At 67.3% G+C, this 113,012-nt stretch carries 109 protein-coding genes (2 of these 109 cut by a window edge); 63 read left to right on the top strand and 46 right to left on the bottom strand.

Annotated elements, in window-relative coordinates; genetic code table 11:
* From ACOI2T_RS32600 to rfbA, 7 genes are all read left to right on the top strand, one after another.
* On the top strand, positions 1 to 768 hold the 3' portion of the coding sequence (locus tag ACOI2T_RS32600; RefSeq protein WP_409504275.1) for an ammonium transporter. Its footprint begins 549 nt before the window's first position; the window shows 768 of its 1,317 coding nt (coding positions 550-1,317); its start codon lies beyond the left edge, outside the window; it ends in the stop codon at positions 766 to 768.
* Between the two features lie 220 nt (positions 769 to 988).
* Complete coding sequence (locus tag ACOI2T_RS32595; protein WP_409504276.1) at positions 989 to 2,659, top strand: DUF7159 family protein; 1,671 nt, start codon at positions 989 to 991, stop codon at positions 2,657 to 2,659.
* An 80-nt stretch (positions 2,660 to 2,739) separates the two neighbouring features.
* Entirely contained in the window at positions 2,740 to 4,122 is a 1,383-nt protein-coding gene (locus ACOI2T_RS32590) for a UDP-glucose dehydrogenase family protein (RefSeq protein WP_409504277.1), read from the top strand.
* Between the two features lie 39 nt (positions 4,123 to 4,161).
* Positions 4,162 to 5,478 carry a cytochrome P450 gene (locus ACOI2T_RS32585; RefSeq protein ID WP_409504278.1) on the top strand — a complete coding sequence of 439 codons (1,317 nt, stop codon included), beginning with the start codon at positions 4,162 to 4,164 and terminating at the stop codon, positions 5,476 to 5,478.
* A gap of 1 nt (position 5,479) precedes the next feature.
* Complete coding sequence (locus ACOI2T_RS32580; protein ID WP_067853146.1) at positions 5,480 to 6,232, top strand: maleylpyruvate isomerase family mycothiol-dependent enzyme; 753 nt, start codon at positions 5,480 to 5,482, stop codon at positions 6,230 to 6,232.
* A gap of 18 nt (positions 6,233 to 6,250) precedes the next feature.
* The gene (locus ACOI2T_RS32575) at positions 6,251 to 6,619 is read left to right on the top strand and encodes a nuclear transport factor 2 family protein (protein ID WP_409504279.1); all 369 of its coding nucleotides are present in this window, start codon (positions 6,251 to 6,253) and stop codon (positions 6,617 to 6,619) included.
* A complete protein-coding gene (rfbA, locus tag ACOI2T_RS32570) occupies positions 6,619 to 7,482 on the top strand; it encodes a glucose-1-phosphate thymidylyltransferase RfbA (RefSeq protein ID WP_409504280.1) in 864 nt (287 codons plus the stop codon). The genes ACOI2T_RS32575 and rfbA overlap by 1 nt, the downstream gene beginning before the upstream one ends.
* A gap of 1 nt (position 7,483) precedes the next feature.
* On the opposite strand, the gene ACOI2T_RS32565 is transcribed toward rfbA, so the two are convergent.
* The 5 genes from ACOI2T_RS32565 to ACOI2T_RS32545 form a co-directional block, all read right to left on the bottom strand.
* On the bottom strand, positions 7,484 to 9,586 hold the full coding sequence (locus tag ACOI2T_RS32565) for a xanthine dehydrogenase family protein molybdopterin-binding subunit (RefSeq protein ID WP_409504281.1): 2,103 nt from the start codon (positions 9,584 to 9,586) through the stop codon (positions 7,484 to 7,486).
* Positions 9,583 to 10,575, bottom strand: coding sequence for an FAD binding domain-containing protein (locus ACOI2T_RS32560; protein ID WP_409504282.1), 993 nt, complete (start codon positions 10,573 to 10,575; stop codon positions 9,583 to 9,585). The genes ACOI2T_RS32565 and ACOI2T_RS32560 overlap by 4 nt, the downstream gene beginning before the upstream one ends.
* Complete coding sequence (locus tag ACOI2T_RS32555) at positions 10,572 to 11,099, bottom strand: 2Fe-2S iron-sulfur cluster-binding protein (protein WP_085145397.1); 528 nt, start codon at positions 11,097 to 11,099, stop codon at positions 10,572 to 10,574. Before ACOI2T_RS32555 ends, ACOI2T_RS32560 begins: the two co-directional genes overlap by 4 nt.
* A gap of 42 nt (positions 11,100 to 11,141) precedes the next feature.
* Positions 11,142 to 12,371: a YibE/F family protein gene (locus ACOI2T_RS32550; RefSeq protein ID WP_409504283.1), complete on the bottom strand. Its 1,230-nt coding sequence runs from the start codon at positions 12,369 to 12,371 to the stop codon at positions 11,142 to 11,144.
* Positions 12,372 to 12,477: 106 nt separating this feature from the next.
* The gene (locus ACOI2T_RS32545) at positions 12,478 to 13,752 is read right to left on the bottom strand and encodes a pyridoxal phosphate-dependent aminotransferase (protein ID WP_067853401.1); all 1,275 of its coding nucleotides are present in this window, start codon (positions 13,750 to 13,752) and stop codon (positions 12,478 to 12,480) included.
* Positions 13,753 to 14,006: 254 nt separating this feature from the next.
* On the opposite strand from ACOI2T_RS32545, the gene ACOI2T_RS32540 reads away from it, so the two are divergent.
* Positions 14,007 to 14,243 carry a hypothetical protein gene (locus tag ACOI2T_RS32540; protein ID WP_085145399.1) on the top strand — a complete coding sequence of 79 codons (237 nt, stop codon included), beginning with the start codon at positions 14,007 to 14,009 and terminating at the stop codon, positions 14,241 to 14,243.
* A 74-nt stretch (positions 14,244 to 14,317) separates the two neighbouring features.
* Here the strand turns inward: ACOI2T_RS32540 and ACOI2T_RS32535 are convergent, their stop codons facing one another.
* The 3 genes from ACOI2T_RS32535 to ACOI2T_RS32525 form a co-directional block, all read right to left on the bottom strand.
* Entirely contained in the window at positions 14,318 to 17,431 is a 3,114-nt protein-coding gene (locus ACOI2T_RS32535) for a heterodisulfide reductase-related iron-sulfur binding cluster (RefSeq protein WP_409504284.1), read from the bottom strand.
* 203 nt (positions 17,432 to 17,634) lie between these two features.
* Entirely contained in the window at positions 17,635 to 20,127 is a 2,493-nt protein-coding gene (iniR, locus tag ACOI2T_RS32530) for an isoniazid response ATPase/transcriptional regulator IniR (RefSeq protein ID WP_409504285.1), read from the bottom strand.
* Positions 20,128 to 20,133: 6 nt separating this feature from the next.
* On the bottom strand, positions 20,134 to 21,930 hold the full coding sequence (locus ACOI2T_RS32525) for an Hsp70 family protein (RefSeq protein ID WP_409504286.1): 1,797 nt from the start codon (positions 21,928 to 21,930) through the stop codon (positions 20,134 to 20,136).
* A 218-nt stretch (positions 21,931 to 22,148) separates the two neighbouring features.
* On the opposite strand from ACOI2T_RS32525, the gene ACOI2T_RS32520 reads away from it, so the two are divergent.
* The 5 genes from ACOI2T_RS32520 to ACOI2T_RS32500 all read left to right on the top strand — a co-directional run bounded on the left by ACOI2T_RS32520 (position 22,149) and on the right by ACOI2T_RS32500 (position 29,381).
* Positions 22,149 to 22,676, top strand: coding sequence for an Rv0340 family IniB-related protein (locus ACOI2T_RS32520; protein ID WP_409504287.1), 528 nt, complete (start codon positions 22,149 to 22,151; stop codon positions 22,674 to 22,676).
* Positions 22,677 to 22,937: 261 nt separating this feature from the next.
* A complete protein-coding gene (locus ACOI2T_RS32515; protein WP_085145404.1) occupies positions 22,938 to 24,032 on the top strand; it encodes an IniB N-terminal domain-containing protein in 1,095 nt (364 codons plus the stop codon).
* A 99-nt stretch (positions 24,033 to 24,131) separates the two neighbouring features.
* A complete protein-coding gene (gene iniA / locus ACOI2T_RS32510; protein WP_409504288.1) occupies positions 24,132 to 25,976 on the top strand; it encodes an isoniazid-induced dynamin-like GTPase IniA in 1,845 nt (614 codons plus the stop codon).
* Positions 25,977 to 26,006: 30 nt separating this feature from the next.
* Positions 26,007 to 27,497, top strand: a complete 1,491-nt coding sequence (locus tag ACOI2T_RS32505) for a dynamin family protein (protein WP_409504289.1) — start codon at positions 26,007 to 26,009, stop codon at positions 27,495 to 27,497.
* Between the two features lie 30 nt (positions 27,498 to 27,527).
* A complete protein-coding gene (locus tag ACOI2T_RS32500) occupies positions 27,528 to 29,381 on the top strand; it encodes an Hsp70 family protein (protein WP_409504290.1) in 1,854 nt (617 codons plus the stop codon).
* A gap of 61 nt (positions 29,382 to 29,442) precedes the next feature.
* Here the strand turns inward: ACOI2T_RS32500 and ACOI2T_RS32495 are convergent, their stop codons facing one another.
* Positions 29,443 to 29,898, bottom strand: a complete 456-nt coding sequence (locus ACOI2T_RS32495) for a hypothetical protein (RefSeq protein ID WP_409504291.1) — start codon at positions 29,896 to 29,898, stop codon at positions 29,443 to 29,445.
* Positions 29,899 to 29,942: 44 nt separating this feature from the next.
* Here ACOI2T_RS32495 and ACOI2T_RS32490 point away from each other — a divergent pair, with 44 nt between their 5' ends.
* Positions 29,943 to 30,338: a hypothetical protein gene (locus ACOI2T_RS32490; protein WP_409504292.1), complete on the top strand. Its 396-nt coding sequence runs from the start codon at positions 29,943 to 29,945 to the stop codon at positions 30,336 to 30,338.
* A gap of 90 nt (positions 30,339 to 30,428) precedes the next feature.
* Here ACOI2T_RS32490 and ACOI2T_RS32485 read toward each other — a convergent pair whose 3' ends face one another.
* The 4 genes from ACOI2T_RS32485 to ACOI2T_RS32470 are packed head-to-tail and all read right to left on the bottom strand — an operon-like array spanning position 30,429 to position 33,313.
* Complete coding sequence (locus ACOI2T_RS32485) at positions 30,429 to 31,358, bottom strand: LLM class F420-dependent oxidoreductase (protein WP_409504293.1); 930 nt, start codon at positions 31,356 to 31,358, stop codon at positions 30,429 to 30,431.
* 17 nt (positions 31,359 to 31,375) lie between these two features.
* Positions 31,376 to 32,002 (bottom strand): TIGR03085 family metal-binding protein, encoded by a 627-nt coding sequence (locus ACOI2T_RS32480; protein WP_409504294.1) that lies wholly within the window; start codon positions 32,000 to 32,002, stop codon positions 31,376 to 31,378.
* Between the two features lie 11 nt (positions 32,003 to 32,013).
* On the bottom strand, positions 32,014 to 32,559 hold the full coding sequence (locus ACOI2T_RS32475; RefSeq protein WP_409504295.1) for a hypothetical protein: 546 nt from the start codon (positions 32,557 to 32,559) through the stop codon (positions 32,014 to 32,016).
* Between the two features lie 37 nt (positions 32,560 to 32,596).
* Positions 32,597 to 33,313 carry an oxygen-binding di-iron domain-containing protein gene (locus ACOI2T_RS32470; RefSeq protein ID WP_409504296.1) on the bottom strand — a complete coding sequence of 239 codons (717 nt, stop codon included), beginning with the start codon at positions 33,311 to 33,313 and terminating at the stop codon, positions 32,597 to 32,599.
* Positions 33,314 to 33,424: 111 nt separating this feature from the next.
* On the opposite strand from ACOI2T_RS32470, the gene ACOI2T_RS32465 reads away from it, so the two are divergent.
* Entirely contained in the window at positions 33,425 to 34,978 is a 1,554-nt protein-coding gene (locus tag ACOI2T_RS32465) for an MFS transporter (RefSeq protein WP_409504297.1), read from the top strand.
* On the top strand, positions 34,975 to 36,210 hold the full coding sequence (locus ACOI2T_RS32460) for a threonine/serine exporter family protein (RefSeq protein WP_234816893.1): 1,236 nt from the start codon (positions 34,975 to 34,977) through the stop codon (positions 36,208 to 36,210). Before ACOI2T_RS32465 ends, ACOI2T_RS32460 begins: the two co-directional genes overlap by 4 nt.
* Before the next feature lie 4 nt (positions 36,211 to 36,214).
* On the opposite strand, the gene ACOI2T_RS32455 is transcribed toward ACOI2T_RS32460, so the two are convergent.
* From ACOI2T_RS32455 to ACOI2T_RS32440, 4 genes are read right to left on the bottom strand one after another with little or no spacing between them, the layout of a single operon-like run.
* Positions 36,215 to 37,183, bottom strand: a complete 969-nt coding sequence (locus tag ACOI2T_RS32455) for an ABC transporter substrate-binding protein (protein WP_409504298.1) — start codon at positions 37,181 to 37,183, stop codon at positions 36,215 to 36,217.
* Between the two features lie 18 nt (positions 37,184 to 37,201).
* Positions 37,202 to 37,960, bottom strand: a complete 759-nt coding sequence (locus ACOI2T_RS32450) for an ABC transporter ATP-binding protein (protein ID WP_409504299.1) — start codon at positions 37,958 to 37,960, stop codon at positions 37,202 to 37,204.
* A 1-nt stretch (position 37,961) separates the two neighbouring features.
* The gene (locus ACOI2T_RS32445; RefSeq protein ID WP_409504300.1) at positions 37,962 to 38,789 is read right to left on the bottom strand and encodes an ABC transporter permease; all 828 of its coding nucleotides are present in this window, start codon (positions 38,787 to 38,789) and stop codon (positions 37,962 to 37,964) included.
* An 8-nt stretch (positions 38,790 to 38,797) separates the two neighbouring features.
* On the bottom strand, positions 38,798 to 40,111 hold the full coding sequence (locus ACOI2T_RS32440) for an aryl-sulfate sulfotransferase (RefSeq protein ID WP_409504301.1): 1,314 nt from the start codon (positions 40,109 to 40,111) through the stop codon (positions 38,798 to 38,800).
* 157 nt (positions 40,112 to 40,268) lie between these two features.
* Between ACOI2T_RS32440 and ACOI2T_RS32435 the strand changes: the two genes are divergently transcribed.
* Complete coding sequence (locus tag ACOI2T_RS32435; RefSeq protein ID WP_409504302.1) at positions 40,269 to 41,270, top strand: LacI family DNA-binding transcriptional regulator; 1,002 nt, start codon at positions 40,269 to 40,271, stop codon at positions 41,268 to 41,270.
* A gap of 63 nt (positions 41,271 to 41,333) precedes the next feature.
* A complete protein-coding gene (locus ACOI2T_RS32430; RefSeq protein ID WP_409504303.1) occupies positions 41,334 to 42,668 on the top strand; it encodes an MFS transporter in 1,335 nt (444 codons plus the stop codon).
* A 152-nt stretch (positions 42,669 to 42,820) separates the two neighbouring features.
* Here the strand turns inward: ACOI2T_RS32430 and ACOI2T_RS32425 are convergent, their stop codons facing one another.
* Both ACOI2T_RS32425 and ACOI2T_RS32420 read right to left on the bottom strand, forming a co-directional pair.
* Entirely contained in the window at positions 42,821 to 43,216 is a 396-nt protein-coding gene (locus ACOI2T_RS32425; protein ID WP_409504304.1) for a PIN domain-containing protein, read from the bottom strand.
* Complete coding sequence (locus ACOI2T_RS32420) at positions 43,213 to 43,440, bottom strand: type II toxin-antitoxin system VapB family antitoxin (protein ID WP_110775119.1); 228 nt, start codon at positions 43,438 to 43,440, stop codon at positions 43,213 to 43,215. Before ACOI2T_RS32420 ends, ACOI2T_RS32425 begins: the two co-directional genes overlap by 4 nt.
* Before the next feature lie 207 nt (positions 43,441 to 43,647).
* On the opposite strand from ACOI2T_RS32420, the gene dnaK reads away from it, so the two are divergent.
* Genes dnaK through ACOI2T_RS32400 form a run of 4 tightly spaced genes read left to right on the top strand, consistent with a single transcriptional unit; the run spans position 43,648 to position 47,729 of the window.
* Complete coding sequence (gene dnaK / locus ACOI2T_RS32415; protein ID WP_409504305.1) at positions 43,648 to 45,510, top strand: molecular chaperone DnaK; 1,863 nt, start codon at positions 43,648 to 43,650, stop codon at positions 45,508 to 45,510.
* Entirely contained in the window at positions 45,507 to 46,124 is a 618-nt protein-coding gene (grpE, locus tag ACOI2T_RS32410; protein WP_409504306.1) for a nucleotide exchange factor GrpE, read from the top strand. The genes dnaK and grpE overlap by 4 nt, the downstream gene beginning before the upstream one ends.
* 40 nt (positions 46,125 to 46,164) lie before the next feature.
* The gene (dnaJ, locus tag ACOI2T_RS32405; protein WP_067853229.1) at positions 46,165 to 47,343 is read left to right on the top strand and encodes a molecular chaperone DnaJ; all 1,179 of its coding nucleotides are present in this window, start codon (positions 46,165 to 46,167) and stop codon (positions 47,341 to 47,343) included.
* Positions 47,340 to 47,729, top strand: coding sequence for a heat shock protein transcriptional repressor HspR (locus ACOI2T_RS32400; RefSeq protein ID WP_085145422.1), 390 nt, complete (start codon positions 47,340 to 47,342; stop codon positions 47,727 to 47,729). Before dnaJ ends, ACOI2T_RS32400 begins: the two co-directional genes overlap by 4 nt.
* Before the next feature lie 12 nt (positions 47,730 to 47,741).
* On the opposite strand, the gene ACOI2T_RS32395 is transcribed toward ACOI2T_RS32400, so the two are convergent.
* From ACOI2T_RS32395 to ACOI2T_RS32385, 3 genes are all read right to left on the bottom strand, one after another.
* A complete protein-coding gene (locus ACOI2T_RS32395; RefSeq protein WP_067853235.1) occupies positions 47,742 to 48,332 on the bottom strand; it encodes a TetR/AcrR family transcriptional regulator in 591 nt (196 codons plus the stop codon).
* A gap of 176 nt (positions 48,333 to 48,508) precedes the next feature.
* Positions 48,509 to 49,693, bottom strand: a complete 1,185-nt coding sequence (locus tag ACOI2T_RS32390) for an acyl-CoA dehydrogenase family protein (RefSeq protein ID WP_409504307.1) — start codon at positions 49,691 to 49,693, stop codon at positions 48,509 to 48,511.
* A gap of 28 nt (positions 49,694 to 49,721) precedes the next feature.
* Positions 49,722 to 50,465: an SDR family NAD(P)-dependent oxidoreductase gene (locus tag ACOI2T_RS32385; RefSeq protein ID WP_409504308.1), complete on the bottom strand. Its 744-nt coding sequence runs from the start codon at positions 50,463 to 50,465 to the stop codon at positions 49,722 to 49,724.
* Between the two features lie 200 nt (positions 50,466 to 50,665).
* On the opposite strand from ACOI2T_RS32385, the gene ACOI2T_RS32380 reads away from it, so the two are divergent.
* The 3 genes from ACOI2T_RS32380 to ACOI2T_RS32370 all read left to right on the top strand — a co-directional run bounded on the left by ACOI2T_RS32380 (position 50,666) and on the right by ACOI2T_RS32370 (position 54,665).
* On the top strand, positions 50,666 to 51,958 hold the full coding sequence (locus ACOI2T_RS32380; protein WP_409504309.1) for an MFS transporter: 1,293 nt from the start codon (positions 50,666 to 50,668) through the stop codon (positions 51,956 to 51,958).
* A complete protein-coding gene (locus ACOI2T_RS32375) occupies positions 51,958 to 53,592 on the top strand; it encodes an AMP-binding protein (RefSeq protein WP_409504310.1) in 1,635 nt (544 codons plus the stop codon). The genes ACOI2T_RS32380 and ACOI2T_RS32375 overlap by 1 nt, the downstream gene beginning before the upstream one ends.
* Positions 53,593 to 53,669: 77 nt before the next feature.
* Entirely contained in the window at positions 53,670 to 54,665 is a 996-nt protein-coding gene (locus tag ACOI2T_RS32370; RefSeq protein WP_409504311.1) for a TRAP transporter substrate-binding protein, read from the top strand.
* A gap of 5 nt (positions 54,666 to 54,670) precedes the next feature.
* Here the strand turns inward: ACOI2T_RS32370 and ACOI2T_RS32365 are convergent, their stop codons facing one another.
* Genes ACOI2T_RS32365 through ACOI2T_RS32355 form a run of 3 tightly spaced genes read right to left on the bottom strand, consistent with a single transcriptional unit; the run spans position 54,671 to position 57,784 of the window.
* A complete protein-coding gene (locus ACOI2T_RS32365; protein WP_409504312.1) occupies positions 54,671 to 55,573 on the bottom strand; it encodes an aldose 1-epimerase in 903 nt (300 codons plus the stop codon).
* Between the two features lie 28 nt (positions 55,574 to 55,601).
* The gene (locus ACOI2T_RS32360) at positions 55,602 to 56,768 is read right to left on the bottom strand and encodes an FAD-binding oxidoreductase (protein ID WP_409504313.1); all 1,167 of its coding nucleotides are present in this window, start codon (positions 56,766 to 56,768) and stop codon (positions 55,602 to 55,604) included.
* Positions 56,769 to 56,779: 11 nt separating this feature from the next.
* Positions 56,780 to 57,784, bottom strand: coding sequence for an ABC transporter permease (locus ACOI2T_RS32355; RefSeq protein ID WP_409504314.1), 1,005 nt, complete (start codon positions 57,782 to 57,784; stop codon positions 56,780 to 56,782).
* Between the two features lie 98 nt (positions 57,785 to 57,882).
* Here ACOI2T_RS32355 and ACOI2T_RS32350 point away from each other — a divergent pair, with 98 nt between their 5' ends.
* A complete protein-coding gene (locus tag ACOI2T_RS32350) occupies positions 57,883 to 58,512 on the top strand; it encodes a TetR/AcrR family transcriptional regulator (protein ID WP_409504315.1) in 630 nt (209 codons plus the stop codon).
* Between the two features lie 97 nt (positions 58,513 to 58,609).
* Here ACOI2T_RS32350 and ACOI2T_RS32345 read toward each other — a convergent pair whose 3' ends face one another.
* The 3 genes from ACOI2T_RS32345 to ACOI2T_RS32335 all read right to left on the bottom strand — a co-directional run bounded on the left by ACOI2T_RS32345 (position 58,610) and on the right by ACOI2T_RS32335 (position 61,225).
* Positions 58,610 to 59,278: a GAP family protein gene (locus ACOI2T_RS32345; protein WP_409504316.1), complete on the bottom strand. Its 669-nt coding sequence runs from the start codon at positions 59,276 to 59,278 to the stop codon at positions 58,610 to 58,612.
* A gap of 68 nt (positions 59,279 to 59,346) precedes the next feature.
* Positions 59,347 to 59,970: a CYTH domain-containing protein gene (locus ACOI2T_RS32340; protein ID WP_409504317.1), complete on the bottom strand. Its 624-nt coding sequence runs from the start codon at positions 59,968 to 59,970 to the stop codon at positions 59,347 to 59,349.
* A gap of 70 nt (positions 59,971 to 60,040) precedes the next feature.
* A complete protein-coding gene (locus tag ACOI2T_RS32335) occupies positions 60,041 to 61,225 on the bottom strand; it encodes a macrolide family glycosyltransferase (protein ID WP_409504318.1) in 1,185 nt (394 codons plus the stop codon).
* A gap of 109 nt (positions 61,226 to 61,334) precedes the next feature.
* Here ACOI2T_RS32335 and clpB point away from each other — a divergent pair, with 109 nt between their 5' ends.
* The 5 genes from clpB (at position 61,335) to ACOI2T_RS32310 (ending at position 66,881) form a co-directional block, all read left to right on the top strand.
* A complete protein-coding gene (clpB, locus tag ACOI2T_RS32330) occupies positions 61,335 to 63,881 on the top strand; it encodes an ATP-dependent chaperone ClpB (protein WP_409504319.1) in 2,547 nt (848 codons plus the stop codon).
* Positions 63,882 to 64,128: 247 nt separating this feature from the next.
* The gene (locus ACOI2T_RS32325; RefSeq protein WP_409504320.1) at positions 64,129 to 64,767 is read left to right on the top strand and encodes an HD domain-containing protein; all 639 of its coding nucleotides are present in this window, start codon (positions 64,129 to 64,131) and stop codon (positions 64,765 to 64,767) included.
* Positions 64,768 to 64,791: 24 nt separating this feature from the next.
* Positions 64,792 to 65,496, top strand: coding sequence for an alpha/beta hydrolase (locus ACOI2T_RS32320; RefSeq protein ID WP_409504321.1), 705 nt, complete (start codon positions 64,792 to 64,794; stop codon positions 65,494 to 65,496).
* A gap of 33 nt (positions 65,497 to 65,529) precedes the next feature.
* Positions 65,530 to 66,459 (top strand): NADP-dependent oxidoreductase, encoded by a 930-nt coding sequence (locus ACOI2T_RS32315; RefSeq protein ID WP_409504322.1) that lies wholly within the window; start codon positions 65,530 to 65,532, stop codon positions 66,457 to 66,459.
* A complete protein-coding gene (locus ACOI2T_RS32310; protein ID WP_409504323.1) occupies positions 66,456 to 66,881 on the top strand; it encodes a cupin domain-containing protein in 426 nt (141 codons plus the stop codon). Before ACOI2T_RS32315 ends, ACOI2T_RS32310 begins: the two co-directional genes overlap by 4 nt.
* Here the strand turns inward: ACOI2T_RS32310 and ACOI2T_RS32305 are convergent.
* A complete protein-coding gene (locus tag ACOI2T_RS32305; protein ID WP_409504324.1) occupies positions 66,878 to 67,876 on the bottom strand; it encodes a GlxA family transcriptional regulator in 999 nt (332 codons plus the stop codon). The two genes, ACOI2T_RS32310 and ACOI2T_RS32305, sit on opposite strands and share 4 nt — an antisense overlap.
* A 163-nt stretch (positions 67,877 to 68,039) precedes the next feature.
* Between ACOI2T_RS32305 and ACOI2T_RS32300 the strand changes: the two genes are divergently transcribed.
* On the top strand, positions 68,040 to 68,912 hold the full coding sequence (locus tag ACOI2T_RS32300; protein WP_409504325.1) for a TIGR03620 family F420-dependent LLM class oxidoreductase: 873 nt from the start codon (positions 68,040 to 68,042) through the stop codon (positions 68,910 to 68,912).
* 7 nt (positions 68,913 to 68,919) lie between these two features.
* Here ACOI2T_RS32300 and ACOI2T_RS32295 read toward each other — a convergent pair whose 3' ends face one another.
* Positions 68,920 to 69,945 (bottom strand): NAD(P)H-dependent amine dehydrogenase family protein, encoded by a 1,026-nt coding sequence (locus ACOI2T_RS32295; protein ID WP_409504448.1) that lies wholly within the window; start codon positions 69,943 to 69,945, stop codon positions 68,920 to 68,922.
* Between the two features lie 50 nt (positions 69,946 to 69,995).
* Positions 69,996 to 71,027, bottom strand: coding sequence for a Rieske 2Fe-2S domain-containing protein (locus ACOI2T_RS32290; RefSeq protein ID WP_409504326.1), 1,032 nt, complete (start codon positions 71,025 to 71,027; stop codon positions 69,996 to 69,998).
* Positions 71,028 to 71,096: 69 nt separating this feature from the next.
* Between ACOI2T_RS32290 and ACOI2T_RS32285 the strand changes: the two genes are divergently transcribed.
* The 9 genes from ACOI2T_RS32285 (at position 71,097) to ACOI2T_RS32245 (ending at position 79,274) form a co-directional block, all read left to right on the top strand.
* Positions 71,097 to 71,747, top strand: coding sequence for a TetR/AcrR family transcriptional regulator (locus ACOI2T_RS32285; RefSeq protein WP_067853291.1), 651 nt, complete (start codon positions 71,097 to 71,099; stop codon positions 71,745 to 71,747).
* A 48-nt stretch (positions 71,748 to 71,795) separates the two neighbouring features.
* Positions 71,796 to 72,659: a trehalose monomycolate transport factor TtfA gene (gene ttfA / locus ACOI2T_RS32280; protein ID WP_085145443.1), complete on the top strand. Its 864-nt coding sequence runs from the start codon at positions 71,796 to 71,798 to the stop codon at positions 72,657 to 72,659.
* Positions 72,660 to 72,694: 35 nt separating this feature from the next.
* The gene (locus ACOI2T_RS32275) at positions 72,695 to 73,471 is read left to right on the top strand and encodes an SDR family NAD(P)-dependent oxidoreductase (protein WP_409504328.1); all 777 of its coding nucleotides are present in this window, start codon (positions 72,695 to 72,697) and stop codon (positions 73,469 to 73,471) included.
* 18 nt (positions 73,472 to 73,489) lie between these two features.
* Positions 73,490 to 74,392, top strand: a complete 903-nt coding sequence (locus ACOI2T_RS32270) for a hypothetical protein (protein ID WP_409504329.1) — start codon at positions 73,490 to 73,492, stop codon at positions 74,390 to 74,392.
* Positions 74,385 to 75,029, top strand: coding sequence for a TrmH family RNA methyltransferase (locus tag ACOI2T_RS32265; protein ID WP_409504330.1), 645 nt, complete (start codon positions 74,385 to 74,387; stop codon positions 75,027 to 75,029). The genes ACOI2T_RS32270 and ACOI2T_RS32265 overlap by 8 nt, the downstream gene beginning before the upstream one ends.
* A gap of 15 nt (positions 75,030 to 75,044) precedes the next feature.
* On the top strand, positions 75,045 to 76,142 hold the full coding sequence (locus ACOI2T_RS32260) for a glycoside hydrolase family 76 protein (protein ID WP_409504331.1): 1,098 nt from the start codon (positions 75,045 to 75,047) through the stop codon (positions 76,140 to 76,142).
* Between the two features lie 9 nt (positions 76,143 to 76,151).
* Positions 76,152 to 77,303: an XdhC family protein gene (locus ACOI2T_RS32255; protein ID WP_409504332.1), complete on the top strand. Its 1,152-nt coding sequence runs from the start codon at positions 76,152 to 76,154 to the stop codon at positions 77,301 to 77,303.
* Positions 77,300 to 78,202, top strand: a complete 903-nt coding sequence (locus ACOI2T_RS32250; RefSeq protein WP_409504333.1) for an LLM class F420-dependent oxidoreductase — start codon at positions 77,300 to 77,302, stop codon at positions 78,200 to 78,202. The genes ACOI2T_RS32255 and ACOI2T_RS32250 overlap by 4 nt, the downstream gene beginning before the upstream one ends.
* Positions 78,203 to 78,302: 100 nt before the next feature.
* Entirely contained in the window at positions 78,303 to 79,274 is a 972-nt protein-coding gene (locus ACOI2T_RS32245; protein WP_409504334.1) for an IS481 family transposase, read from the top strand.
* Between the two features lie 24 nt (positions 79,275 to 79,298).
* Here the strand turns inward: ACOI2T_RS32245 and ACOI2T_RS32240 are convergent, their stop codons facing one another.
* The gene (locus ACOI2T_RS32240) at positions 79,299 to 80,012 is read right to left on the bottom strand and encodes a DedA family protein (protein ID WP_067853325.1); all 714 of its coding nucleotides are present in this window, start codon (positions 80,010 to 80,012) and stop codon (positions 79,299 to 79,301) included.
* 71 nt (positions 80,013 to 80,083) lie between these two features.
* On the opposite strand from ACOI2T_RS32240, the gene fbaA reads away from it, so the two are divergent.
* Positions 80,084 to 81,121 carry a class II fructose-bisphosphate aldolase gene (gene fbaA / locus ACOI2T_RS32235; RefSeq protein ID WP_067853328.1) on the top strand — a complete coding sequence of 346 codons (1,038 nt, stop codon included), beginning with the start codon at positions 80,084 to 80,086 and terminating at the stop codon, positions 81,119 to 81,121.
* Positions 81,122 to 81,637: 516 nt separating this feature from the next.
* Here the strand turns inward: fbaA and ACOI2T_RS32230 are convergent.
* Positions 81,638 to 82,210: a CHAP domain-containing protein gene (locus tag ACOI2T_RS32230; protein WP_409504335.1), complete on the bottom strand. Its 573-nt coding sequence runs from the start codon at positions 82,208 to 82,210 to the stop codon at positions 81,638 to 81,640.
* 9 nt (positions 82,211 to 82,219) lie between these two features.
* A complete protein-coding gene (locus tag ACOI2T_RS32225; protein ID WP_409504336.1) occupies positions 82,220 to 83,047 on the bottom strand; it encodes an Rv0361 family membrane protein in 828 nt (275 codons plus the stop codon).
* Between the two features lie 79 nt (positions 83,048 to 83,126).
* On the opposite strand from ACOI2T_RS32225, the gene ACOI2T_RS32220 reads away from it, so the two are divergent.
* Positions 83,127 to 83,543 carry a DUF3151 domain-containing protein gene (locus tag ACOI2T_RS32220; protein WP_067853336.1) on the top strand — a complete coding sequence of 139 codons (417 nt, stop codon included), beginning with the start codon at positions 83,127 to 83,129 and terminating at the stop codon, positions 83,541 to 83,543.
* Between the two features lie 3 nt (positions 83,544 to 83,546).
* Here ACOI2T_RS32220 and ACOI2T_RS32215 read toward each other — a convergent pair whose 3' ends face one another.
* On the bottom strand, positions 83,547 to 84,443 hold the full coding sequence (locus tag ACOI2T_RS32215; RefSeq protein ID WP_067853339.1) for a cation diffusion facilitator family transporter: 897 nt from the start codon (positions 84,441 to 84,443) through the stop codon (positions 83,547 to 83,549).
* 90 nt (positions 84,444 to 84,533) lie between these two features.
* Here ACOI2T_RS32215 and ACOI2T_RS32210 point away from each other — a divergent pair, with 90 nt between their 5' ends.
* Entirely contained in the window at positions 84,534 to 85,037 is a 504-nt protein-coding gene (locus ACOI2T_RS32210; protein ID WP_067853343.1) for a hypothetical protein, read from the top strand.
* Here the strand turns inward: ACOI2T_RS32210 and ACOI2T_RS32205 are convergent.
* A complete protein-coding gene (locus tag ACOI2T_RS32205; RefSeq protein WP_085145748.1) occupies positions 85,034 to 85,813 on the bottom strand; it encodes a site-2 protease family protein in 780 nt (259 codons plus the stop codon). The genes ACOI2T_RS32210 and ACOI2T_RS32205 overlap by 4 nt on opposite strands.
* A 28-nt stretch (positions 85,814 to 85,841) precedes the next feature.
* Positions 85,842 to 86,426 (bottom strand): hypothetical protein, encoded by a 585-nt coding sequence (locus ACOI2T_RS32200; protein WP_409504449.1) that lies wholly within the window; start codon positions 86,424 to 86,426, stop codon positions 85,842 to 85,844.
* Between the two features lie 79 nt (positions 86,427 to 86,505).
* Here ACOI2T_RS32200 and ACOI2T_RS32195 point away from each other — a divergent pair, with 79 nt between their 5' ends.
* From ACOI2T_RS32195 to ACOI2T_RS32185, 3 genes are read left to right on the top strand one after another with little or no spacing between them, the layout of a single operon-like run.
* Positions 86,506 to 87,801, top strand: coding sequence for an adenylosuccinate synthase (locus ACOI2T_RS32195; RefSeq protein WP_409504337.1), 1,296 nt, complete (start codon positions 86,506 to 86,508; stop codon positions 87,799 to 87,801).
* Positions 87,798 to 88,424 (top strand): PaaI family thioesterase, encoded by a 627-nt coding sequence (locus tag ACOI2T_RS32190; protein ID WP_409504338.1) that lies wholly within the window; start codon positions 87,798 to 87,800, stop codon positions 88,422 to 88,424. The genes ACOI2T_RS32195 and ACOI2T_RS32190 overlap by 4 nt, the downstream gene beginning before the upstream one ends.
* A 19-nt stretch (positions 88,425 to 88,443) precedes the next feature.
* Positions 88,444 to 89,133: a hypothetical protein gene (locus ACOI2T_RS32185; protein ID WP_234790951.1), complete on the top strand. Its 690-nt coding sequence runs from the start codon at positions 88,444 to 88,446 to the stop codon at positions 89,131 to 89,133.
* Here ACOI2T_RS32185 and ACOI2T_RS32180 read toward each other — a convergent pair.
* From ACOI2T_RS32180 to ACOI2T_RS32165, 4 genes are read right to left on the bottom strand one after another with little or no spacing between them, the layout of a single operon-like run.
* Positions 89,110 to 89,301 carry a ferredoxin gene (locus ACOI2T_RS32180; RefSeq protein ID WP_067853423.1) on the bottom strand — a complete coding sequence of 64 codons (192 nt, stop codon included), beginning with the start codon at positions 89,299 to 89,301 and terminating at the stop codon, positions 89,110 to 89,112. The genes ACOI2T_RS32185 and ACOI2T_RS32180 overlap by 24 nt on opposite strands.
* 5 nt (positions 89,302 to 89,306) lie before the next feature.
* Positions 89,307 to 90,512 (bottom strand): cytochrome P450, encoded by a 1,206-nt coding sequence (locus ACOI2T_RS32175; RefSeq protein WP_409504339.1) that lies wholly within the window; start codon positions 90,510 to 90,512, stop codon positions 89,307 to 89,309.
* A 9-nt stretch (positions 90,513 to 90,521) separates the two neighbouring features.
* Positions 90,522 to 92,561: an MMPL family transporter gene (locus ACOI2T_RS32170; protein WP_409504340.1), complete on the bottom strand. Its 2,040-nt coding sequence runs from the start codon at positions 92,559 to 92,561 to the stop codon at positions 90,522 to 90,524.
* Entirely contained in the window at positions 92,554 to 94,146 is a 1,593-nt protein-coding gene (locus ACOI2T_RS32165) for a Na+/H+ antiporter (protein WP_409504341.1), read from the bottom strand. The genes ACOI2T_RS32170 and ACOI2T_RS32165 overlap by 8 nt, the downstream gene beginning before the upstream one ends.
* Positions 94,147 to 94,189: 43 nt before the next feature.
* Between ACOI2T_RS32165 and ACOI2T_RS32160 the strand changes: the two genes are divergently transcribed.
* The 10 genes from ACOI2T_RS32160 to ACOI2T_RS32115 all read left to right on the top strand — a co-directional run bounded on the left by ACOI2T_RS32160 (position 94,190) and on the right by ACOI2T_RS32115 (position 103,799).
* Positions 94,190 to 94,501, top strand: a complete 312-nt coding sequence (locus ACOI2T_RS32160) for a UBP-type zinc finger domain-containing protein (protein ID WP_084356834.1) — start codon at positions 94,190 to 94,192, stop codon at positions 94,499 to 94,501.
* A gap of 24 nt (positions 94,502 to 94,525) precedes the next feature.
* Entirely contained in the window at positions 94,526 to 95,827 is a 1,302-nt protein-coding gene (purT, locus tag ACOI2T_RS32155) for a formate-dependent phosphoribosylglycinamide formyltransferase (RefSeq protein WP_409504342.1), read from the top strand.
* A 3-nt stretch (positions 95,828 to 95,830) separates the two neighbouring features.
* Entirely contained in the window at positions 95,831 to 96,286 is a 456-nt protein-coding gene (locus tag ACOI2T_RS32150; protein WP_067853368.1) for an Rv0361 family membrane protein, read from the top strand.
* Entirely contained in the window at positions 96,283 to 96,696 is a 414-nt protein-coding gene (locus ACOI2T_RS32145; RefSeq protein ID WP_067853373.1) for a rhodanese-like domain-containing protein, read from the top strand. Before ACOI2T_RS32150 ends, ACOI2T_RS32145 begins: the two co-directional genes overlap by 4 nt.
* Before the next feature lie 8 nt (positions 96,697 to 96,704).
* Entirely contained in the window at positions 96,705 to 97,919 is a 1,215-nt protein-coding gene (locus ACOI2T_RS32140) for an O-succinylhomoserine sulfhydrylase (protein WP_409504343.1), read from the top strand.
* A gap of 3 nt (positions 97,920 to 97,922) precedes the next feature.
* Positions 97,923 to 98,327 carry a hypothetical protein gene (locus ACOI2T_RS32135; protein WP_067853380.1) on the top strand — a complete coding sequence of 135 codons (405 nt, stop codon included), beginning with the start codon at positions 97,923 to 97,925 and terminating at the stop codon, positions 98,325 to 98,327.
* 78 nt (positions 98,328 to 98,405) lie between these two features.
* Positions 98,406 to 99,335, top strand: coding sequence for a LysR family transcriptional regulator (locus ACOI2T_RS32130; protein ID WP_084356825.1), 930 nt, complete (start codon positions 98,406 to 98,408; stop codon positions 99,333 to 99,335).
* Positions 99,336 to 99,440: 105 nt separating this feature from the next.
* Entirely contained in the window at positions 99,441 to 100,955 is a 1,515-nt protein-coding gene (locus ACOI2T_RS32125; RefSeq protein WP_409504344.1) for an APC family permease, read from the top strand.
* Between the two features lie 92 nt (positions 100,956 to 101,047).
* On the top strand, positions 101,048 to 102,064 hold the full coding sequence (locus ACOI2T_RS32120) for an aminotransferase class IV (protein ID WP_085145739.1): 1,017 nt from the start codon (positions 101,048 to 101,050) through the stop codon (positions 102,062 to 102,064).
* An 82-nt stretch (positions 102,065 to 102,146) separates the two neighbouring features.
* Positions 102,147 to 103,799: an acyl-CoA synthetase gene (locus ACOI2T_RS32115; protein ID WP_409504345.1), complete on the top strand. Its 1,653-nt coding sequence runs from the start codon at positions 102,147 to 102,149 to the stop codon at positions 103,797 to 103,799.
* A gap of 28 nt (positions 103,800 to 103,827) precedes the next feature.
* Here ACOI2T_RS32115 and ACOI2T_RS32110 read toward each other — a convergent pair whose 3' ends face one another.
* Positions 103,828 to 104,670: an oxidoreductase gene (locus tag ACOI2T_RS32110; RefSeq protein ID WP_409504346.1), complete on the bottom strand. Its 843-nt coding sequence runs from the start codon at positions 104,668 to 104,670 to the stop codon at positions 103,828 to 103,830.
* Between the two features lie 126 nt (positions 104,671 to 104,796).
* On the opposite strand from ACOI2T_RS32110, the gene ACOI2T_RS32105 reads away from it, so the two are divergent.
* Positions 104,797 to 105,618 carry a helix-turn-helix transcriptional regulator gene (locus ACOI2T_RS32105; protein ID WP_409504347.1) on the top strand — a complete coding sequence of 274 codons (822 nt, stop codon included), beginning with the start codon at positions 104,797 to 104,799 and terminating at the stop codon, positions 105,616 to 105,618.
* Here the strand turns inward: ACOI2T_RS32105 and ACOI2T_RS32100 are convergent.
* Complete coding sequence (locus ACOI2T_RS32100) at positions 105,581 to 106,456, bottom strand: SDR family oxidoreductase (RefSeq protein WP_409504348.1); 876 nt, start codon at positions 106,454 to 106,456, stop codon at positions 105,581 to 105,583. The genes ACOI2T_RS32105 and ACOI2T_RS32100 overlap by 38 nt on opposite strands.
* 90 nt (positions 106,457 to 106,546) lie before the next feature.
* Here ACOI2T_RS32100 and ACOI2T_RS32095 point away from each other — a divergent pair, with 90 nt between their 5' ends.
* Positions 106,547 to 107,992 carry an HNH endonuclease signature motif containing protein gene (locus ACOI2T_RS32095; RefSeq protein ID WP_409504349.1) on the top strand — a complete coding sequence of 482 codons (1,446 nt, stop codon included), beginning with the start codon at positions 106,547 to 106,549 and terminating at the stop codon, positions 107,990 to 107,992.
* Between the two features lie 2 nt (positions 107,993 to 107,994).
* Here ACOI2T_RS32095 and ACOI2T_RS32090 read toward each other — a convergent pair whose 3' ends face one another.
* Positions 107,995 to 108,792 (bottom strand): helix-turn-helix transcriptional regulator, encoded by a 798-nt coding sequence (locus tag ACOI2T_RS32090; RefSeq protein ID WP_409504450.1) that lies wholly within the window; start codon positions 108,790 to 108,792, stop codon positions 107,995 to 107,997.
* A gap of 157 nt (positions 108,793 to 108,949) precedes the next feature.
* On the opposite strand from ACOI2T_RS32090, the gene ACOI2T_RS32085 reads away from it, so the two are divergent.
* Genes ACOI2T_RS32085 through ACOI2T_RS32075 form a run of 3 tightly spaced genes read left to right on the top strand, consistent with a single transcriptional unit; the run spans position 108,950 to position 110,892 of the window.
* Positions 108,950 to 109,438 (top strand): GNAT family N-acetyltransferase, encoded by a 489-nt coding sequence (locus tag ACOI2T_RS32085; RefSeq protein ID WP_409504350.1) that lies wholly within the window; start codon positions 108,950 to 108,952, stop codon positions 109,436 to 109,438.
* On the top strand, positions 109,435 to 110,538 hold the full coding sequence (locus ACOI2T_RS32080) for an LLM class flavin-dependent oxidoreductase (RefSeq protein ID WP_409504351.1): 1,104 nt from the start codon (positions 109,435 to 109,437) through the stop codon (positions 110,536 to 110,538). Before ACOI2T_RS32085 ends, ACOI2T_RS32080 begins: the two co-directional genes overlap by 4 nt.
* A 42-nt stretch (positions 110,539 to 110,580) precedes the next feature.
* Positions 110,581 to 110,892, top strand: a complete 312-nt coding sequence (locus ACOI2T_RS32075) for a hypothetical protein (RefSeq protein WP_409504451.1) — start codon at positions 110,581 to 110,583, stop codon at positions 110,890 to 110,892.
* A gap of 8 nt (positions 110,893 to 110,900) precedes the next feature.
* Here the strand turns inward: ACOI2T_RS32075 and ACOI2T_RS32070 are convergent, their stop codons facing one another.
* Positions 110,901 to 111,281, bottom strand: coding sequence for a hypothetical protein (locus ACOI2T_RS32070; protein ID WP_409504352.1), 381 nt, complete (start codon positions 111,279 to 111,281; stop codon positions 110,901 to 110,903).
* A 53-nt stretch (positions 111,282 to 111,334) separates the two neighbouring features.
* Positions 111,335 to 112,075 carry an MBL fold metallo-hydrolase gene (locus ACOI2T_RS32065; RefSeq protein ID WP_409504353.1) on the bottom strand — a complete coding sequence of 247 codons (741 nt, stop codon included), beginning with the start codon at positions 112,073 to 112,075 and terminating at the stop codon, positions 111,335 to 111,337.
* 35 nt (positions 112,076 to 112,110) lie between these two features.
* On the opposite strand from ACOI2T_RS32065, the gene fgd reads away from it, so the two are divergent.
* Positions 112,111 to 113,012 carry the 5' portion of a glucose-6-phosphate dehydrogenase (coenzyme-F420) gene (gene fgd / locus ACOI2T_RS32060; protein ID WP_409504354.1) on the top strand. It continues 109 nt past the right edge of the window, so only the first 902 of its 1,011 coding nucleotides appear in the window; the start codon lies at positions 112,111 to 112,113; its stop codon lies beyond the right edge, outside the window.

The following is a 113,012-nucleotide window of genomic DNA, read 5'->3' as shown; positions in this document are numbered from 1 at the left end:
GGCCCGCGCATCGGCTTCAAGAAGGACGCGATGCGCCCGCACAACCTGCCGTTCGTGTTGCTCGGCGTGGGCTTGCTGTGGTTCGGCTGGTTCGGGTTCAACGCGGGCTCGGCCCTGGCCGCCAACGGCACCGCCGCGGCGATCTTCCTCAACACGCTCGTCGCCGGTTGCCTGGGCATGCTGGGCTGGCTCACCGTCGAACAGATCCGTGACGGCAAGCCCACGACGTTCGGCGCCGCCTCGGGCGTGGTCGCCGGCCTCGTCGCGATCACCCCGTCGTGCGGCACGGTCAACACCCTGGGCGCGGTCGTCGTCGGGCTGGCGGCCGGGATCGTGTGCTCCTTCGCGATCGGCCTGAAGTTCCGGTTCGGCTACGACGACTCGCTCGACGTGGTCGGCGTGCACTTCGTCGGCGGTGTGGTCGGGGTGCTGCTGATCGGATTCCTCGCGACCGAGGTGATGACCGCGGGCCCCGAAGGCCTGCTCTATGGCGGCGGACTGGCCCAGTTGGGTAAGCAGCTGCTGGCCGCGCTCGTCGTCGCCGTCTACGCCTTCGCGATGTCCTACGCGGTGGCCAAGGTGATCGACCGGTTCATGGGCTTTCGCGTCAGCGCCGAGGACGAAACCACGGGCGTCGACTTCACCCAGCACGCCGAGACCGCCTACGCCGAGGGCGTCCACGGCCACTCGCCGTTGCGCCGCCCCGGGCTCTTCGACGGCCCGCTGGGAGAACGGCCTAAATCACTGGAGGACGACCAGGCGGGATGAACCGGTGGACGCCTTTTGTCGTATTGCCGAGTAGGGTCTAACTACCGGCGTCGGCGGGCACCGTGCCGTCGCGGTCCGACCAGAACTACGCGCCATCAGCTAACGCGTTCGGTTGTAACGATCGAGCTGGTTGCGACGATGAAGGTTCTAGTTGTCGGCTCGTGTCACATGCGTGCCCAATGGCGACTTAGGCAGTGTAGCAAACGTTTTGGAGGACTTGGTGGACATCGTATTGGGTGTGTCGATGACACCTACGACGGTCCGCATGGTGCTGGTCGAGGGGGAGAAAGCCGACGGCGTCACGGTCGATCACGACGCTTTCGACGTCACCGCCGGCGATGGTTCGGCAACTTCGAGCGCGGCCGAACAGGTGGTGGCTGCCGTCCTCGGAACCCAAGAGAGCGCCGCTGCGGGCGGGCATCATCTGAAGTCGATCGGGGTCACGTGGAGTGACCACTCGGACGCGTCCGCGCTGCGCGACGCACTGACGGCCCACGGCATCGAAAACGTCATGCTGGTGTCGGAAGGCCATGCCGCCGCCGCACTCGCGCAGGCGGTCGGCCGTGCGGTCGGTTACGACACCACGGCGCTGATGTTCATCGACCGTGACACGGCGACGCTGTCTGTCGTCAAGACCGAGGACGGCTCGGTCGTCAAGGTGTTCGACCGCAGCCTGCACAGCTCCGACGCGATGGCCGTGCTGACTGAGATGGTCGCCGCGGTCGACGCGCAGGACGCCGCCCCGCAGGCGATGTTCGTCGTCGGTTCGGGCGTCGACGTCAGTTCGGTCAAGTCGCATCTGGAAAACCTGGTGTCGATGCCGGTGAGCGCGCCCGACGAGCCCGAGCTCGCGCTGGCCCGCGGCGCGGCGCTGGCGTCGGCCAACGCACCGGCGTTCGAGGCGTCCACGGTCGGGCTCGCGTACTCGCAGGATCCCGACGGTCCCACGGCGGGCAGCGCGTATGCGGGGCTGGCCGGGCTCGACACCCAGCTCGCGCCGCTCGGCGACTCCGCGGTCGACGACCTGGACCCCGCCGCGTTCGACGCGGTTCCGGCCGACGAGGGCCGCAAGCCGTTCCTGTTGGTCGGCAGCGCGCTGACGTCGGTGTTCGTCGTCGGCGTTGTCGCACTGGTCATTTCGCTGGCGGTGAGCATCCGCCCGACGGTCGATCAGCGCCCGGCGCCCGCGCAAGGTGCGGTGGTCCCGAGCGCGCCGGCGAAAGCCCCGGCGCCCGCACCGGTTCCCGAGGCCAAGCCGGTACAGCAGGCCCCGCCGCCCGCGCCGCCACCGGAGACCATCAAGGCCCCGGTGCCCGTGGTGCAGGAGGCGCCGCAGGCTCCGCCGCGCACGGTCTATGTCGAGGCACCGCAGGCGCCTGCTCCGGCCCCCGCGCCGGCAGCACCTGCCCCGGCTCCCGCTCCCGTGGCTCCGCCGCCTGCCCCGGCGCCGGTGGCGCCGGCCCCGGTGTTGCCCGCGCCGGCACCGATTTATCAACCGCCGGGCTACCGGCCGCCGGTCGTGGTCGTGCCACGCATCCCGTCGATCTTCCGTCCGCCGTGGGAACCGCAGCGTCCGCCGTATCAGGAGCCCGAGACCCCGCCGTGGCAGCCGCCATCGCATGAGGAGCCGGAGAGCCCGCAGTGGCCGTTCCCCGGTTCGGGTGGTGGCTCGGACGATGACGATTGGGGGCCGGGTTCCGGTTCCGGTAACGGCGGCTGGAATCCCGGCAGCGGTTCGGGTGGTGGCCGCGGTTCGGGCGGTGGCTCGGGTAGCTGGGATCCGGGTGACTCCGGCGGCTGGAACCCGGGCGGCGGTTCGGGTGGTGGCCGCGGTTCGTCGGGCGGTGACGGTGGCGGCATGTGGCCATTCCCGTTCGGCGGTGGGCACTAGCTTCGAACCGTCACCTGGCGTTGGTCTGCCGCTCAGTGTCGCGTAGCGGCTAGCTCATGGGGGCTGCCTATAGAGGCAGTATGCGATGCACCGTCTTCGGCACCGGCTATCTGGGCGCGACACATGCGGCAGGCATGGCCGAACTCGGCCATGAGGTGATCGGGGTCGACATCGACCCGGGCAAGGTCGCCAAGCTCGCCGCGGGCGATATCCCGTTCTACGAACCGGGCCTGCGGAAAGTGTTGAACGACAACCTCGCCGCGGGCCGGCTGCGGTTCACCACCGACTACGCCGAGGCCGCCGACTTCGCCGATGTGCATTTCCTCGGCGTTGGCACCCCGCAGAAGAAGGGCGAGTACGGCGCCGACCTTCGGCACGTGCACGCCGTCGTCGACGCGCTCGTACCGGCGCTGCGCCGGTCGGCCGTGATCGTCGGCAAGTCCACCGTGCCGGTCGGCACGGCCGCCGACCTGGCGGAGCGGGCCCGGCGGCTGGCCCCGGCCGATGTCGACGTCGAGGTGGCCTGGAATCCGGAGTTCCTTCGCGAAGGTTTCGCCGTGCACGACACGCTGCACCCGGACCGGATCGTTGTTGGGGTGCAGAAGGATTCAGGCCCGCACGCGAGGAGGACAAAAGACTCACGCGCCGAGGCGGCGGTACGCGAACTGTACGCACCGCTACTCGACGACGGCGTGCCGTTCCTGGTCACCGATCTGCAGACCGCCGAACTCGTCAAGGTTTCGGCGAACGCGTTTCTGGCCACCAAGATCTCGTTCATCAACGCGATCTCGGAGGTGTGCGAAGCCGCCGACGCCGACGTGACGCTGCTGGCCGACGCGCTCGGCTACGACCCGCGCATCGGCCGCCGCTTCCTCAACGCGGGCCTCGGCTTCGGCGGTGGCTGCCTGCCCAAGGACATTCGCGCATTCATGGCCCGCGCCGGCGAACTCGGCGCGAACCACGCGCTGACGTTCCTGCGGGAGGTCGACAGCATCAACATGCGCCGGCGCACGGCGATGGTCGAGCTGACCACGCGGGTCTGCGGCGGATCTCTGCTGGGCTCCAACATCGCCGTCCTCGGCGCGGCGTTCAAACCCGAATCAGACGACGTGCGCGACTCGCCCGCCCTCAACGTCGCGGGCATGCTGCAGCTCAACGGCGCCACGGTCAACGTCTACGACCCCAAGGCGATGGAGAATTCGCAGCGCGTGTTCCCGACGCTGAACTACTCCACGTCGGTCGTCGAGGCGTGTGACCGCGCCGACGCCGTCCTCGTGCTCACCGAGTGGGCCGAATTCGTCGATCTCGATCCCGCCGTCCTGGCCGATACCGTCCGCGCGAAAGTCATTGTGGACGGCCGTAACTGCCTCGATACGAAGCGCTGGGAGAGCGCGGGGTGGCGCGTGTATGCGCTCGGCCGCGCGGCCAACAGCCCTCTCCGCGAAGCCAACAGCACTGTTTGACACTTGTAGAACAGCTGGGCCGGTCGTAGGCTCGGCCACATGCGGGAACGGATCCGTTGGCTGGCCCTGCACGGGGTGGTACGCGGCTTGTCCGCGATCGGGATGCGGCACGGGGATCCGCAAGCCCGGCTGATCGCCGATCCGGTGGTCCGCGCCGACCCGGCCACGTTCGCCGATGAGCTGCGGGACCGTGGTCCGGTGATCCGATGCCGCGCAGTGCTGCTGACGTTCGACTACGGCGTCGCCAACGACCTGCTGCGCTCGGAGGAATTCCGGGTGAGCTCGCTCGGTTCGAACCTGCCGAAACCGCTGCGCTGGGTCATCGACAAGACCAGCACCGGAATGCTGCACCCGATCGAACCGCCGTCGCTGCTGTCGATCGAACCTCCCGAGCACACCCGGATGCGCAAGCTCGTGTCCTCGGTGTTCACCACACGGGCCGTGAAACGGCTGCGGGATCGGGTCGAGGAAACCGCGACCGAACTGCTCGACGGCCTCGGCAGCGATCCCGGCGCCGTCGATATCGTCGACCGCTACTGCTCGAAGCTGCCCGTCGCGGTGATCGGCGACATCCTCGGGGTGCCCGAGGTCGACCGGCCGCGCATCCTGCACTTCGGTGAGCTCGGGGCGCCCAGTCTCGACATCGGCCTGTCCTGGGCCCAGTATCAGCAGGTCAACGAGGGCATCGCCGGATTCGACAACTGGCTCGGCGGGCATCTGCGCGAGCTGCGCCGCAACCCGGGCGAGGACCTGATGAGCCAGATCATCACGGCCTCCGACGAGGGCGCGGCCGGCGAGCCGCTCACCGAACGCGAGATGAAGGCGCTGGCCGGCCTCGTGTTGGCGGCGGGCTTCGAGACGACGGTGAACCTGCTGGGCAACGGCATCCGCATGCTGCTCGAGCACCCCGAACACCTCGACACCCTGGCCGCGCGCCCGGATCTGTGGCCCACCGCCGTGGAAGAGATCCTGCGGCTCGACTCGCCCGTGCAGCTGAGCGCCCGGGTCGCCACCCGCGACACCGACGTGGCGGGCACGCGGGTGGAACGCGGCGAGCTGATCGTCATCCATCTGGCCGGGGCCAACCGAGATCCGAACGTGTTCACCGACCCGCACCGCTTCGACATCGAACGCGACAACGCCGGACGGCACCTGTCGTTCTCCGGCGGCAGGCACTTCTGTCTGGGCGCGGCGCTGGCCCGGGCCGAAGGTGAGGTTGGGCTGCGGGCGTTCTTCGAGCGGTATCCGGATGCGCGCCTGGCGGGCGACGGGGTCCGCCGTGACACCCGAGTGCTGCGCGGGTGGTCGACTCTGCCGATCGCGCTCGGGAAGGCGCGCGCGGCGGTAGGTTCGTGATGTGGATTTCCGAGCCGCGCTGCTCGACCAGACCCGTGCCTTCGGAGAGCTGATCGCCTCCGGCGATCCCGCAACGCCCGTTCCGACCTGCCCGGATTGGACGTTGAAACAGCTCTTCCGTCATGTGGGACGCGGAAACCGTTGGGCTGCACAAATAATCGCCGACCGCCGGTCTACTGAGCTGGATCCTCGCGACGTACGCGACGGCAAGCCACCCGACGATCTCGACGGCGCCATCGAATGGCTCAACTCGGGTGCCGCGTTGGTCGCCAAGGCCGTCGATCAGGTCGGCTCCGACGCGCGGGTGTGGACCTTTCTGGGGCCACGACCCGCGGGCTGGTGGATCCGGCGACGTCTGCACGAGGCGACAGTGCACCGGGCCGACGCCGCCATGGCGTTGGGTGTGGACTACGACCTGGACCCGGAACTCGCCGCCGACGCGATCAGCGAATGGCTCGAACGCGTGTGCATCGAGGCCAAGAAGTACCACCGGGTTCCGCTGGAGTCCGGGCAGAGCGTGCACCTGCACGCCACGGACGACGTACTCGGGCCCACGGGGGAGTGGACCGTCGTCAACGACGAGGACGGTGTGTGGTGGTCGCACGACCACGGCAAGGGCAGCGCCGCGGTGCGTGGATCGGCCAAAGACCTGCTGATGGTGACCACCCGGCGCCGCACCGCGGCCGATCTCGGCCTCGAAGTGTTCGGCGACACCGCCGTATGGGACGCATGGCTTGAGCGCACGCCGTTCTGAGTGGCGTACGTTTCGTTCATGACCACATCGGAGATCGCAACGGTTCTCGCCTGGCACGACGCGCTCAACGAGAAGGACTTCGACACCTTGATCTCGCTGTCGAGCGACGACATCGAGGTGGGCGACGAGGCCGGGGCCGCCCAGGGCCATGCGGCCCTGCGGGACTGGGCCGAATCCGTGGGCGCCAGCGCAGTGCCCGGCCGGATGTATGTGCACGACGGGATCGTCGTCGCCGAGCAGACCATCACGACCGCCGACGGTGAGACGATCACGTGCGCGTCGGCGTTCCGCGTCGTGCGCGACCACGTCACGTCGGTGTTCCGCCACGACACGCTGGCTTCCGCGCTCGCCGCGACCGATCTGACCGAGCAGGACCTCACCGGCTGATGCGTGGCATCATTCTGGCCGGCGGGTCGGGCACGCGGCTGTACCCGATCACGATGGGCGTCAGCAAGCAGTTGCTGCCGGTGTACGACAAGCCGATGATCTACTACCCGCTGTCCACGCTCATGATGGCGGGCATCCGCGACATCCAGGTGATCACCACCGCCGAGGATGCCCCGGCCTTCCGCCGGTTGCTCGGCGACGGTTCGGGTTTCGGCATCAACCTGAGCTATGCCGTCCAGGACCGCCCGGACGGTTTGGCGCAGGCGTTCGTGATCGGCGCCGACCACATCGGCACCGACAAGGTCGCGCTCGTGCTGGGCGACAACATCTTCTACGGGCCGGGCCTGGGCACGAGCCTGCGCCGGTTCCAGAATGTCAGCGGCGGAGCCATTTTCGCGTACTGGGTGGCCGATCCGACGGCCTACGGCGTGGTGGAGTTCAGTGCCGACGGCACCGCGTTGTCCCTCGAGGAGAAGCCCGCGACGCCCAAATCGCACTACGCCGTGCCCGGTCTGTACTTCTACGACAACGACGTCATCGAGATCGCGCGGTCACTGCGTCCGTCGGCCCGCGGCGAGTACGAGATCACCGAGATCAACCAGGCCTATCTCAACCAGGGCCGGCTCGCGGTCGAGGTGATGGCCCGCGGCACCGCGTGGCTGGACACCGGCACGTTCGACTCATTGCTCGACGCAAGCGATTACGTGCGCACGATCGAGCGCAGGCAGGGCCTCAAGATCAGCGTGCCCGAGGAGGTCGCCTGGCGCGTCGGGTTCATCGACGACGATCAGCTGGCGGCCCGAGCCAACACCTTGCTCAAATCGGGTTACGGCGCATACCTTTTGGAGCTGCTCGACCGCTGAGTCAGAGGAGGCCGGCGAGGATCTTGTCCAAGGTCACCGGCAGGTCGCGGACCCGCACACCGGTGGCGTGGTAGACGGCGTTGACCACGGCCGCCGCCGCGCCGACGATGCCGATCTCCCCGGCGCCCCGTGAGCCCATCGGGTTGAAGTGCTCCTCTGCCTCGTCGAGCCAGATGGCGTCGATGTCGGCCACATCGGCGTGGGCGCTGATGTGGTACGTCGCGAGATCCTGCGTGACGACGTGGCCGAAGCGCGGGTCACGGACACTCTCCTCGTGCAGTGCCATCGACAGGCCCATGGTCATCCCGCCGATCAGCTGCGAGCGCAGCGTGCGCGGGTTGATGGCACGGCCCACCGAGAACACCCCGAGCATCCGGGGTATGCGGATCTCGCCGGTGTCGGCGTTGACGTGGGCCTCGACGAAATGCGCGCCGAAGGACTGCACGGTGAACTTGTCGGCGTCGGGATTCTCCGGGGCCTGGGCCTCGGTCGTCGCGCCGAGGGCGGGCGGGTCCCCGTGATCGGCACGGAATTGCTTGGCCGCGGCCACGATCGCCGAACCCCAGGACGTGATACCCGATGAGCCACCCGCGACCGACGCCTCCGGCAGGGTCGAGTCACCGATCTGCAGGTCAACCGCGGCCAGGTCGCATCCCAACGCGTCGGCGGCGATCTGGCTCAGCGTCGTCCACGTGCCGGTGCCGATGTCGGCCGCCCCGATCTGCACCGTGTAGTGGCCTTCCGGCCCGTAGCTGATCCGTGCCGAGTTGCCGGGCATCGCCATGCCGGGATAGGTCGCGGCGGCCACGCCCGTCCCGGTGAACCATTGGCCGACACGGCTTTTCGCGGGCCGCGGATCGCGCGAGGCCCAGCCGAACCGGTCGGCGCCGGTTCTCAGGCACTCGACGAGGTGGCGGCCCGACCACGGTTTGCCGGACTCCGGATCGACGTCGGGTTCGTTGCGGATCCGCAGTTCGATCGGATCGACATCGCAGGCCACCGCGAGTTCGTCCATCGCGACCTCGGCGGCGTAGGTGCCGGGACATTCGCCCGGTGCGCGCATCCAGAACGGCACCGGCACGTCCAGTTCGGCCAGCCGGTGCGACGTCCGCCGGTTCGCCGACGCATACATCTTGCGCGTGGTCACCGCGGTCTGCTCGGCGAATTTCTTGACCGCCGAGGTCTGTTCGATCACGTCGTGCACGATCGCGGTGAGCCGCCCGCTGCGGTCGGCACCCAACCGCAGCCGCTGGATGGTGGGCGTGCGATAGCCGACGAGCGCGAACATCTGCTGACGCGTGAGCGCGAGCTTCACGGGACGGCCGCCGCTGCGTTGGGCGGCCATGACGGCCAGGACATCGTGTGCGTGCGGCGCACCCTTGGACCCGAACCCGCCGCCGACGTGTGGGGCGATCACCCGCATCTGCTCGGGTTCGAGTCCGAAGATCGGCGCGAGGGTCTTGCGCACCACGTGCACGCCCTGTGTGGAGTCGTACAGCGTCACGGCAGCCCGACCCTCGGATGCGGTCCACCGGGCGACACATGCGTGCGGTTCCATCGGGTTGTTGTGCTCGATGGGAGTTGTATACGTCTCGTCGACGGTCACCTCGGCGGCGGCCAGGGCGGCCTCGACGTCGCCGTCGTCGGTGTCGGGCGGATAGGACGGGTTGACCGATTCCGGCGTGTACAGGCGCGGGTGGTCGGCGGCCAGTTCGACATCGTGCGGTTCCTGCGCGTACTCAATCGCGACGAGAGCCGCGGCGTCCCTGGCGATCTCGGCGGTCTCGGCGACGACCCCGCCGATGAGCTGGCCGCGGAAGTGCACGTCGGCATCTTGCAGGATCGCGAGCTCGCCGTCGGAGGCGTCGGCCAGCTCAGGCGCGTCGAAGACCGTCAGCACGTCGAGCACGCCGTCGAGATCGCGGGCCGCGGTGGTGTCCATGGTGAGTACGCGGCCACGGGCGATGGTGGCCTGGATCGGATGCAGATACGCCGGGTGATCGACTTGTTGCTCGAATGCGTACGGCGCGGTGCCCGTGACCTTGGCGCGACCGTCCTTGCGGCCCACCGCATGTCCCATCACCTGCGGTTCGAGCAAGGTCATGGCCGCCTCCGTGCGGTCAGCATGCGCAACTGGGCGATCAACGTGCGGCGGGCGAGGTCGACCTTGAACTCGTTGCCCGGCTGCGGCTCTGCTTGCGCGAGTTCCGCATCGGCCGCGGCGGCGAAGACCTCGTCGGACGGCTGGTCGCCGATCAGCACCGCTTCGGCCTTACGCGCACGCCACGGCTTGTGCGCGACGCCGCCCAAAGCGATTCTGGCCGAACCGATCTGGAACGTGCTGGTGAACGACAGCTCGGCGGCCACCGAAACCAGGGCGAACGCATACGACGCCCGGTCGCGGACCTTGCGATAGTCCGAAACCGCGTCCGGTGGCGGAGCGGGCAACTCGACGGCCGTGATGAGCTCCCCGTGCTGCAGGACCGTGTCCCGGTGTGGTTCGTCACCGGGAAGCCGATAGAACTCGTCGAGCGCAATCCGCCGCTCGCCCTCGGTGTTTCGTACCACGACATGGGCGTCCAATGCGGACATCGCGACCGCCATGTCCGACGGATGCACGGCGATGCATTGCGGGGACGCGCCGAGGATCGCGTGGTAGCGGACATAGCCACCGAGCGCCGAGCAGCCGCTACCGGGTTCGCGTTTGTTGCACGGGGTGGTGACGTCCTGGAAATACACGCATCTGGTGCGCTGCAGCAGGTTACCGGCCGTGGTCGCGGAGTTCCGTAACTGGCCCGAAGCCCCGGATAGCAACGCGCGGGCCAGCATCGGGTAGTGCGAGCGGATCACCGGGTCGGCGGCCAGGTCGCTGTTGCGCACGTTCGCACCGATGCGCACGCCGCTGTCGGTGAGGACGGTCTCGGCCAGGTCGAGGTGGCTGACGTCGACCAGCAGATCCGGTTCGGCGACACCGAGTTTCATGTGGTCGACGAGGTTCGTGCCGCCCGCGAGAAACGCCGCGTCGGGATGTTCGGCCAGCGTGGCCACCGCGTCGGCGGGGCTGGTCGCCAGGTGGTAGTCAAAGGGTTTCACTGCGTGGCCGCCCGTTCGATCGCGGTGACGATGTTCGGGTACGCCGCACACCGGCAGAGGTTGCCGCTCATCCGTTCGCGGATCTCGTCGTCGGTGAGCACGGGTGTCACCTCGAGGTCGTCGGTCACGTAGCTCGGCGCGCCCGACTTGGCCTCGTCGAGCATCCCGACGGCCGAGCAGATCTGGCCGGGTGTGCAGTAACCGCACTGGAACGCGTCTTCGTCGTAGAAAGCCTGGGCGACCGGATGCAGTTCGTCGCCGTGTCCGAGACCGGCGGCCGTCGTGACGTGTGCACCGTCCGCGGCGACCGCGAACGTCAGGCACGTGGTGACGCGGCGGCCGTCGACCAGCACGGTGCACGATCCGCACTGGCCGTGGTCACAGCCCTTCTTCGGGGCTGTCGCGCCGAGTCTCTCGCGTAGGGCGTCCAGCAGCGTGACGCGGTTGTCGACGGTCAGGCGGTGGCTCGTGCCGTCGACCTCAAGGGTCACTTCAGTGCTGTGCGCGTGACGGGGCTGGCTCACGGTCGCCGGGTACCCGTGGCCCCGGTGACCAAACGTGGCGACTCAGCGGGCGGTGTGCTGCGGCGTGGCCAGCACGGCCGCGATCCCCGTCGTCAACGGCACCGACAGGGCCAGCGCGATGCCGCCCACCGCGGACCTGGCGATCTCGATGGCCACGCTCTCACTCGTCAACACATCGCCCAGCGACCGGTTGGCCACGCTGAACAACAACAACAGCGGCAGCGCGCTGCCGGCATAGGCCAGCACGAGGGTGTAGACCGTGCTCGCGATGTGGTCGCTGCCCACCCGCATGGCGCCGACGAAGACAGACCGCCGCGTACCGCCGTGCTCGGCGAGTTCGAAGACTGCCGAGGCCTGGGTGATCGTGACGTCGTTGAGCACACCGAGCGAGCCGATGATGAACCCGGCCAGCAGCAAGCCGGTGATCGACACGTTGCCCAGGTAGGTGGCGACGGCGTTGTTCTCCTCCTGCGACAGGCCCGTCAGATGGGCCAATTCGATTGCCGCCCAAGACAGTAACGCCGCAAGCAACAGTGAGGTCAGCGTGCCGAGCAGGGCCGCGCTGGTGCGCAGGCTCACGCCGTGGGCGAGATAGATGACCGCGTAGAGGATCACCGCCGACGCCACGAGCGACACCGGAACCGCCGAGGCGCCGTCGCGCAGGGCGGGCAGCAGAAACACCACGAGGACGACGAAGGCGACCACGATGCCGATCAGTGCGCGCAGCCCACGCCAGCGGGCCACCGCGACCACCACGATCGCGAACGCCACCGCGAGGCCGATGAGCGACCAGCTCCGCTCGTAGTCGTAGAACGAGTAGGTTGTCGCGCCGGTCGGGTCGACCTGGCGGGTGATCCTGATGTGCTCACCCACCAGAAGATTGGGCTGGCCCGGCCCGCCGCTGAACTCCAGCAGCGTGTTGGCGCCCTCGTTGGGGCCGGAATCGATCGAGATGATCGACTGCACGCAGCTGACATTGTCGCCCTCGGCGGGCTGCGGTACGGACGTCAACACCGTGCCGACCGACTGGTCACCGCAGCTCGCCGCCCGAGTGGCCACCACATGCCCGGCCTCGGTCGTCACGGCGCCGCCCTCGGCGTTCTGGAACGGCAGCGGGATGTCGACCTTCTGCTGGCTCGGCCACAGCAGAGCCGCTCCGGCGATCACGGCGACACCGATGGCGATCAGCAGCCCGACCACGATCTTGGCGGCCAGCGGGCCGAGGGGAGACGGGCCGCTCAGCGAATGCGAGTGGGAATGCGAATGCGCCACCCGGACAGGGTAGAGGGCACGGCTGGGACCCCCTGAACCGCCGAGACCACGGTTTCTGACGGATCTACGCCGAACCTGTCAGAAAGCGTGTTCTCGGCGCACCGGCCTACTGCCGGTAGCTCGCCAGGAAGTTGCCCAGCCGCTCGATCGCACTGGACAGGTCACGTGCCCACGGCAGCGTGACGATGCGCAGGTGATCCGGTGTCGGCCAGTTGAATCCGGTGCCCTGGGTCAGCAGGATCTTCTCCTGCAGCAGCAGGTCGAGCACGAGCTGCTCATCGTCGTGGATGTCGTGCACCTCGGGATCCAGCCGCGGGAACGCATACAGCGCACCGGCGGGCTTGACGCAGGACACGCCGGGGATCTCGTTGAGCTTCTCCCACGCCACGTCGCGCTGCTCGAGCAGCCGGCCGCCCGGCAGCACGAGGTCGTCGATGCTCTGATGTCCGCCGAGCGCGACCTGGATGGCGTGCTGTGCGGGCACATTCGGGCACAGCCGCATGTTGGCCAGCAGGCTGATGCCCTCGATGAAGCTGCTCGCGTGTTCTTTCGGGCCGGTGATGACGAGCCAGCCGGAGCGGTATCCGGCCACGCGGTAGGCCTTGGACAGGCCGTTGAAGGTCAGGGTCAGCACATCGGGGGCCACCGAGGCCAGGGCGATGTGCTTGGCGTCGTCGTAGAGGATCTTGTCGTAGATCTCGTCGGCGAGCAGCATCAGCTGATGCTTGCGGGCCAGATCGGCGATCTGCTCCAGGGTCTCGCGGCTGTACACCGCGCCCGTCGGGTTGTTCGGGTTGATCACGACGATCGCCTTGGTGCGTTCGGTGATCTTCGATTCCAGGTCGGCGACGTCGGGGTTCCAGCCCTGCGTCTCGTCGCACAGGTAATGCACCGGGGTGCCGCCGGCCAGCGAGGTCGACGCCGTCCACAGAGGGTAGTCCGGGGCCGGGATGAGCACCTGGTCGCCGTTGTCCAGCAGCGCCTGCAGGGTCATGGTGATGAGCTCGGAGACGCCGTTGCCCAGATAGACGTCGTCGACGTCGAACTTCGGGAAACCGTCGACGAGCTCGTAGCGGGTGAACACCGCGCGCCGGGCGCTGGGAATTCCCTTGGAGTCGGAGTAGCCCTGCGCGTACGGCAGGGCCTGGATCATGTCGCGCATGATCACGTCGGGGGCCTCGAAACCGAACGGCGCGGGGTTGCCGATGTTCAGCTTGAGGATGCGGTGCCCTTCAGCTTCCAGCCGTGAGGCGTGCTCGTGTACCGGCCCGCGGATCTCGTACAGGACGTCCTGCAGCTTCGTGGACTGGGCGAACGTACGCGGCTTCGGGTGGTGCCCGGTGGTGTGCCACGGCAACTGATGGGTAGTCACGTCCACCATGGTCTCATCACCGTCCACTGAATTTGAATTTGCCGATTGTTGAAGTGTCCATAACCACATTCCCCGGACCGCCGGGAATTGGCATACGAATTGATTCTGGGGTTTGCGTGCGAAGCGGCTGTGGATTGCCTTGACCGGTCAGCGCGCCTGTTCGGCGTTGCGCGACGATGGCTGCCAATCAGCAGATGGCCGACGATTTCCCCAGGCCAGGGGCGTCTGAGGGCATCGACCCGACGAACAGGATTGGAATTGCAATGACGAAATTCGCAGGGCTGCGCATCAATACGATCGCGGCGATATTCGGGGGTGGCGCCGTCGTTTCGATGGGTGTGATCGCCGCGGCGGTCGGTGGCGCACAAGCAGGCCCGCCCGTGGTGGCGTCCGGTGGGTCGATGACGATCGGCGAGACCACCACGGTGACCTACACCGGGACGGTCGCCCCCGTGGTGGCCAAGCCCGCCGTGAAGGCGCCGCCCTACGGCGGCGGCTAGCACGTCGGCCCGACATACAAGCGGGCGGCCACCTCCGACTCGGAAGTGGCCGCCCGCTTGCGTGCAGAGCTTGCTCAGCGCTTGCCGGGACGCTTCGCCCCCGGCTTGATGCCCAGGCCCACGACGGGCGGCTCGGGCTTGGCCGGTTCGGCTTCCGGTTCCGGAGCCTGCTCAGCGGCCGGTTCGGCAGCGGGTGCCGGTGCCGGTTCGGCAGCGGGCTGAGCCGGCGCGGCGGGAGCCGCCGGCTTGGCCTTCTTGGCGCCCGGACGGCGGGCACCGGCCGCGATGCCGAGGCCGACCACCGGAGGTTCGGGCTTGGCGGGCTCGGCCGGTGCCTCGGCGGCAGGCGCCTCGGCGGCGGGTGCGGCAGGAGCGGCCGCAGCGGCGGTCTTCTTGGCTCCGGGGCGACGCGCGCCCGCGGCCAAGCCCAGCCCCTTGACCGGGGCGGCCGGTGCTTCCGCGGCCGGTGCCTCGGTTTCGGGCGCGGTTGCCGGGGCCGCGGACGCGGCAGGAGCGGCCTTCTTGGCGCCGGGGCGCTTGGCCCCGCCTGCGATGCCCAGGCCCTTGACGGGTGCCGCCGGTGCGGCTGGAGCCTCGGTCGAAGGCGCTTCGGCCGCGGGTGCGGCTGCGGTCTTCTTCGCGCCGGGACGCTTGGCGCCGCCGGCCATACCCAGACCCTTGACCGGAGCCGCGGCCGGTGCGGCCGATGCCTCGGCGGCCGGCGCGGCCTTCTTGGCGCCAGGACGCTTGGCGGCGCCCGCCATGCCCAGACCCGTGACCGGTTTGGCTTCCGCGGTGGTCGCGGCCGGCGCCTCTTGCGGCGCGGCTTCCTCCTCGACCGCGGGTGCGGCAGCGGCTTCGGCCTTCGCCTCGGCTTCGGCTCGGGCCTCCGCCCGCTTCTCGGATTCCTTTGCCGCCGTGCCCTTTTCGGGCAGTGTGATGGTGCTCTTGTCGAGCGAGTTCAGCAGCAGCTGGGCCACGTCGAGCACTTCGGCCTTCTCGACGTTGCGGGCCGCGGCGACATCGTCGACACCGTCGGTGATCATCACGCGGCAGAACGGGCAGCCGGTCGCGATGGTCGATGCGGTGTCCATCGCCTCTTCGGTGCGCTCGACGTTGACGCGCTTGCCGATGTGTTCTTCCATCCACATCCGCGCGCCACCGGCACCGCAGCACAGGCCGCGGTCGGCGTGGCGGGGCATCTCCTTGAGCGTCACGCCCGAGGCCTCGACCAGCTCACGCGGAGCCTCGTAGACCTTGTTGTGGCGGCCCAGGAAGCACGGGTCGTGGTAGGTGACCTCGGGTCCGCCGGTGGACTTGACCGGCACCAGCTTCTTGTCGCGGACCAGCCGGTTGAGCAGCTGCGTGTGGTGCACGACGGTGTAGTTGGCGCCCAGCTGCGGATACTCGCGGCCGATCGTGTTGAAGCAGTGCGGGCAGGTCACGATGATCTTGCGATCGACCGTCTCGACGCCTTCGAACAGCTCGTTGATGGTCTCGACGTTCTGCGCGGCCAGCTGCTGGAACAGGAACTCGTTGCCGGAGCGGCGGGCCGAGTCACCCGTACAGGTCTCACCGGTACCCAGCACCAGGAACTTCACGCCCGAGGCTGCCAGGAGTTCGGCGACGGCCTTGGTGGTCTTCTTGGCCCGGTCCTCGTAGGCGCCGGCGCAGCCGACCCAGAACAGGTACTCGAAGCCGTCGAACGAATCCACGTCCTCGCCGTAGACCGGGACGTCGAAGTCGACCTCGTCGATCCAGTTGGTGCGGTCCTTGGCGTTCTGGCCCCAGGGGTTGCCCTTGGTCTCCAGGTTCTTGAACAGCACGCCGAGCTCGCCGGGGAACTCCGATTCGACCATGACCTGGTAGCGGCGCATGTCGACGATGTGGTCGATGTGCTCGATGTCGACCGGGCACTGCTCGACGCACGCGCCGCAGTTGGTGCAGGACCACAGCACGTCGGGGTCGATGACGCCGCCCTGCTCCAGGGTGCCGACAAGCGGGCGCAGCGCCTGCTCGGGACCCGAGCCCATGATGCGTTCGAAGCCGGACTCGGGAACGTGGGCGTGTGCGTGCTCTTCGTCGTGCTTCTCGCCGCCCACCTTTTCGCCCAGCCCGCCCTCGGGCGTGCTCTCCAGCGGCGACGGCTTCTCGCCGAGGATGTAGGGCGCTTTGGCGAACATGTGGTCGCGCAGGTTCATGATCACGAGCTTGGGCGACAGCGGCTTGCCGGTGTTCCACGCCGGGCACTGCGACTGGCAGCGGCCACATTCGGTACATGTCGTGAAGTCGAGGTAGCCCTTCCAGGTGAAGTCCTCGATCTTGCCGCGGCCGAACACCGCGTCCTCGGCGGGATCTTCGAAGTCGATCTTCTCGCCCTTGTGCTCCATCGGCAGCAGCGGGCCGAGGCCGTCGGGCAGGCGCTTGAAGGTGACGTTGATCGGGGCCAGGCCGATGTGCAGGTGCTTGGAGTGCAGCACGATCAGCAGGAAGGCCAGCATGACGCCGAGGTGGGCCAGCAGCGCGATCGTCTCCAGCCACACGTTGGCGGTGTGTCCGAGCGGCGCCAGCAGCGCGGCCATGCCGTCGGAGAAGAACGCGCCGGACTGGTACGGGAAGTCCTCACCCAGCACGTTGACGGCTGCGCCGCGGAACACCGCGTAGGTCGCGATGACCAGGAAGATCATGAACAGGATCAGCCAGGCGCCACCGGTGTGCGAGCCGTAGAACCGCGACTCGCGACCGAGCTGCTCGGGGTTCTTGCGGATACGGATGATCGAGAACACGATGATGCCCGCGAGCACCGCGACGGCGAAGAAGTCCTGCAGGAAGCCCAACACCGGCCAGCGGCCCACCAGCGGGATGTGGAACTCGGGATCGAACAGCACGCCGTAGGCCTCGAGGTACACCGTGGCGAGGACGAAGAAGCCCCACATGGTGAAGAAGTGCGCGATGCCGGGGATCGACCACTTGAGGAGCTTCGACTGGGCGAAGACTTCCTTGTTCTGGTTCAAGAAGCGCTGGACGAGGTGGTCCTTGCGTCCGCGCTCGTCGCCGACCGTTTGCCCGGAGTTGATCAGCTTGGTGAGCCACAGGATGCGCTTGGCGGCGAACACCAGCACGACGAGCGTGGCGAGCACACCGAGAATCAGCCGCGACAGAACGAGCGTGTGTTCGAGACTCTCCACCGAAACGCCTCCATTTCGCGTGTTACCGGTCGGTAACTTGAGCATGGTTACCCGTGGGTAACTTAGCTTCCTTCAGCTCATAGTGACATTTGAGAGTTTCCTCCCGCTACCGAGGCTTACCTAACTTGGAGGCCACTGTGGGATAGCTCTCACCGCATCGACGGAGGCCAACGGCCGCCTGCGATGGTCCTGGCAAATAGTCGCTAGGGCTTCGGAGCGAGCATCGCGCGCAGCATCGACAGCATCTCCGAACGCGATTCCGCGCCCAGCCGCCGGCGGATCCGCGCCACGTGATGCTCGACGGTCTTCGCTGAGATGAACAACTGGCTGCCGATGTCGCGGTAAGGCATCCCGAGCAGTAGCAGCTCGGCGACCTCGCGTTCGCGATCGGACAGCCGGGCCGGCCCCGAGCTGGAATGTTGGGCGGCCGGGGTGTGCGCGGCGATCGGTGCGGGCGCGTCATCGACGGCGCTCGTCTGCTTGAGATCCCTCGCCAGTTGCAGCATGGCCTGAGACACCCGCGGGTCGGGCGTCTGCAGCGCGGCCTGGCTGGCCAGGCGGGTTCCGTCCCAGGTCAACCCGTACTGGGACAACCCGCGTGCCGCCGCGGTGACCTCATCGGTGTCGACGTGGTTGGCCAGCACCCGCAGCCAGATACGTCCCGCATTGGCCAGCGCCCTGGCGAATGCACTCTGGCCCGCCGCCGCCGTCAAGGCCTGGCCGTGCGGCGCGACCGCCGCCGGGGAATTGGCCAAGATCCCGGCATGCACACCGGCCCAATGCAACGGCACCGACCACAAGACCGGCTGGCCCAACGCATCCAACAGGCTGAACGCCTCGGTCAGTGTGTGCTGCAGCCGGTCGATCTGGCGCATCCGGGCGCCCGCCACCCACAGCTCGCCGAGCGGCAGCAGTGAATAGAGGTCGATCGAGTACTCGGCAAGCACCTCCATGGCGGCATACCAGTGCTTCTGCACGGCGCCGCTGTCCCCGCTGCGCCGCGCGATCGCGGTGCGCAGCGCGGCCGCCCACAGTGCGTCGCGCCGGTGCAGGGCGGGCCCGGCCTCGACCGCGGACACATCGGCGGCGGCCGCGGCCAACTGGCCGTCCTGCATCTTGACCCAGCCGAGCAGTAGCCGATGCCGGTACGCGGTGAACGCGGCAGCGCCGTCATCACCGGCGCGCACGGCCCGGCCGATCACGCTGCGGGCCCGGACCGGGTCGCCGCCGTGCAGCGCCGCGAGGGTGACGAGGGCGGCCGGGGTGTCGGGTGCGACGCCGACGGTCTGGTGCTCGGTCGTGACGGCCTGCCCCAGTCTCGCGATGGTCACCGCGAACGGCTGGTCGAGGGACATCAGCAACCCGTCGGCCAGGTTGCGGGCGGCGCGCGCGGTCGACGTCGGAGGTCCGGCGAGTTCGGCACTGAGCGCGGTGCGCGCGGCGGCGCCATCACCCACCGCCAACTGCACGACCGCCCCGGCCGAACTGATCGCGGCATCCGGATACGGCCCGAGCCACCGGAACAGATCGGCGGCCTGGGCCGCGCTTCCGTCGTGCACCGCGATACTGGCCGCGATGCGCACGGCCGCCGCGCGCTCGGCCGGATCGTCGGAGCTGAGCAGTTCATCGGCCATGCGCCCGGCGGTGCCGCAGTCGCCGGCCAGGGCGAGTGCATCGGCCAACGGCGTGGTCTGCGCGGCCGATCCCGCTTGCACCGCGGCCCGGTACAGACGCGCCGCCCGCGCCGGCTGACCCTGTGCGTGCGTGGCGTGGTCGGACAGCGCCTCGGCCAGGCGATCGTCGCGCAGTCCGTGTTCGGCGAGGCGCACCGCGAGTTCTGCCGACAGTGTGGACAGTTCCAGCTGCGAGCTCAGCAGCGCCGACTCGATCTCGTGATGCCTTGCGGCGCCGGCGATCTGGGCGATGCAGTCGTGCACCAGCCGCAGGAACCTGCGGTCGTGCGAAGGCTCGACGAGGCCGCCGGCGCGGGCCCGGTCCACCAAGGTCAACGCGTCGGGGCCGGTCAGCCGCAGCGCCGCGGCGACGTCGTCGGGTCCCAGTTCCAGGCTCAGCGACGTGATGAGCAGGGTGTCGCGCGTCTGCTCGTCCACCCGGCGGAGCCGCTCGATCAATGCGAACCGGGCGGCCTCGTCGGGACGGGTGGCCGCACCGGCCGCAGCCCGGACCAGAAACGGCAGGCCCGCGGTCGCGATCATTACCGACCGGACCGTCTCGGGCGGTGCGGGCGCTCCGAGCGCTGCCGTGATGATCCGGTTCACCTCGGCGGCGGGCAACGCGCCCAACGTCACCACCGGGTTCTCCCGCTCCAGTGCGGTCACCAGCGCGCGCAGTGCCTGCCGATGCGCGAGCGGTTCGGCCGCCACCACCACCGTGGCCCCGGGATGTGCGACCTGTTCGGTGAGACAGTCGATTTCGGAATCGTCGAGCAGGTGCGCATCATCGACGACGAACGCCACGTCGGGTGCGTCGGTGGTCCGCGACGGCCTGGTGAGGACGGTGCGCCCGGCCTCGCGGAACGCGGCCCGGATGGCTGCGAGCGCGGTGCTCTTGCCCGTCCCGATTCCCCCGGACACCAACAGCTTCGCCGGCTCGGTCGGCGCGTCGAGCAGTCGGCCGGCGGCCTCGCGGACGGCCGGCGGCAGATCCGTGAGGCGTTCCGGCGCCGGGTTCGACATGCCGGCCTAGGCGCCGTCCTCGACTGGGACGTCGGGGATTTCGACGGTCGTCGTGGTCGGTGCCTGTGTCGTGGTCGGCGGTTGCGTCGTCGTGGGCTGTGTGGTGGTCGGTTGTGTCGTCGTGGTCGTGCGCGTGGTGGTCGTCGTCGGTGACGTCGTGGTGGTCGTCGTGGTCGTCGTAGTCGTGGTGGTCGGGCTCGTCGTCGTCGGAGCCGTCGTCGTGGTCGTCGGCGGTGGTGGTGGCGGCACGATGACGGTGCTCGTCGCCTGGCCGTCGGGGCCCACGGTCACGGTCGTGATCGGCTCGGGCGGTGGGCCTTCCGGAGACGGGCCCATCGAATACGTCGTGCTGGTCTCGGTGACCGGCGTCGAATCCGAAGACGTGCCCGTCAGCGTCACGGCGAGACCGCCCCCCGCGAGCAGCACGGCCGCCGCGGCCGCACCGAAGAGGATCGGCGGGCGTTTGTACCAGGGGAGTGGCGCCGGTTCGGCGTCGTACATCTCCTCTTCGTGGCTGAACTCGACGGGCGGGCGCGCCGCTGTCGCCCCCGGCTCCGTCTCATAGCTGTAGTCGCCACCGGCATAGGGCACGGGCTCGTTCGGCGGAGCGTCGTCCTGCGACCACGCCAGCGCCCGGAAGGTCGCCGACTCTGGGCCATCGGCGGCAGCCGCGGCACCCGCCGCGCCGGCAACGCCCGCCGCACCTGCTGCCCAGGCGGCGGTGGGCCCGAGCCCGGTCGGCGCGTCGGCAGCGGCGACCTCGGGAGCCATGCCGGTCGGCGCGCCGGCCTCGGCCACATGTTCGGCGACCAGGGCCGCCCCGGCCGCGACGATGAGCTGCGGATGCGGTGTGGTGACCACCGGCGCGCGTAACCGTTGCGAGAGCTGTTGCGTCACAAGAGGAATCGCGGCACCGCCGCCGACGGTCGCGACGGCGGCGACACTTGACAACGCAATGTTGTTGCGCTGCAACGTGTCTTCGACGTTGTTGGCGAATCCGGCCAGCGGTTCGGCGATGAGCTGCTCGAGTTCGGGCCGGGTGACCCTGACATCGGAGTTGAACCCCGGCAGGTCGGCGGTGATCACTGCCGCGGTTTCAGCCGACAGTCGTTCCTTCGCCTGTCGGCACTCGGCCCGCAGGCGGGCGAGTGAACCCACGGCGGCGGTGCCCGCGGGGTCGGCGTCGTTGGCTGCCGCGATGCCGCTGAGGACATGGTTGAGCAGCGCCTGGTCGATCTGATCGCCCGAGAAGTCTTGGTAGCGCACGGTTTGACCGACAGGTGCGAAGTCGGCGCCTGCGTCGGCAAGCGTCACGCTCGTGCCACTGCCGCCGAAATCGCACAGCACCACCACGCCTTCGGCGGGCAGCCCGGGATCGGCGCGCAATGCCGCGAGCGCGGCAAGAGCATCGGGCACCAGTGCCGGCGGCGCACCGCCCGGTGTGAGGGCCGGCTTGCCCCGCAACGCGCCGCGTAGCGCGCCTACGGTGCCGGGGCCCCAGTAGGCGGGGACCGCGATCGTGACGGGCGCGCCGCCGCCGGCCGCGCGGGCCATCACGTCGAGCGCCTCGGCCAACACCAACTCGCCGCGGTGATGGGATCCGTCCGCGGCGACGATCGGCACGGGATCGCCGACGCGCTCGACGAACCCGGTCAAGGCCAAACCGTCGCCGCTGAACTCACCCACTTCGGGTGCGCGGTCGTTGAATAGGGTGAGGATCGATCGGCGAACCACCGGTGTGCGGCCTTCGCGGGCTGCCACCAGGTTGGTCACCCCGATCGACAACCCCAGTGAGTCGGTCATCAGGCGTCACTCCTGTTGTCTGGGCCGTCCCTCACCATAGCGGCTCGATCCCCCACGGCCCGTCATTGTTCCCCTAGTGGCGTCAATCCCCTAATGGTGAGTCCCCTAATGGCGTCGCGAGAGGGGTGGGTTCGGCACCGATCCCGGCTGGGGTCCCGCTGGATAGCATCGAGTCGTGGCCGACATGAGCCCGTTGACGACCGGGAAGGAGGTGTGCCGTGGCAAATACGTTGCTCGACTTCGTCATGTCGCTCGTGCGTGATCCCGATGCGGCCGCACGCTACGCGGCCGATCCGGCCCAGGCCATCGCCGACGCACATCTGACCGACGTGACCAGCGCAGACGTGAACAACTTGATTCCGGTGGTGTCGGAATCGCTGTCGATGACGGCTCCCACCGGCGGGCTCGACGCCTTCGGCGCTGAATCGGCCGGCAATGTCTGGGCGAGCGGCGCGGCCACCGCGGCGTTCGACGCGTTCGGCGACCATGTGCCCGTCGACGCCGGACCCGATGTGGTGAGCCAGGTCATCGAGCAGCCCACTGAAACCGTGGCGTCGGGTCTCGATGCCCTGACCGACTCCGGGCTCGTGTCCGATCCGTTCGACGAGGCGTCGTTGCAGGTCACTGAGCCGGTCATCGACGATGCCATCACCACGGACCCGGTGATCGCCGACGATTGGGCACAGCCGGTGGTCGACGACCAGCACCACACTGACGGGGTGGGCGGTTTCGACATCTTCGACTGATCACGTCCGCGATTCGCACAGCGCACGACCGTATGGTCGTGCGCTTTGTGCTTTTCACCTGCGCAAACGCAAACCCCCTATGGACCCCCTAATCCCCTATCGGGGTCATGATCCCTACCCCGGACGGGCCCCGTGCGGGGAGGGGAACCGGCCCCGTTTCCGGGGGGTTGGCGAATCCATAACGTTGTCTCCAGATCGCCGGAGAGCCCGGCGGGGGACTTCGAAAAAGACTTCCCAACAACAACCGAAAGGGTTGGAGCAATGGCTATCTCTCTGATCGACTTCATCCTCGACCTGTTCCGCAGCCCGGCCTCTGCCGCATCGTTCATCGCCGACCCGGACGGGAGCCTGCGTGACGCCGGCCTGCCGAACGTCACCGCGGCTCAGCTGCACGCCGTCGCGGCCACCGCGGCTCCGGCCGGTGTGCTGCTCGGCGGTGGCAACCCGGTGCTGGGTCTGCAGCGCGCGGTCGCCGACCACCACAACATCCCGGCACAGTTCGCGGCACCGATCGCCTCGCCGTTCTCACCGCAGACGCAGTTCGCGCCGGATGTGGCCAGCCACAACAACACCGACTTCGCGAGCCACAACGATGTCCCGATCATGAGCCCCAACCAGGACGCCGGCGCGAACGCCCAGCAGGGTGCGTTCAACCTGGGCTTCGGTGACATCACCCTCGGCGACAAGACCACCAACACGGCCACCAACGGCGGCGTGGTGGTCGACGGGGACAACGACGGCGACATCGTCAGCGGTGACGGCGCCGTGCTCGGCGACGGCAACACCATGAACAACGGTGACATCCTCGCCGGATCCGGCTCGAATGTCGTGGTCGGCAAGGACAACGAGGTCGAGGACAACTCGCAGACCGCGGGCGGCGACCTGATCTCCGACAACGAAGGCCCGGTCATCAGCGACGTCGACATGAGCGGCGGCCACGGTGGCGGTGCCAGCGGCGGTGACAGCCTGATCGGCATCGGCAGCGGCAACGCGTCCGGTGGCGACGGCGGCAACGCGGGCTCGATCATCATCGCCGACAACGACACCAATGCGGTGGGTGGCAACCAGACCTCGGTCGGCGGCGACTACGGCAGCGACAACACCCAGGACAACTCGGTGAACACCGCGGTCGAGACCAACACGTCCACCAGCTGGGAGGACAACTCGTCGTCCTACGAGTCGAACATCGGATCGGGCAACGACACCGCGTTCGCCTCGGGCAACGACATCGCCTCGGGCAACGAGACGGCGTTCGCGTCGGGCAACGAGACCAACACGGCTCTCGCGTCGGGCAACAGCTACGAAACCGACACCGACGTCGCCTCCAACAACAACACCGGATTCGACGCGTTCTGATCCGAACAACCGCATAACGCAACGGGCGGGGACCATCTCATACGCGGGTGGTCCCCGCCCCGTTCGTGCGCCTACCGTTGAGCCCGGCAGGAGGAATCCATGACGCAACCGAACGACCCGCGCAAAGTAAAGGTGATCGTCGAGCTGATCGACCACGCCAGCAAGATCGCGGCCGCCAAGGACCGCAACGACCTTGTCGAGCGGCTGCGGGCGGCGAAGGTGCGCATCAACGACCCGCAGATTCGCGTGGTCATCGCCGGCCAGCTCAAGCAGGGCAAGAGCCAGCTGCTCAACTCGCTGCTCAACATCCCCGTGGCCCGCGTCGGCGACGACGAGAGCACGGTGCTGGCGACGGTCGTGTCCTACGGCGAGCAGGCGTCGGCGCGGCTCGTGGTGGCCCGGCCCGACGGTGCCGAGCCCGAGCTGATCGAGATTCCGCCGTCCGAGGTCACCAATGACCTGCGCCGGGCCCCGCAGGCCGGCGGCCGCGAGGTGCTGCGCGTCGAGGTGACCGCTCCGAGCCCGCTGCTCAAGGGCGGGCTCGCGTTCGTCGACACCCCCGGCGTCGGCGGGCACGGCCAGCCGCATCTGTCGGCGACATTGGGCCTGCTGCCCGACGCCGACGCCATGCTCATGGTCAGCGACACCAGCCAGGAGTTCACCGAGCCGGAGATGACGTTCATCCGTCAAGCGCTCGAAATATGCCCGCTGGCAACGATTGTCGCGACCAAGACCGACCTCTACCCGTACTGGCGCCAGATCGTCGACGCCAACACCGCCCACCTGCAGCGGGCCGGGCTCAACGTCCCGATCACTCCGGTCTCGTCGGCCCTGCGCAGCCACGCCATCCAGCTCAACGACAAAGAACTCAACGAGGAATCGAACTTCCCGGCCATCGTGAAGTTCCTCTCCGATCGCGTGCTGTCGCGCGAGAACGATCGCGTCCGCGACCATGTCGTATCCGAGATCCATTCGGCCGCAGAGCATCTGTTGCTCGCGGTGAACTCCGAGCTGTCCTCGTTCACCGATCCGGACGCCCGCGAGCGTCTCACCGCCGATCTGGAGCGCCGCAAGCAGGAGGCCCAGGATGCGTTGCAGCACACCGCGTTATGGCAACAGGTACTCAGCGACGGCATCGCCGACCTGACCGCCGACGTCGACCATGACCTCCGCCACCGGTTCCGCAACATCTCGGCCCACACCGAGAAGGTGATCGACAGCTGCGATCCGACGCTGCACTGGGCCGAGATCGGTGCCGAACTGGAGGACGCGGTCGCCACCGCGGTCGGCGACAACTTCGTCTGGGCGTATCAACGGGCCGAAGCGCTGGCCGCCGAGGTCGCCAGGACCTTCACCGAGGCCGGTCTCGACGCGGTGCAGATGCCCCAGATCGACGCGCGGGACATGGGCGCGGGATTCGGCGAGTTCAAATCGCTCGCGCGTCTGGAGGCCAAGCCGATCAAGGCGGGCCACAAGGTCGTCACGGGTATGCGCGGCTCCTACGGCGGCGTGCTGATGTTCGGCATGCTCACCTCGTTCGCGGGTCTGGGCATGTTCAACCCGCTGTCGCTGGGTGCCGGCCTGGTGCTGGGCCGCAAGGCCTACAAGGAGGACATGGAGAACCGCATGCTGCGGGTGCGCAACGAGGCCAAGACCAACGTGCGCAAGTTCGTCGACGACGTCGCATTCGTCGTCGGCAAGGAATCGCGGGACCGGCTCAAGGGCATCCAGCGTCAGCTCCGCGACCACTACCGCGAGATCGCCAACCAGACGACCCGTTCGCTCAACGAATCGCTGCAGGCCACGCTGGCCGCGGCCAAGGTCGAGGAGAACGAACGCAACACCCGGGTCAAGGAACTCGAGCGCCAGCAGAACATCCTCAAACAGGTCGTCGACCACGCCCAGAACCTGGCGAACCAACCGCAACTAAGCTCGAGGAGTTAACCGCCGGTCGAAAGGGTTGGACTCCGCAGCGTGAGCACGGGCGATCAGGTGCGCGCGATTCTCGGCGGCACCATCAAGGCGTACCGGGGCGACCCGGCATACCGCGATCGCCCCGATGTGCACAACGAACTCGACCGCATCGGCCGCAGGCTCAACCAGCCGATCCGCATCGCGCTGGCCGGCACGCTCAAGGCCGGTAAGTCCACGCTCGTCAACGCGCTGGTCGGGGAGGACATCGCGCCGACCGACGCGACCGAGGCGACGCGCATCGTGACGTGGTTTCGCCACGGTCCGACGCCGAAGGTGACGGCCAACCATCGCGGCGGCAGGCGCTCGAACGTCCCGATCGCCCGCGACCCGCACGATCGGGGCCTGACGTTCAGTTTCGCCGGCCTGGATCCGGTCGACGTGGTGGACCTCGACGTCGAGTGGCCGGCCGCCGAGCTCATCGACACCACGATCATCGACACCCCCGGCACGTCGTCGCTGTCGCGCGATGTGTCCGAACGCACGCATCGGCTGCTGGTGCCCGAGGACGGCGTGCCCCGCGTCGATGCGGTGGTGTTCCTGCTGCGCACCCTCAATGCCGCTGACATCGCGTTGCTCAAGCAGATCGGCGAACTCGTCGGCGGCTCGGCCGGTGCGCTCGGGGTGATCGGTGTCGCGTCGCGGGCCGACGAGATCGGCGCGGGCCGCATCGACGCGATGATGTCGGCAAAGGACGTCGCCAAGCGGTTCACCGCGGAGATGGACAAGACCGGGATCTGCCAGGCCGTCGTGCCGGTGTCCGGGTTGCTCGCGCTGACCGCGCGGACGTTGCGGCAGAGCGAGTTCGTCGCGCTCGAGAAACTGGCCGGGGTCGACGCGGGCGAGCTCGCCAAGGCCATGCTCTCGGTCGACCGCTTCGTGCGGGAGGACAGCTCGCTGCCGGTGGACGCGGCCACCCGCGCCGCACTGCTGGACCGGTTCGGCATGTTCGGCATCCGGATCTCGATCGCGGTGTTGCGCGCCGGAGTGTCGGATTCGGTGGCGCTGGCCGACGAACTTCTGGACCGCAGCGGCCTGATCGCGCTGCGTGACGTGATCGACCAGCAGTTCGCGCAGCGGTCGGAGCTGCTCAAAGCCCACACCGCGCTGCTGTCGCTGCGTCAGTTCGTGCAGCACAACCCGATCTATGCGACGCCCTACATCCTGGCCGACATAGACCCACTGCTGGCCGACACGCACGCGTTCGAGGAACTGCGGCTGCTCAGCCAGCTGCGGTCACGGCCGACGACGCTGAACGAGGACGAGATGGCCTCGCTGCGTCGCATCATCGGCGGGTCGGGCACCGACGCCGCGAGCCGGCTGGGTCTGCAGCCCGACACGCCCTACGACGGGCCGCGGGCCGCGTTCGCCGCCGCGCAGCGCTGGCGCAGGCGCGCCGAACACCCGCTCAACGACCCGTTCACCACCCGTGCGTGCCGAGCCGCGGTCCGCAGCGCCGAGGCGTTGGTTGCTGAATACTCGACGCGCTACTAACGAATCGAGGCCGAGCGCCGACATATAGGTATGCGTGATTGCTTGGGGTTGTCTGTTGGGACGACCAATCTGGTGGCGATCACCGACCAAGCGCCGATCCTGCGGCGCACGGTCCTCACGCTGTTCGGGCATCGCAGGCCCGAGGTCGGTGTGCCGGGGGAGAACCCGCAGCTCACCGAGCCCGGCCTGGTGATCACCGACTTCGTGGAGCGGGTCGGTGATCCGGTGCCGCTCGTGGCGCCGGACGGTTCGGCACACCGCGGGGTGGATCTGCTGGCCGAGGCCGTCGAGGCCATGACCCGTGCCGCGAGCCCGGTCCGCAGGCCCGATACGTCGGTGCTGGCGGTGCCCGCGCACTGGCGCCCGGCGGCGCTCGACGCGGTGCGTGCCGCGCTGCCCGGCGTGCGCGTCGTGCCCGACTCGGTTGCGGCGCTGACGGCGATCCAGGCGCATCCGGGCCTGCCCGCCCGCGGCGTCGTCGCGTTGGTGGACTTCGGTGCCACCGGAACGAGCCTGACGCTGGCCGACGCGGGATTCGCGACCGTCGGACAGACCGTGCGGTTCGACGACTTCTCCGGCGATCTGATCGATCAGGAGATCCTTCGGCACGTGCTGGCCGACCTGGACGCCGAGCCGTCGGGCACCGCGGCCGTCGCGACGTTGATCCGGCTGCGTGAGCAATGCCGAATCGCCAAGGAGCGCTTGAGCTATCAGAGCGCGACCGGTCTCGTCGGGCCGGAGCCGGGCCGCACGATCAGGCTCACCCGCGCCGAGCTGGAGGCCGTCGTGGCCGAGCCGCTCGACCGCGTGATCGACGCGCTGCTGGACCTGATGCGGCGCACCGGTATCCACCCGGCCCAGCTTGCGGCGCTGGTCACCGTGGGCGGGGGAGCGCGGATACCCGTTGTCACCCAACGGCTTTCCGAAGCGCTCCGGATGCCGGTCACGACGGTTCCGCAGGCGCAGGTGATCGGCGCGGTAGGGGCCGGCCTGCTCGCGCGCCGCGGCCAGGACGAGACCGCGACGCGGCAAGCCGCGGTGGCGCCCGCATCGCTGACCGGAACCGTGGCGGCGTCGGTGCTGGCCTGGTCGGCGGTCGACGATGTGCCCGAGGTCGCCGAGTTCGTGCCAGAAGCGGTCTCGGAAGAGGCGGCCCGGCCCGCGTTCGTGTTCGCCGAAACGGCGCCCGAACCCGCCCCCGAACGGAGCGCGCCGTGGTACCGGCGCGGCGGCGTGGTGCTCTACGCCGCGACATTCTTGGCGTTGGTCGGCACGGTCGGCTGGCTCCTGTCGGCGCGGGCCGACCGGATGGACGCCGCCGCCAGCGCCGCATCGTTGGCGCCGCAGACCGTGCCCGCGGAATCGCCGCTCGCACAGTCGCTGCCCGCCCCGCCGACGCGGACCGTCGTCGTCCAGGAACCGGCCGGTTCGGCACCCGCGCAGGCGGCGCCGCGCCCGGCCGCCGCGCCCCGCTTGGTCCAGAGCGGGCAGGCCGCGCCAGCCCCGCGGGTCGCGCCGCGCCCGGCACCGCAAGCAGCGCCCCGGCCCGCACCGCGCCCGGCCGCGCCACCGCCAGCGCCGATTCCGCGGTTCCCGGTGCCCCAGTTACCGGTACCGCAGTTGCCCATCCCGCAGCTGCCGGTCCCGACGTTCGTGCCGCCGACGTCGACTCCTGCGCCGCAGCCCGAGCCCACACCGACGCCGGAGCCGACGCAGGCGCCAGAACCTGAACCTGAACCTGAACCGACGCAGGCGCCAGAGCCGGAGCCGACGCAGGCGCCTGAACCCGAGCCGACGCAGGCGCCCGCCCCGGAACCGATGCCGGAGCCCGCTCCCGAACCCATGCCGGAACCCACGGCGACGTCTACTCCGCCGTCGCCGTGAGTGGCCACTTGTGTCACGCCGAACGCATGTTCACGTGACATAACTGGCCACTGGCCAACCCCTACGCGCCCTCGTCGGGCGTCGTCGTGTCGGTGGTCGTCGTCGTGGTCGTGGTGGTGGTCGTCGTGGTGGTGGTCGTCGTCGTTGTTGTCGTGCTGGGCGTTGTCGTGGTTGTGGTCGTGGTCGGCACGGTCGTAGTCGTCGTTTGCGGAGCCGTCTCGGTCACGGTCTGAGTCGGCGGCGGCGCGACCGGCGCCACGGCCGATGTCGTGGTCGGAGTGGTGGTCGTCGTGGTCGTCGTGGACGGGGTATCCGAGGAAAACAGCTGCACGAGCGCATAGATGACCAGCGCTGCGATCACCGCGCCGAGCGCGCCGAACCCGATCAGCGCAGCAGGCTTGCGGTACCACGGCACCGGCTCGGGTTCGAGCGGTTCGGTCGGCGGCGGGTACGCCTCGTGATCGCCGTAGCTCTGCGAGTACTGGGTGGGCTCGTCGTCGGAGTAGTAGTTCGACACGCGCAGATAGTAGGCGGCGTCAGTTACCCGGCACGGGATACAACGTGCGTGTCACGTTGGTGCGTGGTCGGCTCCGGCTCGTCGGCGACTCGTCTTCGTCGTCGTCGGTCTCCGACCGCGTGCGCGGGAGCTCCGTCGGACCCGACGGCTCCGGAGTCGAGGACCCCGACGTGTCCGACGGCGAGGTTCCCGTCGTACCGGACACATCGGTCGGCAACCCGAACTCGGTGGTGACGGGAGGGCTCGTGCGCGTGATGGTCGGCGTCGTGGTCGCTGTCGAGGTCCCCGACGAGGCCGGCGCGAACGTCGGGTCGACGAACTCGATCGGTGCGTCCTGCGGCTTGTCGGCACTGCTCGTCAGCGCCACCACACCCCAAACGACCAGCGCGATCACGGTGAGCGCAGCCACGCTGGCCCCGAGCACCGCCGGTGTCGAATGATGCCAGGGCGGCTCGGTTGTTTGCCCAGGGTCATTCTGGTCACCGGTCACGGGCACCGATACTAACGCCGGCCGATCAGCCCGGCTCGGGTCAGCTCAGCTGGCGAACGACCTCGCTCGCGACGAGGTCCAGATGGTCGAGATCAGCCATGTCCAACAGCTGCAGGTAGACCCGCTGCACACCGGCCTCGGTGAAGGGCGCCAGCTTGTCGACGATCTCCGCGGGCGTCCCGACGAACGGCGAATTGCTGCGCAGCTCGTCCACGTCACGGTTGATCGCGGCCGCACGCTTGGCGATCTCGGCGTCGTCGCGCCCCGCGCACACCACGAACGCGGCCGAGTACGTCATCGAGTCGGGCGAGCGGCCCGCGCCGGCCACCGCGGCGGCCACGCGCTCGAACTGCGTCTTGAGCGCGTCGAGCGGCACGAACGGAACGTTGAACTCGGCGGCGAACTCGGCGGCCAGCGCGGGTGTGCGTTTGGCTCCCTGCCCGCCGATGATGATCGGCAGGGGCGTCTGCGAGGGTTTGGGCAGTGCGGGCGAGTTGACGACGGTGTAGTGCGTGCCGGAGAAATCGAACGTCTCACCGACGGGCGTGTTCCACAGTCCGGTCAGGATGCGCAGTTGTTCGGTCAGCCGGTCGAACCGTTCGCCCAGCGGCGGGAACGGGATGGCGTAGGCCTGGTGTTCTTCTTCGAACCAGCCTGCGCCGAGGCCCAATTCGACACGGCCACCGCTCATTTCGTCGACCTGCGCCACGGCGATGGCCAACGGTCCCGGGTAGCGGAAGGTCGCGGAGGTGACCATGGTGCCGAGCCGGACGGTCGAGGTCTCGCGGGCGATCCCGGCCAGCGTGACCCAGGAATCGGTGGGCCCGGGCAGGCCGTCACCGCTCATCGCCAGGTAGTGGTCCGACCTGAAGAAGGCCGAGTAGCCGAGGGCTTCTGCGGCTTTGGCCACGGCGAGCTGGTCGGAGTAGGTAGCACCTTGCTGGGGTTCGACGAAGACACGGAAATCCACGTAACCCACCCTAAGAGCTACAGCCCCCGGTGTGCAGACCGGAGGGCCGCGACGGCGTCGTCGGGTCCACTGAACGTCACCCGCGCCTGCTCGCGTCCGGCGGCGAACATCAGCAGTTCCCCTGGTTCGCCCGTCACGGTCACCGCGGGGCCGCTGCCCACGGTGGCGAGGGTTTTGCCTTCGGGGGTTCGCAAACTGACCCGTGCCGGCGATTTCGCCATCGCCATGCGGGCCATCGTGGCGACCTGCCGTGACAGCGCGTTGACGGTGGCGTCGTCGAGAACCCTTGGCTCCCAATTCGGTTGAGCGCGGCGCACGTCCTCGTTGTGGATGAACATCTCGGCGACGTTGACCAACGGATCGAGCACTTTGAACGGGGAGAACAGCGGAGGGCCCGACGCGATCTGATTCACGAGCGTGGCCCAGTCGGTGGAGTCGGTCACCTGCTGCTGCACCTTGGCGGTGTATCCGGCGAGCTTGGGCACCAGGATCCCGGGGGCGGCATCCAGTCGCCGTTCGCGGACCACCAGATGGGCGGCCAGGTCGCGGGCGTTCCAGCCCTCGCACAGCGTGGGAGCATCAGGGCCTGCGGCCCGCATGGACTCGACCAGTGCGGCACGTTCGCGCTGCGCGATACTACTCATGTCACCCGAGTCTAAAAGTTCTCGACACCCTCCACCGCGACAACCATTCCGTGCCCGCTGGCGTCGTTGGTGAACCGGGTGCCGTCGCTGCTGGCCTCGATCGTCCAGCCGAGGGCGGTGTATGTGCGGTAGTCCAGTGTGACCGCCGGGATCGCGCCGAGATTGCCGAGTACCCAACGCATATTGCCGTCGGCGCTGAGTTCGACACCGTTCGCCGGAAGCCCGTCGATGTCGGGTGCGTTGCTGAAGTCCGACTCGCAGCCGATGTCCTGGGTGGACAGCTGACAGCGGGTCTTCCCCGATTTGGTCTCGATGAAGACGTAGCCGTTCTGCGGTTCGAGCGGCGTGGCCCCGGCCGGCGGTTTGGCGCTCGGCGGCGCGGCCACCGTGGAACTCGGTGGCGGGGCGGGGCTGGACCGGGTCGGTCGCGCCGTCGGGAAACTCGGCTCGGTGGGGGACTGCGGGCTGGTGACGGGCGAACCTTCGATGTCGGACTGGCAGCCGGCGAGCACCACGCTCGCCGTCAGCAGGCATCCCAGCAACAGCCGCCCGTTCATCGGGATCAAGGCTACGCACGGGTGGGGGCGTGATGGGTTATGACGCGCCGAGCAGCCCCGCGTAACCGTCGGCAAGTGCGCGTAGCTGCGCGGCGCCGTCGCCGTGGTAGGACGCACCGTGCATGATCGCCAGAGTTGTCGGGTTCCGTTCGGCGAGCTCGTTGAGCGTCGGCACGAGGTTTGTCGTCAGGCCGGTCGCGTGGAACAAGCCCTCGGCGTCCAGTGCGGGCGCCACGCAATCCGATTCGGTGAGCGCCGGACACCGCCCGGTGTGGGTGAACAGGTCACCGGCCAGCAGGGTCGAGGTCGTCTCGTCGAACCACAGCCCGGACTCCCAGTTGTGCGGGATGTGCGGGGTGGCGATGAACCGCAGCCGGTGCCCGCCGATGTCGTGTACGCCGTCGGGAGCCGCCACGGGAGGCCGGTCGCACAAGTCGGCGAGCGAGAGCATGATCGCCAGCGGGCCGTGGATCACTTCGGCGTTCGGCGCCGCGGCCAACAGCTCGTTCATCGCACCGCATTCGTCGGCCTCGAGGTGGCCGAACGAGATCCAGCGCAGCTTCTCGACCGGGAGCACGCGCTCGATCGCTGCCGACACGGAGCCGAACAGGTGCCGCATACCGGTGTGGAACAGGAACGGCTCATCGCCGGTCAGAAGGAACTGGTTGAACGTGAAGCCGTGTTCGGTGATGCCGGGAACCCAGGTGGACAACCGGTAGATGTCCGGCGCGATCTCATCGACTGTGGTGTCCATGGGCCCATCGTTCGCCGCGGCGACGCTGCGCGCGGCGGGTTGGCAAATCCGGCATGACAACTCCGGAAAAACTTCGCGAGCCCGGCAGCGGGCTGGCAGGATTTTGCTGCGATGGCCGAGATCGAGATCACCGATCGCCCCAACTGGGTGTCCGGCACGGCCGCAACCATGACGATTCTCGCGACGGGGTTGGCCTCCAGCATCACGGCGGCCGATCCGGTGATCCTGTCCGCGAACATCTCGTCGGTGCGGGCCGGGCTCGACATGACTGCGGGCACCGCGAGCTTCGTCGCCAGCATCGCGACGCTCACGCTGGCCGCAGCGGTCCTCGGCGCGGGTTCCCTCGGCGACAAGTTCGGGATGAAGCGCATGTACACGCTCGGGCTGCTCGGCACGGTCGTGTTCGGTGTCCTCGCCGCCGCGGCCCCCAACGCGCCGGTGTTGATCTTGTGCCGCGCCGCCGAAGGCGTCGCCTTCGCGCTCCTGCTGGGCTTGTCGCTGGCGATCGTCAATGTCGTTTTCCCGCCGGAGAAGCGGGCCGGTGCGATCTCACTGCACCTTGGCGCCGGATTCGTCGCCGCGGTGCCGATGCCCGCGGTCGGAAGTCTGCTGGCGCAGCATGTCGGTTGGCGCGCATGCTTTCTCGTCGCCCCCGCGGTGGCGCTCATCGCCTTGGCGATGGTGCTGCGGTACGTACCCGAAACGCCGCGCAATGCCCGTCGGCTCGATGTGCCCGGCCTGCTGCTGATCGCCACCGCACTGCTCGCCGTCGTGTACGGCCTGTCGCGGCTGCAGACCGGACTGCACGCCGCGGCAGTCGTGCCGATCGTCGTCGGCGTGATGGCGGCGGCCGCCTTCGTCGTCTTCGAGCTCCGCACGCCCGACCCCGCTCTCGATCTTCGGATCTTCCGCTCCGGCCCGTTCAACGCCGCGGTGTTCGCCGGCGTCGCATTCAACTTCCTCTCCGGCGGATCGACGATTCTCTGTGCGTTCTACCTCGTCACGATCCGCGGCGAGTCGCCGACACTGCTGGGATTGCTCATGGCCCCCGCCGCGCTGTTGTCGGCGGTCGCGGCGGCGGCCGCCGGCCGTGCGGCGGCGCGGCTGGGTGAACGCGCGGCGCTCGTCGGCGGGCTTCTTCTGCTGCTGGGTGCGCTGCTGGTCCTCACCGTGCTCGGCGAGGACAGCCCGATGTGGATATTGTTCGCGGTTGTCGGCCTCAACGCGGTCGGCGCCGCGGTCACCGAAACCATCGAGGCCACCGTCATGTTGAGAACGGCACCCGTTGAATTGAGTGGTGCGGTCACCGCGGTGAAAAGCGCTGTGGGCCAAGCGGCGTACTCGCTGGGGCCTGCCGTGTTCGCGTTGCTCGGCACCACGCTGTTCGTCCACTCCAGCCGGGACCGGCTCGCCGGCGCAGGCGTCACCGGCGAGGAGGCTCGCGAGGCGTTGCGGGTCGCCCACGGTGGTGCCGGTTCGTCGGCAGGCACCAATGTGCTTGACCCCGAACGGGCCAGGGAAGTCGTCGAAGGAGCGACTGCGGGCATGCTCGGCGCGATCCACACCATGGGCTGGATCCTGACCGCCGTGCCGGTCGCCGCGATCGTCGCGGTACTGATCCTGATGCGGGGTACGACGCGGTCACCTGAAGGCGCCGGCCCGTGAAACCGGAGATGGCGGAACCGCTCGACGAGCGCTCGGCGGCCGTCCGCTTCATCGCCCGGCTCGGTTCGGCGATGCTCGGCGCCGACTATCCGGTTCCGATCGTCCGGCGCACGTTGGACACCATCGCCGAGCAGTACCGCATCGACTGCCCGCTGCTCGTGCTCCCGAACTTCATCCAAGCCGGCGATCGTGGCCAGACCACGGTTCTGCGTCGCGAGGACCCACTGCGGTACGACCAGACGTTCCCGCTCGGCGAACTCATCCGGCGCGCCACGTCAGGACAGGTCACACCCGAAGAGGGCTGGGCCGAACTCGACCGCATCCACACGCTGTCACGGCGCTTCCCGTCATGGGTGGGCATCCTCGGGTACGCCGTGCAAAGCGCGGCATACGCGCTGATGTTGCAGCCCACGCTGGTCGCGCTGGTGGCGGCCAGCGGTTTCGGGCTGCTCGTCGGCCTTCTGGAATGGGCGACGCGCCATAACTCCGGCCTTCGGCAATTGCTGCCGGTGCTGAGCGCGTTCCTGGTCACCTACATCGCGTTCACGCTCGGCCGATTGCTTCACATGGGGCACGACAGCCTTCGCGTGCTGATCCCGCCGCTGACGCTGTTTTTGCCCGGTGTGGCGATCACGTTGTCGGTGATCGAATCCTCCACCGGCGACATGGTTTCGGGATCCGCGCGGCTCATGGCGGGATTCCTGCGGCTGGCCCAACTGGCCCTCGGCATCGTGATCGCCATCCAACTGCTCGGCCTGTCCTCGCCGGAGTTGACCGATGCGTCGGTGAACACCCTGGGGCCGTGGGCCCCGTGGCTGGGCGTCGCGGTGTACGCGGTGGGCATCGTGCTCCACCTCGGACCGCCACCCGGATTCGCGAAATGGCTTGTCCTGGTGCTGTTCATCACCTACGGCGCCCAGCTTGCGACCGCCGCGGCATTCGGCGGTTACACAAGCGGATTCGGCGGCGGCCTGGCGCTCATGCTCTGCGCGCTGGCGCTCGGGCGGCTCCCGATGACGCCGGCCGCGCAGGTCATCTTGGCACCGGGCTTCTGGCTTCTGGTCCCGAGCTCGGTCGGCTTGATCGGGATAGCCGAGCTCGCCGGCGGGCAGGGCAGCAACGCGATCATCGTGATGCTGGTGTCGATGATGTCTATCGCACTCGGATTCGCGACGGGCCTTGCGATCTGGTCCGGCATCATGCGCCGCGGCGATGCCAACCTGGACTACTGAACTCCTAGGACGGCGACTTCGGCAGGAACTGGTTGTCGAGGAACGTGGTGTAGTCCGGCAATTGGACCGACGGATCGATCGACTTCTGCGTCTTGGCCCACTCGCCGAGTTCGGTCAGTTTGGTTGCCAGGTCCGGATTCAGCTGGAGCGTGAAGTCGAATTCGGTGAGCACCGTGCGCAGCAGGTCGTGGTCGAGTTGCGTGGCTTTGGCCACGGCCTGTGTCGCGGCGTCGTCTCCTTGCGAGAGCGCGGTTCCGGCGTCGTTGAGTGCGGCGAGGAATGCGGTGATCGCGCCAGACTTCTCGGAGATCGCGGTCGGGGTGGCGATGAAGAGACTGTGCTGGTTGTAAGTGCCACCGGCCAACTCGACGGCATCGGTGCCGAGCGCCTGGACGGTCTGCGCCTGGTAGGGCTGGAAGATCGACACGGCGTCGACGTTGTGCTGGGTGGCTGCCGTCACCATGGCCGACGGCGACACCTGAACCAGTTTGGCCTCGATGTTGTTCTCGGCCAGCGCGTTCGAGATGTAATAGGCCGCGCTGGTGCCGAGTGGGGTTCCGATGGACTTGCCCGCGAGGTCGGCGATCGTGTTGATGCCTGCACTGCGCCGGGCGATGATGCGCGAACCTTCCCACCGCGAACCGTCGGCGACGACGCGCAGCGCCGGGGTCCGGGTCAGCGCGGCAGATGTCGGCACATCGGCGGCGGTCGTGATGTCGACCTGGCCGGCCGCGGCGGCTTGCAGCGCCTCGACTCCGGACTGGAAGTTGACGACCTTCACCTTCACGTCGTGCTCGGTGAACAGACCCGTGTCGGCGGCGACGGGTATCTGCGCCCAGGACGGGTCGACGACGAACCCGACCGTCAGCTCGTCGGCGTTCGCGCTGCCGGAGTCCGTGCAGGCAGCGACGGATGTCGTGAGCGCCACCGCGGTCATCGCGGCGGTGATGAACCGCCGTACAGGAGTTTTCACGTGATCGGTCCTTCGCGTTCAGTGCACGGCGTGGTCGATGCCGAGCTGGTGGTGGAGGGTCTTGCGGATCTCGCTGTAGCCGGCCTGGTCGGCGAGCGTGTCGGCCGGGCGGGGCCGGCTCAACGGGTTGGCGATGTGGTCGACGATCTGCCCGTCGCGCAGCACGCTCACCGAGTCCGCGAGCCGGATCGCTTCGTCGATGTCGTGCGTGACGAACACGATGGTGCGGTTCAACCGAGTCCACAGGTCGATCAGCAGGTCCTGCATGCGCAGGCGGGTGAGCGCGTCGAGCGCCGCGAACGGTTCGTCCATGAGCATCACCGTCGGCTCGCCGGCGAGCACGCGGGCAATGCTGATGCGCTGGCGCATACCGCCAGACAGTTCGGTGGGGCGTTGCCTGGCGACTTCGGCGTGCAGGCCGACGAGGTCGAGAAGCTCGTAGATCCGGTCGTGGCGTTCCGGTCTGCGTACTTTTCTTGCGGCGAGGGCGAAGTCGATGTTGTCGGCGACGCTCATCCACGGGAACAGCACATCGCGCTGGAAGGCGACGCCCCGGCGGGGATTCGGCTCGGTGACGGGTTCGCCGCTGTCCGTCACGATGCCCGACGTTGGGGTGATGAGTCCGGCCAGGCAATGCAGCAGGGTCGACTTCCCGCTGCCGGACGCGCCGACGAGCACGGCGAACGACCCGTCGGGGATGGTCATCGAGATGCTCTTGAGTGTCGGCTCCTGCTTGCCAGGGAATTGCATGACGAGATCACGAGTTTCGAGTGCCATGTCAGTGCTCCTCGCGGGCCCAGCGCGTGAAGGGCGACGTCGCGGCGTTGACGAGCAGGTCGCAGATCGCGCCGACGATCCCGAGGACGATCAGGCAGAAGATCAACCGGTCGGCCTGCGAGAACAACTGCGCCTGATAGATCCGGTAACCGATACCCGCTGTGGTGCCGGTCATCTCGGCGACCACGATCAGCACGAAGGCCATCGCGGCGCCCACCCGCAGGCCCGCCGCGATGTCCGGTGCGGCCTCCGGCAGCACCACTTTGCGCAATGTCTGCCACCGGCCCGCCCCGAGGCAACGCGCGGCCTTGAGATAGTCGATCGGCGTACCCGCGATCCCGGAGTGGCTGTTGATCCACACCGGGACGAACACGCCGAGCGCGATCACGAGTGTCTTGCTGTTCTCGCCCAGGCCGAACCACAGGATGGCCAGCGGGACAAGGCCGATCGTCGGGATCGGTGAGAACACCCGTAACACCGGTTGAAGCAGGTTACGCCCCACCGCGGTGGTAGCGGTGAACACCGCGACGATGACGGCGACTGCGGCTCCGATCGCGAAACCCACTGCGGCCCTGCGTAAACTGGCGCTGATGTCGTCGGCCAGCAAGCCTTCGGCCCACAGGGTCTGTCCGGCCGCGAGAATCTCCGGAACGCTGGGGAACAGCTGCCGCGGGAAGCGTCCGGTGGCGACCACGAGCGACCACACCGCCGCCGCGAGAACAAGCCCCGCCACGGTCCAGCCGAGGGCGCCCAACCGTACGGCCGCCGCCCGCAGCCGTTTTGCGCCCGGTGGCGGGGGTACGCGCACCGCCGGAGTTCGAACTGCCACGCCCGATGTCATGGCCGCAGGTCGACTTCCCGAAGCGGAGACCGCTCGATACCGGGCGGCGTCCATTCGAACGGCACGGCCTGTGCGCGATACACCAGTGCGGTCAGCGTGAGGCGGTCGACGCCGGGGACCCTGGTCTGCTTGACCTCGGGCTCACCGGCCACGCCGTAGCCCTGGTAGGGGCTGTGGTACTCCCACGCGACGTCACCGTCCGGCGTGACCTGAAAGAGCCTGCCCTGCATGCCTTCGGTGATGAGGGTGTTGCCGTTGGGCAGGCGCTGCGCGTTGCTCACGAACGAACTGAAGAACGTCCAGGACGGTAGGCCGGAGTCCTCTGCGGTGTACTGCCACACGATTTCTTTCGTGGCCGGGTCGATCTCGAGCACGCGCGAGCCGGCGTAGATGCCGATCGGTGCGGGCGGGTAGCCCGCGCCGCCCTGGTTGTCGAACACCAGGATGTTGCCCGCGCCGGGCAGGTCGGCGGCGATCATGTGCGGGTTGTGCTGACCGGAGGTCTGATCGAGCGGCCGTGGAACCTTGTGCACGTTGATCCGCTGATGTTGCGAACCGGGTTCGTCGTCGTAATAGGGCCCGACCTTCCACGCGATCGCCCCCGACGCCTTGTCGATGAGCGCGACGATGTTGGCCTTGCGGAAGCTTACCAAGATGTTGTCGGGCTGAAACACCGTGTCGGGCTTGGCATCGTGCCACCGGTTCGGGCCGAGGGATTTCGCGCTGTTCATCTCCAGATATCCCCACGGGTCATTCGGATCGCGAGCCACGGTCTGGCGCAATGCCGCCCAACCGGACTCGGAGAATCCGAACTCGTCGAGATGGTCGCCCGCCAGCCACTGCCACGCGATCTCGCCATCCGGGGTGACCTCGTACAACCCCTGGTCGCCGACCACATGCTCGCCCAGTCCGGGGACGACGCGCGGCACCGTCACGAGGATCAGGCGGTTGCCGTTCGGCAGTAGTTCCCAGTCGTGGTTCTGCCGCGCGGCACCGCCCGGTGCCTGAGTGCCCCACTCCCACACACGTTCGCCGTCCCAGTCCAATTGTCCGACAGTGCCGTTGGCGTAGATGCCGCCGCGGGCGTCGCCGCTATCCGACAGTTGCACACCCACATCGCCGACGCGTCCGCCGTTGAGTGCCGGGTCGAGGATGCGGGGCGGTACCCCGGCGTACGGCCATTCGTGCACGACGGTTCCGTTGAGGTCGATCAGACGGGTGACCGAATCGGCGCCGGTGAACAGGACGTAGCTGTCGTAGGCGAGTTCGGGGTCCAGGTAGGTGACTCCGGAGAGTCGTACAAAAGCCATGTCAGCTACTCCACCAACGACGTGTTACAACCACGGGTCCTCCTCGTAACGGTTCTAATCGATTAGCGTAATGAGAGCGAACGACGATGGAACCGTCAGAATCGACGTGATCGAAAAGCTGGCGACGGCGAGTTCAAGGAGCGGAGTGTCACCTCGAGTGAGTGGTAAGCGCCCGACGTTGGCCGACGTCGCCAACCGTGCAGGCACATCGACGGCCGTCGTGAGTTACGTGCTCAACAACGGGCCGCGGCCGGTGTCGGAAGCATTGCGGGCCAAGGTGATCAGTGCCATCGACGAGTTGAACTACCGACCGGACTTACGCGCACGGGCGCTGCGCCGGCCGCGCCGCTGGCGGCAGATCGGCCTGCTCGTTCCCGATCTGACCTTGCCGTTGTTCGGCGAGTTCGTCGGGCGCCTCGAGGTCGAAGCCCGGGCCCGCGACCACCTCACCCTGATCGGCAACACCGGATACGACGCCGAACGTGAGCTCGAGTTCGCGACCGCATTCGCCGAGGTCGGCATCGACGGCCTCGTGGTGATCGGCGCCGCGAATGCGCCGCACACCGCGAAGCTGTGCCGTCAGGAACGCATCCCGGTGGTCTGGATGCACAACGTCCGCGGTGACGTCGCGGCCGAGATCGTCGGTGTGAATCATTCCCGCGCAGGCGAACTCGTCGCGCGGCACCTGGCCGATGAACACGACTGCACCGACATCGCGTTCGTCGGCGGCTTCACCGAGGCCGACGTTCACCACGGCGACCGCGAGACTGTCGAACAACGATTCGCCGGAGTCAGTGCGGTCGCCGGCTCTCGAATCCCGCTTGTCCGTACCGATCTCACTCCCGGCGGCGCCTACACCGCAGTGAGCACGTTCCTGCGCGAAGGCGACCAGGTCCCGCGCGGGTTCGTCGTGGGCACCTATGGGCAGACGTCCGCCGTGGTCCGCGCCATCGTCGACGCCGGGCTCGACGTTCCCGGCGACGTTCGGGTGGTCGGCTTCGACGGACCCGCCAACGACTACGCACAGCTGCGCCTGACCGCAGCACAACAGCCGGTCGACGCGATCGTCCGACGGGCGCTGGGCCTGCTGCTCGACGACGGTGCGAGCGGTGACGACCTGGAGCCGTCGCTTCGGGTGGGGGATACGTGCGGATGTTGACCGCGCTCGTGGTTCAGCTCCCGTTCGGCTGGGTACGCATGCCCCACCAGGAGGTCGCGAACGATGTCCGAGCTGTCCCATAACCCGCCCGCCGGTCGGCACTCGTCGATTCGCAAGGTCATCGTCGCGAGCCTGATCGGTACGTCGCTGGAGTGGTACGACTTCTTCATCTACGGAACCGCCGCCGCGCTGGTCTTCAACGAGCTGTTCTTCCCGAGTTTCGATCCGTTGGTCGGCACCCTGCTGGCCTTTGCCACGTATGCCGTCGGCTTCGTCGCCCGGCCGCTCGGCGGCATCGTCTTCGGGCACTACGGCGACAAGATCGGCCGCAAGAACGTTCTGGTGGCGACCCTGCTGCTGATGGGCATCGCGACGATGCTGGTCGGGCTCCTGCCGACGCACGCAGCCATCGGGGTGTGGGCGCCCATCCTCTTGGTGCTCCTGCGCTTCCTGCAGGGCCTCGGTCTCGGCGGCGAGTGGGGCGGCGCCGTACTGATGACACTGGAGTCCGGAGACCGCACGCGACGAGGGCTCAATGCCAGCTGGCCCCAGGTCGGTGTGCCGATCGGTCTTCTGCTCGCCAATGGTGTGCTGTCACTGATGGGCGCGCTCACGTCGGACGAGGCCTTCATGTCATGGGGTTGGCGAGTGCCGTTCCTGCTCAGCGGACTGCTTGTGGTCGTCGGTCTATGGATCCGGTTGACGATCTCGGAGAGCCCATTGTTCACCGAGGTCGAGGAAACCGGCGCCAAGTCGAGCGCTCCCATCGTCGAAGTGCTGCGCCGCTATCCGAAGCACATACTGCTGGCCATCGGTGCGCGGGTCGGAGTCGACGTGGCCTTCTACACCTTCGTGCTGTTCGTTACGACGCACATCGCCACCTACCTGGAATTGCCCGAGCAGTACGCGCTCAACGCCGTACTCATCGCCGCAGCGCTACAGGTCGTCGCAATCCCGTTCTTCGGTCATCTGTCCGACCGATTCGGCAGGCGGCCCGTCATGCTGATCGGCGCGATCGGTGCCGCGGTATGGGTTTTCGCGTTCTTCGCCTTGCTCGACACCGGCCAATTCGGATTGATCGTGCTTGCGGTCATCGTCGCGCTCATCCTGCACGCGTCGTTGTACGGGCCGCAGGCGTCGTTCATCGCCGAGATGTTTCCGACCAAGGTGCGCTATACGGGCGCGTCGATGGGCTACCAGCTCGCGGGCATTCTCGGCGGCGCCCTGGCGCCGATCATCTCGGTCGCCCTGCTCGACCGGTTCGGCACCTCGATAGTCGTGTCGGTTTACGCCGTGGCGATGCTGCTGATCACGATCATCTGCGTGTTCATCGCGCCCGAGACATCGAAGATCGATCTGCATGCCGAAGACGTCCCGTTGAGTCACGCGAGGCAGTAGCCGACTTGGGGGTTGATGTGGTGTGTCGATCCCTGTGACGAGCGTGCGACTTGTCGTGCCGTTCTTGGCTTTCGGGCACAAGAGCCTGCACGTTCGTCACAGTGCGCCGCAAGGGGAAGTCCGAACCTGACCTGGGCGGATGCCGGGTCTCGTCATGACAGTTGACGTTCGACCAACGCGGGCCGAACTTGGGCTATCCGCGCGTAGTCGCGGTCATGGTGCAGCACACCCGCATTGTGTGACAGTGCGGTCTCGGCGATGAAAAGGTCGGGAATTGCGGTGCGGTGCCACATGCCGCGGTGATGGGCAAGGTCGCGTTGCAACTGTCGTACGCGGTCGAAGATGTCCGGCGGTGCGGGCAATATCGGAAATACCTCACGTATCGATGACCGCTGCTGTTCGTAATCGGCCGCAGAGCGAGTTGAATACAGCCACTCCAATTCGCCGATCGCACACATGGCGAGGTCGGCAAGGTCGATGTCCGGTGGCGGCGATGCGCCGGCCATCAGCCGAATGTGGGCGCTCTTGTCGAGCACCCACACCGTCATCGCCAAGCCTCGTCGGCTTGCAGAACATCCGTGTCGACGGCCTCGGAAGCACGGTTCAGGTGAGTTGCGAGCCGCGCCCGCTTCGCCTCGCGCTCATGTTCGGCGGTGGCGATCAATCGCCGTAGACCTTCTTCCACGGTCGAGCGCAACGTCTGACCCGTGACGCGTTGGGCAGCCTTCACGAGTTCCTCGTCGAGTTCGATAGTCGTGCGCTTCACCGTCATATGTACATATTAAGCGGAGAGCAATACATATCGCCTCAGTACGCAATGTGGGCGACCCGGGAACAAAACGCGAGCGGCGCCCGTTGAGCAGATCGACAACAACTTGAGTGATATCGACTCAAGTCTGGGTTGACAACCGATGGTTGGCAGGAGCAGGCTTGAGCGCAGTCCGCTCAGACCCCTATATGTCTATCAGGAGGCAAAACCATGGCTCGTGCGGTCGGTATCGACCTCGGGACCACCAACTCCGTCGTGGCGGTTCTGGAAGGCGGCGACCCCGTCGTCGTCGCGAACTCCGAGGGCTCCCGAACCACCCCATCGGTCGTCGCGTTCGCGCGCAACGGTGAGGTGCTGGTCGGCCAGCCCGCCAAGAACCAGGCTGTGACCAACGTCGACCGGACCATCCGTTCGGTCAAGCGGCACATGGGCAGCGACTGGTCCGTGGAGATCGACGGCAAGAAGTACACCGCGCAGGAGATCAGCGCGCGTGTGTTGATGAAGCTCAAGCGTGACGCTGAGGCCTACCTCGGTGAGGACATCACCGATGCGGTCATCACCGTGCCCGCCTACTTCAACGACGCCCAGCGTCAGGCCACCAAGGAAGCCGGCCAGATCGCCGGCCTCAACGTGCTGCGCATCGTCAACGAGCCGACCGCGGCCGCCCTGGCCTACGGCCTGGACAAGGGCGAGAAGGAACAGACCATCCTGGTCTTCGATCTCGGTGGCGGCACGTTCGACGTCTCGCTGCTGGAGATCGGCGACGGTGTCGTCGAGGTCCGCGCCACATCGGGTGACAACCACCTCGGTGGTGACGACTGGGACGACCGGATCGTCGAGTGGCTCGTCGACAAGTTCAAGGGCACGTCGGGCATCGACCTGACCAAGGACAAGATGGCCATGCAGCGGCTGCGTGAGGCGGCCGAGAAGGCCAAGATCGAGCTGTCGAGCTCGCAGAGCACTTCGATCAACCTGCCCTACATCACCGTCGACGCCGACAAGAACCCGCTGTTCCTCGACGAGCAGCTGACCCGCGCCGAGTTCCAGCGCATCACGCAGGATCTGCTCGATCGCACCCGTCAGCCGTTCCAGTCGGTGATCAAGGACGCCGGCATCTCGGTGTCGGAGATCGACCATGTCGTGCTCGTGGGCGGTTCCACCCGTATGCCCGCCGTCACCGATCTGGTCAAGGAACTGACCGGTGGCAAGGAGCCCAACAAGGGCGTCAACCCGGACGAGGTCGTCGCCGTCGGCGCTGCCCTGCAGGCCGGTGTGCTCAAGGGTGAGGTGAAAGACGTTCTGCTGCTTGACGTCACCCCGCTGTCGCTCGGTATCGAAACCAAGGGCGGCGTGATGACCAAGCTCATCGAGCGCAACACCACGATCCCCACCAAGCGGTCGGAGACCTTCACCACCGCCGACGACAACCAGCCGTCGGTGCAGATCCAGGTGTTCCAGGGTGAGCGCGAGATCGCCTCGCACAACAAGCTGCTCGGCAGCTTCGAGCTGACCGGCATCCCGCCGGCCCCGCGTGGCGTGCCGCAGATCGAGGTCACCTTCGACATCGACGCCAACGGCATCGTGCACGTGACCGCCAAGGACAAGGGCACCGGCAAGGAAAACACGATCAAGATCCAGGAAGGCTCCGGCCTGTCCAAGGAAGAGATCGACCGGATGATCAAGGACGCCGAGGCGCACGCCGAGGAGGACCGCAAGCGTCGCGAAGAGGCCGACGTTCGCAACCAGGCCGAGTCGCTGGTCTACCAGACGGAGAAGTTCGTCAAGGAGCAGCGTGAGGCCGAAGGCGGGTCGAAGGTCCCCGAGGACACGCTGACCAAGGTCGATGCCGCGATCTCCGACGCCAAGAAGGCGCTCGAAGGCAGCGACATCTCCGCGATCAAGTCCGCGATGGAGAAGCTGGGCGTCGAGAGCCAGGCCCTGGGCCAGGCGATCTACGAGGCCACGCAGGCCGAGCAGGCTGCCGGCGGCGCCGGTGGCACAGGCGGATCCGCCAGCTCGGATGACGACGTGGTCGACGCCGAAGTTGTTGACGATGACCGGGAGAACAAGTGAGCCAAAGCGATTCGCACGAGCCGGTGACCATCACCGACAAACGGCGCATCGATCCCGAAACCGGCGAGGTACGTGAGCCGGAGCCGGCCCCTGGCGGGCCGGCCCCGGCCGCGGCCGGCGCCGCGGAATCGGCAGGCGATAGCGACGAGGTCGCCGAGCTGAAGGCCACGCTGCAACGCGTCAAGGCCGAGTACGACAACTACCGCAAGCGGGCGCTGCGCGATCAGCAGCTCACCGCAGACCGCACCAAGGCCGCCGTCGTGACCCAGCTGCTGGGCGTCCTCGACGACCTGGACCGGGCCCGCAGCCACGGTGACCTGGAATCGGGTCCGCTCAAGTCGGTTGCCGACAAGCTCGTCAACGCCCTTGAAGGACTCGGCCTTTCCGGGTTCGGCGAGGAGGGCGACGAGTTCGACCCGTCGTTGCACGAGGCCGTGCAGCACGAGGGCGAGGGCACCCACCCCATCGTCGGAACCGTCATGCGCCGCGGGTACAAGGTCGGCGAGCAGGTGGTCAGGCACGCCCTGGTCGGCGTGGTGGACACCGTGCCGGATGCCGAAGCAGCGGATAACCCTGACGCCACGGGCGCGCAGGCCGCAGAATCAGACCAATAGACAGAACAACTAGAGAGATGAGGTAAGGAGGTGGCGCAGCATGGCCCAACGCGAGTGGGTCGAAAAGGATTTCTACAAAGAACTCGGCGTCTCCTCTGACGCCAGCGCCGACGAGATCAAGAAGGCCTACCGGAAACTGGCCTCCGAACTGCACCCCGACCGGAACTCCGACCCTGGAGCCGCGGAGCGGTTCAAGGCGGTGTCCGAGGCGAACAGTGTTCTGTCGGACCCCGCGAAGCGCAAGGAGTATGACGAAACCCGGCGGCTGTTCGCCGGTGGCGGCTTCGGTCGCCGATTCAACACCGGCGGAAACTTCGGTGGTGGTGGTGGATTCAGTTCCGACGGAGCCGAATTCAACCTCGGAGACCTGTTCGACGCCGCCGGCCAGGCCGGCGGCGCGAACATCGGCGATCTGTTCGGTGGGCTGTTCGGCCGCGGTGCGCAAGCCAGGCCGAGCCGGCCGCGCCGCGGCAACGACCTGGAAACCGAGACCGAACTGTCGTTCCTGGAAGCCACCAAGGGCGTGGCCATGCCACTGCGGCTGACGAGCCCGGCCCCGTGTACGAACTGTCATGGCAGCGGTGCGCGGCCGGGCACCAGCCCGAAGGTATGCCCGAACTGCAACGGTTCCGGTGTGATCAACCGCAATCAGGGGGCCTTCGGGTTCTCCGAGCCGTGCACCGAATGCCGGGGCAGTGGTTCGATCATCGAGCATCCGTGCGCGGAATGCCAAGGAACGGGCGTCACGACCCGTACCCGCACCATCAACGTGCGGATACCTCCCGGTGTCGAGGACGGCCAGCGGATTCGCCTGGCCGGTCAGGGCGAGGCCGGTCTGCGCGGTGCGCCGTCCGGCGACCTGTACGTGACCGTGCATGTGCGGCCGGACAAGGTGTTCGGACGCGACGGTGACGACCTGACGGTCAGTGTGCCCGTGAGCTTTCACGAATTGGCGCTCGGAACAACACTTTCCGTGCCCACGCTGGAAGGCAAGGTCGGCGTGAGGGTGCCCAAGGGCACGTCCGACGGCCGGATCCTGCGGGTGCGCGGACGTGGAGTGCCCAAGCGGTCGGGTGGCCACGGGGACCTGCTGGTCACCGTGAAGGTCGCCGTGCCGCCGAACCTCGAAGGTGAAGCGGCCGAGGCGTTGGAGGCCTACGCAAAAGCCGAGCGGGCCAGTGGTTTTGACCCGCGTGCTGGATGGGCAGGCAACCTATGAGCAAACGCAAAGAGGAAGCCCGTACGTTTCTGATCTCGGTGGCCGCCGAGCTGGCCGGTATGCATGCGCAGACCCTGCGCACTTACGACCGACTCGGCCTGGTCAGCCCGCAACGCAGTTCCGGTGGCGGGCGCCGTTATTCGGAGCGCGACGTCGATCTGCTGCGTGAGGTGCAGCGGCTTTCGCAGGACGAGGGCGTCAACCTCGCCGGCATCAAACGCATCATCGAGTTGACCAATCAGGTCGACGCGCTGCGCGCCCGGGTGTCAGAGCTGACACAGCAGGTGGAGCAGCTCACCGCCGCCAATCAACACCGCGATGTGTCGGTGTCGTCCAAGGCCGTCGTCCTGTGGCAGCCCGCCGCTCGACGGCGGCATTCGCAGTAGCCGGGGCAGCCGTCAGGCCCCGGCAGGCGGGGCGCTCATGCCGACGATGACCGTGTCGAGGAAGTCGTCGGCGATTTCTTCCGGGCTGCGTGGCCCGTCCAGCGTGAGCCAGAGATAGCTGTAGTTGAACATCCCGAGCAGGCCCTTGACCATCAGGGTCGGCAACGGATGGAACTGGCCTTCGCGCACCGCCTGATCCAACGCGTTGCGCCAGTGGGCCTCATACCGCTCGCGAGCGGCGATGACGCGGTCGCGCCGCTCGCCGGTCAACGCGTGATACTCGCGGAAGAAGACCGTCCACTCGGCCCGGTGTTCGGCGATGTTGCGCAGCAGCGCCCGCGCAAGCCCGCGCAGCCGCTTCTCGGGGTCCTTCTCCGTCAGTGCCAGTTCGTCAGCCAGCTCGTTCATCTGCGCGAGCTGGCGGCTGCTGATCTCGTAGAGGATCGTTTCCTTGCTGCCGATGTAGTGGTACAGGGCACCGCGACCGAGACCGACCGCGGCACCGAGGTCAGAGATCCCGGTGCCGTGATAGCCGGACTTCGCGAACAACTCCGCAGAAATACGCAGGATTTCATCCCTGTTCGAGTCGTATTTCTTGCTCATCGCCGTCGTGCTCCCTCGTACATCCTGACCAACAAGCCTATTGGGTCACGGTGCGACGCGGAGACCGAGGGCCTGACCCTGGCCGCCGCCTTCGCACAGTGCCGCTACGCCGACTCCACCGCCACGCCGCGCCAGCTCGCTCCGGCGACGATGACGCCGGGGATCGGCATGCCTCATCATCGGCTGCCGGCGTCGAAGGCGTCGGCGAACGAATACCCGTCGAGCAGTTGGCCTGCCGTCACCAGGTACTGAATGGTGGGCGTCCCCTCTTCAAGCCAGTTGAGCCGGGCATCGCGGTACAACCGCTCGATCGGATGTGCCCGCGTGTATCCGATGCCGCCGTGGATGAGCAGGGCCCGGTCGGTCACCCGGCCCACCGCCTCCAGGCCGAACAACTTGCACATGCTCGCCTCGGCGGGAATGCGCCGGCCGCTGTCCCATTTCTGCGCGGCATCGGCCAGGAGTCCGCGCAGCGCATAGACATCCGTGGCCATCTCCGCGAGATAACGCTGGATGGCCTGGCGCGTGCCGATCGGCTTGCCGAAGGTCACGCGCTCCTTTGCGTGCGCGATGGACAGCTCGAGCGCCCGCTCGGATGTTCCGAGTGAACTCGCGGCGATGAAGACGCGGCTGATCTCGAGGGCGCGTTCGAGGTGTTGGCCACCTTCGCCTTCCGCCCCGATCAGGGCGGTTGCCGGAACGCGCACCGACGACAGCGTGATGTGCCCGTGCTCACCACCCTTGCAGCCCATGGTTTCCGGAAGCGGCTGGATCGAGAGCCCCTCGGTGTCGCGGGGAACCAGAAACGCCGACACTTCGGTGGCGTCGGTCTTGGCGAACACGATGAAGTGAGAGGCGATGTCGGAGTTGGTGATCAACCACTTCTCACCGTTGATCATGTACTCGTCACCGCTCCGCACGGCCGTGGTCCCGAGGTCGGCGCCCGTCCCGTGCAGCGGCTCGGTCAGTGCGAACGCCACCGAATGACGGCCGGTCGCGGCACCGAACAACACCGCGGATTTCTGCTCGTCGTTGCCGATCTCCGACAGCGCATGCGCGAACGAATTGTGCACGTGCACGATGACGCGAAGTCCGCCTTGGATTTTCGCGAACTCGGCGATGATCGGCAGATACTGGGCGATCGACAGACCGCTGCCGCCGTATTCGCGCGGCACCAGGAGGCCGAACGCGCCCACCCGCTCGAGGATGGGCAGCACGATCTCGTTCGGTACGCGCTCCTCGTCCTCGATGCGTTGTTCGAGGGGATCCAGTTCCGACCAGATCGCATCGAAGATCTGGTCTCGCAGTGCTCGGTACTCGGCGTCCGGCAGGCCGATCGTGTGATCGAGGGTTGCGGTCATATCGTGTGGCTCCTTGTCTCGGTGGTTATCACAGGGCCCAGCCGCCGTCGGCGGTGAGGACGGATCCGGTGCAGAACGTCGCGTCTTCGCTCAGAAACACTGCGGCCTTTGCGATTTCGTCGGCGGTGCCGAACCGGCGCAGCACGGTGGCGTTCTCGATCCGCTTGCGGGCGGCCGGCGGTACGGCATCGGTCATGTCGGTTTCGACGAAGCCCGGCGCCAGCACGTTGACGCGGATCTGGTCGCGGGCAGTTTCTTTCGCGAGCGAGCGCCCGAAGCCGATCATGGCCGCCTTGGCGCTGGAGTAGGCGGTGTCACCGGCATGTCCGATCAGGCCCACGACCGACGAGACGAGCACGACACTGGGGGAGATGCCTTGTGCGAGATGGGGCAGTGCCGCGCGGGTCAGCGACACGGTGCCCCGGATATTGGTTTCGACGACGTTCCACCACGCTGCGGGGTCGACGTCGGTCAGCAGCCCACCGGCCCACTGTCCGGCATTGAGAATGGCGGCATCGAGCCGACCCCATTCGGACACCACGCGTTCGACCGCGAGGACCGCCGACCGTTCGTCGGACATGTCGAAATGCACCGGCAGCACGTGCTCGGGCGCGTCGGCGGCCAGCTTCTCCGCTCCGTCCCGCCTGCTGCGGTAGGTACATCCCACCCGTACGCCCCGCCGGGCCAGACTCGCGGTGATCGCGGCGCCGATACCTCGCGAGCCGCCTGAAACCAGGACCACACGGGGTGGTCCGTCATCGTTCTGCTCCACGAGCGCGACTGTACTGATCGATCCAAGAATTTGGCAACAGGTGGAGATAAGTAGGCCTTTTACTCGGTAAACAAGCCCAGATCCGGTTATGGACGTACTTGGACTGATCAGTACAAGACCTATTGCGTCGAGATTGGCGGCTGTGCTAGAGATGTGACTGGCAACACACATGAGTGCACCCAGTGAGGGAGTGTTTGGACGTGACAGTCATCGACGACGGAAGCAAGGTCGGCACTGTCCGACCCGCAAAAGTCGCATTCGCGAGCTTCGTCGGCACCGCAATCGAGTGGTACGACTTCTTCATCTTCGGGACGGCAGCGGCCCTGGTGTTCGGGGTGGCGTTCTTCCCGACCCTCAGCCCGCTGTCGGGGACCCTGGCCGCATTCGCGACGTTCGGTGTTGCCTTTGTGTCGCGTCCCGCCGGTGCGATCGTCTTCGGACATTTCGGGGACCGGATCGGCCGCAAGAAGATGTTGGTGTTCTCGCTGGTGCTGATGGGGTCGGCCACCGTCATGATCGGGCTGATCCCCACCTATGACCAGATCGGTTTGGCCGCACCGATTCTGCTGGTGATCGCGCGTCTGCTGCAGGGCTTCGCCGTGGGTGGAGAGTGGGGCGGCGCAGTGTTGATGGCCGTCGAACACGCGCCCCCTCGGCGGCGTGCGTTCTACGGGAGCTTTCCGCAAGCCGGTGTGCCTGCCGGCCTCGTGCTCGCCACGCTTGCATTCCTGATCGTCGAGCGCCTACCCGACGAGGACCTCATGGCGTGGGGCTGGCGCGTGCCGTTCCTCGCGAGCTCGGCCCTGCTGCTGGTCGGAATGTACGTCCGGCTGAAAGTGACGGAATCCCCTGAGTTCGAGCGGGTTCGGCGCAGCGAGAAGATCGTGCAGCGGCCGATCGTCAGCGTCCTCCGCTTCCAGCGGCGTCCGTTGGCGGTGGGCGTCTTCACCCAGGCCGCGTCGCTCGTGCCGTTCTACCTGGTGACGGTGTTCGTCCTGTCGTACGGGCCAAAGGAACTGGGCCTGTCGCGCGAGACGATTCTGTTGAGCCTGCTCGCCGCATGCGTTCTCGACATCGTCACGGTGCCCTATGCCTCGATCGTGGCGGATCGGGTGGGGCCGCGAAAGATGTTGATCTACGGCTCCGTCTACATGGCCGTCATCGGCTATCCGTTCTTCTGGCTACTCCAGACGGGCAACGGGTGGGCAGTCCTGCTCGCGATGATATTGATCGTCACGATCGGCCATGCCGTGACGTACTCGGCGGTCGCCGCGTATGTGGCGGGTCTGTTCCCGGCCGATGTCCGATACACCGGGGCTTCGGTCGCCTACCAGATGGGCGGTGTCGTGTTCAGCGCGCCCGCACCGTTCATCGCCGTCACGCTGGCGTCGTCGATCCCGGGTTACTGGGCGTTGGCGGCTTACCTCGCGACCGCGTGCGCGGCGACGGTGCTGGTTCTGACCTTCTCCAAGACTGCGAAAGTGAGCCACTGATGTCCGCTGACAATCCTTCGGCGACCGATCAGGCCTGGGCTGCCATCGAATCCCGTCTCGCCCGCAATCCGTTCGGTGACGACTTCAACACCGCGCACGAAGCCTGCACGCGGTACGCCGGCGATGCCGGGCGGTTGGCCTTGACGGTGCGTCACGAGGACGGTTCCGCGGATCGGTGGACGTATCACGAGCTCGACAGGCAGGCGGCCAAGGCGGCGCGGGTGTTCGCGCGAGCCGGTTTGCGGCCGGGAGACCGGGTGGCCGGCCTGCTTTCGCGGCAAGTGGAGAGCTGGATCACCGCGCTGGCGGCCTGGCGCTCGGGGCTCGTGTATGTGCCGCTGTTCGGCGGGTTCGGGGCCGAACCGATCGCCGCACGCCTCGCCGCGGCCCGTGCCGAAGCCGTTGTCGTCGATCCCCGCTATCGCGAAACCCTGGCGGATGCGCAAGGCTTCGCAGACCTCGACCTGACGATATTCACGACCGGAAAGGGCGAAGCTGCAGGTGAATTCGCCGACAAGTCGTTCTGGGCCGAGCTGGACGCTGCCGACGCCGACGGTCCCGTCGTGCCCACCACTGTGACTGACGCCGCAACCGTGCTGTTCACGAGCGGTACCTCGGGAACACCCAAGGCATGTCTGATGACCCACGCGGCCTTTCTGTCCGTAATGCCCTATGCCACCGGTGTTCTGGCGTTGGGCCGTGACGACGTCGTGTTCTCGACGGCAGACCCGGCGTGGGCGTACGGGCTGTACACCACCGGGGCGGCGGTGATGGCGTTGGGCGTGCCCCGGATCATGTACTCCGGGCCGTTCGTGCCCGAGAAGTGGCAGCGCGTCGTGCGCGAAGAACGGCCGACCGTCGTCACCACCGCGCCGGCCGCGTTGCGGCGGTGGACCGACACGCTGATGGACGACGGTGTGCCGCCGAGCCTGCGCGCCGTCGCCGCGGCCGGTGAGCCGCTCACCGGCGCGGTGGCCAGTGCTTGGTCTGCCACCGGTGCGCCCGCCGTGCGCAACGGATACGGGCTGTCGGAAGTGGGAATGCTGTTGGGCGACACCCATGGTCCGGATGCACCGTCACATCCGGGGAAGCTGTCGGGCGCGATTCCGGGCTTCGAGGTCTTTCTGGCGAATCGGGACGGTGAGCCGGTGGACGAGGACGAATCGGGGTTGATTGCGGTGCGCCGGCCCCGGCACCAGATGTCGGCGGGTTACGAGAACGCGCCCGACCTGTGGGCGCAGAGATGGCGCGGTGAGGTCTTTCTCACCGAAGACCGCGCCGTGCGCGACGGCGACGGCCGTTGGCAGGTCCTCGGCCGCGACGACGACATCATCGTCGCATCGGGCCACAATGTCAGCCCGGTCGAAGTGGAGAACGCCCTGTTGCAGCATCCCGGTGTCGTGGAGGCCGCGGCAGTCGCACACGACGATGCCTCGTACGGCAACGTCGTGCGCGCGGTCATCGTCCCCGCGGAAACCGTGGAGGACACGACAGCGATGGTTCAAGAACTCAAAGCCATTGTCGCTCAGCATGTCGGACGCTATGCCGCGCCGAAAGTCGTGGATTTCGTGGGCGATCTACCCCGCACCGAGCTCGGCAAGCTGCGTCGTTCGGCACTGCGCGCCGCACGGTGACAACCCGCATTCCGCACATCCAGAAGGGAAATATTGTGGCACTTGGCAATACAGGATTCTTCAGTGGCATTGCAGCAGTGGCCCTCGTCGTGAGTGCGTGCGGATCGCCACCCGCGAGCCCGCCGGAGACGATCACCGACGAGCAGTCGCCGGCCACCACCGTCGCACTCGTCCATGACATACCGTCCGGTCACCCGCGACTCCCGTACTTCGACGACTTCGCGGAATCGGTCAACACGTCGTCGCAGGGGCGGCTCGCGGTGGAGATCAACCCCAACGGCGAGATCCTGGCCGGGCGCGCGTCACTGGACGCCGTTCGCGACGGTCGAGCCGACCTGGCGCTGGTCAACATGACTCACGTGGAAGCCATGGAGCCCGCCGCGGGGTTCATGAACCTACCATTCGCCCTGGACGACACCGCGATGGCCGCACAGCAGAACAGAACAGCGGTGTACGAAGTGCAATCCGGCCTGGTGCGCCCGCACGGGGTGGAGTTCCTCGGGTACATGCGGGGCGCCGACCAGCTGCTGGCGTTCCCGGCGGACGACGTTGAGCGAGTTGAGGATATCGAAGGCAAGCGGATACGCGTCGCCGGCGGCGGGATCTATGAGCGCCTGATGCGCGATCTCGGAGCCGTCCCGGTGGCCATCCCCATTCCCGAGATCAAGGACAGGATGCAGCGCGGTGAGGTCGACGGGGTGTTCACCTCGCCGGCCGGCTGGACGACGCAGGTGTTCGAGTCCGCGCCACATGCCGTGCAGGTTCCCGGGTTGATGTACATCAGCTATGCCTTGATCGCGAACAAGGATTGGTTCGACAGCCTCCCCGACGCTGACCGCGATGCGGTTGCCGCTGCCGGGGCCGAGCTCACCGAGCAGTGGGTGCAGATGGCCGAGGACGACAAGGCCGTCGTCAACCAGGCCGTGGCGGACGGCGGCAGTTACCGCGTTCTACCCGACGACGAGGTCGCCCGGTGGAAAGCACGGGTGAGCGGGGTGTCCGACGACTTCTACAGCAGCCACTCGTCTTTGGCGGACGAACTGCAGCGCCGCGGCCTGCGCGTGACGGGCTGAACGCGCTATGTGACCCTGATCGAGAAGGTGGCGGTTTCCGGCGTGCCGGGAACCGCCATCCGGTAGTTCCCGCGACACAGCGCGTCGGTGGGCGCGGCCATGGGCTCGATGCACAGCACGTCGTCACTGCCCGGCGCGAATATCTGTGCAGCGCCGTAGCCGTCGTCGAAGGTGACCTCGATGCGTCGGCCGCCGCCGGACAGCGCGAACTGCGCGCCGTCACCGACCTGATCGAACCCGTGGTCGAGCTCGGTGGAGCCCAATTGCTCTGTGCCGCCTGCCCATTCCGAATTCTCGCCGGTCGGGATGCCCCGGCTGTCCACGGGCAGGTACCGCATTCTCGGCGTTTCCAATTGCCAGTCTGCGCGAGGAACACCGGGCAGCTGGAAGTACGGGTGATAGCCGAAGCACAACGGCACCGATGCCGCGGCGGACGCCACCACGGTGGTGTCGACCGTCAAGGTGCGGTCGGCAAGCGTCACCGTCATGGTCAGGGTGTGCGCGAACGGGAACGTCGTCATCAGCTCCGGCTTGCCACCCCAGTCGAGGGACGCGATCACCTTGTTGCCGGACTGCTCGGTGACCACCCAATCCGGATTGGCGGCCAGCACACCGTGAATCGGCGAACCGTGCTCGTCGACACGGACCCCGGCGACACCCGTCGTCAAGCTCACCACCGTGCCGTTGACGTTGTATTCGTTGGCGCCCAATCGATTTGCCCACGGGTAGAGGATCGGGATGCCCATGGTCTTGCCGTTGGTGATGTAGGCCTGCAATCCACGCCGCTGACCGAGAAACTCGGCACCGTCGTCGGCCAGGGACGTACAGATCATGCCGGCGGTGGGCACATACGTCGCCGACAGCGACGACGACGGATCCTGCAAGGTGACGGGTTTTTGGTCAGCCATTGCGCAAGTCTGTCACGGCTCCGCGACGTCAGTGCGTGAGCGGGTCGTGCTGGATGCGCTCAGGCGGCGCGCCCTTCGCGATGAGTGCGGCCTTCGTCGCGTCGACCATTTCCGGACCACCGCAGATGAGGATCTGGCGGTCACCCCAGTTGCCGTATCTGGTCACCACTTCGGGCAGTTTGCCGGTCTGGCGGACGTGCAGCCCGCGGGGTGGCTGGACGTCGGGATAGTCACGCGCCCAAGGCGGATCGCTGCTGTACTCCGACACCGGGGTCACCGAGAGCCAGGGATTCGTGGACGCGATCTGCCACAGCGTTTTCAGGTCGTACAGATCGCACGGGTAGCGACCGCCGAAGAACAAATGCACACGCGGGTTCACGCCGTGCAACGTCATGTCCATGATCAGCGTGCGCAGCGGGGCCAGGCCGGTGCTGCCCGCAACCATCAGCACGTCTTCGCCGGCGCGGTCCACCTGCATCGCGCCGTGCGGGCTGGAGATTCGCCAGCGATCGCCGGGCCGGGTTTCCCCGACGATCGCGGTGCTGACCATGCCGCCGGTGACCGACCGCACGTGGAACTCGATGGCACCCGACCGATCGGCGGGGATCGCGGGGCTCAGGTAGCGCCAGCGGCGCGGCCACTGCGGCACCTGGACCGTGACGTACTGGCCCGGGTGGTAGAAGAGCGGTTGGTCGAGTTGCAGCCGGATCACCGACACGTCGCGGGTGACGCGATGGTGTTCGACGACGGTGCCGTCGCAGTACGCCGGCGATTGCTCGGCGTCGGCCGCACCGCGCATCACTCCGATGGCCAGCGCGACCGCGTCGCGCGCCGCCTCGGCGAGCCGGTCGGTCCAGGCGGCGGTCAGATGCGTGCGCAGCGTGGTGTAGAGCGCGTCCTGCATCGTGTCGTAGTGGCTCTGCAGGACGCCGTACTTGCGGTGGTCGCGGCCCAGCTGAGCCAGAAACGCCACCGGCTCCTCGGCCCGCTGCGCGATCAGCTCACCGAACAGCCAGGCCAACGCGCTCGCGAACACTTTGCGCTGGACATCCATGTCCGGCGGGAACAGGTCCCTGGCCGAGAGGTCGGTGGCAAACCAATGGGTGTAGAAATCGCGGATCAGGGTGTCGGACCCGTTTTCCGGGTCGACCGCATCGCGCAGTACCTGCAGCGCATCACGGTCATCGAGTCCCACGCCGCTGCATCTTATGCGTGCCCGCGCCGACGCTGCCGCAGAGCCGCGATGACCACCATCGATGTTCCGACGAGGGCCCAGCAAGCCAGCACGATGATCGCGGACGTCGCGCCGGCGCCGCCGAAGTAGGCCGTGGACCGCAGCAGGGTGGCGTTTGCGCCCTGGGGTAACAGTTGGCCGAGTACGCCCCAGCCGCTGGGCAGCATTTCCGGCGCGGCCGTGAGCCCCGACAACGGGTTGCCCAGCAGCAGTGCCAGCAGTGCACCTATGGCCAGCCCGGTCCGGCCGAACAGCGACCCCAGCGCGAGCATGAACAGGCCCGCCGCGGCCACCCCGAGCGTGAGCCCCGCCGCCACGCCCCAGAAGTTGTCCTCGATGGACCCGAAGACGTAATAGAGCAGTGCGGCGATGGTGATACCAGCCACGGCCGAGAACACGATGCCGGCGGTCAGGCGAGTCCATACCTCGCGCCGGAGTGCGATCACCAGTGCGACTGCCGGGAGGATGCCGGCGAGCGTGATCGGCAGTGCTGACGCGGCCAGCCCGGCGCCGCGCGGATCGTCCTTGGTGGGCGGGGCCAGGTCTTCCGTCCGTAGCGCCACGCCCGAATGGGCGGCGATCCCTGACCCGACTTGGTTGAGCAGCTGGGCGACAGCGGGGCTACCGCCCGTCGCGGTCAGCAGGACCGGGCCGTCTGGGGTGAAGGCTATGCCGCCGTAGACATTTCGGTTGAGGATCGCATCGCGAAGGGCCGCCTCGCCGGGGTAGTAGGTCACCGCGAATGCGCCGGGCGCCTGCTGCTCGAGGCGTTGCGCGACCTGGCTGCTGGCGGCCTGTGGCCCGGCGGCGCCGATCGGCACGTTATGGGGCTTGGAACGCGCCGCGGGCAATGCGAAGGCGATTGCGACAAGCGCGATCGCGATCGTCAGCACGGCGATGATGCCGGTGGCGCGCAATGCGGCGGGCGGCTCGTGTACGGGTGCGGCGTGGTGGGTGGGGAGCGTGTGCGTTGCCATGCTCGTCGCCTTTTCATCCGATGTTGAATTACGAATGCGCTGAGCGTAGCGCTGCGCGCGTTGTATTTCAACAGCTATTGAAATGATACTGTCGGACTATGGCTCCACCAGCGCAAACGGCGAGGAAGCGGGGGCGACGCCAAGGCGAACCCGTGTCGAGGGAGGCCGTGCTGGCCGCTGCCAAAGAACGATTTGCCACCGACGGCTACGAGAAGACGACGCTGCGCGCGATCGCGACGGACGCCCACGTCGACCCGTCGATGGTGCTGTATCTGTTCGGGTCGAAAGCCGATCTGTTCCGGGAATCGCTGCAGTTGATCCTGGACCCTGCCCTGTTGGTCGAGGCGTTGGAGGGCCCGGCCGACGACGTGGGCACCAGGATGGTGCGCCGTTATCTCCACATCTGGGAGTCACCCGAGACCGCGGCCAGCATGCGCGCGATGCTGCAGTCGGCCACCTCGAACACCGATGCCCACGAAGCGTTCCGGTCGTTCATGCAGGACTATGTCCTCACCGCGGTGTCGGGCGTGCTGGGCGGCGGTGAACAGGCCCGGCTACGCGCGATGTTGGCGGCCTCGAGCCTCGTCGGCACGGCGATGCTGCGCTACGTGATGGCGGTGCCGCCGTTGGCGACGCTGACCGGCGACGAGGTGATGCGCTTGATCGGGCCGACGGTCACGCGCTACCTGACCGCCGACGCCGACGAGTTGGGCCTGCCTGAGCTGTAGGCATGGCCATCGCCGAGTGTGTATCGAGGGCGCGGAAACGGTCTTCGGGACGCCGTGTGCGCACACTCGCCGCCCAGGACGCACAGTCGTTGATCGCCTACAGCGCGTGAATCCCCTTGTACAGCACCAGAAGGCCGATCACGATGAGGATCGCGGCGACGAGCGTGGCGTGATTGCGCTCCATCCAGTCCTTGAGCCGGGCCAGTGCGGGGTCCAGGCGCTCGCCCGACACCGCGTAGGCCAGGATCGGCAGGGCCACCGTGGATCCCGCGAAGATGACGAAATAGAGGCCGGCCGCCCAAACGCCGGGCTGTCCGAGGCCCGCCGATCCGATCGCCAAACCCGCTGCGACACAGATGAACAACACCTTCGGGTTGACGACGGTCAACACCGCGCCCGCCGCGGCGGCCCGTGGGGGAGTCAATTTGCTCAGGCTCTGCATCCACTTCGGGCTGTGTTCGGACTTCGCGCGGGTGAACCAGCGGTAGATGCCGAACACGATCAACGCCGCACCGACCACGATGCGCAGCCACGACGCCCACGTCGGCGGCTCGTCGAGCGCGCCGAATAGGTTCGAGACCTCGACGAAGATGGCCGTGAGCGCCGCCAGGCCGACCAGCCAGCCCGCCAGGAACGCCAAGCCGGTGGGCCGCGGCTGCGGCGAATGCAGGACGAGCACCGCCGGAATGATCGACAACGGCGAGAGTGCGACCACGAGAGCCAGCGGAATGAGCTCCGTCAGCACTGAACCCAAGATGCCAGACATGCCCGGACCCTTCCGTTCGTATCGATCGATCAGAACCTAGCAAGCAGAATCCGGGCGCGCGCCGTTCGTCAGCCGCCCTCGAATTGGTTTCGGCCGAGAGTGTCGACGAACGTCGGGCCGAGGCGGTCGAGTTCGGTCAGGTAGGAATCGGCCCACGTGCCGAACGGTTGGTGTGCCAGGTACTCGTTGCGGAAGCGGTCGTCCTCTGACACCTCCGTCGCGCAGAACGCCGGTATCGCGAGATCGACCACGGGTCCGCCCCGTTCGACCTCGGCAAGCACCAGCGGTGCGTTGCCGCCGAGAAAGCGGTCGATGATCCAGCCGTCCTCGCCCAGCCACATCGCATACCGGATCTTGGCGACGACGTGATCGGCGCGGCGCACGATCTGCGCGGCGACCAACGGATCGAGATCCCGCTCAGCCTCGTAGCGCGTACCTCCGACGGCAGGGCCCTTGGCCGTCATCGTGCCGATCGACTCCTCGCCCAAGAGTTCCACCAGCCGCCCGGGATCGGTGTCCAATTCGGCCGGAGCGGTGCCCTGCACACGAACCCGGACCGCGTACCCGTCGGAGGCGAACAGGTATGCCTGCACGATCAGCACAGGCGAGGGATCCGATGCTGCTACGGCAGGCATTTCACGGACGAAGAACTTCCGCTCGAACTCGAAATCACCGGCGCCGGAGTCGGACATGGGTAGACGGTAGCCCGCCGGATGTCACACGTCAGCGTCTGACGCGGGTTTCAGCAGCGGTAATCCGGTGTCACCAGCGTCCGGCGGCCACATCTTCCACCGCATCGGCGGCATGGACCGGTCCGCCGCTCGCCTGGATCTCCTCCTGGATGGCGTTGAGACGCAATCTGATCTGCTCGTCGGACGTTACCGCCAGTGCCGCGTCGCGAATATCGGCGACAGCAGGCAGGTAAGCCTGCAGATGCCGCCCGACACCGAGGGTTTCGAGCCGCGCCGCATTGGCAGGCTGATCGACCGCCTGGGGTAACGCGACCATCGGCACGCCGTACCACAGGCCTTCGGTGCACGAGCCCATGCCTGCGTGGGTGAAAAAGCAGTCGGCGAGCCGCAACGCTGCAGGCTGAGGCACGGTCGGGCACAGCTGAACCCATGGTGGCACGGATCCGAGCTCGTCCGCTCCGGTCCGGCCGGTTGCCAACGTGAGCCGCCAGTCCAGCCCGTCGAGTGCGTCAATGACGTTGCGGTATATGTCGGCTCGCTGGGTGTAGGCCGTCCCGAACGCCAGCAGTGCCATCGGCCCGTCGCCCGGCGGTGGGGTCCAGTCGCGTGGATCTTCACGGCGCGGGTCGATGCACGGCCCGACGAATCGATAACGGTCACCGACGCGGTCGGCGTGGCGTTGCATCACGCGAGGTATCAACGCCAGGCAACGCCGCGGAACCCCGGTGACCTCGTCGAACGTCAAACCCGATCCCGACGCCGCGAGCCAGTCCTCGAAGGCCTGCCGGTAGGCGACGCCCATCGGGCTGTTCAGGATCGGATCCAGGATTTCGGCCATGTCCTCGTGGTAGGTGTCCCAGGCCACCTCGCTCGGCGACAGCTGAACTGACGGCACACCCCACTGGGCGGCCGCGACCGGGCCGGCCATACCGCCGATGTCGTACAGGACGAGGTCGGGGCGGTTTTGGTCGAGATGGGCGTGCAGTTGGGGCAGGACGTGAATCGCCTCGTCGAGAAACATCCTCATGCCCGTGACCGGATCGTTCTCATCGCCCCAGGACTCAGGTGCGCCCGGCGCGCCCGGCAACACCGAGCCGCATTCGACGATGTCCGCGCCCGTCGGCCGGGCCAGCCACGCCAGGTGCCCGCTGACCAAGTAACTGACCCGGTGACCTCGGTCGACAAGTTCGCGGACCACCGCCAGGTGCGGGTACATGTGGCTGGGTGCGGAGGCGGGAACTATCGCGATGTGCACTCAGCCGATTGTGCCCGCCAAAAATTCTCAAAGTTGAGCGGAACAGACTCAACCTTGACTGCGTTGAACATCACGACAAGCATTTTCTCTACACGGAAAGGGAGGTGTCGTGGACTCGTTCAACCCGACCACGAAGACCCAGGCGGCGCTGACCTCGGCGTTGCAGGCGGCCACTGCCGCAGGCAACCCACAGATCACCCCCGCTCACTTATTGATGGCGTTGCTGACGCAGAACGATGGCATCGCCGCGCCACTGCTGGAAGCGGTCGGAGTCGAGCCCGCGACCATCCGCACCGAGGCGGAACGGCTTATCGGCCGGCTGCCCAGTGCCACCGGTTCGAGTTCGCAACCGCAGCTGTCGCCGGAGGCGATCACCGCGATCACCACGGCACAGCACCTGGCCACCGAGATGGACGACGAGTACGTCTCCACCGAGCACCTCATGGTGGGTCTGGCCACAGGCAGTTCCGAGGTGGCCAAGCTGCTGACAAACAACGGCGCGTCTCCGCAGGCTCTGCGGGAGGCGTTCACCAAGGTGCGCGGCAGCGCGCGGGTCACCAGCCCCGACCCCGAGGGCAGCTATCAAGCACTGGAGAAGTACTCCACCGACCTGACCGCGCGCGCCCGTGAGGGCAAGCTCGACCCGGTCATCGGACGCGACAACGAGATTCGGCGCGTCGTACAGGTGCTGAGCCGTCGCACCAAGAACAACCCCGTGCTCATCGGCGAGCCCGGCGTCGGCAAGACCGCGATCGTCGAGGGCCTGGCCCAGCGCATCGTGGCCGGCGACGTACCGGAAAGCCTGCGCGACAAGACCGTCATCTCGCTCGACCTCGGGTCGATGGTGGCCGGTGCCAAGTACCGCGGTGAGTTCGAGGAGCGGCTCAAGGCCGTGCTCGACGACATCAAGAACTCGGCCGGGCAGGTCATCACGTTCATCGACGAGTTGCACACCATCGTGGGTGCCGGCGCCACCGGCGAATCCGCGATGGACGCGGGCAACATGATCAAGCCGATGCTGGCCCGCGGCGAGTTGCGGCTGGTCGGTGCGACCACGCTCGACGAGTACCGCAAGTACATCGAGAAGGACGCGGCGCTGGAGCGGCGGTTCCAGCAGGTGCTGGTTGGTGAGCCGTCGGTCGAGGACACCGTCGGCATCCTGCGTGGTCTCAAGGACCGCTACGAGGTGCACCACGGTGTGCGCATCACCGACTCCGCGCTGGTGGCGGCGGCGACGTTGTCCGACCGCTACATCACCGCACGGTTCCTGCCGGACAAGGCCATCGACCTGGTCGACGAGGCCGCATCGCGGTTGCGCATGGAGATCGACTCCCGCCCCGTCGAGATCGACGAGGTCGAGCGGCTGGTCCGCCGGTTGGAGATCGAGGAGATGGCGCTCGAGAAGGAGTCCGACGAGGCGTCCAAGGACCGCCTCGAGAAGCTGCGCGCTGAGTTGGCCGACCACAAGGAGAAGCTGGCCGAGCTCACCACTCGTTGGCAGAACGAGAAGGGCGCCATCGACGTGGTCCGCGAGCTCAAGGAGCAACTGGACACGCTGCGCGGCGAGGCCGATCGGGCCGAGCGTGACGGTGATCTCGCCAAGGCCGCGGAGCTGCGCTACGGGCGCATCCCCGAGGTCGAGAAGAAGCTCGACGCCGCGCTGCCGGTGGCCGAGGCCCGCGAGAACGTCATGCTCAAGGAAGAAGTCGGCCCCGACGACATCGCCGAGGTCGTCGAGGCGTGGACCGGTATCCCGGCCGGCCGGATGCTCGAAGGAGAGACCGCCAAGCTGCTGCGCATGGAGGAGGAGCTCGGCAAACGCGTTGTCGGACAGAAGAAGGCCGTCGTCGCAGTTTCGGATGCGGTGCGCCGCAGCCGCGCCGGCGTCGCCGACCCCAACCGGCCGACAGGCTCGTTCATGTTCCTGGGCCCGACCGGCGTCGGTAAGACCGAGCTGGCAAAAGCCTTGGCGGAGTTCCTGTTCGACGACGAGCGCGCGATGGTCCGCATCGACATGAGCGAATACGGCGAGAAGCACTCGGTGGCTCGGCTGGTCGGTGCCCCTCCGGGCTACATCGGTTACGACCAGGGCGGTCAATTGACCGAGGCCGTGCGGCGGCGCCCGTACACGGTGGTGCTGTTCGACGAGATCGAAAAGGCGCACCCGGACGTGTTCGACGTCCTGCTGCAGGTGCTCGACGAGGGCAGGCTGACCGACGGCCAAGGCCGCACGGTCGACTTCCGCAACACGATCCTCATCCTGACGTCCAACCTGGGCGCCGGCGGCACCGAGGAACACGTGATGGCGGCGGTGCGGGCGGCGTTCAAGCCCGAGTTCATCAACAGGCTCGACGACGTCATCATCTTCGACGGGCTGAACCCCGAAGAACTCGTGTCGATCGTCGACATCCAGCTGGGACAGCTGGCCAAGCGGCTCGCGCAACGACGGCTCACCCTCGAGGTGTCGCTGCCGGCCAAGAAGTGGCTGGCCGAGCGCGGTTTCGACCCGCTCTACGGTGCCCGCCCGCTGCGCCGCCTGGTGCAGCAGGCCATCGGCGACCAGTTGGCCAAGATGCTGCTGGCCGGTGACGTCCATGACGGCGACATCGTGCCCGTCAACCTCAGCCCCGACGGCGAAAGCCTGGTCTTGGGCTGAGTCGGTAGCGAGAAGCCCCGCCACACCCGTGTGGCGGGGCTTTTTCGTGCGTCCGCGTCACGAGTGTGCATGTGCGGCGCCGAGTGTGCGTCAGGGTCGGCCATGAAGCCGTAAGTCCGCCCTGAGCGCACGCTCGGCACCCGCTGTCCACTTTTGAGGGATTCCTGGCCGAACGAAGGCGGCGCACCACACATGGCGGCGAGAAGCATGGATGCCAGACAGTTCGCCAACCAGGAAGCGCAAAACCATGTCAGAAACCATTGCCGGCATTGAAGTCCCGGATACCGCGGCGGTCGCCGAGGCGACACGTCTCGTTCAGCAGACCATCACGCCGCTCATCTACCACCACTCGTGCCGGGTGTACTTCTTCGGCCAGATTCACGCTCAGCGGCTCGGCGTGACACCGGATCCCGAACTGCTGTACCTGGCGGCCATGTTCCATGACACCGGTCTTGTGACGCCGTTCTCCGATACCGAACAGCGTTTCGAGGTCGATGGCGCCGATCATGGGCGCAAGTTCCTGCTTGACCGCGGATTCTCCGCCGCGGCTGCAGATACCGTGTGGACGGCCATCGCACTGCACACGACGCCAGGCATCCCTGGCCGAATGGGCCCCGAGATCGCCGCGACACACCTCGGGGTGCTGACCGACGTGGTCGGGTTCGGTCTGGATTGTCTGCACCAGGACCAAGTGGACGAAATACTGGCCGTTCATCCGCGGGGCGACTTCAAGAACGAGTTCTTGAGCGCGTATTTCGACGGGTTCAAGAATCGCCCGGAGACGACACTCGGAACGGTGAACTCCGATGTCCTGGAGCACTTCATCCCCGACTTCCGGCGCGTCACGACCGTCGAGCGCATTCTCGGCTCGCCCTGGCCGAGCTGACCGGTTCAACCTGAGGAGCCCACGATGAACGGTTCATTTCCTTCGGTGCTCATCGTGCACGGCGCCTGGCACAAGCCCGAGCACTTTCGCCTCCTCGTCGACGAACTCTCGGATCTCGACGTACGTACCGTGCGGTTGACAAGCAGCGGCGACGATCCCGCCGTGCTCGGCGATATGTACGCCGACGCCGAGGTGATCGCACAAGCCGTCACAGCTGTTGACGGGCCCGTCGTCGTGGTCGCTCATTCTTACGGCGGCATACCCACCACACAGGCGTTGGCCAACGTGCCGAATGTCCGAAAGATCGTCTATCTCGCCTCATTTCAACTGGAGGCCGGCGAATCGCTGCTCTCGCAGAACCCGGATGGTGTGCTGTGGCCTTGGGCCGAACTGCGCCGCCGGGATGGTGTAGGTGACTTCGTCGAGGTCTTAACGCCACAGGAGGTGTTCTACAACGATCTCGACGACGCCGCCGCAGAGTTCGCCGTCAGCGAGATGGGTTACCAGTCTTACTCTTCCATGCGACAGCCACTGACCGAGACGGCGTGGAAGACGATACCGAGCGCCTACATCGTCTGCGAAGCCGACAACTCGATCCCTGTCACCGCGCAGGAGCGGATGGCTGAGCACGCCGATGAGGTCTATCGGATGAACACGTCGCACTCCCCGTTTTTGTCTCAACCCGCAGCACTCGCCCAGCTCCTGCGTGGTCTGTTCGCCGACGCATGAGCCACGGCACCTCGCTCGAAAGAAGGAAACAGTATGCAAGCCATCACGATCCGAGACCGTGACGCCGGAATCGATGGACTCACCCTGACCGACTTGCCCTATCCTCACGCCGCCGAGAACGACGTCATCGTCCGAGTTCACGCGGCCGGCTTCACGCCCGGCGAACTCGACTGGCCCGCCACGTGGGCCGATCGCGCCGGCCGTGACCGCACGCCATCTGTTCCCGGTCACGAGTTATCGGGTGTCGTAGCCGAATTGGGATACGGCACCACGGGACTCACTGTCGGACAACGTGTTTTTGGCCTCACCGACTGGGCTCGCGACGGCTCGCTGGCCGAATACACCGCGGTCGAGGCGCGTAACCTGGCCCCTCTCCCCGCGGATATCGACCACACTGTGGCAGCGGCGCTGCCGATTTCCGGGTTGACGGCATGGCAAGGGTTGTTCGTCCATGCGGGACTCGCGGCAGGTCAAACGGTCGTTGTTCACGGAGCCGCCGGGGGAGTCGGTTCGATCGCCGTCCAGCTTGCCCGAGAGGTCGGCGCCCAGGTGATCGGCACCGGGCGGTCTGACGACCGTGATATTGCAATTGGCCTGGGGGCCCAGGCTTTCGTGGATCTCGAGGCCGACCGTTTGGAGGACATCGGCGACGTGGATCTCGTATTCGACGTCATCGGAGGCGAAATCCTCATGCGCTCAACCGCATTGGTGCGTCCCGGCGGCACCGTCGTGACCATCGCCGAGCCGCCGACGGTGCAGCCCAAGGACGGGCGGGCGATCTTCTTCGTCGTCGAACCCGACCGCGCGCAGCTTGCCGATCTGGCTCAGCGAGTGCGGGGCGGACGGCTCACGCCCATCGTCGGTGCGGTGCGTCCCCTCGCCCACACGGCCGATGCGTTCGCCCGGCATCGGCGCAATCCCGGCAAAACGATCATCCAGGTGCACGAAGGAGCCGGTAAATGATCGCCAAGGGCCTGCTGGCCACCGCTGTAGCGGTCACGATCGTCGGCAGTGCTCCCATAGCGAACTCGGAGCCTGCTCCGGCTGGTTCCGAGACCTTGTCACCCCTCCTCCAACAAGCGCTACCGAACGTCGCGGGCAAGACCTTCACGTCGGCGATCGTCACGTTCCCGCCGGGCGCACACGCGGCGCCCCACCGCCACGGTGACGCGTTCGTCTACGCCTATGTGCTCGAAGGCGCGGTGAGCAGCCAGCTCGAAGGCGAACCCGGGCATGTGTACCGGAAAGGCGAGAACTGGTCCGAGCAGCCGGGCGCCCACCACGTCGCCACCGAGAACGTCAGCTCAACCGATCCAGCGAAGCTGCTGGTGGTCTTCATCGCCACCACCGGTGAACAACTCAAGGTCGATGACCCACAGGGTTAGGTGCCCGAGTTGGCGCGACGAGCGGTACTGAACCGGCGTTGGTAGGCCGCCGGGCTGATCGACAGCTTTCTCGCGAACACCCGTCGCATGCTCTCGTAGCTCGGGAAGCCGGCGCGCGCCGCTGCCTGGGTCGCGGTATGCCCTTGGTCAAGCAGTGCTCTGGCCATGTCGAAACGGATGGTCTCGACGTATCGCGCCGGTGTGGTGGACAGTTCATCGTGGAAGAGCCTGGTGAGATGTCGCGTGCTCACGTTGAGATGCTTCGCGAGCTCAGCGAGCGAATGGATGCCTTGCGGGTCCGCCGTCACCAAGTCGATGACCTGTCGAAGGGCTGGAGAACGAGGCGGCGGACCTTGCAGAGGAGTCGAGAACTGTGACTGGCCACCGGAACGCTGCATGTACACCACCAGCGCGCGGGCGACGTCGCGGGTCAGCTCTGGCCCGTGGTCTTCTTCGACGAGTGCGAGGGCCAGGTCGATCCCGGCCGTCACGCCCGCCGACGTGTAAGTGTTGCCGTCACGGACGTAGATCGCATCGGGTTCGACTTGGCACGTCGGGCACCGGGCGGCGAGTTCGCGCGCGACGTTCCAGTGCGTGGTCGCACGCTTGCCGCCGAGGAGCCCGGCGGCGGCGAGGATGAACGCGCCCGTGCAGATGGACGCAACGCGGCGGGCTCCGGTGGCCGGAACCCCTGCGGCTTCGGCCAAAGTCGAAGGCACCGATGTGCGCGGATAGTTGTCGGAGCCGGGCACCAGATACGTGTCCGCAGCAGGCTCGACGCATACGTCGTGATCGACTGCGATTCCGAAACCCAGGTTGGACGTGACGTTCTCACCCGACGGCGACAACAGCACGATCTCGTAGTCGGCACCGAACCGGTTCGCCGTCTTGAACACCTCCGCAGGACCCGCGACATCCAACAGCGTTACTCCGTCGTAGACGAGAATCGCGACACGGCGCGGACCCAACCTCGTGACAGTGGTCGACGCAGGCATAACCACGAGTGTGCACGCATGGCGCCGAGCGTGCGTCAGGGACGGCCATGAAGCCGTGAGCCCGCCGTGTGCGCACACTCGACGCTCCGACAGAAAATGGACTTGCTGGTCCAATAAAGTCACGCCACCATGGCCGTAACGGCGAACAACACGGAGGCGCTCGATGAAACTCGGAAAATACGGCGTGTGGCAGCCGGCGTATGCGACCACACCGGACATGGCCAAACATCTGGAGAGTCTTGGGTTTACGGCGCTGTGGCTCGGTGGCCCGGAAGCCGACCTCGCCGGGATCGACGATCTCCTCGCGGCCACCGACCATCTCGTCGTAGGCACCAGTATCTACAACATCTACCGCGGTGACGCGGCGACGTTGGCGGACGCGTATCGGCGGATCGAGGACAAATTCCCTGAGCGGCTGCTGGTCGGTATCGGTGTGGGCCATCCGGAACAGACGAAAGGCTATGGCCCGCCACTGGCGACGTTGAAGGCGTTCCTCGATGACCTCGACACCGGCGGATTGCCCGCTGAGCGACGCGCGCTTGCCGCGCTGGGCCCCAAGATGCTGGACCTGGCGCGCGAGCGCGCGGGCGGATCTGTGCCATATCTCGTCACACCCGAGCACACCCGCCGATCCAGGGCGGCGCTCGGTCCGGAGAAGTTCCTGGCTCCCGAACAGAAAGTGGTGCTCGAGTCGGATGCCGCTCATGCCCGCGCGCTGGCCCGGCCGCGAATCAAGCACCCTTACTTGGGCCTGGTCAACTACCGAAACAACCTGCGCCGGCTGGGATTCACCGATGACGATCTCGCCGGTGACGGCAGTGACCGCCTGGTCGATGCCCTTGCCGTTCACGGCGAACCCGCCGAGATCGCCCGGGGATTGCGAGCGCATCTCGATGCCGGAGCCGATCACGTTCAGATCCAGCTGGTCAGTGCGAATTCGGCACCGCACCCGGAGATGCCCGAGGTGCTGCTGCAGGTGTACGACGAGGCCGCCATGCACCTGTACGAATCGCTTGCCGAGGCCTTGGAGATCTAGCCCTATTTCACAGTGCGAACCGCCCGGCGAAGCCACGCAGCGGAACGTCGGCACTCGTCAGCAGCCCGGGCGGGGCCTTGACCACCGACGCGATCGCGTTGAGCGCGGGCAGGCCCGTCACGGTCATGCCGATCGAGGCGAAGGAATCCGGATCGGAAAGGTCCACACCGGGTTTCGGGAAGATCATGTGCTTGTTGTAGACGCACGGATCGCCCTTGATCTGAGCGATGTAGCAGCCCTTGATATCCCAGCTCGGATCGGTGTGGGGGGTCATCTGCCATTCGAGGTGGGTCTCGACGCGTGGCACACCGTCGATCATGCCCTGGTATTTGATGTAGTTGCCGCCCAGCGATCCCTTCGGCAGTTTGTACCAGCCCAAGTCGACGTCCTTGGTGCACGCGCCGAGCTCGTAGGTGAACTTCACCTCGTCGAGCGTCAGCCCGAAGCAGTCGGCCATCATCAGGACGCTGTCGGCGAAAACCCGGGTGTACTTCTCGAGCTTGCCGGGGATCGACGGGTCGCCGACCGGAAGCCCGTAGCCGACCTCGATCCAGGTGTCCTTGCTGTGATGGCATGACACATCGACGGATTCGATCGTGGTGACGTTCTCGATCTCGGCGACGTCGGCCGAGCAGACCACGCCGAGGATCTGGTTGAGCCCGGGATTCATGCCGGTGCCGTAGAACGTCGACCCGCCTTTCTCGCACGCTTCGGCGAGCAACTGGGACACGGGCTTGCCCGACGGGTGGGGATGATTGGTGTCGCGGTGCCAGCCGGTGATCCAGTCGGCGGTTGTGACGATATTGATGCCTGCCTCAAGGACTTTGACGTAGAGATCCTCGTCGGGGAACACGCCGTGGAACGTCATAACGTCGGGGCGTGCGGCGATGATGTCGTCGATCGAGCCCGTGGCCGTGACACCGACGGGTTCGATACCGGCGATCTCACCGGCGTCACGACCGACCTTTTCGGGTGTGTAGCAATATAATCCGATGAGATCGAGGTCGGGGCGCTTGACGATGCGCTTGATCATCTCGGTGCCGACGTTGCCCGTCGCGACCTGGAATACGCGAACCTTCGAAGTCACAGGGTGTCTGCCTTTCGTACACGCGCAAGGTCTGCGGCACTTCCACCACGACCGTCTGGATAGAACTGCATGGCCCACTTGCGGATTGCGGTGAAGCCCTCGTACTCGGCGGTCGCCAGCGCGGGCGGATCGGAGTAGCGCTGGTGTGACCAGATATGGATGTCCTGGGTGAACTGTCGGATCACTTCGTCGCCGAACTCGGCGGCCTTCGCGGCGGCACGGGCAGTGTCCTTGCCCGGTGTGCGTCCGATGTAGACCATGAACCGAACGTCGGACGTGGACTCGTCGACGGGGGTGACGGCCGAGATGGTGCGGTTGTCGATCATGCCCCAGCTCTTGGTGACCGCGATTCCCAAGCCGCCGTTGATGGCCTCGACGCCACTGCGCACGTCGTCGATGGTCTGGTTCTCGTCGCCCTCGAACGTGATCGTGAAGTCCACGTAGGACACCGGATCGGCGAAGTCGTGGCGCGTGAACACCGGCACGATCGGCGTCTGGTGCACGAACTTGAAGTGCGCGAAATCCACGCCGTTCTCCAACACGTACTGCGGATGCAGTTCGAGCGCTTCGCGATACAGCCGCTGCTGCGGGTAGTAGTCGGCGGCGCTGCTGCCGTCGGCGAAGGACGCGAACACGTCCGGTGCGTCGAAGAACGGCTCGCGGCCTTCGATGTCGTGCCAGATGTAGATGGCCTCGTTGCGCTCGACGACGGGATAGGTCTTCATGCGTCTGCCGCGGTTGGGCCGGTCCTGGTAGGGGATGCAGACGTTGCGGCCCTCGCCGTTCCATTGCCAGCCGTGGAACGGGCATTGGATGACCTCGCCGACGACGTGTCCGCCGAAACCCAGGTGTGCGCCGAGGTGTTCGCAGTAGGCGTTCATCACGGTCACCTGACCGGAATCCGACCGCCAGGCGACCATTTCCTCGCCGAAGTACTTCATCGCGTGGACATCGCCCACGCCGACCTCGTCCGACCAGGCGACCTGAAACCAGCCCGTCGGTTTCATCGACAGCGGTGGCTTGGCCATGACCTGAATCGTAGGAGCATCTGTGAAACTTTGGAAGAGGGTTCTACGAAACTGGGGTAGCCTTCCAAGATGACCGAGGTCACCGCGCGTCGCACCAATCGGCGCGGCCTCGCGACCCGCGAGAACATGCTGGAGGCCGCGCTCAAGGCGCTGGCCACCGGCGATCCGGGAGCGGTGTCGGCCAACCGCATCGCCAAGGAGATCGGCGCGACCTGGGGTGCGGTGAAATACCAGTTCGGCGATATCGACGGCTTCTGGGCCGCGGTGCTGCACCGCACCGCCGAACGTCGCGCAGGTGTGCTCGGACGCCACGACAGCGGTGCGCCGCTGCGGCAACGGGTCGCCGGGATCATCGACCTGCTCTACGACGGGCTCACCGCGAGCGATTCCCGCGCGATCGAGAACCTGCGGGCCGCGCTGCCGCGGGACCGGGCCGAACTCGAGCGGCTCTACCCCAAGACGGCCGCCGAACTGCAGTCCTGGGGCCAGGGCTGGCTTGAGACCTGCCAGCAAGCTTTCGCCGATCTTGATGTTGACCCCGAACGGGTGCGCGAGGTCGCGTCGCTCATTCCGGGTGCGATGCGCGGCATCGCCTCCGAGCGGCAACTCGGCACCTATTCCGACCTGGACCTGGCGCGGCGAGGCCTCACGAACGCGATTGTGATGTACCTGGAGGACTCCGGGTCAGGGCGATCTGAGCAACCAGTAATCGGGTTGTGACCTCATAGAGTTGAGGCATTTGCGCTACCAACAAGTAGGCTAGGCCCGATGGTCCCGCTCTGGTTCACGCTGTCCGCACTCTGCTTCGTGGGTGCGGCCGTGTTGCTGTATGTCGACATCGATCGTCGACGCGGGCTGGGGCGTCGCCGTAAGTCGTGGGCGAAGTCGCATGGCTTCGACTACGAGCACGAGTCGGACGAGATCCTCAAGCGCTGGAAGCGCGGGGTGATGTCGACCGTCGGCGATGTCACGGCCAAGAACGTCGTGCTCGGCCAGATTCGTGGCGAGGCGGTGTTCATCTTCGACATCGAAGAGGTCGCCACCGTGATCGCGCTGCACCGCAAGGTCGGCACCAATGTCGTGGTCGACCTGCGGCTCAAAGGCATCAAGGAGCCGCGCGAGAACGACATCTGGCTGCTCGGCGCGATCGGCCCGCGAATGGTGTACTCCACCAACCTCGATGCGGCCCGCCGCGCGTGCGATCGCCGGATGGTGACATTCGCCCACACCGCGCCCGACTGCGCCGAGATCATGTGGAACGAGCAGCACTGGACGCTCGTCAGCATGCCGGTCACGAGCACCCGCGCCCAATGGGACGAGGGTCTGCGCACCGTGCGGCAGTTCAATGACCTCCTCCGCGTGTTGCCGCCGGTTCCGCAGAACGGCGCCGCGCCGGCCGGCCAGCCCGGCCAGTCGCCACTCGCGCGGCGTGCGGGCTCGCCCAGCCGTCCGCTGGCACCGACACCGGCGGGCCGCCGCGAGCTGCCGCCGGGACGTACCGACATGCCCCCGAGCCGCGGTGACGTGGGTCGATACGCCCAACAGCGCCCTGACGTCGGCCGGTCGGATTCGATCCGCAGGCCTCCGCCACCGGCCCGCAACATGCGTCAGGCGCCGCACTACCAGCGCTAGCCGGGCCGCATCGGGGGTTCAGTACCCTCTAGGTCATGTCCCGCCCCGTCGCCCTGATCACCGGACCGACATCGGGGCTCGGCGCCGGTTTCGCCCGGCGGTATGCGCTCGAAGGCTATGACCTCGTCCTGGTCGCGCGAGACGCGGCGCGGCTCGAACAACTGGCCGGCGAACTGCAGCATGAGGCCGGCGCGACGGTCGAGGTGATACCTGCCGACCTGGCGGTCGCCGCCGACCGCGCCAAGGTCGCCGACCGGCTGCGGGCCGGGGTGCAGGTGCTCGTGAACAACGCGGGTTTCGGAACGTCGGGTGAGTTCTGGACGGCAGATTTCGCGCGATTGCAGGCTCAGCTCGACGTGAACGTGACGGCCGTGATGGAGCTGACGCATGCCGCGTTGCCGTCCATGATCGACGCTCGGTCCGGCAGCGTCATCAACGTCGCGAGTGTCGCGGGGCTCCTTCCCGGCCGGGGGTCGACGTACTCGGCGTCCAAGGCGTGGGTGATCGCATTCAGCGAAGGGCTGGCCAACGGACTGCGTGGCACCGGCGTCGGCGTGCACGCGCTCTGCCCGGGATTCGTACACACCGAGTTCCACGCCCGGGCCGGTATCGACATGGCCGGAACGCCGTCGTTTCTGTGGCTTGAGGTCGACGACGTCGTACGCGACTGCCTGGCGGGAGTAGCCGCGGGCAAGGTCGTTATCGTGCCGGGACTGCAATACAAAGCGCTGACCACCGGAGGCCGGATGGTGCCGCGAAACCTGGTGCGCGCAATAACGAAGGTGGTGGGCAAGGGCCGTGAGAGAACCTGAGGCACAACCCCGCAACCGGTGCGGGCGCTGATCGGAGCGGTGACGGCGATGCTTCTCGTCGTCACCGCCACAGTGACCGGCTGCTCGTCCGACGACAAACCCGAGAGCACATACGAGGCGCAGACCGCATCGCTCGGGGAATCGCTGAACCTGCTCGGCTGGACGATCACGACGTCGAACCTGCGTTTCGACGCCGAGCACGTGCTCGTCGACGTCGAAGCCACGGCATCGGGCGGCGAACACGCCAAACCCGAGGACATCCGGTTCGGCCTGTACGGCGCCTTGGCGCATCCGATCGAGGCCAACGCGATCGGCGGATGTGCCGGCGTGACGAGCCTGGCACTTCGACCGCTCTCGGCGCCATCGCCCGACAAGCTCAGCGGCACAGTATGTTTGGGTCCGCTGCGGGATCAAAGCCAGGTGCGTGGCGTCTACACGTATTCACCGCGCGAGCGGATCGCCGGCACCACCGTCGCCTACGCCGCGGCATTCCCGGTCGGCGTCCTGCCGACCAACGTCAACGACACCGGCTTGACCATCAAGACGTCGAGCGTCGACGGCTTCAGCGCCGACGGTGCGCAGTTGGCGCCGACGGCTCTCGGTGAACCCGACGCTTTCACCGGCAACGGCTACATGCTGCTCGGACTTGAAATCGACGGTCTCGCCGCACGTTACCGCGAGGATTCGGCCCGGCGCGGGGGCCCGCTCATGGTGGTCGCGGCCCCGACCCTGCCTCCGCCCGGACTCAGCCATGCCTGCTCGGTGTACGGCGCATCGGTGCTCGTGCTGCCCGACGCATCGCGTGACGCGGTGAACCTACGGGCATCGCTGTGCACGCAGGGCGAGATCAACGCCGCGCTGCTGTACGCGACGGTGTCGCTGATCGGCACGCAGGCGGCACTGTGGACCACCGGTGACTGAACACGTCGGCCCCACCGAGTGGGGCGAAAGTCCCGGCGTCGGACCGTGGGTCGGCCCGCTGCCGGACGATCCGCGCTACGACCCCGAGCTGCTCCGATCCGGTGACACGCGCAATGTCGTTGACGCGTACCGGTATTGGAGTCGCGAGGCGATCATCGCCGACATCGATCAGCGTCGGCACCGGCTGCACATTGCGATCGAGAACTTCGGCAACGACGCCAACATCGGCGCGGTGGTGCGCACCGCCAACGCGTTCGCCGTCGACACCGTCCACATCGTCGGCCGGCGGCGCTGGAACCGGCGCGGCGCCATGGTCACCGACCGCTACCAGCGGCTGCGCCACCACGACACCACGGCCGAACTGCTCGGGTTCGCGAACGACGCCGGGCTCACGGTCGTCGCGGTCGACAATGTTCCTGGTGCCGTGCGGCTGGAAGAGACTGAGCTGCCACGGGACTGCCTGCTGGTATTCGGTCAGGAAGGCCCGGGCATCACGCCCGAGGCGCAGGCCGGCGCGGCGGTGACGGTGTCGATCGCGCAGTTCGGATCCACCCGCAGCATCAACGCCGGGGTCGCGGCCGGGATCGCCATGCACGCCTGGATCACTCGACATGCCGACATTTCGGAGGCCTGGTAGGGCAGGATCGTCCATATGGATCAGCTATGGGCTAACCGTGCGGCCAGCGCAGAAGCTGCGATCACCCAACGGCATCTGAAGAAACTCTGGGGCCTGCCCGGCACTCAGCTCGGTGTGGTGGCCTGGCCGTCGACGAAGAAGTACCGCAATTTCGGGACCTGGCACTACTGGTGGCAGGCGCATCTGCTCGACTGCCTGATCGACGCGCAGGTGCGAGATCCGCAACCGGAGCGGAAGGTCAGAATCGAACGGCAGATTCGGGCGCACTGGCTGCGCAACACCGGATGGACCAACGACTACTACGACGACATGGCCTGGCTGGCATTGGCCATCGAACGGGCCGGGCGGCTCGCCGGTGTCGAGAAGCCCCGTGCACTCAAGACACTGTGTGACCAGCTGGTCAACGCGTGGGTGCCCGAAGACGGCGGCGGCATCCCGTGGCGCAAACAGGATCAGTTCTTCAACGCCCCCGCCAACGGTCCTGCCGGGATCTTCTTGGCCCGCTACGACGATCGGCTGCGCCGCGCCCAGCAGATGGCGGACTGGATCGACGAGACGCTGATCGACCCGGACACCCACCTGGTGTTCGACGGCATCAAAGCCGGATCGATGGTGCGTGCGCAGTACACCTATTGCCAGGGTGTGGTGCTCGGGCTGGAAACCGAACTAGCGGTGCGGACCAAGGACGCCCGCCATTCCGAGCGGGTGCGCCGCCTGGTCGCCGCGGTCGAAAAGGAGATGACCACTAACGGCGTCATCAAGGGTGCGGGCGGCGGTGACGGTGGCCTGTTCAACGCGATCACGGCTCGCTATCTCGCATTGGTGGCCACCACGCTGCCCGGGGACGCACCCGAGGACGCCGCGGCCCGCGATACCGCCCGTTCGATCGTGCTGAAGTCGGCGGAGTCGGCGTGGGACAACCGCCAGACCGTCGACGGCCTGCCGCTGTTCAGCGCGTTTTGGGATCGCACCGCTGAATTGCCCAGCGCGGCCGGCAAAGAGGCCGAGTTCGTCGAAGGCGCGGTCAACGCGTCGGCGATACCGGAACGCGACATGTCGGTGCAGGTGTCCGGCTGGATGCTGATGGAGGCCGCGCACACCCTGGCGGGTTAGGTTGTCACCGTGCGCGACGTGCTGAGCGAGCTGTTGGCAGTCTGGCGTGCCGGCGACACGGCGGGCTTGGCGACGGTGGTGCGGACGTTCCGGTCGGCGCCGCGACCGGCGGGCGCCGCGATGGTCGTCGCACCCGACGGAACGGTCAGCGGATCGGTGTCGGGCGGATGCGTCGAAGGCGCGGTGTACGAGCTCGCCGGCGAGGTGATCGCCGACGGCGCGCCGGTGCTGCAGCGCTACGGCGTCAGCGATGACGACGCATTCGCGGTCGGGTTGACCTGCGGCGGTGTGCTCGACGTGTTCGTCGAGGCAGTGTCGCGGCGGACGTTCCCCGAACTGGAAGCGCTCGTCGACGACATCGACGCACACCGGCCCGCGGCGGCGGCAACCGTCGTCGCCCATCCCGACCCGGCGTGGGTGGGCCGTCGACTGGTCATCCGCACCGACGAGGTCACCGGCACGCTCGGATCGGCGCGGGCCGACGCCGCCGTCACCGATGATGCGCGCGGCCTGCTCGACACTGGCCGCAGCGGCGTGCTGACGTTCGGGCCGGACGGTGAGCGGCGCGGCGAGGGCATGGACGTGTTCGTCGCCAGCTTCGCCCCGCGCCCGCGCATGCTGGTGTTCGGCGCCATCGACTTCGCCGCGGCGGTGGCGCGGCAGGGTTCCCTGCTCGGCTACCGCGTCACGGTGTGCGATGCGCGCCCGGTCTTCGCGACCACGGCCCGGTTCCCGACCGCCGACGAAGTGGTCGTCGAATGGCCCAACCGCTACCTGGCTTCACAGCAGGCCGCAGGAGACATCGACAGCCGCACGGTGATCTGCGTGCTCACGCACGACCCGAAGTTCGACGTGCCGCTGCTCGAGGTGGCGCTGCGCCTGCCCGAGGTCGGCTACATCGGTGCGATGGGCTCGCGGCGCACACATGAGGACCGGCTGACGCGGCTGCGCGAGGCCGGCCTGAACGACGACGAACTCGCGCGGCTGTCGAGCCCCATCGGCTTGGACCTCGGCGCCAGGACACCCGAGGAGACGGCGGTCTCGATCGCGGCGGAGATCATCGCGCAGCGCTGGGGCGGCACCGGCAGGCCACTCGCCGACACCGGTGGCCGCATTCATCACGAACACAACGAGTCCAACGAATTGAGGAGTGGTCAGTGACCGAACGCGCCCGTATCGATTTTCCCGCCCGCATCGGCGTGTGGTGGGCCAGTGACACCTGGTCGATGCCCGAAGCGCAGCAGGTCGCGCGGGATGTCGAGGCACTCGGCTACGGGTCGTTGTTCCTGCCCGAGGTCGTGGGCAAGGAAGCCCTGACGCAATCGGCGGCCTTCCTGGCCGCGACGGACCGGCTGGTGATCGGCACCGGCATCGCGAACATCCACGTCCGGGTGCCGTCGGCCGCCGAATCGGGCGCACGCACCCTGACGGCGCTCTATCCGGGCCGGTTCGTGCTCGGCCTCGGCGTCAGCCACGGCCCGCTGGTCGAACACGGGTTGGGCGGAACCTACGCCAAGCCACTGGCCACCATGCGCACCTACCTCGACCGTATGGCCGCGGTGCCCGAACAGATCGAGCCGGGCGTCGGGCGTCCGCCGCGACTGCTGGCCGCACTCGGCCCGAAGATGATCGAGCTGTCCGGCACCCACGCCGATGGCGCGCATCCATACCTCGTCACGCCCGCACACACCGCGACCACCCGGGAGATCCTCGGTCAGGACCGTTGGGTGGTTTCCGAGCAGGCCGTCGCCATCGGCGGCGACGAGGCCGACCAGCTCGCCCGGGCTCACACCCACCTCGAGGTCTACAGCGGGCTGCCGAACTACCGGAACTCGTGGCTGCGTCAGGGCTTCGACGAGTCGGATCTGGTGCGGGGCGGCTCGGACCGGCTGGCCCGCGGGCTCGTCGGGATGGGCTCGACCGAACAGGCCGCCGCGGCGATCACCGCACACCTCGATGCGGGCGCCGATCACGTCGTCGTGCAGGCGCTCGGCGAAAACCCGACCGCGGACCCGCGCCCGGCGTTGCGGGAACTCGCGGGGGCGCTCGGCCTCGGCTAGGTGTCGTGACCTGTGAGGTTGTTGACGGCGTGCCTGCTTGAAACTGGGAGGACCTCCTGACGGAGTGGATGTGTCTGGCATTCACCCGTAGGAGGTCCTCGTGTCTCACGCTAACGCCCGTACCAATCTGTTCGCTCGTCGCCTGATCGTTGAGCGTGTTGCGGCCGGTTGGCCGCCGGCGCATGTCGCTGAACAACTGGGCATTTCGAGAGCGACGGTCTACAAGTGGCTGCGCCGGTATGCCGAGGGCGGCGAGGAAGCGTTGGCCGACCGATCCTCGCGCCCGATCCGAATGCCCCAGCGCACCAGTCCTCGGGTCGAGCAGAAAGTGCTCAACGCCCGACGCCGCCTCAAGCGCGGCGCTGTCGTCTTGGCTGGTGAACTCGGCTTGAATCCGTCCACGGTCGGACGGATCCTGGCCCGCCACCAGGTGCCGCACCTGTCTGCCATCGATCCGATCACCGGCGAGGCCGTGCGCTGCTCGCGGCGCACTCCCAACCGCTACGAACACCGCACCCCGGGCTCACTGGTCCATGTCGACGTCAAAAAGCTCGGCCGCATCCCCAAGGGAGGCGGGTGGCGCCTGCACGGCCGCGACGCCGCGGTATCGGTGGCCAACCGGCACAAGAAGATCAAGATTGGCTACGACTACGTCCACACTGCTGTCGATGACCACACCCGCCTGGCCTACAGCGAAGTGCTGCCCGACGAGAAAGACATGACTTGCGCGGGATTCCTGCACCGAGCGTTGGCCTGGTTCACCACTCACGGCGTGCGCGTGCGGCGGTTGCTGACCGACAACGCGTTGGTCTACCGGCGCGGCACCAACTGGGGTTGGGTGTGCTCAGCGTGGCAGCTCAAACGCCGATTCATCAAACCCGGCCGGCCCTGGACCAACGGCAAAGCAGAACGCTTCAACCGGACCTTGCTCACCGAATGGGCCTACGCCCGCCCCTGGACCTCCAACAGCTTGCGCGCACAAGGCCTTGACCGATTCCTGCATCGCTACAACACTCAACGAGGCCACTCCGCCCTCGGCGGTCAACCACCCATCAGCCGGCTCGCCGCCTGACAACAACGTGTCAGGTCACGACAGCTAGGACGCCTCGGCCGCGGTGGCTTCGGTCGCCGCGGCCCGCTTGGCGGCGCGCCGCCGCTTGTACCACTCGATGAACATCGGGGCCACCGATGCCACCACGATGAGGATGAAGATCGGTTCCAGCAGCTTCTGGATGATCTCGAAACTGCCCAGCCAGTAGCCGAGCAGGGTCAGCCCGACACCCCAGATGACCGCGCCGAGGACGTTGAAGAACGTGAACACCGGGTAGCGCATCTTGGCGGCGCCCGCGGTGATCGGCGCGAGGGTGCGCACAATCGGGACGAAGCGCGCGATGACGATCGCGAACGGGCCGCGTTGTTCGAAGAACACGTGGGCCTCGTCGAGGTACTTCTGTTTGAGCACCCTGGCGTTCGGCTTGAACATCGAGGTGCCGATCGTGCGGCCGATGAAGTAGCCGACCTGGCCACCGAGGACTGCCGCGATCGGAATGCCCACCAGCAGGTGCCACAGCTCGAAGTTGGCTTGCACGGCCTCGCCCTGGGCCGCCGTACCTGCGGCGAGCATGCCCGCCACGAACAGCAGCGAGTCGCCGGGCAGGATCGGGAACAGCACACCGGACTCGACGAAGACGACGACAAGGATGCCCACCAGGGCCCATGTCCCGAAGTAACCGATGAGGTTGATCGGGTCCATGAAATCGGGCATGAGCGCCAGATTGGTCGTAACCTCTGGGAGGGCGGTGTCGATCACGACTCCCAAGGGTACCTGGGGCGTGCCACCGGCCAATTTCTGCAATAAGAGACCTCGGAAGGAAATTTCACATGCCTATCGCCACGCCTGAGGTCTATGCCGAGATGCTGGGCCGGGCCAAAGAGCATTCGTTCGCGTTCCCGGCGATCAACTGTGTGGGTTCCGAGAGCATCAACGCCGCCATCAAGGGCTTCGCCGACGCGGGCAGCGACGGCATCATCCAGTTCTCCACCGGAGGCGCCGAGTTCGGCTCGGGCCTCGGAGTCAAGGACATGGTGACCGGTGCGGTCGCGCTGGCCGAGTTCGCGCACGTGATCGCCGAGAAATACCCGATCACCGTGGCCCTGCACACCGACCACTGCCCGAAGGACAAGCTCGACACCTACGTGCGTCCGCTGCTGGCGATCTCCGCCGAGCGTGTCGCGGCAGGTCGCAACCCGCTGTTCCAGTCGCACATGTGGGACGGCTCGGCCGTGCCGATCGACGAGAACCTCTCGATCGCGCAGGAACTGCTCAAGCAGGCCGCGGCCGCCAAGATCATCCTCGAGGTCGAGATCGGCGTCGTCGGCGGGGAAGAGGACGGTGTCGAGGCCGAGATCAACGAGAAGCTCTACACGTCGTCCGAGGATTTCGAGAAGACCATCGACGCGTTGGGCGCCGGTGAGCACGGCAAGTACCTGCTGGCGGCGACGTTCGGCAACGTGCACGGCGTGTACAAGCCCGGCAACGTGGTGCTCAAGCCCGAGGTGCTCGCCGAGGGGCAGCGCGTGGCTGCGGCCAAGCTCGGATTGGGCGACAGCGCAAAGCCTTTCGACTTCGTGTTCCACGGCGGCTCGGGCTCGCTGAAGTCCGAGATCGAGGATTCGCTCAAGTACGGCGTGGTGAAGATGAACGTCGACACCGACACCCAGTACGCGTTCACCCGGCCGGTCGCCGCGCATATGTTCACCAACTACGACGGCGTGCTCAAGGTCGACGGCGAGGTGGGCAACAAGAAGACCTACGACCCGCGCAGCTACCTGAAGAAGGCCGAGGCGTCGATGTCCGAGCGTGTCGTCGAGGCGTGCAATGACCTGCACAGCGCCGGTCGCAGCGTCACCGGTGGGTAGTTCTCGTCCTGCCCGCCTTTGAGCGACATTGTCGCGGAAACCGCCTCGTCAGTCGCGTGGGTCACTTAGGCACCACAGTCCGGACCTCGTCCGTCACGTCGGTCGCAAGAGCCTCTTGCGCAACGGTTTTCGGCCTGCCCGCCTATCAGCGACATTGTCGCTCGCGGGCGGATAACGGATGACCTTGGTCGTCAACGATATTCGTTGCGGCGTCTACGCCTAGGGCTGCTGCCACGTGGTGGCTGGGATCCTCGGCATAGTGAACAGCTGGCCCGCGGAGGTGCTTTTGACGTTCCGGTCCAACGAATGTCGGATGGCCACCGCGCGCGACTTTGTCGCTGTAAGGCGGGCAGCGAAAAACGCGTTACCCAAGTGGTACCCGGGGATCGTGTGGCAGGTGATGCCTTCGGCGTGGGGTAGCTGCGAATGGTGTTACGCAAGAGACGGTTTCAGCGACATTGTCGCTAATAGGCGGGCATACCGACTACGTGAGGACAGCGCGCGGAAAACGACGCCTCAGGCCAGTCGCCCGTAGCCCAGGAGCCACGGCCCAGGCTCGAAAGTGCGCACCTTGATATCGCCCTCTTCGTTGCCGCCGACCGTGGTGATGACGTTGTCATCCACGGCCAGAACGAAATTGGTGTGCAGGCCGAGGGGACTGCCGTCGGCGTAGAGTGCCACGTCGCCGGTGTGCGGCCGATACCCACCGGGTGCCTCGAAGCGTCCCGCCGCTTGGTAGTACTCCTGCAGCGTGTAGACGCCGGGGATGCGCCAGTGCCCCGAATGCGGATTGGACAGCGGCTGCCCGGCTTCGTTGAGCACCCAGCTGACGAAGTCGGCGCACCAGGGCTCGTCGACGCCCTCGGAGAACGCCGTACCGGCCGGCTGCGCGTCGTACTGCGTGCGCAAGATGTCGACGACGCGTTGCTGAACGGGCCTGAGGGCGGTGCGGTCGAGCGCGGGGAAGTCCGGCTTCACGCTCACCACGCTGACGCGCGCATCGCGAAACAGAACCGCCGCCACGCCAACCGCAACGACCACGAACACCGCGCTGAGCGCGAGCGCGAGTCTGGATGCCCCCTTGGTCACCGCCTCAGGTTAGCCAACCGGCGCCTGGCAGATCTTCCATTGATCGTCCTGGAACTGCAGGTCGAAGCTGCGGGTCGAGCGGGTTTGTGGCGCGAAGGCCATGAAGGTCGTGACGTTGGCCTCGGCATGATCGCCGTTGACCACCACCTGGTCGATGCTGGCGACGACGGGGTACTGCTTGGCCGCCGCGACGCGGGCGTGGGTCTCGTCCCATGCGCGCTGGTCGTAGTTGACGTAGTTCTCGCGCGTGCTGCCGCAGGTGATCGAACGCAGCGTCGCCAGATCGCCGTTCTGGATCGCGACGTCGAAGCTCTCGATGGTCTCGCGGACCTTGTCCTCCTGTGAGGACAGCGGCGAGGAGTTGCGGGTGAGCAGGACGGTGCCGAGCACCGCGATCGCGACCAGGGCCGCGATGACCAGCACGACCGCCACGACCCAGCCCCAGCTGCGCCGGGCGGTCGGCGGCGGTGGCGGCTTGGGCGCGTCCTCGCGTGGCGGGATGACTTGCGGTGCAGCGTTTTTCGACGACTCCGGGACGGTTGGCGCGTCGGAAGGCGGCGCGAACACCTCGGTTTCGGGATCCGGTGGGGTGTCGATCTTCTGCGTGGATCCGTCGAATCCGGACGGCGCGGTGTAGCGACGTTCATCGGCCTGCTGCACCGCCTCGGTGACCGCGGTGGGCGAGCCGATGATCTCGGTGGCCGGCTCGTTCTCGGCGTCCACCACGAAGTGTTCGGTCGGCGCGTCGGCCTGCTCGGCGGTCGGCTTGGTCGGCTCCGTTGGCTCGTCTACTCCTTGTGGCGTGTTGTCCTCGTCACGTCCCGATGGGTTCGACATCCCTGCTGCGGTCCTCCCGTACGTCGCTATCGGTGGAGCTTATCGGTCGGCGTGCGATCGGCCCGTGCAGAATAGGGGCATGACACGCATGGGTGATCTGTTAGGACCGGAGCCGGTGTACCTCCCGGGTGACCCTGCCGCCGAGGAGGAACTGGCTGCTGGCGAGAAGGCGGCCGTGGTTGCCGCCGCGCACCCATCGGCGTCGATCGCGTGGGCCGTACTGGCCGAGTCCGCGCTCGACGATGACAAGGCCGTCACCGCATACGCATACGCGCGCACCGGTTACCACCGCGGGCTCGACCAGTTGCGTCGCAACGGATGGAAGGGCTTCGGCCCCGTCCCGTTCAGTCATGAGCCGAACCAGGGCTTCCTGCGCTGTGTGGCCGCGCTGGCCCGGGCGGCCGACGACATCGGCGAAACCGACGAATTCCAGCGGTGCCTGGACCTGCTCGACGATTGCGATCCCGCGGCTCGCGCCGAACTCGGGTTGGCTTAGCTTTCAGAACTTCGCTTCGCACTTGCAGTCGCCTGCCGAACTGGGCGGCTCAACCTGCACCGTGGCGTGTTCGAGACCGCGCGCGGTCAGCACAGCCCGCGCGTCGTCGAGCACCCGTGCGGTGTCGCCGCTGCTCGTCAGGTGTGCGGTGACCATGTCCTTGCCGGGCACCAGCGTCCACACGTGCAGATCGTGCACGCCCGTCACGCCGTTCACCTCACCGAGCGCACTGCGGAGTTCTTCGACGTCGATGTGGCTGGGGGAGGACTCCGAGAGGATGCGCAGGGCCGCGCGCGCCAATGCGATCGCGCGGGGCAGCACCCACAGCGCCACGAGCACGGCGACCACCACGTCGGCGTAGGGCCACCTCGTGGTCACCGTGACGATGCCGGCGATCAGGACGCCGATACTGCCGACGGTGTCGGCAACGACCTCCATGTAAGCGCCCTTGACCGCGAGGCTGTCCTTCGAGTGCGAGCGCAGCATCATCACCACGATGGCGTTGGCCACGAGCCCGGCGAGCGCCACGACGATCATCGGGACGCCCGGCACCTCGGGTGCGTTGCCGAGCCGCTCGAACGCCTCGTAAAGGATGAACGCCGCCATGCCGAGCAGCAGCGCGGCGTTGGCGACCGCGGTGAAGACCTCGGCGCGATGCCAGCCGTAGGTACGCGCCGGCGAGGTGCTGCCGCGGCGGGCCAGCAATACCGCGGTCAAGCCCATGAACATCGCGACGAGGTCGGTGAGCATGTGGCCCGCGTCGGCCAGCAGCGCGATCGAATTGATCCACAGTGCGGTGACCAGCTCGATGACGAAGAACGCGGTCAGGATCGCGGCGGCGATGACCATCCTGCTGACGCGTGTATCGGCGTGATGACTGTGATCGTGGCCGGCACCCATGCCCGCAATATATGCGGAAGTTCGCATATGTCGCAAGTGTCACCCGGCCGCCGGAATGGCCCGGACGCGTGGAAGGTTGCCCAAAGTGGCATGACACACGACGGAATGACACACGACGGCGGCCCCGCACTTCCGCCGCCCGTCTGGCCCGCCGATGACGCGGCGCCGGCCGGTCTGCGTGAGCCCGGCACCCCGTTGACGCGGCTTGCTGCGCGGCTGGCCCCGGGGCGGTACGACCGCCAGCTGCTGGCCGGGACGGCGCCCGAACCGGGTAGCGCGCTGGCGGTGCATGTGGCTCGGTCGACGTCCGACGGCCAGCGCCGTCAGATCGCGTTGATCTTGCGGGTTGTGCTGCGGGAACTGCACCGCGACCCGACGTTGTATTCGTCGCGCGTCCCACTCGATGACGGCACCGTCGGATCGGCCGTGACGCTCATCGATGAGATCAGGGAACGCCTCGAAGCGTCGCGTCCGGTGCGCGCACACGGGATCGCCCGGCTGCGGATGCTGCTGTCCAACGGCGCGGGCCCGTTCTACCGGCAGGGCGCAGGCGATCTGCGTGCCGACCTGCGCGCGGTGCTGGCCGAGCTCTAGAGCCAGGCCGACCAGAACCGCGTGAGCTGCCCGCCCACCGACACGAGATAGCTCGACACCCCCGAGAAGTCGAAGAACCAGTAGACGACACCGAAGAACCAGCGGTTGAGCGCGGGCGCGATCAGCAGGATCAGCAGGATGAAAAAGCCCCATTGCTTGACCGGTTCGAGCGCGCGCTGGGTCTCGGGCTTCAGATGCGGTTCGAGTGCGCCGTAGCCGTCGAGCCCAGGGATCGGCAGCAGGTTGAGCACCAAGGCCGTCACCTGCAGGAAGCCCAGGAACGCAACGCCCGACCAGAACACGCCGTGCGCCGGGTCGTAGAACATGCGGGTCAGCCCGAGCAGCACCACCGCAAGCACCAGGTTCGCAGCAGGCCCGGCCAGGCTCACCAACGTTTTCTGCCGCGCGGTCATCCACGACGTGCGTACGTAGACCGCCCCGCCGGGCAACCCGATACCGCCGAGCGCGATGAACAGCACGGGCAGGCCCAGCGACAGCATGGGATGGGAGTACTTGAGCGGGTTGAGCGTCAGGTAGCCGCGCACCGCGACGTCATGGTCGCCGAACCGCCATGCAGTGAAGGCGTGGCCGAACTCGTGCAGGCACAGCGACACCAGCCAGCCCGCGATGACCAGGATGAACACCCCGACGTAGGACAGGGGTCGCACATTGTCGGCGGCCAGCCAGGCCAGCACACCGCCGCCGATCGTGATTGCGACGACGGCCAGGAAGACCGGGCTCGGCCGTACCGATTGATGCAGCGGACGGATGTTCACGATTCGACGCTACCGGCATGCGCCCTGTTCAGCCGACCCGCAGCCAGCCCTCGGTGTGACGGTAGAACGTCGACCGGCGTACCTGCCGGGCCGCGGGCACCCCGTCGCGGATCACCCGGGCTCCCGTGGTGCCGAGCTGCGCGGCGCGTCCGCTCACCCAGCCGCGGGGGCGGCCGCGCGCCGACAGCACCGCCGCGCGCAGTCCTGGCTGGCTCAGGGTGGGCTCGATCCGCACGCCGGGCGCGTCGCCGTCGAACAACACGGCATCGTCCACGACGGCCTCGCCATGCAGGGGCGCACCGTCGAGACCACGCCATTCCGCGGCCGACACGATCACGGTTCCGGTCTCGTCACGGATCAACGGCACCCGTTGCGCCGCGCCGTTGACCGCGCGCCGCGCCGACCAGCTCGACCGGGCGTGCGCGACCTCGATGTCGAGGCGGTCGGCCTTCAGCAACCTGGTCAGGACCGCGGCCAGATCAGCGCTCGGGCCGGTCACGATGATCCGGCGATGGGCTTCGATCTCGTCGACTCCGGCCGTCGGCAGGTTCCGCAGTGGGCGGGGCACCGGGCCCGATCCGACCACCACGACGCCACCTGAGGTGGACAAAATGTGCTCCTCGCGTGTGCTGGGATAAGGTGACCTACCGGCTGCACCACTTTAGGCGCGGAGATAGGCGGGAGATTACGCCATGCCGGCAATCGTGCTCATCGGTGCCCAATGGGGCGATGAGGGCAAAGGTAAGGCCACCGATCTACTCGGTGGACGTGTGCAGTGGGTAGTTCGCTACCAGGGGGGCAACAACGCCGGGCATACCGTCGTGTTGCCGACCGGGGAGAACTTCGCACTGCACCTCATTCCCTCGGGCATCCTCACGCCCGGGGTCACCAACGTCATCGGCAACGGTGTGGTGGTCGACCCAGGCGTGTTGCTGACTGAGCTGAAGGGGCTGGAGGAGCGCGGGGTCGACACGTCCGGCCTGCTGATCTCCGCCGACGCGCATCTGCTGATGCCGTACCACGTCGCCATCGACAAGGTGGTCGAGCGCTGGGCGGGCAGCAAGAAGATCGGCACCACCGGTCGTGGCATCGGGCCCTGCTACCAGGACAAGATCGCCCGGATCGGGATCCGCGTGGCCGATGTGCTCGACGAGACGCTGCTGGCGGAAAAGATCGAGGCCGCACTGGAATTCAAGAACCAGGTGCTGGTCAAGATCTACAACCGCAAGGCGCTCGAGCCCGCCGAGGTGGTCGAGAACCTGCTGGCTCAGGCCGAGGGCTTCAAGCACCGCATCGCCGACGCCCGCCTGCTGCTCAACCAAGCGCTGGAGAACGGCGAGACCGTGCTGCTGGAAGGCTCGCAGGGCACGCTGCTCGACGTCGACCACGGCACGTATCCGTTCGTGACGTCCTCGAACCCGACGGCCGGTGGGGCCGCGGTGGGCTCGGGCATCGGGCCCACCCGCATCACCACCGTGCTGGGCATCCTCAAGGCCTACACCACGCGCGTCGGCTCGGGTCCGTTCCCGACCGAGCTGTTCGACGAGCACGGCGCCTACCTCGCCAAGACCGGCGGCGAGGTCGGCGTGACGACCGGCCGGGCGCGCCGGTGCGGCTGGTTCGACGCCGTCATCGCCCGCTACGCGACCCGGGTCAACGGCATCACCGACTACTTCCTGACCAAGCTCGACGTGCTGTCGAGCCTGGAGACGGTGCCGGTGTGCGTGGGCTACAAGGTCGACGGCAAGCGCACCGACGAGATGCCGATGACGCAGTCCGACATCCACCGGGCCGAGCCGATCTACGAAGAACTACCCGGCTGGTGGGAGGACATCTCCGGGGCACGTGAGTTCGACGATCTGCCCGCGAAGGCGCGCGATTATGTGCTGCGGCTGGAAGAGCTTGCCGGAGCGTATGTTTCGTGCATCGGCGTCGGCCCGGGTCGCGAACAGACGATCGTGCGCCGCGACATCCTGGCGGCCAAGTGACCGAATCGAGCGATCCCGACTACGACAGGCACGGCGGCTTCCCGGTTTTCGAGGCCGCCGAACCGGGCCCCGGATTCGGGCGGTTCGTCGCGGCGATGCGCCGCGTGCAAGACCTTGCGGTGTCGGCGAATCCCGACAGCGATACGTGGGACGACGCCGCCGACCGCGCCGAGGAACTCGTCAAGCTGCTCGACCCGTACGAGGCGGGCGAGGGTGTCGGTCCGGCGAACCGGGTGCCGTCGTTGCCCGGTGCAGGCAGCCTGCTCATGCCGCCGTGGACGGTGTCGAAATTCGAGGCCGACGGCGTCGAATTGCACGTGCAGTTCAGCCGTTTCCACGTCGGCGGAAACTACGCGGTACACGGCGGAGTGTTGCCGTTGTTGTTCGATTCGGTGTTCGGCATGGTCATCCACGCCGCGGGCCGCCCGATCAGCCGGACCGCGTTCCTGCATGTCGATTACCGCAAGGTGACGCCGATCGACACGGTGCTGACGGCTCGCGGGTGGGTGCGGGAAGCCGAGGGCCGCAAGGCGTTCGTCAACGCCGAATTGCGTGACGCCGACGAGAATCTGCTCGCCGAGGCCAACGGCCTGATGATCAGATTGCTGCCCGGCCAGCCCTGACCCGTGCGAACATTGCGCAGTGGTCGAACGCCATCTGCACCGCCTGTCGACACCGCGCGCGGCCGCCTTCGCAGGCGTGCTGTTCGCGTTGTTGTTCGGCGCGGCACTGATTCTGATCCGCACGGCCCTGCCCGAGGGCGCCCAACCCGGTTCGCAGTGGGCCGACGGCGCGGCTGACCGGCTGCGGCTGGCGGCGGTGCTGATGCCGTTCGCGGGTATCGCGTTCCTGTGGTTCATCGGCGTGGTGCGCGACGGGTTCGGTCGCTATGAGGACCGGTTCTTCGCGTCGGTGTTCCTTGGCAGCGGCATCCTGTTCCTGGCGATGATGTTCGTGTCCAGTGCGGTCGGCGCCGGTCTGATCGCGAGCAAGGCCGGAATGGTCGACGCCGACGCACACGCCGAGGTCGTGGCGTTCGGCCAGATGTTGCTGATGGCGTTGAGCAAGACCTACGGCGTGCGCATGGCGGCAGTGTTCATGATCTCGCTGGCCACGATCTGGTTGAAGACGGGGCTGATGCCGCGCCCGCTGGTTTACAGCACCTACGTTGCCGCACTGGCGCTTCTGATCGCGGGCGACGTCAGCATGTGGCTGGTGCTGGTGTTCCCGTGCTGGGTGCTCGCCGTCAGCATCTGGCTGTTGGTGCGGGCAGGCGTGATCGACCTGCCGGGCGGTGACGAACCTGAGTCAGTCGGCAAGCTTGAGCGCTGACGCCGGGCACAGCTTGACGGCCTCGCGCGCGTGGTCGATCTCCTCGTCGGGAATGTCGTCGACGAGAACCACGACGACGCCGTCGTCGTCCTGATCGAACACCGCGTCCGACACCATCACGCAGTTGCCCGACGCGATGCAGGCGTCGCGATCTGCTTCTACTCTCATGGCATTCACCACGCTACCGCCAGTGACTTCAGGCCGTAGATGAAGTGGAAAGACCGCCACTGCACATCCTCGAAGGGCTCGGCGAGCCGCAAGCCGGGGAAGCGGCGCAGCAGCGCGGGGAACGCGGTGCGCATCTCCATGCGGGCCAGCGGGGCGCCGAGGCAATGGTGCACGCCGTGGCCGAATGCGAGGTGTCCTGGTGCGCCGCGCCGGATGTCGAGCACGTCGGGCGCCTCGACGAATCCGGGATCGCGGTTGCCCGCGGGCAGCGACGCGAACACCAGCTGCCCGGCCGGGATCGGCACGCCGGCCAGCTCGACGTCGGTCGTCGTGATGCGGGGGATCGCGGTCTGCACGATCGACAGCCACCGCAACAGTTCCTCGATCGCGGGCCCGACGGCGTGCGGGTCGTCACGGACCATCGCTAGCTGATCGGGGTGGCGGAGCAACGCCAGTACGCCGAGGCCGAGCATGTTCGACGTGGTTTCGTGGCCCGCGAGCAACAGAAGCCCGGCGACTCCTACAAGTTCGTCATCGCTCAGCTCGTCACCGTGCTCGCGGATCAGCATGCCGAGGATGTCGTCACCGGGCTCGCGGCGGGCCCGCGCGACGAGCCCACGCATGTACTCGCGCCCTTGCCGTTGCAGCTCAAGCCGTTCCGGGATGGGTGCGGACAGATCGAGCTGGCGTGCCGACCGCTGCTGGAAGTCTTCGCGGTCTTCGTACGGCACCCCGAGCAGCTCGCAGATGACCAGCGAGGGGATGGGCAGTGCGAAATCGGCAACGAGATCCGCTGGCGGACCGGCGGATTGCATCGCGTCCAGGTGCGTGTCGACGATCTCGACGATGCGCGGCTCCAGGCGTTTCATGCGACGGATCGTGAATTCCGGGGTGAGCATGCGGCGCAGCCGCTGGTGTTCGGGCGGGTCGAGGCCCAGCAGATTGCCGGCCCGGGCGCTGGCCTGGTCTTCCTCGGAAAGCTGCGGCGCTCCTGGCATCACGAAACCCGGTGGCCTGGTGTTGGAGAACCGCTCGTGATCCGACAGCACGGCCTTGACGTCGTCGTGGCGCGTGACGAGGTAGATCTCCATGCCGAACGCGTTGACGACGGTCCGCACGCCTGCGGTCTCGCGGATCTCGCCGAGTTCCGGTGTGGGGTCGAACGTGTTGCGCCGCATGTGCAGTGGCGGCAGCGTGGCCTGCCCAGTCATGTCTCGACGCTACCTGCGTGCAAGAAAAAGGCTGATCAGCCGCCTACGGCTCGGCGCGCGGCCCGGCCACCAGATCCGCGGCCCGATCAAGGTGAACAGTGCCGGGATGATCACCGTGCGGACGATGAAGGTGTCGAGCAGGATGCCGAGCCCGACGATGATGCCGAGCTGGGTCAGCACGATCAGCGGCAACACGCCGAGCACACAGAACACCGCCGCCAGGACAACGCCCGCACTGGTGATGACGGCGCCGGTCGCCGACACCGCACGTACGATGCCCTGCCGGTTGCCGTACTCCGGTGTCTCCTCGCGGGCCCTGGTCACAAGGAAGATCGTGTAGTCGACGCCGAGCGCCACCAGGAACAGGAACGCGAACAACGGCGTGCTGTTGTCGAGCGCGGGGAATCCGAAGAGATGCACGCTCGCCCACCCGCCGAGGCCGAGCGCGGCGAGCGCGCTGAGCACTGTCACGGCCACGAGCAGCAGCGGTGCGAGCGCGGACCGCAGCAGGATGTAGAGCACCGCGAGCACCACCGCGAGGATGGCCGGGATGACCACGAGCCGGTCCCGCTGAGCCGCCGCGGCGGCATCCCTGGCTTGCGCGTCCGAACCGCCGACCAGCGCGTCAGCATCCGCCGCATGCACCGAATCACGCAGCGCATCAATCGTTTCGAACGCGCGGTCCGATGCCGGTTCGGCCTGCAGGATCACCGACCACTGGCTCAATCCGCTCGGCGACTCACCGGCCGGGTTGGCCGTCACGACGCCTTCGGTGTCGGTGATGGCCCGTTGGACGGCGGCGGCCTTGTCGGTGGCGGCGATGACGCGCGTCGGGTCGGTCAGCCCGCTCGGGAAGTGGGCGGCCAGCGTCTCGTAGCCGGTCACCGATTCGGCTTGCACGCGGAACTGCTCGGTCTGGGTCAGACCGATGGGTGTGGTGAACACCGCGGTGCACAGGATCGCAAGGCCCGCCAGCGACACCACCACGACGCGGGCAGGCCTGCGGGCCACCGAGTCGGCGATGCGGTGCCAGATACCGCTGTCGGTAAGGGCTTTCGCACCGACCTGCGGGATGAACGGCCAGAACAGCCGCTTGCCGCACAGCGCGAGCAGCGGCGGCAACACCACCAGGACGAACACCGCCGCGACGACCAGACCGGATGCCGCCTGCACACCGAGGCTGCGGTTGCTGGGGGCCGACGCGAACACGAGCGTCAACAGAGCGAGCACCACGGTGGCGTTGCTGGCCACGATCGCGGGAGCGGCCGCCTGTACGGCTGTGACGAGGGCGGAACGGTGGTCGGCTTCCCTCGCGAGTTCCTCGCGATAGCGCGAAATCAGCAGCAGCGCATAGTTGGTGCCCGCCCCGAACACCAGCACGCTCGTGATGCCCGACGTCGACCCGTCCGGATTCAGGCCGAGGCCAGATGCGACGGCGGTGCCGACGACGGAGCCGACACGGTCGGCGAACCCGATCACCAGCAGCGGCACGAGCCACAGCACCGGCGATCGATACGTGACGATGAGCAGCAGCGCGACCACGGTCGCGGTGACCGCCAGCAGGGTTATGTTCGCTCCGGCAAAGGAATTCGCGATGTCGGCGCCGAAGGCCGGCCCGCCCGTCACGGCGGCCGTCAAACCGTCCGGCAGTCCGTCGGCGGCGTTCGTGCGCAGCTCGCGCACCGCGTCGTTGAGCGCGAACCCGGACAGCTTGCCGTCGAGGGACACGATGGCAAGCGCGGCCTTGTTGTCGTCGGAGAGCTGAACCGGCGGGCCGGGTGCGCCGCTCATGCGTTGGCGGGCTTGCGATGCGGTGTCGACATCGGCCGGCGTGAGGTCGGCACCGTCGGACCGGGTCACCACCAGGATCGCCGGAACCTGGTCGCCGCCGGGGAATTCGGCACGCAGCCCGTCGGCCCTGGCCGATTCGGCGCTCGCCGGAACCGCCACCGGCGACTGCGACGCGGCGTCCCCACCGCTGAGCAAGCCCAGCAGACCCCCGGAGACCACCACGACCAGCACGGCCAGCCAGCCCAAGCGTTTAATCACGGTTCAGCGTCGCCTCTTCCAGGTCGAGCCCGTGCAGGACGGTCCGCAGCACCTCGTCGTCGATGTGCCCGGCGTCGCGCTCGGCGATGAATGTCTCGCGTTCAGCGGCAAGCATTTCCAGCCGCAGCCGGCGGAAGGCCGAGGTGGGGCTCTCGCCGATGTCCTCGTCGTCGCGGCCCAACCGCTCCCATGCCGCGTTGCGGCGGCGCGTGTTCCAGGCCCGCAGCACCTCGGCCGCGCGTTCGGGCACGTCCGCCCCGGCGGGCTGCGCGGCGAGCAGTTCGTCGAGCCGTTCGGCCGCTGCCCTGGCCGCCTTGTCCTGCGCGGCCGCGGTGGCGACCGCGTCACTGTGCGCTTCGTCGCCTTGCGCGCCCAGCACCCGGATGAACCACGGCAGCGTCAGTCCGTGCAGCAGCAAGGTGCCGACCACGACGACGAACGTCAGGAACACCAGTTGCGGCCGACCCGGGAAGGCGTCGCCGGACAGCGTCGTCAGAGGAACCCCGAACGCAGCCGCCAACGACACAACGCCCCTCATACCCGCCCACGCCACGACGAACACCTGGGCGCGCGGCGGCTCCGGCTCACGCCTGCGGATCTCTTTGGACAGCAGCCGCGGCAGATACGTCGAGACGTACACCCACACGATGCGCACGCCGATCACCGCGATGAGCACCGCGGCCGACGAGATCGCGAGCGTCGCCGCCGAGATGCCGCGCAGTTCGCTGATCACCTTCGGCAACTGCAGGCCGATCAACAGGAACGCGAACGACTCCAGCACCAACTGCAGGGCCTTCCACACGGCCTTGTCCTGCAGCCGCGTGGCGTAGCTGGCCTGGGTTTCGCGCTGGCCGAGCAGCAACGCGGCCACAACCACCGCGATCACGCCGGAGCCGTGCACCTCCTCGGCCACGAGGTAGATGAAGAACGGTGCCACCAGGCCGATGGCGCTCTCGACCAGCGGGTCGTCGAGCCGCGAGCGGATGAAATGGACCACCATGCCGAGCGCGCCGCCGACCACCACACCGCCGACCGCGGCCAGGGCGAACGTGCCGAGCGCCGTGCCCCACCCGGCGCCGACGCCGATCGCGGCGGCCAGGGCGACCTTGTAGGCCGTCAGCGCGGTGGCGTCGTTGAGCAGGCTTTCGCCGCCCAGCAGGGTCATGGTGCGGCGCGGCAGGCCGAGCCGGCGGCCGACCGCGGTGGCCGAGACCGCGTCGGGCGGGGCCACGATCGCGCCGAGGGTCAGGGCCGCGGCGATCGTCAGCTCGGGAACGGTGTGGAAGGCCACCACGCCGACCACGAACGTCGTCGCGAGCGGCAACCCGACCGCGAGCAGCCCGATAGGGCGGACGTTGCGGCGCAGCGCCACATAGCTGCTCTCCAGCCCGGCCGACCACAGCAGCGGCGGCAGGATCACGAACAGCACGAGTTCGGGCTCGAGATGGACGTCGTCGAAACCCGGGATCGCGCTGCCTGCCAGCCCCGCCACCACGAGCGCCAGCGGCGCCGAGACGTCGAAGCGGCGGGCCAACGCGGCCAGCAGCACCGCTGCCACCAGGGCAGCCAGCAGTGAGGCACCCACGTCGTCAGACCTCCTTCGCGTGCCGTCCTTATCCTTGATCAACATGTTGAGGAGATCACGCCGGCGCGAGCAGAGCTCGGCGCCGCGAACCTGTGAGCACCTCTTAGCCGACCGTGAAGCTGGGGCCGAGCCAGAACCCCTCACCCCGGGCCGATGCCAGGAGTGCGAGCAACTCGGCGAGAGTAGCTGGGCACATCTGCGGATGTGCATGACCTGCGGTCACGTCGGCTGCTGTGACTCCAGTCCCCACCAACACGCCACAAAGCACTTCCAGCACACCGGTCACGCCGTCATGCGTTCGGCCGAACCCGGCGAGAGCTGGCGGTGGTGTTATATCGACCATCGCGTTGGTTGACGATCTGGCAGGCTGGGGGATGCGATGAGTGAATCGATTGAGGACGCCGTACAAGAGGCCGACGTAGCCGCGGAACCGGAGGACACCACGCCGGAACCAGAGGCGGCAGTCCAGGAACCGCAGGACGACGAGCAGCCGACCGATCCGCGCGCGACCGTGATGTTGTTGGGCGCCGGTGAGCTGAGCCGTGAGCTCGCGTTGGCGTTCCAGCGGCTGGGTGGCGTCGTCGTCGCGGTCGATCGGTACCACGCGCCCGCGCACGGCGTGGCGGACCGGTCGGCGGTGATCAAGATGAACGACGCCGAGGAACTCGCGGCGCTCATCGAGCGGGAGAAACCGCGCTACGTCGTGGCGGAGTCCGGCGTCATCGCGGCTGACGCACTGGTCGCGACCGCCGAGCGGGGCGACATCGAGGTGCTGCCGACGCCGCGCAGTATCCGGCTCAGCCAGGACCGCGAGGGCCTGCGCCGGCTGGCTTCCGACGAACTCGGGCTGCCGACCGTGCCGTTCTGGTTCGCGGGTTCGGTCGAGGAACTCGGTGCCGTCGCCGAGCACGCCGGCTATCCGCTGGTGGTCAAGCCCGTCGTGGGCGCGTTGCGCGACGGCGAGTCGGTGCTGCTGCGTCCCGACGACATCGAACCGGCATGGCAGCGCGCCACCACCGCGGGCCGGATCGCGCACAGCCGGGTGCTGGCGGAATCGGTCGTCGAGGTGGACTACGAGGTCACGCTGCTGGCCATCCGCACCACCGGTCCGGCGGGGCCGGGTGTGCACTTCTGCGAGCCGATCGGCCATCGCCAGGTCGACGGTGACGTGCTCGAGGCCTGGCAGCCTCAGCAGATGCCGCCCGCTGCGCTGGACTCCGCGAAGTCGATCGCCGCGCGCATCGTCAACTCACTCGGCGGGCGTGGCGTCTTCGGCGTCGAGCTGCTGGTGCAGGGCGACGACGTGTACTTCTCCGACGTCCGCATCCGGCCGCACGACAGCGGCCTGGTCACGCTGCGCTCACAACGGCTCTCCGAATTCGAGCTGCATGCCAGGGCCATTCTGGGGCTCGCGGTCGACACGATCATGATCTCGCCGGCCGCCGCCGAGGTCAGCTACGGCGGCGCCGACGCCGAAACCCCCGACGAGCTGTCCACGAACGTCACCGCGGTGCTGGCCGAGGCGCTGGCCACCTCGGAGAGCGACGTGCGGCTGTTCGGCCGTCCCGACGAATCCGACTCCCGGCGCCGCCTCGGCGTGGCGCTGGCCACCGCCCCCGACGTGATCGTCGCGCGGGACCGGGCCCGCCGGGTCGGCACCGCACTGCGCAAGCTCTGGTAGGACATGGCTGACACGGAGAATTCAGGGGCCGACCGGCCCACCACCACACCCTTCTTCGCCGCGCTGGTGATCATTGTGCTCGTGGTGATCGGCATTGCGCTCGTCAACGTTTTCCAGGGCGACGGGCTGACCGACGAGCAGCAGGTCGGTCGCGCGGCGGTCGGGCAGAACGACGCCATGCAGCGCGAGGATTTCGCCGCCTTCACCGACTACACGTGTGCCGAGCAGCGCGGTACCGAAGCCGATTTCCTTGCCCGCCAGAAGGATTCGGTGGACCAGAACGGTGAACGCTACATCGACGGCGTGACGACGGTTCAGATCGACGGTGAACGCGCGAGCGCGACCGTCGTTTATCACTTCAAGAATCAGCCAGACAACAAGATCAACGTGGAGACCGCGTTCGTGCGTGAGGACGGCGAATGGCGGGTCTGCTCGAGTATGGGAGACTCACGCCCGTGAGCTATGCCGGAGATATCACGCCTGAGGAGGCCTGGAAACTTCTGAGCGAGAATCCCGAGGCCGTACTGGTGGACTGTCGCACCGACGCCGAGTGGCGCTTCGTGGGCGTCCCGGACCTGACCTCGCTTCAGCGTGACGTCGTGTACATCGAGTGGAACCGCACCGACGGTAGCCACAACGACGCGTTCGTCGACGATCTGCAGGCATCGGGTGTCACGCCAGGCGACCGGCCGGTGGTGTTCCTGTGCCGCTCCGGCAACCGCTCGATCGGTGCTGCCGAAGCCGCGACGGCGGCCGGTATCGGGCCGTCGTACAACGTGCTCGACGGTTTCGAGGGCAACCTGGACGAGAACCGGCATCGTGGTGGCACTGGCTGGAAGGCCGTCGGCCTGCCTTGGAAACAGAGCTAGGGGCAGTCATGAGTGAGGTTCCGTCGGTTCGGATCCCGGCAGCCCTGCCGGACGGCGTCAGCCAGGCCACGATCGGTGTGCGCGGCGGCCTGCTGCGGTCCGGCTTCGAGGAAACCGCCGAGGCCATGTACCTGACGTCGGGTTACGTCTACGAGACGGCAGGCGACGCGGAGAAGGCCTTCACCGGTGACATCGACCGGTACGTCTACTCGCGCTACGGCAACCCGACGATCACCATGTTCGAGGAGCGGCTTCGCCTGATCGAAGGTGCGCCCGCCTGTTTCGCGACGGCGACCGGTATGGCCGCGGTGTTCACCGCGCTCGGTGCGCTTCTCGGAGCGGGCGATCGGCTGGTGGCCGCGCGCAGCCTGTTCGGTTCGTGCTTCGTGGTGTGCAATGAGATCCTGCCGCGCTGGGGTGTGGAGACCGTGTTCGTCGACGGCGACGACCTCTCGCAGTGGGAAGAGGCGCTGAGCAAGCCAACCCAGGCGGTGTTCTTCGAGACCCCGTCGAACCCGATGCAGTCGTTGGTCGACATCGCCGCGGTCTCCGACCTTGCCCACGCCGCGGGTGCAAAAGTCGTGTTGGACAACGTCTTTGCGACACCGCTGCTGCAGCAGGGGTTGCCGCTCGGCGCCGACGTCGTGGTGTACTCCGGCACCAAGCACATCGACGGGCAGGGCCGGGTGCTCGGCGGAGCGATCCTGGGCGACCAGGAGTACATCGACGGTCCGGTGCAGAAACTCATGCGGCACACGGGCCCGGCGATCAGCGCGTTCAACGCCTGGACGCTGCTGAAAGGTCTTGAGACGCTGTCGGTTCGGGTCGACTACGCGAACCGTTCGGCGCAGCATGTCGCCGAGTTCCTGGAGGGGCACTCCGCGGTGCGCTGGGTGAAATACCCGTTCCTGGAGTCACATCCACAGTACGACCTCGCCAAGCGGCAGATGCGGGGCGGCGGCACCGTCGTCACGTTCGAACTGGACGCCAGTGACGGAAAGGCCCGCGCGTTCGAGGTACTCGACAAGCTGCGCGTCATCGACATCTCCAACAACCTCGGCGACGCCAAGACGCTCATCACCCATCCGGCCACCACGACGCACCGGGCCATGGGGCCCGAGGGCCGCGCGGCCATCGGCTTGGGCGACGGCGTGGTCCGTATCTCGGTGGGCCTGGAGGGAACCGAGGATCTGATCGCCGATCTGGACCAGGCACTGGGTTAGCCCGTGTCCAAGCAGAGTGCGGCCAAGAAAGCCCGTCGCAAGAAGCGGCAGGCGAGTCGCGACGCGCGCTGGGTGCCGGACGAGGTGGTGCAGCAGCTGTCGGCGATCCAGGATGCCGTCGTCGCCGACCTCGCCGAGTTCGATGAGCGAATCACCGAGCGCGGCTGGACTTTTGACGAGGAAGAGTCCGACGACAACTTCGCGATCTGGTTCTATGAACCGTCCGGAAGCGAGGTCGAGGACGGTGTCCCGGTGACATCGCTGTGGCTCGATGCGGCCGAGGACGGCGAACTGGTGCACGTGACGTTCGTCGGCACCGTCGACAAGATCACGTTCACGCACGAGGACCTGTTCGAAAACCTCGACGCGATCGAGGCGTACCGCGTCGGTGACCCCACTCCTTTCTAGCGCGAGCAGACGCGCAGGTACCCGGGAACGCGCATTCCCGGGTACCGACGCGTCTGCTCGGCGGGGTAGCCCGCCGCCATGACCGAGGTGACGCTGCGCCAGCTGCGGTACTTCGCCGTGTTGGGGGAGGAGCTCAACTATCGCCGTGCAGCGCAACGGTTGTTCATCACGCAGCCCGCACTGTCGACCGCGATCAAGCAGCTCGAGCAGGCCTTCGGCGTGGTTCTGCTCAACCGCAACACGCGCGAAGTCGCACTGACCGACCTCGGCGCGGCCTGGTTGCCTCAGGTGCAGCAGGCGCTCAGCGGAGTCGACGCGGTGGTGGAGAACCTGGTGACACTCTCCGGTACCAGGCAGGGGCGGCTGCGGTTCGGCTATCTGATCGGAACGGGCGCCGATCTGTTGTTCCGGATCGTGCGGCACTTCGAAACCGCCTATCCCGACGTCAGTGTCGAGCCGATCGAGTACGACTTCGCCGACCCCACGGCCGGGCTTGCCGATGGCAGTACCGAGGTCGCGCTGATCCGCCCACCCGTGGATCTGCCCGAACACCGAATGCTGATCCTCGACTCCGAGTCATGGGTGGCCTGCCTGCCCCGGGATCATCGGTTGGCCGGTCGTCGTGAGGTCGAGATCGCCGAGCTGCTCGACGATCCGATCGTGTGCGCGCCGCTGACCGCGGGCCCGTGGCGCGATTACTGGATGGCGATGGACGTGCGCGGCAACCGCCCGCCGACGATCGCCGCGGTGGCCGCGACGTACGAGGCCGAGACGACGGCGATCGCGCGCGGGCTGGGCATCAGCTTCACGACGGCATCGGTGTCGCGGTTCTACGACCGGCCCGGCATCGCCTACGTGCCCATCGTCGACCGGCCGCTCAGCCACGTCGCGCTCGCCTGGCATCCCGGCACGCTCAGCCCGCAGGCCGATGCGCTGGTCAAGCACGTGCAGCAGCAGTGGAGTTTCGGCGACGGCGAGGATGTGGCCGTGCCCGCCACGCAGTACTGATAAACCACGGTTATCAGTCCATCAAAAGATGGAACTTCCGGTGACCGGCCGGTGGCGCTTTCCTTACATCAATCGTTTGTGCCTTACGCCTGACCTGGAGTGATCATGACCGACGCGTTAGATGCCGCGGCTTCACCCACTCATTCGGCCAACCCGGATGCACTCGGTGCCGAGGACGCCAAGCTCGCCCAGTTCGGTTACACGCAGAAGCTGGACCGTTCGGTGGGCAAGCTCGCGTCCTTCGCGATCGGTTTCGCCACCATCAGCGCGACCACCGCGGTGTTCACCGGGTTCGGCGCCGGCTACTTCACCGCGGGCGCGCCGTTCGTGTGGACGCTGCTGCTGGCCGGCGCGGTGTTCTCGCTGTGGGCCTTCATCGCCGCCGACCTGACGGCCAAGATCCCGCTGGCCGGATACTCCTACCAATGGATCAGCCGGATCAACGGGCCGAGCCTCGGCTGGTTCACCGGGTTCATCGCCCTGATGGGCTGGGTGTGCGGCATGACCGGCGTCGGGTTCATCCTGTCCGGCTATCTCGGTGGCCTGTTCGGCTGGAACATGAGCCAGTCCGAACAGATCCTCGTCGCCATCGGCGTGGTGTTCCTGTGCGTGCTGATCAATATCTACGGCGTCCGGTTCGCCACGATGGTCAACAACATCGGTGTCAGCCTTGAGTTGGTCATCACCGTCGGTGCCACCGCGCTCGTCGCGATCATCGCGTTCTCGGCGCCCGAGAACCATCAGCCGATCTCGGTGTTGTTCACCGGTGGCGAAGCCGGCGACAAGGATTCGTATCTGCTGGCCTGGCTGGCGGCCGCGCTCGGACCGTTCTTCGGATTGATCGGCGTCGAGTCCGGTGCCGATGTCGCCGAGGAGACCAAGGACGCGCGCCGGGTGGTGCCGAAGACGATGTTCTACGCCCTGGTCACCTCGATCGTCATCGAGCTGCTGATGTACATCGTCTACGTGCTGGCGATCCGTGACGTCAGTGCGGTCGAGGCCAACTCGGCCGCGCCGATCGAAGAGATCATCAACCAGCAGGCCGGCCCCGTCGTCACGAAAATCGTTGTCGCGGTGGCCCTGACGAACATCCTGGCGTGCCTGCTCGCCAACATCCTGGTCGCCACGCGGCTGACCTACTCCATGGCGCGCGACAACATGCTGCCGCTGTCGCACATCTGGCGCCACGTCTCGCCGAAGACCAAGGCGCCCACCTACGCGGTGATCGGCCTGGGTTGCCTGTCCACGCTGTTGCTGCTCTCGGCGCTGGTCAACGAGAAGGCGTTCAACTACATCATCGGCATCGCGTCGCTGCTGTTCTTCTTCGTCTACATCCTGCAGACCGTCGGCCTGCTGGTCGGGTATCGCAACGGCACGATCCCCCAAGGCGAGCCCGGCACATTCGACCTCGGCCGCTGGCGCCTGCCGCTCTACGTCACCTCGCTCGTGGTGTTCGGCGCAGTCGCGATCGCACTGCTCTTCCTGCCGCAGTTCACCAGCAACAAGTGGGTGTTCCTCGGAGTCGTTGTGCTGGCCGCGATCTGGTGGGCCACCGGCCTCAAGGCGCGGCTGCGGTCGGGCGACGCCGGATCCGACTACGCCAAGACCCATCTCAGCTGACCACCCGCGTTGAGTCTGCGTCCACGGCGGCGGCTACTCGCACTTCCGCGCCGTGAGCGCAGCGCCAACGCACATTTATGAAAGGGAATCGAATGACCGTGACCGATCTCGGCACCAGCAATCTCGTCGCCGTCGAACCAGGCGCCATCCGTGAGGACACCCCGCCCGGTTCGGTGATCCAGTACAGCGACTACGAACTCGACACCACGAGCCCGTTCGCCGGGGGCGTGGCGTGGATCGAAGGGGAGTACCTGCCGGCCTCCGAAGCCAAGATCTCCATCTTCGACACCGGGTTCGGCCACTCCGATCTGACCTACACCGTCGCACATGTGTGGCACGGCAACATCTTCCGGCTCGGCGATCATCTCGACCGGCTGCTCGACGGTGCGCGCAAGCTGCGGCTCGACCCGGGCATGAGCAAGGACGAGCTGGCCGAGATCACGAAGAAATGCGTCTCGCTGTCACAGCTGCGGGAGTCGTTCGTGAACCTGACCGTCACGCGTGGCTACGGAAAACGCAAGGGCGAGAAGGATTTGTCGAAGCTCACCCACCAGGTCTACATCTACGCGATTCCGTACCTGTGGGCGTTTCCGCCGAGCGAGCAGATCTTCGGGACCACCGCGATCGTCCCGCGCCACGTCCGTCGCGCCGGGCGCAACACCGTCGACCCGACCATCAAGAACTACCAGTGGGGTGACCTCACCGCAGCCAGCTTCGAGGCCAAGGACCGTGGCGCCCGCACCGCCATCCTGATGGACGCCGACAACTGTGTGGCCGAAGGGCCGGGCTTCAACGTCGTCATCGTCAAAGACGGCAAGCTGGCGTCGCCGTCCCGAAATGCCTTGCCGGGCATTACCCGCAAGACCGTGTTCGAGATCGCCGACGCCATGGGCATCGAGGCCGAACTGCGCGACGTGACGAGCCATGAGCTCTACGACGCCGACGAGCTCATGGCCGTCACCACCGCGGGCGGGGTCACACCCATCAACAGCCTCGACGGCGAGCCCATCGGAGACGGCGCGCCAGGACCCCTCACCGTCGCGATCCGGGACCGGTTCTGGGCGTTGATGGATGAGCCGTCGCCGCTGATCGAGGCGATCCAATACTGAACCCACCGCGACCAGACGCCTAAGTACCCGGGTAACGGCATTCCCGGGTACCGGCGCGTCTGCTCGCCCTAGTCTTGGCGTCATGGCTGATCTACTGACCGGCATTCGCAAGAACCTGCAGCAGTTGTCCGAGTCGGGCCGTGCGATCAAGAGACTGGTCGAAACCGGCATGCTCGACCTCAAGGATCTCGGCGGCACTGTTCAGGGTGCGAAGCTCGTGAAGGTCTATGGACCGCAGGCCACGATGGCCATCCAGGGCGGCCGCCGGTTCCCGGATCTGCCCGCGGTCGTCGACGAACGCGGCACGCTGACCTACAAACAGGTGAACGACCAGTCGTGGGCGTTGGCGCACGGCCTGAAGTCCCTCGGCGTATCGGCGGGCTCCGTCGTCGGAATCCTGTGCCGCGATCACCGGGGCCTTCTCATCGCGATGGCCGCGTGCGGCAAGCTCGGCGCCCGGCTGGTGTTGATGAACACCGGCTTCGCCAAGCCACAGTTCGCCGAGGTGTGCAAACGCGAGGGCGTGCGCGTGGTGCTGCACGACAGCGAATTCGTCGGTCTGCTCGACGCATTGCCCGCCGACCTGCCGCGGATCCTCACCTGGGTCGACGAGGGCGCCGAGCTGCCCGAGGGCGCGCAGACCCTTGACGACATCATCGCGGCGAACTCCACCGAGTCGCTGCCACCACCGAGCAAGGCGGGCGGATCGGTCATCCTCACGAGCGGGACCACCGGCCTGCCCAAGGGCGCGCCCCGCGATACGGTGTCGCCGCTGGCGACCGCGCAGATCATCGACCGAATCCCGTTTCCCCGCAAGGGAACAATGGTGATCGTCTCACCGATCTTCCACAGCACGGGCTGGGCGACGTACACGGTCGGTGCCGCATTGGGCAACAAGGTGGTGACGGCGCGGCGGTTCAAGGCCGAGGGCACGCTCGAGCTCATCGCCAAGCACAAGGCCGACATGCTGGTGGCGGTGCCGACGATGCTGCACCGAATCGTCGAGCTCGGCCCGGAGATCATCGGCAAGTACGACACGTCTTCGTTGAAGGTGATCCTGATTGCCGGGTCGGCGCTGAGCCCGGAACTGTCCAACCGCGTGCAGGACACGTTCGGTGACGTGCTCTACAACATGTACGGCTCGACCGAGTGCGCGATCGCCAGCGTCGCGACCCCCGCCGAACTGCGGATGGCACCCGGGACTGCGGGGCGCGCCCCGGTGACTTGTGAAGTGGTGCTGTACGACGAGAACGATCAGCGCATCGAAGGCACCAACCGCCGTGGCCGGCTGTTCATCCGCAACGGCGCACCGTTCCAGGGGTACACCGATGGTCGTAGCAAGCAGATCATCGACGGCTACATGACCAGTGGCGACATGGGCCACTTCGACGAGAACGGCCTGCTGTTCGTCGACGGCCGCGACGACGACATGATCGTGTCCGGCGGTGAGAACGTCTTCCCGCAGGAAGTGGAGAATCTGCTCGAGGAGCGCGCAGACGTCGCCGAGGCGGCAGTCGTGGGCGTCGACGACGTCGAGTTCGGAAAGCGGTTGCGCGCCTTCATCGTTTCCGAGCCGGGCGCCGCGCACGACGCCGCCGACATCAAGCAGTACGTGAAGGACAACCTGGCGCGCCACAAGGTGCCCCGCGACGTCGTGTTCATCGACGAGCTTCCCCGCAACGCCACCGGAAAGCTGCTGCGCCGCGTGCTCGTCGAGATGGACGTCGACACCTGAGCCGACGTCCATCCCCGGGCATTGCCTATCAGGCGCCGGCCGGCTCGTAGTCGGCCGACAGCGCGATCTCGCGCCAGGCCTCCTGGTCGCGAGCGGTGCGCTCCACCTTGGCGGCGATCCGGTCGAACGCGTTGCGGCCGAGCTGAATCCGCTCGGGCAGCGTGTCGTAGGACGGCAGGTCGACGATGATCTTGGCCGCCTTGAGTGGATCGCCGTCCTGGGCGTAGTTGGTGTCGTCGGCCCATTTGCGGGTGACGCCGGAGGTCTCGGCGTAGTCGGCGATCTCGTTGGCCGCGATGGCGAGGCTCGAACCGTCCAGGAAGTTCGTGCGGAACGGGCCGGGCTCGATCGCGACGACCTTGATGCCCAGCGGCGCGAGCTCGTGAGTCATCGCCTCCGACAACCCTTCGACGGCGAACTTTGTCGACGAGTAAACGCCCCAGCCCGGACCGGAGACGAAGCCGCCGACCGAGGACAGGTTGATGATCGTGCCGGAGCGTTGCGCCCGCAGGGTCGGCAGCACTGCGCGCGTCACGGCCAGCAGTCCGAATACGTTGACGTCGTAGACCGCACGCACTTCTTCGTCGGTGGCTTCTTCCACTGCGCCCAGCAGGCCCCGGCCCGCATTGTTCACCAGCACGTCGATGCGGCCGAACTTCTCGACCGCGGCCTGCACGGCGGCGTCGATCTGAGCGGCGTCGTGCACGTCGAGCGCAACGGCCAGCAGCTGATCGCCCGCGTCGGGAATGGCGTCGTAGACGGCTTGCGGGTTGCGGGCGGTGGCGACCACGGAGTCGCCGCGGGAGAGCGCTTCGCGAGCGATCTCTAGGCCGAATCCGCGTGAGGCGCCGGTGATGAACCAGACATTCATGATGCTCTCCGTTCGATGTGTTCTGGGTGGTACGCACCTGTCAACATCGCGATCTTTGCGGCTGATTGCCGTGAGCGCGCCCCGATGAACCTAGGTCTGGCAGTCCTAGGTTCGATAATGATCGCCATGACGGCATCGAACGAGTTGGGCGAATTCCTGCGGTCGCGTCGGGCCAGGCTCAACCCTGCCGAGGTGGGGCTGCGCGGCGCCGCCACCGGCCGCCGGGTCGCCGGGCTGCGTCGCGAGGAACTCGCGATGCTCGCAGGCGTCAGCGCTGACTATTACGCCAGGCTGGAACAGGGCCGGGCCCGCAACGTGTCCGAACAGGTCCTGACGGCGGTGGCCGATGCGCTGCAGCTCGACGACGTGGAACGTCGTCACCTCAATGACCTCGCACACCCGAGCGGCGCTGCGGCACGTCCCACGCCGAAGGTTCGCGCCGCACTGCGGTCTATGGTGCACGCGCTCGACCCGGTGCCCGCCGTCCTGCACGGCCCGCTGCTCGAGGTGCTGGCGATCAACCGGGCCGGCAAGGCCCTCATCGCGGACTTCGAGGCGATGCCCGCGGCCGAACGGAACATGGTTCGCTGGATGTTTTTGGACCCCAACGCTCGTCTGGTCTATCCGGACTGGGCCGAGATCGCCGCGCAGATGGTGGCGATCCTGCGGGCCGCCGGCAACGGCCCGGCCCTGGCCGAGCTTGTCGGTGAGCTCACGGCACAATCGCCCGAATTCGCGCGGTGCTGGGCCGAGTACCGGGTGTATCAACACACCTACGGGCCCAAGCGATTTCATCATGACGAGGTCGGCACCATGGTGCTCAACTACGAAACACTGCGGCTTCCGGCCGATCCGGGGCTTTCGGTGATTCTCTACACCGCAGACACCGGATCGCCGTCAGCGCAACGCCTTACGGAGCTGGTGAGTTCTTACCGTCCGAGTCGATAACCCCGAGGGCGGCCTGCGCGCGATCCTCATAGCTCTTGCGCTTGGCGGCATCGAACTCGAGGAACACGTTGTCCAGGCCGAGCTTCTTGTTGAGCCAGCGGCGTCCCTTCGGCGGCAGCATCTGCGCGGCCTGCGCGGTGAATCGCAGTGGCGGCGGGACCGAGACGTGGGTCTTGGGCTTGTTCAAAGTCTTGACGATGGCCGCGGCGATGTCCTCGGGTTCCACGGGCTTGATCGCCCCGCCGGACTTTGTGCCCGCGATCAAGTCGGTGTTGGTGAACGGCGGCATGATCACCGACACGTCGACGCCGTGCGGTGCCATCTCGTCGGCAAGCGCGGTGGACAGCCCGACGACCGCGTACTTCGCGCCGACATAGACCACCTGACCGGGCAGCGGGATCAAACCCGACAGTGAGGCGATGTTGATGATGTGGCCGCTGCGGCGCTTGACCATGTCCGGCAGCGCCAGCTGGCAGCCGGTGAGGACGCCGTAAACGTTGACCTCGATGTTGGACCGGATCGACTGTTCGCTCTGCTCGAGGAACGGGCCGACCGGCATGACACCGGCGTTGTTGATCAGTACGTCGATGTGGCCGCCGCCGTCGGTGCGGGCCTTGTCCAGGAACGTCGCGAACGATTCGCGGTCGGTGACATCGAGCGGGTAACCCGAGACCTGGCCGAGCTTGGTGAGTTCGACGACGGCCGACTCCTGCAGGGCCACGTCGCGGTCGCCGATCACGACACGGGCGCCGCGGGCCAGCAAGGCCTTGGCGGTGGCATAACCAATACCGCGAGCGGCGCCGGTGATCGCGATGGTCTTGCCCCTGATGTTGTCCATGGCGGCGAACTTTACACGTGTCAAGTTTTGCAGGGAAGGGGCGGGTGAGGCCTGGGTCACTTGTCGGTCGGACTGGGTAGTATCAAACACATGTTCGAACAATGCGATCCGACGGAGACCCCTGAGTCGTCGGCCATGATCGAGCGCATCTGTTCGTCGTCGCGCCGCGAGAACTGTGAGGCGGCCGGCCGCCTCGCCGCCGTCGCGGAGCTGTTCGCGTACCGGCTGAGCCGGAGTACGGAGTCCGAGGACTGGGCGATCGATACCACCGAGGTCGTCGCCGCCGAGATCGCCGCGGCGCTGCGGATCAGCCAGGAACTCGCGGTGAGCATGATCGGCTACGCCCGCGCAATGCGAGAGCGGCTCCCGAAGATCGGTGCCCTGTTCGAGGCCGGGGATCTGGACCTCGCAATGTTCCGCACGTTGGTCTACCGCACCGACCTCATCACCGATGCCGACGTGCTCGCTGCCGTCGATGCCGAGTTGGCCGCGGCGGTCCCGCGTTGGCTGTCGATGGTCTCGCGCGGACACCTCGCGGCCAAGGTGGACCGAATCGTGAAGCGCCACGATTCCGACGCCGTACGTCGCAGGCGTGAGGCCGCAGCACAGCGTGAGATCTGGATTCACGAGCGCCTCGACGGGCTGGCTGATATCGGCGGTACCGTCTCGGCTACCGACGGCCGTACATTCGATCAGCGGTTGGCGGCACTGGCGGCGACGGTCTGCGAACGCGACCCCCGAACGCAGGATCAGCGTCGCTCCGACGCTGTCGGTGCCCTGTCGATCGGAGCGGACCGGATCGCCTGCCAATGCGGTCAGCCGGACTGCGCCGCGGTGGGCGCACCACCGGCGTCGCCGGTGGTCATTCATGTGATTGCTGAGCAGGCCGCGCTCGAGGGACACAGTGACGTACCGGGCTCGTTCGTCGAAGCCGACGGACTGATACCGGCTGAACAGTTGCCGTCATTGGCGGAATCGGCCAAGATACGACCCCTGATCCACCCAGGCGATGCACCAGCTGAGCCTGGTTACACGCCGTCGCGGGCCCTGGCCGAATTCGTTCGCTGCCGGGATCTGACGTGCCGGTTCCCCGGCTGCGACAAGTCCGCCGAGACTTGCGATATCGACCATACGATTCCCTACGACGACGGTGGACCGACTCAGGCGGCGAACCTCAAATGCCTGTGCCGACGGCATCATCTGTTGAAAACGTTCTGCGGGTGGCGCGACAAACAACTTCGTGACGGCACCATCATTTGGAGGTCGCCGTCGGGTGACATCTACGTCACCACACCAGGATCCGCGCTGTTGTTCCCGACGCTGTGTGCGCCGACTGCGCCGGTCACCGAACGTGTGATTCCCGATGTCCGGCCGCGTACCGCGATGATGCCGCGTCGCACCCGCACCCGAGCCCAAAACCGCGCTGCGCGAATCGAGGCCGAACGGCGCGACAATCGGCGGGATCGCGAACTTCACTACGCGTATTTCGCGGCATTGCCGCCACCGCGCGACGACGTCGACCCGCCGCCGTTCTGACGTCAGGCGTTGCGGCGATAGTCGCTCGGCGTCACACCGACACGATTTTTGAACGTCGTGGCGAAGTGGCTTGGCGTCGAGAAGCCCACTGCGGTGCTGATATCCGTGACCGACACCGTGGTGGTGGCCAACATTGTCTTCGCCCGCGCGATCCGGCGGTCGAGGACGAACTGGTACGGCGTGGTGTTGAAGGCCGCCGTGAACGCCTTGGTGAAATCGGCGACCGTCATGTCGGTGAGCTCGGCCAGTGTGGTGAGGGTGATCTCGGAATCCAGGCTGTCGTCGAGATACTCCATGAGTCTGCTGCGGGCCGCCCGGCTCAGGCCGCCGTGCCGGGTGGGACGAAGGACCGCGAACTGGTCGGTCAGGTGTAGCCGCAACGTCTCGGCCAAGGATTCCGTGAACAATCGCGCGAAGACATCGGTGCGGCCGACGGCGGTGCCCATCCGTTCGATCAGCTGGTGGACGAGCGGATCGCGATGCCTGATGCGTGGCGTGAGCTCGCGGTCGCCGAGTAGTGCCGTCGGAATGCTGAGTTCGCAGAATTGCACCGTGTTGCCCTGGGCGAGTGCCGCGTAGCGGTGCCCGGCGGGAATCACCCATACGTCACCGACCTGCGGCACGGTGCGGCCCGATGGGCCACGCTCGAACTCGATCTCCATGGATCGCATCCGGCCGCCGCGGTGTACGACCACGACGTGGTGGGGCTCTTCGAAACACCAGTCGGTGGGTGCCGCGATGCGCTCGGACACGAACCGGAAGTCCACGCCTCCCGCAGTGAACCCGGTGTTGGACAGCATCGTGCGCGGGGTGCGCGGACGCTTTCCGTCCCAGACCGATCGGGCCATCAGCAACAATTCTGACCCGACCTGGGCAAATTTCAAATCATGCTGAGCTTGTCGGGCATACCGACGATTGCTCGGCGTTGAATGTGCCGTGGGTATAAAAACGGTGGTGATGTCTGGACCCGTGCAGTTTGTCGCGGTCGGCCTGGGCGATCCACTGGCCGAACCGCTGCTGGCCGAGCTGGCCGTGGAGTACTCGGGCCGTTACGGCGGCACCGTCGAGCGGGTCCGGACGTGGCTGGACAGCCAGCCCGCACATGAGTTCGCGCCGCCCGGCGGTGGACTGTTCATCGGGCTGCTCGACGGCGACCCGGTAACCGGCGGTGCGTTTCAGCGGTTCGATGACGAGACGGCTGAACTCAAACGGATCTGGACCGCGGCCGGTCATCGGCAGCGTGGTCTGGCCAAGGCGCTGCTCGGCCACCTGGAAGCCGAGATCGCCGCGCGCGGTTATCGGCGCGTGTATCTGACGACGGGCCATCTCCAGCCAGAAGCCGAGGCGCTCTATGCGTCTGCCGGCTACACCCGGCTCCGTGAGCCGCTGCCGGCCGAGGGCGAGGGCACGGTCTTTCCGATCGCGTTCGAGAAGGTGCTGGCATGACCGCGAACGTGCCGCTGTCGATCCTCGACCTCGCCCCGATCAGTGCGGGCAGCGACGCCGCGACCGCGCTACGCAATACCGTGGACCTCGCCCAGCATGCCGAACAGTGGGGCTACAAACGGTATTGGGTTGCCGAGCATCACTTCGTCGCGGTCGCGAGTTCATCTCCGGCGGTCCTCGTCGGTCAGATCGCGGCGGCAACCGAACGGATCCGCGTCGGTACCGCCGCAGTCCAACTCGGGCACACCACCGCGGTCGCCGTCGTCGAGAGTTTCGGCACGCTTGCGGCGTTCCATCCCGGCCGCATCGATCTGGGTGTGGGCCGGTCCGGTCAGCGCCGCGCCGAGGCCGCGCGCGAGAAGCCGAAAGAGCCGAAACCACCGCGCGAATGGCATGAAATCGACGGTGTCGTGGTTCCCGCGCCGTTCGACATCGGAGCGTTGTTGCGCAATCCGCGGTTGCGGGCCCGGATGGCGGTGTTGCAGCAACCTGAAGCGGTCGCACCGGATTTCGCCGATCAGGTCGACGACATTCTGGCCATGCTGAACGGTGATTACGAAGTGGGGACGGCGGTTCCGGGTGCGGGAACCGGACTGACCCCGTGGGTATTCGGCAGCAGCAAGGGGCAGAGCGCGAGGGTCGCCGCCGCGCGGGGATTGCCGTTCGTCGCGAGCTATCACATCACGCCGGCCACCGCGCTTGAGGCAATCGAGGTGTACCGCAACAGTTTCACGCCTTCGCCGTTCCTGTCCGAGCCGTATGTCGTGGTGTCGGCCGACATCGTGGTTGCCGACGACGAATCCACCGCACGCCGGCTCGCCGCCGGATACGGCCACTGGGTGTACTCGATCCGCGCCGGCGACGGCGCCGTGCCGTACCCCGATTCGGCCGATCTACCACCGCTGACCGACGAACAACGCGAGGTGGTGAGAGACCGCACGGCAACGCAATTCGTCGGCGATCCGGACCAGGTGGCCGGCAGGCTCGAAGCGCTGCAACGGGTTACCCATGCCGACGAACTCGTCGTCACGTCGGTCACACACCACCACGAGGATCGGCTGCGATCACACGAATTGATCGCCAAGCGCTGGGGTCTTTGACAGCTTTGACCTATAGGCTGACCCGAAGGTGTCAGACACCGGCTGGGGGTGTGTTTGCCGAGTCCGCAGGTAATCGTCGGATCGCTGCTGCTGGCAGCGGCTGTGCTGGTGTTCGTCTTCGGCATCGCGCTGCGGCTGTTCATCGGACGCAGGGCCGATTCCGACCGCATGCGGCGCCGGATGTTCGCGTTCCGCCGAACCGCGGTGGCCCGGGTGTTCTTCGGGCAGATCGACGATGACGAGGTGTTCGACCCCGACGAACTCGATCAGATGGTGCTGATGCCGACGATCGTGCTCGCGTGCGGTCTGTGCCTGACGGGCTTTTTCTTGCTCGGCTACAAAGTCCTCGACTAAGAGCCAGGTCAATTCCGCTGTCGGTTTCCCGCAAGAGCCAGCGGAGGAACCAGGATGGACAGTCCCAGGATGGCGGTTCCGCCACCGACGATGGACAGCAGACCTGAGTTGACACCGATTGCGACGGCTGCGGCACCGCCGACGAAGCAGACAGCGCACGACAAAAGCACCGCAGCGGTACGGCCGGCGCTCATTTCCTGCTGACGTTTGACTTTCCCGGAAGCGAACAACGCCCTTCCGACTAAAAAGACGCCGCCGGCCAGCACCATCCACCCGATGAACGGCAGCTGCGCCGACCGGTCGTAGTCCTCGGGTGGCGGATTGAACACCATCAAACAGCCGCTCGCTATCCAGACGGCACCGAGCACACCCTGAATCAACTGAGACACCAGCTCAGTATCGTGCCGCGATACGGGCCTGGAATGCGCAGATTTCTTGGTGGCTAACCGTGTCGCGCGGTGGCTTGCCGGGTCGCGTCGGCGATCGAGCCTCGCCACACCGACCCATGGCCGGGCAGCAACACGTCGGTGTCGAGCATGCCGAGCGCGCTGAGGCTGCGCAGGCAGCCGTCCTCGTCGTGGTTGAACACCGAAGGCAGCAGCTGCGGTCCGATCCCGCGCAACAGCGGATGGCCCGTCACGATCGCATCGCCGCTGACGAGCACTCCGTCGACGATGTACGAGCAGTGCCCGCCCGTGTGTCCCGGGGTGGGAATGGCCACCGGTGAACCGGGCAGTCCGGCCGCCACCTCGTTGCTGAGCGGCTGTGTGGTGGGGATACCGGCATGGTTCATCCCGCCCTTGGCGGTGATGGTGGCCGACCACTTGAGCCAGCGGGGCTGCCAGATGTGTCGCACCACATCGGCCGGTGATGCTTGCTCGAGATACTCGCGCTTGGCGTGCCCGACCTCGTTGGCGTGGCAAAACACCGGTGTGCCATGGGTTTTCGCGAGCCAGATGGCGGTGCCGAAGTGGTCGATGTGGGCGTGGGTGAGCAGTACGGCCTTGATGTCGTCGACGCCGAAACCCAGCTGCCGCACCGAGCCGAGCACGTCCTCACGCTGCCCGGGAAAGCCCGCGTCGATCAGCAGGACACCGTCCCCGTCGGTCACCAACGTCCAGTTCACGAGGTCGGTCTGCGCGAAGTGAACGTGCTCGGTGATCGCACTGAGGGCTGCTGCCATGCCGCGAGTGTAGGCACAGGAGTAGAAACGAACTCGTGGCTGAACTGAAACTGGGATACAAGGCATCGGCGGAGCAGTTTGCCCCGCGGGAACTGGTCGAGTTGGCGGTCGCCGCCGAAGCGGCCGGCATGGACAGCGCGACAGTCAGTGATCACTTCCAACCGTGGCGCCACGAAGGCGGCCACGCGCCGTTCTCGCTGGCGTGGATGACGGCGGTGGGGGAGCGGACCGAGCGGCTGCAGCTTGGCACGTCGGTGCTGACACCGACATTCCGTTACAACCCGGCGGTCATCGCACAGGCCTTCGCGACTATGGGTTGCCTGTACCCGGGGCGGATCTTCCTCGGCGTCGGCACGGGCGAGGCACTCAACGAGATCGCCACCGGCTACATCGGTGAATGGCCCGAGTTCAAGGAGCGGTTCGCACGGCTGCGCGAGTCGGTGAAGCTCATGCGTGAGCTGTGGCTCGGCGACCGCGTCGATTTCGAAGGCGAGTACTACAACACCAAGGGCGCCTCGATCTACGACGTGCCCGAAGGCGGCATCCCGGTGTACATCGCGGCCGGCGGCCCCGTGGTGGCCAAGTACGCGGGCCGGGCCGGTGACGGGTTCATCTGCACCTCGGGCAAGGGTGAGGAGCTCTACAAGGACAAGCTCATCCCGGCAGTGAAAGAGGGCGCCGAGGCCGCCGGCCGCAACGCCGACGACATCGACCGGATGATCGAGATCAAGATCTCCTACGACCCGGATCCCGCGAAGGCACTGGAGAACACGCGGTTCTGGGCGCCGCTGTCGCTGACGGCCGAGCAGAAGCACAGCATCGACGACCCGATCGAGATGGAGAAGGCCGCCGACGCACTGCCCATCGAACAGGTGGCCAAGCGGTGGATCGTCGCGTCCGATCCCGACGAGGCCGTCGAGAAGGTCGGCCAGTACGT

This window comes from Mycolicibacterium wolinskyi str. Jessa 2025 (assembly GCF_049241375.1).
Classification (GTDB): Bacteria; Actinomycetota; Actinomycetes; order Mycobacteriales; family Mycobacteriaceae; genus Mycobacterium; species Mycobacterium wolinskyi.
This window is presented reverse-complemented; position numbering and strand designations above follow the sequence as displayed.

Bases quoted from the DNA above. Each gene is read 5' to 3' on its own strand.
- ACOI2T_RS32130 (WP_084356825.1), top strand. From the start codon at position 98,406: ATGACCGAGGTGACGCTGCGCCAGCTGCGGTACTTCGCCGTGTTGGGG.
- ACOI2T_RS32085 (WP_409504350.1), top strand. From the start codon at position 108,950: ATGTCTGGACCCGTGCAGTTTGTCGCGGTCGGCCTGGGCGATCCACTG.
- rfbA (WP_409504280.1), top strand. From the start codon at position 6,619: ATGCGTGGCATCATTCTGGCCGGCGGGTCGGGCACGCGGCTGTACCCG.
- ACOI2T_RS32350 (WP_409504315.1), top strand. From the start codon at position 57,883: ATGGCTCCACCAGCGCAAACGGCGAGGAAGCGGGGGCGACGCCAAGGC.
- ACOI2T_RS32475 (WP_409504295.1), bottom strand. From the start codon at position 32,559: ATGAACGGGCGGCTGTTGCTGGGATGCCTGCTGACGGCGAGCGTGGTG.
- ACOI2T_RS32275 (WP_409504328.1), top strand. From the start codon at position 72,695: ATGTCCCGCCCCGTCGCCCTGATCACCGGACCGACATCGGGGCTCGGC.
- ACOI2T_RS32080 (WP_409504351.1), top strand. From the start codon at position 109,435: ATGACCGCGAACGTGCCGCTGTCGATCCTCGACCTCGCCCCGATCAGT.
- ACOI2T_RS32525 (WP_409504286.1), bottom strand. From the start codon at position 21,930: ATGACCGACTCACTGGGGTTGTCGATCGGGGTGACCAACCTGGTGGCA.
- ACOI2T_RS32315 (WP_409504322.1), top strand. From the start codon at position 65,530: ATGCAAGCCATCACGATCCGAGACCGTGACGCCGGAATCGATGGACTC.
- ACOI2T_RS32180 (WP_067853423.1), bottom strand. From the start codon at position 89,301: ATGAGAGTAGAAGCAGATCGCGACGCCTGCATCGCGTCGGGCAACTGC.
- dnaK (WP_409504305.1), top strand. From the start codon at position 43,648: ATGGCTCGTGCGGTCGGTATCGACCTCGGGACCACCAACTCCGTCGTG.
- ACOI2T_RS32540 (WP_085145399.1), top strand. From the start codon at position 14,007: ATGACGAAATTCGCAGGGCTGCGCATCAATACGATCGCGGCGATATTC.
- ACOI2T_RS32355 (WP_409504314.1), bottom strand. From the start codon at position 57,784: ATGGCAACGCACACGCTCCCCACCCACCACGCCGCACCCGTACACGAG.
- ACOI2T_RS32345 (WP_409504316.1), bottom strand. From the start codon at position 59,278: ATGTCTGGCATCTTGGGTTCAGTGCTGACGGAGCTCATTCCGCTGGCT.
- ACOI2T_RS32310 (WP_409504323.1), top strand. From the start codon at position 66,456: ATGATCGCCAAGGGCCTGCTGGCCACCGCTGTAGCGGTCACGATCGTC.
- ACOI2T_RS32430 (WP_409504303.1), top strand. From the start codon at position 41,334: ATGTCCGAGCTGTCCCATAACCCGCCCGCCGGTCGGCACTCGTCGATT.
- ACOI2T_RS32400 (WP_085145422.1), top strand. From the start codon at position 47,340: ATGAGCAAACGCAAAGAGGAAGCCCGTACGTTTCTGATCTCGGTGGCC.
- ACOI2T_RS32115 (WP_409504345.1), top strand. From the start codon at position 102,147: ATGGCTGATCTACTGACCGGCATTCGCAAGAACCTGCAGCAGTTGTCC.
- ACOI2T_RS32285 (WP_067853291.1), top strand. From the start codon at position 71,097: ATGACCGAGGTCACCGCGCGTCGCACCAATCGGCGCGGCCTCGCGACC.
- ACOI2T_RS32175 (WP_409504339.1), bottom strand. From the start codon at position 90,512: ATGACTGGGCAGGCCACGCTGCCGCCACTGCACATGCGGCGCAACACG.
- ACOI2T_RS32325 (WP_409504320.1), top strand. From the start codon at position 64,129: ATGTCAGAAACCATTGCCGGCATTGAAGTCCCGGATACCGCGGCGGTC.
- ACOI2T_RS32515 (WP_085145404.1), top strand. From the start codon at position 22,938: ATGGCTATCTCTCTGATCGACTTCATCCTCGACCTGTTCCGCAGCCCG.
- ACOI2T_RS32320 (WP_409504321.1), top strand. From the start codon at position 64,792: ATGAACGGTTCATTTCCTTCGGTGCTCATCGTGCACGGCGCCTGGCAC.
- ACOI2T_RS32210 (WP_067853343.1), top strand. From the start codon at position 84,534: ATGACACACGACGGAATGACACACGACGGCGGCCCCGCACTTCCGCCG.
- ACOI2T_RS32220 (WP_067853336.1), top strand. From the start codon at position 83,127: ATGACACGCATGGGTGATCTGTTAGGACCGGAGCCGGTGTACCTCCCG.
- ACOI2T_RS32545 (WP_067853401.1), bottom strand. From the start codon at position 13,752: ATGGTGGACGTGACTACCCATCAGTTGCCGTGGCACACCACCGGGCAC.
- ACOI2T_RS32590 (WP_409504277.1), top strand. From the start codon at position 2,740: ATGCGATGCACCGTCTTCGGCACCGGCTATCTGGGCGCGACACATGCG.
- ACOI2T_RS32440 (WP_409504301.1), bottom strand. From the start codon at position 40,111: ATGGCTTTTGTACGACTCTCCGGAGTCACCTACCTGGACCCCGAACTC.
- ACOI2T_RS32160 (WP_084356834.1), top strand. From the start codon at position 94,190: ATGTTGAGGAGATCACGCCGGCGCGAGCAGAGCTCGGCGCCGCGAACC.
- ACOI2T_RS32500 (WP_409504290.1), top strand. From the start codon at position 27,528: ATGCGTGATTGCTTGGGGTTGTCTGTTGGGACGACCAATCTGGTGGCG.
- ACOI2T_RS32295 (WP_409504448.1), bottom strand. From the start codon at position 69,945: ATGATCAAGCGCATCGTCAAGCGCCCCGACCTCGATCTCATCGGATTA.
- ACOI2T_RS32065 (WP_409504353.1), bottom strand. From the start codon at position 112,075: ATGGCAGCAGCCCTCAGTGCGATCACCGAGCACGTTCACTTCGCGCAG.
- ACOI2T_RS32140 (WP_409504343.1), top strand. From the start codon at position 96,705: ATGAGTGAGGTTCCGTCGGTTCGGATCCCGGCAGCCCTGCCGGACGGC.
- ACOI2T_RS32100 (WP_409504348.1), bottom strand. From the start codon at position 106,456: ATGGACAACATCAGGGGCAAGACCATCGCGATCACCGGCGCCGCTCGC.
- ACOI2T_RS32465 (WP_409504297.1), top strand. From the start codon at position 33,425: ATGGCCGAGATCGAGATCACCGATCGCCCCAACTGGGTGTCCGGCACG.
- ACOI2T_RS32365 (WP_409504312.1), bottom strand. From the start codon at position 55,573: ATGGCTGACCAAAAACCCGTCACCTTGCAGGATCCGTCGTCGTCGCTG.
- ACOI2T_RS32425 (WP_409504304.1), bottom strand. From the start codon at position 43,216: ATGACGGTGTGGGTGCTCGACAAGAGCGCCCACATTCGGCTGATGGCC.
- ACOI2T_RS32420 (WP_110775119.1), bottom strand. From the start codon at position 43,440: ATGACGGTGAAGCGCACGACTATCGAACTCGACGAGGAACTCGTGAAG.
- iniA (WP_409504288.1), top strand. From the start codon at position 24,132: ATGACGCAACCGAACGACCCGCGCAAAGTAAAGGTGATCGTCGAGCTG.
- ACOI2T_RS32340 (WP_409504317.1), bottom strand. From the start codon at position 59,970: ATGTCCGACTCCGGCGCCGGTGATTTCGAGTTCGAGCGGAAGTTCTTC.
- ACOI2T_RS32480 (WP_409504294.1), bottom strand. From the start codon at position 32,002: ATGAGTAGTATCGCGCAGCGCGAACGTGCCGCACTGGTCGAGTCCATG.
- ACOI2T_RS32585 (WP_409504278.1), top strand. From the start codon at position 4,162: ATGCGGGAACGGATCCGTTGGCTGGCCCTGCACGGGGTGGTACGCGGC.
- ACOI2T_RS32305 (WP_409504324.1), bottom strand. From the start codon at position 67,876: ATGCCTGCGTCGACCACTGTCACGAGGTTGGGTCCGCGCCGTGTCGCG.
- ACOI2T_RS32225 (WP_409504336.1), bottom strand. From the start codon at position 83,047: ATGTCGAACCCATCGGGACGTGACGAGGACAACACGCCACAAGGAGTA.
- iniR (WP_409504285.1), bottom strand. From the start codon at position 20,127: ATGTCGAACCCGGCGCCGGAACGCCTCACGGATCTGCCGCCGGCCGTC.
- ACOI2T_RS32395 (WP_067853235.1), bottom strand. From the start codon at position 48,332: ATGAGCAAGAAATACGACTCGAACAGGGATGAAATCCTGCGTATTTCT.
- ttfA (WP_085145443.1), top strand. From the start codon at position 71,796: ATGGTCCCGCTCTGGTTCACGCTGTCCGCACTCTGCTTCGTGGGTGCG.
- ACOI2T_RS32150 (WP_067853368.1), top strand. From the start codon at position 95,831: ATGGCTGACACGGAGAATTCAGGGGCCGACCGGCCCACCACCACACCC.
- purT (WP_409504342.1), top strand. From the start codon at position 94,526: ATGAGTGAATCGATTGAGGACGCCGTACAAGAGGCCGACGTAGCCGCG.
- dnaJ (WP_067853229.1), top strand. From the start codon at position 46,165: ATGGCCCAACGCGAGTGGGTCGAAAAGGATTTCTACAAAGAACTCGGC.
- ACOI2T_RS32120 (WP_085145739.1), top strand. From the start codon at position 101,048: ATGACCGTGACCGATCTCGGCACCAGCAATCTCGTCGCCGTCGAACCA.
- ACOI2T_RS32375 (WP_409504310.1), top strand. From the start codon at position 51,958: ATGTCCGCTGACAATCCTTCGGCGACCGATCAGGCCTGGGCTGCCATC.
- ACOI2T_RS32290 (WP_409504326.1), bottom strand. From the start codon at position 71,027: ATGGCCAAGCCACCGCTGTCGATGAAACCGACGGGCTGGTTTCAGGTC.
- ACOI2T_RS32215 (WP_067853339.1), bottom strand. From the start codon at position 84,443: ATGGGTGCCGGCCACGATCACAGTCATCACGCCGATACACGCGTCAGC.
- ACOI2T_RS32110 (WP_409504346.1), bottom strand. From the start codon at position 104,670: ATGAATGTCTGGTTCATCACCGGCGCCTCACGCGGATTCGGCCTAGAG.
- ACOI2T_RS32105 (WP_409504347.1), top strand. From the start codon at position 104,797: ATGACGGCATCGAACGAGTTGGGCGAATTCCTGCGGTCGCGTCGGGCC.
- ACOI2T_RS32450 (WP_409504299.1), bottom strand. From the start codon at position 37,960: ATGGCACTCGAAACTCGTGATCTCGTCATGCAATTCCCTGGCAAGCAG.
- ACOI2T_RS32390 (WP_409504307.1), bottom strand. From the start codon at position 49,693: ATGACCGCAACCCTCGATCACACGATCGGCCTGCCGGACGCCGAGTAC.
- ACOI2T_RS32195 (WP_409504337.1), top strand. From the start codon at position 86,506: ATGCCGGCAATCGTGCTCATCGGTGCCCAATGGGGCGATGAGGGCAAA.
- ACOI2T_RS32565 (WP_409504281.1), bottom strand. From the start codon at position 9,586: ATGACCTTGCTCGAACCGCAGGTGATGGGACATGCGGTGGGCCGCAAG.
- ACOI2T_RS32095 (WP_409504349.1), top strand. From the start codon at position 106,547: ATGTTCGAACAATGCGATCCGACGGAGACCCCTGAGTCGTCGGCCATG.
- ACOI2T_RS32125 (WP_409504344.1), top strand. From the start codon at position 99,441: ATGACCGACGCGTTAGATGCCGCGGCTTCACCCACTCATTCGGCCAAC.
- ACOI2T_RS32090 (WP_409504450.1), bottom strand. From the start codon at position 108,792: ATGCTGTCCAACACCGGGTTCACTGCGGGAGGCGTGGACTTCCGGTTC.
- fbaA (WP_067853328.1), top strand. From the start codon at position 80,084: ATGCCTATCGCCACGCCTGAGGTCTATGCCGAGATGCTGGGCCGGGCC.
- ACOI2T_RS32575 (WP_409504279.1), top strand. From the start codon at position 6,251: ATGACCACATCGGAGATCGCAACGGTTCTCGCCTGGCACGACGCGCTC.
- ACOI2T_RS32300 (WP_409504325.1), top strand. From the start codon at position 68,040: ATGAAACTCGGAAAATACGGCGTGTGGCAGCCGGCGTATGCGACCACA.
- ACOI2T_RS32260 (WP_409504331.1), top strand. From the start codon at position 75,045: ATGGATCAGCTATGGGCTAACCGTGCGGCCAGCGCAGAAGCTGCGATC.
- ACOI2T_RS32470 (WP_409504296.1), bottom strand. From the start codon at position 33,313: ATGGACACCACAGTCGATGAGATCGCGCCGGACATCTACCGGTTGTCC.